The sequence below is a fragment of the Lysobacter sp. TAF61 genome (genome assembly GCF_052113485.1).
In the GTDB taxonomy this organism is placed as follows: Bacteria; Pseudomonadota; Gammaproteobacteria; order Xanthomonadales; family Xanthomonadaceae; genus Lysobacter_J.
This window is the reverse complement of sequence record NZ_JBFRDH010000005.1, coordinates 1-113,160: the sequence shown is the minus strand read 5'-3', so window position 1 is coordinate 113,160 and position 113,160 is coordinate 1. Positions and strand designations below refer to the sequence as shown.

At 67.0% G+C, this 113,160-nt stretch carries 102 protein-coding genes, 1 tRNA gene, 1 other RNA gene, 1 pseudogene and 1 riboswitch (1 of these 106 only partly in view); of the genes and pseudogenes, 72 read left to right on the top strand and 33 right to left on the bottom strand.

The window, feature by feature from the left end:
- Positions 1 to 782, top strand: the 3' portion of a protein-coding gene (locus tag AB4Y64_RS12500) for a glycosyltransferase family 2 protein (protein ID WP_441817012.1). Its footprint begins 64 nt before the window's first position; only the last 782 of its 846 coding nucleotides appear in the window; its start codon lies off the left edge, out of view; its stop codon occupies positions 780 to 782.
- A gap of 15 nt (positions 783 to 797) precedes the next feature.
- Here AB4Y64_RS12500 and AB4Y64_RS12495 read toward each other — a convergent pair whose 3' ends face one another.
- From AB4Y64_RS12495 to lpxO, 4 genes are all read right to left on the bottom strand, one after another.
- Complete coding sequence (locus tag AB4Y64_RS12495) at positions 798 to 2,132, bottom strand: NCS2 family permease (RefSeq protein WP_441816784.1); 1,335 nt, start codon at positions 2,130 to 2,132, stop codon at positions 798 to 800.
- 58 nt (positions 2,133 to 2,190) lie between these two features.
- Positions 2,191 to 3,024: an orotidine-5'-phosphate decarboxylase gene (pyrF, locus tag AB4Y64_RS12490; RefSeq protein WP_441816783.1), complete on the bottom strand. Its 834-nt coding sequence runs from the start codon at positions 3,022 to 3,024 to the stop codon at positions 2,191 to 2,193.
- A gap of 64 nt (positions 3,025 to 3,088) precedes the next feature.
- Positions 3,089 to 4,753, bottom strand: a complete 1,665-nt coding sequence (gene ettA / locus AB4Y64_RS12485; protein WP_441816782.1) for an energy-dependent translational throttle protein EttA — start codon at positions 4,751 to 4,753, stop codon at positions 3,089 to 3,091.
- 210 nt (positions 4,754 to 4,963) lie between these two features.
- Positions 4,964 to 5,872 carry a lipid A hydroxylase LpxO gene (lpxO, locus tag AB4Y64_RS12480; RefSeq protein WP_441817011.1) on the bottom strand — a complete coding sequence of 303 codons (909 nt, stop codon included), beginning with the start codon at positions 5,870 to 5,872 and terminating at the stop codon, positions 4,964 to 4,966.
- A 176-nt stretch (positions 5,873 to 6,048) separates the two neighbouring features.
- Here lpxO and glyA point away from each other — a divergent pair, with 176 nt between their 5' ends.
- From glyA to thiL, 9 genes are all read left to right on the top strand, one after another.
- A complete protein-coding gene (gene glyA / locus AB4Y64_RS12475) occupies positions 6,049 to 7,317 on the top strand; it encodes a serine hydroxymethyltransferase (protein WP_441816781.1) in 1,269 nt (422 codons plus the stop codon).
- A 59-nt stretch (positions 7,318 to 7,376) separates the two neighbouring features.
- Positions 7,377 to 7,898: a transcriptional regulator NrdR gene (gene nrdR, locus AB4Y64_RS12470; protein ID WP_441816780.1), complete on the top strand. Its 522-nt coding sequence runs from the start codon at positions 7,377 to 7,379 to the stop codon at positions 7,896 to 7,898.
- Positions 7,898 to 9,013, top strand: a complete 1,116-nt coding sequence (gene ribD, locus AB4Y64_RS12465; protein WP_441816779.1) for a bifunctional diaminohydroxyphosphoribosylaminopyrimidine deaminase/5-amino-6-(5-phosphoribosylamino)uracil reductase RibD — start codon at positions 7,898 to 7,900, stop codon at positions 9,011 to 9,013. The genes nrdR and ribD overlap by 1 nt, the downstream gene beginning before the upstream one ends.
- A gap of 30 nt (positions 9,014 to 9,043) precedes the next feature.
- Positions 9,044 to 9,817, top strand: coding sequence for a class I SAM-dependent methyltransferase (locus AB4Y64_RS12460; protein WP_441816778.1), 774 nt, complete (start codon positions 9,044 to 9,046; stop codon positions 9,815 to 9,817).
- Between the two features lie 102 nt (positions 9,818 to 9,919).
- Positions 9,920 to 10,106: riboswitch (FMN riboswitch) on the top strand.
- Positions 10,107 to 10,254: 148 nt separating this feature from the next.
- Positions 10,255 to 10,854, top strand: a complete 600-nt coding sequence (locus AB4Y64_RS12455) for a riboflavin synthase (RefSeq protein WP_441816777.1) — start codon at positions 10,255 to 10,257, stop codon at positions 10,852 to 10,854.
- A gap of 121 nt (positions 10,855 to 10,975) precedes the next feature.
- A complete protein-coding gene (gene ribB, locus AB4Y64_RS12450; protein WP_441816776.1) occupies positions 10,976 to 12,100 on the top strand; it encodes a 3,4-dihydroxy-2-butanone-4-phosphate synthase in 1,125 nt (374 codons plus the stop codon).
- 79 nt (positions 12,101 to 12,179) lie between these two features.
- Positions 12,180 to 12,647: a 6,7-dimethyl-8-ribityllumazine synthase gene (gene ribH / locus AB4Y64_RS12445; protein ID WP_158733423.1), complete on the top strand. Its 468-nt coding sequence runs from the start codon at positions 12,180 to 12,182 to the stop codon at positions 12,645 to 12,647.
- Positions 12,644 to 13,105, top strand: coding sequence for a transcription antitermination factor NusB (gene nusB / locus AB4Y64_RS12440; protein WP_200606821.1), 462 nt, complete (start codon positions 12,644 to 12,646; stop codon positions 13,103 to 13,105). The genes ribH and nusB overlap by 4 nt, the downstream gene beginning before the upstream one ends.
- Before the next feature lie 107 nt (positions 13,106 to 13,212).
- A complete protein-coding gene (gene thiL, locus AB4Y64_RS12435) occupies positions 13,213 to 14,160 on the top strand; it encodes a thiamine-phosphate kinase (protein ID WP_441816775.1) in 948 nt (315 codons plus the stop codon).
- Positions 14,161 to 14,169: 9 nt separating this feature from the next.
- On the opposite strand, the gene AB4Y64_RS12430 is transcribed toward thiL, so the two are convergent.
- The 6 genes from AB4Y64_RS12430 to AB4Y64_RS12405 all read right to left on the bottom strand — a co-directional run bounded on the left by AB4Y64_RS12430 (position 14,170) and on the right by AB4Y64_RS12405 (position 19,674).
- Positions 14,170 to 15,555, bottom strand: a complete 1,386-nt coding sequence (locus tag AB4Y64_RS12430) for an FAD-binding oxidoreductase (RefSeq protein ID WP_441816774.1) — start codon at positions 15,553 to 15,555, stop codon at positions 14,170 to 14,172.
- 71 nt (positions 15,556 to 15,626) lie between these two features.
- A complete protein-coding gene (locus AB4Y64_RS12425) occupies positions 15,627 to 16,082 on the bottom strand; it encodes a hypothetical protein (RefSeq protein WP_441816773.1) in 456 nt (151 codons plus the stop codon).
- Positions 16,083 to 16,114: 32 nt separating this feature from the next.
- Positions 16,115 to 17,014, bottom strand: a complete 900-nt coding sequence (locus tag AB4Y64_RS12420; RefSeq protein WP_441816772.1) for a DUF2950 domain-containing protein — start codon at positions 17,012 to 17,014, stop codon at positions 16,115 to 16,117.
- A gap of 12 nt (positions 17,015 to 17,026) precedes the next feature.
- The gene (locus AB4Y64_RS12415) at positions 17,027 to 18,403 is read right to left on the bottom strand and encodes a DUF3300 domain-containing protein (RefSeq protein WP_441816771.1); all 1,377 of its coding nucleotides are present in this window, start codon (positions 18,401 to 18,403) and stop codon (positions 17,027 to 17,029) included.
- Between the two features lie 100 nt (positions 18,404 to 18,503).
- Positions 18,504 to 18,653 (bottom strand): hypothetical protein, encoded by a 150-nt coding sequence (locus tag AB4Y64_RS12410; protein WP_441816770.1) that lies wholly within the window; start codon positions 18,651 to 18,653, stop codon positions 18,504 to 18,506.
- Positions 18,654 to 18,708: 55 nt separating this feature from the next.
- On the bottom strand, positions 18,709 to 19,674 hold the full coding sequence (locus AB4Y64_RS12405; RefSeq protein WP_441816769.1) for an MBL fold metallo-hydrolase: 966 nt from the start codon (positions 19,672 to 19,674) through the stop codon (positions 18,709 to 18,711).
- Between the two features lie 234 nt (positions 19,675 to 19,908).
- Here AB4Y64_RS12405 and AB4Y64_RS12400 point away from each other — a divergent pair, with 234 nt between their 5' ends.
- Genes AB4Y64_RS12400 through AB4Y64_RS12385 form a run of 4 tightly spaced genes read left to right on the top strand, consistent with a single transcriptional unit; the run spans position 19,909 to position 23,200 of the window.
- On the top strand, positions 19,909 to 21,705 hold the full coding sequence (locus tag AB4Y64_RS12400; protein ID WP_441816768.1) for a sensor histidine kinase: 1,797 nt from the start codon (positions 19,909 to 19,911) through the stop codon (positions 21,703 to 21,705).
- Positions 21,702 to 22,142 carry a response regulator gene (locus tag AB4Y64_RS12395; RefSeq protein ID WP_441816767.1) on the top strand — a complete coding sequence of 147 codons (441 nt, stop codon included), beginning with the start codon at positions 21,702 to 21,704 and terminating at the stop codon, positions 22,140 to 22,142. Before AB4Y64_RS12400 ends, AB4Y64_RS12395 begins: the two co-directional genes overlap by 4 nt.
- A gap of 1 nt (position 22,143) precedes the next feature.
- Positions 22,144 to 22,581: a response regulator gene (locus AB4Y64_RS12390; protein ID WP_441816766.1), complete on the top strand. Its 438-nt coding sequence runs from the start codon at positions 22,144 to 22,146 to the stop codon at positions 22,579 to 22,581.
- A gap of 40 nt (positions 22,582 to 22,621) precedes the next feature.
- Positions 22,622 to 23,200, top strand: a complete 579-nt coding sequence (locus tag AB4Y64_RS12385; protein ID WP_441816765.1) for a manganese efflux pump MntP — start codon at positions 22,622 to 22,624, stop codon at positions 23,198 to 23,200.
- Between the two features lie 47 nt (positions 23,201 to 23,247).
- Here the strand turns inward: AB4Y64_RS12385 and AB4Y64_RS12380 are convergent, their stop codons facing one another.
- Positions 23,248 to 23,628, bottom strand: a complete 381-nt coding sequence (locus AB4Y64_RS12380; protein WP_441816764.1) for a YraN family protein — start codon at positions 23,626 to 23,628, stop codon at positions 23,248 to 23,250.
- Positions 23,612 to 24,859, bottom strand: a pseudogene (locus tag AB4Y64_RS12375) (penicillin-binding protein activator); the annotation flags it as partial. The gene AB4Y64_RS12380 and the pseudogene AB4Y64_RS12375, both read right to left, overlap by 17 nt.
- 213 nt (positions 24,860 to 25,072) lie before the next feature.
- Here AB4Y64_RS12375 and rsmI point away from each other — a divergent pair.
- The 17 genes from rsmI (at position 25,073) to lpxC (ending at position 44,442) form a co-directional block, all read left to right on the top strand.
- Entirely contained in the window at positions 25,073 to 25,927 is an 855-nt protein-coding gene (rsmI, locus tag AB4Y64_RS12370; RefSeq protein WP_441816763.1) for a 16S rRNA (cytidine(1402)-2'-O)-methyltransferase, read from the top strand.
- A 358-nt stretch (positions 25,928 to 26,285) separates the two neighbouring features.
- Positions 26,286 to 26,641, top strand: an RNA gene (gene rnpB, locus AB4Y64_RS12365) — RNase P RNA component class A.
- 627 nt (positions 26,642 to 27,268) lie between these two features.
- Positions 27,269 to 27,715: a division/cell wall cluster transcriptional repressor MraZ gene (gene mraZ, locus AB4Y64_RS12360; protein ID WP_441816762.1), complete on the top strand. Its 447-nt coding sequence runs from the start codon at positions 27,269 to 27,271 to the stop codon at positions 27,713 to 27,715.
- A gap of 11 nt (positions 27,716 to 27,726) precedes the next feature.
- Complete coding sequence (gene rsmH, locus AB4Y64_RS12355) at positions 27,727 to 28,689, top strand: 16S rRNA (cytosine(1402)-N(4))-methyltransferase RsmH (protein WP_441816761.1); 963 nt, start codon at positions 27,727 to 27,729, stop codon at positions 28,687 to 28,689.
- A 2-nt stretch (positions 28,690 to 28,691) separates the two neighbouring features.
- A complete protein-coding gene (gene ftsL, locus AB4Y64_RS12350; protein ID WP_158733508.1) occupies positions 28,692 to 28,955 on the top strand; it encodes a cell division protein FtsL in 264 nt (87 codons plus the stop codon).
- Positions 28,952 to 30,880: a peptidoglycan D,D-transpeptidase FtsI family protein gene (locus AB4Y64_RS12345; protein ID WP_441816760.1), complete on the top strand. Its 1,929-nt coding sequence runs from the start codon at positions 28,952 to 28,954 to the stop codon at positions 30,878 to 30,880. The genes ftsL and AB4Y64_RS12345 overlap by 4 nt, the downstream gene beginning before the upstream one ends.
- Entirely contained in the window at positions 30,877 to 32,349 is a 1,473-nt protein-coding gene (locus AB4Y64_RS12340; protein ID WP_441816759.1) for a UDP-N-acetylmuramoyl-L-alanyl-D-glutamate--2,6-diaminopimelate ligase, read from the top strand. Before AB4Y64_RS12345 ends, AB4Y64_RS12340 begins: the two co-directional genes overlap by 4 nt.
- Positions 32,346 to 33,749 (top strand): UDP-N-acetylmuramoyl-tripeptide--D-alanyl-D-alanine ligase, encoded by a 1,404-nt coding sequence (locus tag AB4Y64_RS12335; protein WP_441816758.1) that lies wholly within the window; start codon positions 32,346 to 32,348, stop codon positions 33,747 to 33,749. Before AB4Y64_RS12340 ends, AB4Y64_RS12335 begins: the two co-directional genes overlap by 4 nt.
- A complete protein-coding gene (gene mraY / locus AB4Y64_RS12330) occupies positions 33,739 to 34,824 on the top strand; it encodes a phospho-N-acetylmuramoyl-pentapeptide-transferase (protein WP_441816757.1) in 1,086 nt (361 codons plus the stop codon). The genes AB4Y64_RS12335 and mraY overlap by 11 nt, the downstream gene beginning before the upstream one ends.
- The gene (gene ftsW, locus AB4Y64_RS12325) at positions 34,824 to 36,158 is read left to right on the top strand and encodes a putative lipid II flippase FtsW (RefSeq protein WP_441816756.1); all 1,335 of its coding nucleotides are present in this window, start codon (positions 34,824 to 34,826) and stop codon (positions 36,156 to 36,158) included. The genes mraY and ftsW overlap by 1 nt, the downstream gene beginning before the upstream one ends.
- Before the next feature lie 35 nt (positions 36,159 to 36,193).
- A complete protein-coding gene (murG, locus tag AB4Y64_RS12320; protein WP_441817010.1) occupies positions 36,194 to 37,255 on the top strand; it encodes an undecaprenyldiphospho-muramoylpentapeptide beta-N-acetylglucosaminyltransferase in 1,062 nt (353 codons plus the stop codon).
- Between the two features lie 58 nt (positions 37,256 to 37,313).
- A complete protein-coding gene (gene murC, locus AB4Y64_RS12315) occupies positions 37,314 to 38,795 on the top strand; it encodes a UDP-N-acetylmuramate--L-alanine ligase (protein ID WP_441816755.1) in 1,482 nt (493 codons plus the stop codon).
- Positions 38,796 to 38,809: 14 nt separating this feature from the next.
- Entirely contained in the window at positions 38,810 to 39,784 is a 975-nt protein-coding gene (locus AB4Y64_RS12310; RefSeq protein WP_441817009.1) for a D-alanine--D-alanine ligase, read from the top strand.
- The gene (locus tag AB4Y64_RS12305; protein WP_441816754.1) at positions 39,781 to 40,521 is read left to right on the top strand and encodes a cell division protein FtsQ/DivIB; all 741 of its coding nucleotides are present in this window, start codon (positions 39,781 to 39,783) and stop codon (positions 40,519 to 40,521) included. The genes AB4Y64_RS12310 and AB4Y64_RS12305 overlap by 4 nt, the downstream gene beginning before the upstream one ends.
- Positions 40,518 to 41,753 (top strand): cell division protein FtsA, encoded by a 1,236-nt coding sequence (ftsA, locus tag AB4Y64_RS12300; protein WP_441816753.1) that lies wholly within the window; start codon positions 40,518 to 40,520, stop codon positions 41,751 to 41,753. The genes AB4Y64_RS12305 and ftsA overlap by 4 nt, the downstream gene beginning before the upstream one ends.
- Before the next feature lie 186 nt (positions 41,754 to 41,939).
- Entirely contained in the window at positions 41,940 to 43,166 is a 1,227-nt protein-coding gene (ftsZ, locus tag AB4Y64_RS12295) for a cell division protein FtsZ (protein WP_441816752.1), read from the top strand.
- 361 nt (positions 43,167 to 43,527) lie between these two features.
- Positions 43,528 to 44,442, top strand: a complete 915-nt coding sequence (gene lpxC, locus AB4Y64_RS12290; RefSeq protein ID WP_441816751.1) for a UDP-3-O-acyl-N-acetylglucosamine deacetylase — start codon at positions 43,528 to 43,530, stop codon at positions 44,440 to 44,442.
- A 248-nt stretch (positions 44,443 to 44,690) separates the two neighbouring features.
- Here lpxC and AB4Y64_RS12285 read toward each other — a convergent pair whose 3' ends face one another.
- Complete coding sequence (locus tag AB4Y64_RS12285; RefSeq protein ID WP_441816750.1) at positions 44,691 to 45,128, bottom strand: DUF721 domain-containing protein; 438 nt, start codon at positions 45,126 to 45,128, stop codon at positions 44,691 to 44,693.
- Between the two features lie 5 nt (positions 45,129 to 45,133).
- Between AB4Y64_RS12285 and AB4Y64_RS12280 the strand changes: the two genes are divergently transcribed.
- The 3 genes from AB4Y64_RS12280 to AB4Y64_RS12270 all read left to right on the top strand — a co-directional run bounded on the left by AB4Y64_RS12280 (position 45,134) and on the right by AB4Y64_RS12270 (position 50,120).
- A complete protein-coding gene (locus AB4Y64_RS12280; protein ID WP_441816749.1) occupies positions 45,134 to 46,057 on the top strand; it encodes a M23 family metallopeptidase in 924 nt (307 codons plus the stop codon).
- A 246-nt stretch (positions 46,058 to 46,303) separates the two neighbouring features.
- Positions 46,304 to 49,036, top strand: coding sequence for a preprotein translocase subunit SecA (gene secA, locus AB4Y64_RS12275; RefSeq protein WP_441816748.1), 2,733 nt, complete (start codon positions 46,304 to 46,306; stop codon positions 49,034 to 49,036).
- 85 nt (positions 49,037 to 49,121) lie between these two features.
- A complete protein-coding gene (locus tag AB4Y64_RS12270) occupies positions 49,122 to 50,120 on the top strand; it encodes a Nudix family hydrolase (protein WP_441816747.1) in 999 nt (332 codons plus the stop codon).
- A 4-nt stretch (positions 50,121 to 50,124) separates the two neighbouring features.
- Here AB4Y64_RS12270 and coaE read toward each other — a convergent pair whose 3' ends face one another.
- The 4 genes from coaE to pilB all read right to left on the bottom strand — a co-directional run bounded on the left by coaE (position 50,125) and on the right by pilB (position 54,686).
- Complete coding sequence (gene coaE / locus AB4Y64_RS12265; RefSeq protein ID WP_441816746.1) at positions 50,125 to 50,736, bottom strand: dephospho-CoA kinase; 612 nt, start codon at positions 50,734 to 50,736, stop codon at positions 50,125 to 50,127.
- Between the two features lie 64 nt (positions 50,737 to 50,800).
- Complete coding sequence (locus AB4Y64_RS12260; protein WP_441816745.1) at positions 50,801 to 51,664, bottom strand: prepilin peptidase; 864 nt, start codon at positions 51,662 to 51,664, stop codon at positions 50,801 to 50,803.
- Between the two features lie 37 nt (positions 51,665 to 51,701).
- On the bottom strand, positions 51,702 to 52,958 hold the full coding sequence (locus AB4Y64_RS12255) for a type II secretion system F family protein (RefSeq protein ID WP_441816744.1): 1,257 nt from the start codon (positions 52,956 to 52,958) through the stop codon (positions 51,702 to 51,704).
- 3 nt (positions 52,959 to 52,961) lie between these two features.
- Complete coding sequence (gene pilB, locus AB4Y64_RS12250) at positions 52,962 to 54,686, bottom strand: type IV-A pilus assembly ATPase PilB (protein WP_441816743.1); 1,725 nt, start codon at positions 54,684 to 54,686, stop codon at positions 52,962 to 52,964.
- A 175-nt stretch (positions 54,687 to 54,861) separates the two neighbouring features.
- On the opposite strand from pilB, the gene AB4Y64_RS12245 reads away from it, so the two are divergent.
- From AB4Y64_RS12245 to AB4Y64_RS12220, 6 genes are all read left to right on the top strand, one after another.
- A complete protein-coding gene (locus tag AB4Y64_RS12245; protein ID WP_441816742.1) occupies positions 54,862 to 55,716 on the top strand; it encodes a glycosyltransferase family 2 protein in 855 nt (284 codons plus the stop codon).
- 13 nt (positions 55,717 to 55,729) lie between these two features.
- Complete coding sequence (locus AB4Y64_RS12240) at positions 55,730 to 56,902, top strand: DegT/DnrJ/EryC1/StrS family aminotransferase (protein WP_441816741.1); 1,173 nt, start codon at positions 55,730 to 55,732, stop codon at positions 56,900 to 56,902.
- A complete protein-coding gene (locus AB4Y64_RS12235; protein WP_441816740.1) occupies positions 56,899 to 57,579 on the top strand; it encodes an acetyltransferase in 681 nt (226 codons plus the stop codon). Before AB4Y64_RS12240 ends, AB4Y64_RS12235 begins: the two co-directional genes overlap by 4 nt.
- A gap of 3 nt (positions 57,580 to 57,582) precedes the next feature.
- Positions 57,583 to 59,040, top strand: a complete 1,458-nt coding sequence (locus AB4Y64_RS12230) for a lipopolysaccharide biosynthesis protein (RefSeq protein ID WP_441816739.1) — start codon at positions 57,583 to 57,585, stop codon at positions 59,038 to 59,040.
- Positions 59,041 to 59,101: 61 nt separating this feature from the next.
- On the top strand, positions 59,102 to 60,163 hold the full coding sequence (locus AB4Y64_RS12225) for a hypothetical protein (RefSeq protein ID WP_441816738.1): 1,062 nt from the start codon (positions 59,102 to 59,104) through the stop codon (positions 60,161 to 60,163).
- Positions 60,153 to 61,106 carry a glycosyltransferase family 2 protein gene (locus AB4Y64_RS12220; RefSeq protein ID WP_441816737.1) on the top strand — a complete coding sequence of 318 codons (954 nt, stop codon included), beginning with the start codon at positions 60,153 to 60,155 and terminating at the stop codon, positions 61,104 to 61,106. The genes AB4Y64_RS12225 and AB4Y64_RS12220 overlap by 11 nt, the downstream gene beginning before the upstream one ends.
- A 42-nt stretch (positions 61,107 to 61,148) precedes the next feature.
- Here AB4Y64_RS12220 and AB4Y64_RS12215 read toward each other — a convergent pair whose 3' ends face one another.
- From AB4Y64_RS12215 to AB4Y64_RS12180, 8 genes are all read right to left on the bottom strand, one after another.
- Positions 61,149 to 62,192, bottom strand: coding sequence for a glycosyltransferase family 2 protein (locus AB4Y64_RS12215; protein ID WP_441816736.1), 1,044 nt, complete (start codon positions 62,190 to 62,192; stop codon positions 61,149 to 61,151).
- Positions 62,165 to 63,088, bottom strand: coding sequence for an NAD-dependent epimerase/dehydratase family protein (locus AB4Y64_RS12210; RefSeq protein WP_441816735.1), 924 nt, complete (start codon positions 63,086 to 63,088; stop codon positions 62,165 to 62,167). Before AB4Y64_RS12210 ends, AB4Y64_RS12215 begins: the two co-directional genes overlap by 28 nt.
- On the bottom strand, positions 63,088 to 64,197 hold the full coding sequence (locus AB4Y64_RS12205; RefSeq protein ID WP_441816734.1) for a glycosyltransferase family 4 protein: 1,110 nt from the start codon (positions 64,195 to 64,197) through the stop codon (positions 63,088 to 63,090). The genes AB4Y64_RS12210 and AB4Y64_RS12205 overlap by 1 nt, the downstream gene beginning before the upstream one ends.
- 14 nt (positions 64,198 to 64,211) lie before the next feature.
- On the bottom strand, positions 64,212 to 66,095 hold the full coding sequence (locus AB4Y64_RS12200) for an ArnT family glycosyltransferase (RefSeq protein WP_441816733.1): 1,884 nt from the start codon (positions 66,093 to 66,095) through the stop codon (positions 64,212 to 64,214).
- Between the two features lie 85 nt (positions 66,096 to 66,180).
- Complete coding sequence (locus AB4Y64_RS12195) at positions 66,181 to 66,591, bottom strand: pilin (RefSeq protein ID WP_441816732.1); 411 nt, start codon at positions 66,589 to 66,591, stop codon at positions 66,181 to 66,183.
- Between the two features lie 169 nt (positions 66,592 to 66,760).
- The gene (locus tag AB4Y64_RS12190) at positions 66,761 to 67,168 is read right to left on the bottom strand and encodes a pilin (RefSeq protein ID WP_441816731.1); all 408 of its coding nucleotides are present in this window, start codon (positions 67,166 to 67,168) and stop codon (positions 66,761 to 66,763) included.
- A 408-nt stretch (positions 67,169 to 67,576) separates the two neighbouring features.
- Positions 67,577 to 69,028 carry a sigma-54-dependent transcriptional regulator gene (locus tag AB4Y64_RS12185; protein WP_441816730.1) on the bottom strand — a complete coding sequence of 484 codons (1,452 nt, stop codon included), beginning with the start codon at positions 69,026 to 69,028 and terminating at the stop codon, positions 67,577 to 67,579.
- A gap of 103 nt (positions 69,029 to 69,131) precedes the next feature.
- A complete protein-coding gene (locus tag AB4Y64_RS12180; RefSeq protein ID WP_441816729.1) occupies positions 69,132 to 70,754 on the bottom strand; it encodes a sensor histidine kinase in 1,623 nt (540 codons plus the stop codon).
- A gap of 270 nt (positions 70,755 to 71,024) precedes the next feature.
- Between AB4Y64_RS12180 and sucC the strand changes: the two genes are divergently transcribed.
- The 3 genes from sucC (at position 71,025) to AB4Y64_RS12165 (ending at position 74,841) form a co-directional block, all read left to right on the top strand.
- Positions 71,025 to 72,191 carry an ADP-forming succinate--CoA ligase subunit beta gene (gene sucC, locus AB4Y64_RS12175; protein ID WP_241918519.1) on the top strand — a complete coding sequence of 389 codons (1,167 nt, stop codon included), beginning with the start codon at positions 71,025 to 71,027 and terminating at the stop codon, positions 72,189 to 72,191.
- Positions 72,192 to 72,203: 12 nt separating this feature from the next.
- On the top strand, positions 72,204 to 73,079 hold the full coding sequence (gene sucD, locus AB4Y64_RS12170) for a succinate--CoA ligase subunit alpha (RefSeq protein ID WP_441816728.1): 876 nt from the start codon (positions 72,204 to 72,206) through the stop codon (positions 73,077 to 73,079).
- Between the two features lie 127 nt (positions 73,080 to 73,206).
- Positions 73,207 to 74,841, top strand: coding sequence for an NAD+ synthase (locus AB4Y64_RS12165; protein ID WP_441816727.1), 1,635 nt, complete (start codon positions 73,207 to 73,209; stop codon positions 74,839 to 74,841).
- 60 nt (positions 74,842 to 74,901) lie between these two features.
- On the opposite strand, the gene AB4Y64_RS12160 is transcribed toward AB4Y64_RS12165, so the two are convergent.
- Positions 74,902 to 75,747 carry an outer membrane protein assembly factor BamD gene (locus AB4Y64_RS12160; RefSeq protein WP_441816726.1) on the bottom strand — a complete coding sequence of 282 codons (846 nt, stop codon included), beginning with the start codon at positions 75,745 to 75,747 and terminating at the stop codon, positions 74,902 to 74,904.
- Between the two features lie 79 nt (positions 75,748 to 75,826).
- Here AB4Y64_RS12160 and rluD point away from each other — a divergent pair, with 79 nt between their 5' ends.
- From rluD to AB4Y64_RS12130, 6 genes are all read left to right on the top strand, one after another.
- Complete coding sequence (gene rluD, locus AB4Y64_RS12155; RefSeq protein WP_441816725.1) at positions 75,827 to 76,801, top strand: 23S rRNA pseudouridine(1911/1915/1917) synthase RluD; 975 nt, start codon at positions 75,827 to 75,829, stop codon at positions 76,799 to 76,801.
- 2 nt (positions 76,802 to 76,803) lie between these two features.
- Positions 76,804 to 77,559, top strand: coding sequence for a peptidoglycan editing factor PgeF (pgeF, locus tag AB4Y64_RS12150; protein WP_441816724.1), 756 nt, complete (start codon positions 76,804 to 76,806; stop codon positions 77,557 to 77,559).
- The gene (locus tag AB4Y64_RS12145; RefSeq protein ID WP_441816723.1) at positions 77,556 to 78,107 is read left to right on the top strand and encodes a DUF4166 domain-containing protein; all 552 of its coding nucleotides are present in this window, start codon (positions 77,556 to 77,558) and stop codon (positions 78,105 to 78,107) included. Before pgeF ends, AB4Y64_RS12145 begins: the two co-directional genes overlap by 4 nt.
- Before the next feature lie 102 nt (positions 78,108 to 78,209).
- On the top strand, positions 78,210 to 79,820 hold the full coding sequence (locus AB4Y64_RS12140; RefSeq protein ID WP_441816722.1) for a hypothetical protein: 1,611 nt from the start codon (positions 78,210 to 78,212) through the stop codon (positions 79,818 to 79,820).
- Between the two features lie 59 nt (positions 79,821 to 79,879).
- The gene (gloA, locus tag AB4Y64_RS12135) at positions 79,880 to 80,410 is read left to right on the top strand and encodes a lactoylglutathione lyase (protein ID WP_441816721.1); all 531 of its coding nucleotides are present in this window, start codon (positions 79,880 to 79,882) and stop codon (positions 80,408 to 80,410) included.
- 252 nt (positions 80,411 to 80,662) lie between these two features.
- A complete protein-coding gene (locus AB4Y64_RS12130) occupies positions 80,663 to 81,937 on the top strand; it encodes a phosphatidylinositol-specific phospholipase C domain-containing protein (RefSeq protein ID WP_441816720.1) in 1,275 nt (424 codons plus the stop codon).
- A 63-nt stretch (positions 81,938 to 82,000) separates the two neighbouring features.
- On the opposite strand, the gene otsA is transcribed toward AB4Y64_RS12130, so the two are convergent.
- Genes otsA through otsB form a run of 3 tightly spaced genes read right to left on the bottom strand, consistent with a single transcriptional unit; the run spans position 82,001 to position 86,001 of the window.
- The gene (otsA, locus tag AB4Y64_RS12125; RefSeq protein ID WP_441816719.1) at positions 82,001 to 83,368 is read right to left on the bottom strand and encodes an alpha,alpha-trehalose-phosphate synthase (UDP-forming); all 1,368 of its coding nucleotides are present in this window, start codon (positions 83,366 to 83,368) and stop codon (positions 82,001 to 82,003) included.
- A gap of 28 nt (positions 83,369 to 83,396) precedes the next feature.
- Positions 83,397 to 85,193: a glycoside hydrolase family 15 protein gene (locus AB4Y64_RS12120; protein WP_441816718.1), complete on the bottom strand. Its 1,797-nt coding sequence runs from the start codon at positions 85,191 to 85,193 to the stop codon at positions 83,397 to 83,399.
- A gap of 46 nt (positions 85,194 to 85,239) precedes the next feature.
- A complete protein-coding gene (gene otsB, locus AB4Y64_RS12115; protein ID WP_441816717.1) occupies positions 85,240 to 86,001 on the bottom strand; it encodes a trehalose-phosphatase in 762 nt (253 codons plus the stop codon).
- Between the two features lie 145 nt (positions 86,002 to 86,146).
- Between otsB and clpB the strand changes: the two genes are divergently transcribed.
- Positions 86,147 to 88,732, top strand: a complete 2,586-nt coding sequence (clpB, locus tag AB4Y64_RS12110) for an ATP-dependent chaperone ClpB (protein ID WP_441816716.1) — start codon at positions 86,147 to 86,149, stop codon at positions 88,730 to 88,732.
- Here the strand turns inward: clpB and AB4Y64_RS12105 are convergent.
- Both AB4Y64_RS12105 and ybaL read right to left on the bottom strand, forming a co-directional pair.
- The gene (locus AB4Y64_RS12105) at positions 88,671 to 89,477 is read right to left on the bottom strand and encodes a hypothetical protein (protein WP_441816715.1); all 807 of its coding nucleotides are present in this window, start codon (positions 89,475 to 89,477) and stop codon (positions 88,671 to 88,673) included. The genes clpB and AB4Y64_RS12105 overlap by 62 nt on opposite strands.
- Positions 89,478 to 89,592: 115 nt before the next feature.
- Entirely contained in the window at positions 89,593 to 91,281 is a 1,689-nt protein-coding gene (gene ybaL / locus AB4Y64_RS12100) for a YbaL family putative K(+) efflux transporter (protein ID WP_441816714.1), read from the bottom strand.
- A 238-nt stretch (positions 91,282 to 91,519) separates the two neighbouring features.
- Between ybaL and AB4Y64_RS12095 the strand changes: the two genes are divergently transcribed.
- The 3 genes from AB4Y64_RS12095 to AB4Y64_RS12085 all read left to right on the top strand — a co-directional run bounded on the left by AB4Y64_RS12095 (position 91,520) and on the right by AB4Y64_RS12085 (position 95,070).
- A complete protein-coding gene (locus AB4Y64_RS12095) occupies positions 91,520 to 93,391 on the top strand; it encodes an ABC-F family ATP-binding cassette domain-containing protein (protein ID WP_441816713.1) in 1,872 nt (623 codons plus the stop codon).
- Between the two features lie 74 nt (positions 93,392 to 93,465).
- On the top strand, positions 93,466 to 94,698 hold the full coding sequence (locus AB4Y64_RS12090) for a cation:proton antiporter (protein ID WP_441816712.1): 1,233 nt from the start codon (positions 93,466 to 93,468) through the stop codon (positions 94,696 to 94,698).
- Positions 94,699 to 94,752: 54 nt separating this feature from the next.
- A complete protein-coding gene (locus AB4Y64_RS12085; RefSeq protein WP_441816711.1) occupies positions 94,753 to 95,070 on the top strand; it encodes an FmdB family zinc ribbon protein in 318 nt (105 codons plus the stop codon).
- 33 nt (positions 95,071 to 95,103) lie between these two features.
- On the opposite strand, the gene AB4Y64_RS12080 is transcribed toward AB4Y64_RS12085, so the two are convergent.
- Both AB4Y64_RS12080 and AB4Y64_RS12075 read right to left on the bottom strand, forming a co-directional pair.
- Entirely contained in the window at positions 95,104 to 95,511 is a 408-nt protein-coding gene (locus tag AB4Y64_RS12080) for a DUF3011 domain-containing protein (RefSeq protein ID WP_441816710.1), read from the bottom strand.
- 201 nt (positions 95,512 to 95,712) lie between these two features.
- Complete coding sequence (locus AB4Y64_RS12075) at positions 95,713 to 96,615, bottom strand: DUF3011 domain-containing protein (protein WP_441816709.1); 903 nt, start codon at positions 96,613 to 96,615, stop codon at positions 95,713 to 95,715.
- Between the two features lie 134 nt (positions 96,616 to 96,749).
- Here AB4Y64_RS12075 and aspS point away from each other — a divergent pair, with 134 nt between their 5' ends.
- The 19 genes from aspS to AB4Y64_RS11980 all read left to right on the top strand — a co-directional run bounded on the left by aspS (position 96,750) and on the right by AB4Y64_RS11980 (position 112,450).
- Entirely contained in the window at positions 96,750 to 98,549 is a 1,800-nt protein-coding gene (gene aspS / locus AB4Y64_RS12070; protein WP_441816708.1) for an aspartate--tRNA ligase, read from the top strand.
- A gap of 4 nt (positions 98,550 to 98,553) precedes the next feature.
- Positions 98,554 to 98,856 carry a DNA primase gene (locus tag AB4Y64_RS12065; protein WP_441816707.1) on the top strand — a complete coding sequence of 101 codons (303 nt, stop codon included), beginning with the start codon at positions 98,554 to 98,556 and terminating at the stop codon, positions 98,854 to 98,856.
- A 2-nt stretch (positions 98,857 to 98,858) separates the two neighbouring features.
- Positions 98,859 to 99,371, top strand: coding sequence for a GNAT family N-acetyltransferase (locus tag AB4Y64_RS12060; protein ID WP_441816706.1), 513 nt, complete (start codon positions 98,859 to 98,861; stop codon positions 99,369 to 99,371).
- The gene (locus AB4Y64_RS12055) at positions 99,343 to 100,026 is read left to right on the top strand and encodes an esterase/lipase family protein (protein ID WP_441816705.1); all 684 of its coding nucleotides are present in this window, start codon (positions 99,343 to 99,345) and stop codon (positions 100,024 to 100,026) included. Before AB4Y64_RS12060 ends, AB4Y64_RS12055 begins: the two co-directional genes overlap by 29 nt.
- 105 nt (positions 100,027 to 100,131) lie before the next feature.
- Positions 100,132 to 100,860, top strand: a complete 729-nt coding sequence (locus AB4Y64_RS12050) for a YebC/PmpR family DNA-binding transcriptional regulator (RefSeq protein WP_441816704.1) — start codon at positions 100,132 to 100,134, stop codon at positions 100,858 to 100,860.
- 17 nt (positions 100,861 to 100,877) lie between these two features.
- Positions 100,878 to 101,405: a crossover junction endodeoxyribonuclease RuvC gene (gene ruvC / locus AB4Y64_RS12045; RefSeq protein WP_441816703.1), complete on the top strand. Its 528-nt coding sequence runs from the start codon at positions 100,878 to 100,880 to the stop codon at positions 101,403 to 101,405.
- Complete coding sequence (ruvA, locus tag AB4Y64_RS12040) at positions 101,402 to 101,992, top strand: Holliday junction branch migration protein RuvA (protein ID WP_441816702.1); 591 nt, start codon at positions 101,402 to 101,404, stop codon at positions 101,990 to 101,992. The genes ruvC and ruvA overlap by 4 nt, the downstream gene beginning before the upstream one ends.
- A 37-nt stretch (positions 101,993 to 102,029) precedes the next feature.
- Positions 102,030 to 103,949 carry a potassium transporter Kup gene (locus tag AB4Y64_RS12035; protein WP_441816701.1) on the top strand — a complete coding sequence of 640 codons (1,920 nt, stop codon included), beginning with the start codon at positions 102,030 to 102,032 and terminating at the stop codon, positions 103,947 to 103,949.
- A gap of 86 nt (positions 103,950 to 104,035) precedes the next feature.
- On the top strand, positions 104,036 to 105,076 hold the full coding sequence (gene ruvB, locus AB4Y64_RS12030) for a Holliday junction branch migration DNA helicase RuvB (protein ID WP_441816700.1): 1,041 nt from the start codon (positions 104,036 to 104,038) through the stop codon (positions 105,074 to 105,076).
- Entirely contained in the window at positions 105,066 to 105,488 is a 423-nt protein-coding gene (ybgC, locus tag AB4Y64_RS12025) for a tol-pal system-associated acyl-CoA thioesterase (RefSeq protein ID WP_441816699.1), read from the top strand. The genes ruvB and ybgC overlap by 11 nt, the downstream gene beginning before the upstream one ends.
- Positions 105,489 to 105,596: 108 nt before the next feature.
- Entirely contained in the window at positions 105,597 to 106,388 is a 792-nt protein-coding gene (tolQ, locus tag AB4Y64_RS12020; protein WP_441816698.1) for a protein TolQ, read from the top strand.
- Positions 106,389 to 106,481: 93 nt separating this feature from the next.
- On the top strand, positions 106,482 to 106,943 hold the full coding sequence (gene tolR, locus AB4Y64_RS12015) for a protein TolR (protein ID WP_441816697.1): 462 nt from the start codon (positions 106,482 to 106,484) through the stop codon (positions 106,941 to 106,943).
- Positions 106,943 to 107,908: a cell envelope integrity protein TolA gene (gene tolA, locus AB4Y64_RS12010; protein WP_441816696.1), complete on the top strand. Its 966-nt coding sequence runs from the start codon at positions 106,943 to 106,945 to the stop codon at positions 107,906 to 107,908. Before tolR ends, tolA begins: the two co-directional genes overlap by 1 nt.
- A 119-nt stretch (positions 107,909 to 108,027) precedes the next feature.
- Positions 108,028 to 109,344: a Tol-Pal system beta propeller repeat protein TolB gene (gene tolB / locus AB4Y64_RS12005; protein WP_441816695.1), complete on the top strand. Its 1,317-nt coding sequence runs from the start codon at positions 108,028 to 108,030 to the stop codon at positions 109,342 to 109,344.
- 102 nt (positions 109,345 to 109,446) lie between these two features.
- Complete coding sequence (gene pal / locus AB4Y64_RS12000) at positions 109,447 to 109,959, top strand: peptidoglycan-associated lipoprotein Pal (protein WP_441816694.1); 513 nt, start codon at positions 109,447 to 109,449, stop codon at positions 109,957 to 109,959.
- A 12-nt stretch (positions 109,960 to 109,971) separates the two neighbouring features.
- Positions 109,972 to 110,787 (top strand): tol-pal system protein YbgF, encoded by an 816-nt coding sequence (gene ybgF / locus AB4Y64_RS11995; RefSeq protein ID WP_441816693.1) that lies wholly within the window; start codon positions 109,972 to 109,974, stop codon positions 110,785 to 110,787.
- 54 nt (positions 110,788 to 110,841) lie between these two features.
- On the top strand, positions 110,842 to 111,519 hold the full coding sequence (gene queE / locus AB4Y64_RS11990) for a 7-carboxy-7-deazaguanine synthase QueE (protein WP_441816692.1): 678 nt from the start codon (positions 110,842 to 110,844) through the stop codon (positions 111,517 to 111,519).
- A 46-nt stretch (positions 111,520 to 111,565) separates the two neighbouring features.
- The gene (gene queC / locus AB4Y64_RS11985) at positions 111,566 to 112,264 is read left to right on the top strand and encodes a 7-cyano-7-deazaguanine synthase QueC (protein WP_441816691.1); all 699 of its coding nucleotides are present in this window, start codon (positions 111,566 to 111,568) and stop codon (positions 112,262 to 112,264) included.
- Positions 112,265 to 112,374: 110 nt separating this feature from the next.
- Positions 112,375 to 112,450: transfer RNA gene (locus AB4Y64_RS11980), tRNA-Lys, on the top strand.
- Positions 112,451 to 113,160 lie beyond the last annotated feature (710 nt).

Here is a 113,160-nt window from a genome sequence, read left to right as displayed (position 1 = left end):
GCGGCGCCGACGGCGTGACTGCCATCCGCGTGGTCGACAACCAGTCCGACGACGACACGCTCGAGATCGTCCAGCGCCACGCCATGGCCGATACGCGCGTGCGCTTCATCGCCAATCCCGACAACCCCGGCTTCGCGGTCGCCTGCAACCAGGGCGCACGCGATGCCAACGGCGACGCTTCTTGGCTGGCGTTCGTCAACCCCGATTGCCTGGTCGAGCCGGACACGCTGGCGCGCCTGCGCACGCTGGCGGCCGGCCAAGGCGACATCCTGCTCGGTGCCGACCTGGTCGACGAGCAGGGCCTGCGTGACGGAGCAGCGCGCCGGCGCGACCCCGATTTCTCCGCGATGCTGGCGGGCGCGCTCGGCGGCACGCCGGCGGCGAAACTGGAGTTGTCGATCGACGACGCGCAGGCGTTGCAACCGGTCGAGGCGATCTCGGGCGCACTGATGCTGATGCCGCGCGCGCTGTTCGTGCGAATCGGCGGCTTCGACGAAGGCTATCGCCTGCATGCCGAAGACCTCGACCTGTGCCGTCGCGCGCGCGAGGCCGGCGCGCGCATCGCTGTCGCCAACCACATCCGCGTGCTGCACGTGCGCGGCGTCTCGAGCCGCTCGCGGCCGCTGTTCGTCGAGTGGCACAAGCACCGCGGCCTGTGGCGCTACTTCCGCAAGTTCGAGGCGCCACGGCGAAGCCTGTGGCTGCGCCTGGGCGTGTTCGCCGCGATCTGGCTGCGCTTTCCGCTGGCCTACACGCGTGCCCGCCTGAAGCACCTGCCGTAGCGATTCGAAGCGGCCTCAGGCCATCGCAAAGCGCAGCACGAACAGCACCGCCACCACCCACACCGCCGAGTGCACTTCGCGCGCGCGTCCGGTTGCCAGCTTCAGCACCGCATAGGCGATGAAGCCGAACGCCAGGCCATTGGCGATCGAGTAGGTGAACGGCATCGCCAGCGTGCACAGCGCCGCCGGGACCGACTCGGTGAGGTCGTCCCAATGCACGTCGCCCAGTTCGCGCAGCATCAGTCCGGCGACGAACAGCAGCGCCGGCGCCGTCGCATACGGCGGCACCATCGAGGCCAGCGGCGAGAACAGCAGGGCGAGCAGGAACAACGCAGCGACCACCAGCGCGGTCAGGCCAGTGCGTCCGCCGGCCTGCACGCCCGAGGCGCTCTCGATGTAGGCCGTGGTGCTGCTGGTGCCGAGTAGCGAACCGGCCAGGATCGCGGTGCTGTCGGCAAACAGGGCGCGGCCGAAACGCTTCTGCTGCGCCGGCGAGGCATCGTCGGTCGGCAGCAGGCCGGCGCGGCGCGCCACGCCCATCAGCGTACCGGTGGCGTCGAACACCTCCACCAGCACGAACACGATCACCACGTGCAGCATCGCCGACCACGACAGGCCTGCGCCGCCGCCGAGGGCGCCGGCGATGTCGAGCTGCATCAGCGTTGGCGCCAGGCTGGGTGGCATGTCGATGACGCCGTGGTACTCGACCAGGCCAAGCAGCAGCGCCGAGGCGGTCACCGCCAGCACGCCGATCAGGATCGCGCCGCGCACGCGCCAGGCTTCCAGTACCGCGATCAGCAGGAAGCCCGCGACGGCGAGCAGCGGCTCGGGCTCGCGCAGGTCGCCGAGCGACACCAGCGTGTCCGCGTCGCCGACGATCACGCCGGATTTCTGCAGGGCAATGATGGCCAGGAACAGGCCGATGCCCGCCGTGATCGCGCTGCGCAGCGAATGCGGTATCCCGGCGATCAGCCAGGCGCGCGCGCCGGTGATGGTGAGCAGGAGGAACACGATGCCGGAAATGAACACCGCACCCAGCGCCTGCTGCCAGCTGTAGCCCATGGCGCCGACCACGGTGAAGGCAAAGAATGCGTTCAGCCCCATGCCCGGCGCCATGCCGACCGGGTAGTTGGCGGCGAAGGCCATCACCAGCGTGCCGATTGCCGCAGCCAGGCAGGTGGCGACGAACACCGCGCCTACGTCCATGCCGGCGTCGCCGAGGATGCTGGGATTGACGAAGACGATGTAGGACATCGTCAGGAACGTGGTCAGCCCGGCCACCAGTTCGGTGCGGACATCGCTGCCGTGCTCGCGGAGCTTGAAGAGAGATTCGAGGGCGCGGCTGGGCATGGCGGTTCCTAGGGTGCCATTGCCTGGTGTCGACGCAGTGTCGCGGCGATGGCGGGGTTCAACGGTGGCGGTTGATCTCGTCGCGCAGCTCGCGCGCCGCGGCTGCCGCGGCTTCGGCAAAGTCGTCGCCGGAGGAGGCGTACAGGATCGCCCGCGAGCTGCTGACCATCAGGCCGGTGCCGTCGGCAGACTTCGCATGGGTGACCACCGCCTCGACGTCGCCACCCTGTGCGCCGACACCGGGCACCAGGAACGGCACGTCACCGACGATCGCGCGCACTTCGCGCAGCTGCGCCGGCCAGGTCGCGCCGACCACCAGCGCGCAGTTGCCGTTGCCGTTCCACTCGCGCGCCACCTTCTCGGCGACGTGCTGGTAGAGCGGTCGGCCGTCGGCGACGACCAGGTCCTGCAGGTCGCCGGCGCCCGGATTGGAGGTGCGGCACAGGATCACCACGCCGCGGTCGGCACGGTCGAGGAACGGCTGCAATGAATCGCGGCCGAGGTAGGGATTGGCGGTGACGGCATCGGCGGCGTAGCGGTCGAACGCTTCGCTGGCGTAATGCTGGGCGGTGCTGCCGATGTCGCCGCGCTTGCTGTCGAGGATCACCGGGATGCCCGGATGCGCGGCATGGATGTGCGCGACCAGCCGCTGCAGCGCATCTTCGGCGCCAAGCGCGGCGAAGTGGGCGATCTGCGGCTTGAAGGCGCAGGCGTACTGCGCGGTGGCGTCGACGATGTCGCGGCAGAAGTTGAAGACCGCGTCAGGATCGGCGGCGAAACGCGCCGGGAACTTCGCCGGCTCCGGGTCGAGGCCGACGCAGACGAGGGAGTTGGCCTGGGTCCAGCGTTGTTTCAGGGCCGCGATGAAGGTCACGTGTGTCTCCACTTTCATCCGGCTTTCGCCGGGATGACGATCTGGCAAAGCCGCGCCCGCAGAGCGGGCGCGGGCCAGATCATCACTTCAGGGCCTTGAACCTCAGGCGGTGCGGCTGCGCGCCTTCGGCGCCCAGGCGACGCTTCTTGTCTTCCTCGTACTCGCGGTAGTTGCCCTGGAAGAACTCCACGTGCGAGTCGCCTTCGAAGGCGAGGATGTGCGTGGCGATGCGGTCCAGGAACCAGCGGTCATGCGAGATCACGAACGTGTTGCCCGGGAACTCGAGCAGTGCGTCTTCGAGCGCGCGCAGGGTTTCGATGTCGAGGTCGTTGGACGGTTCGTCGAGCAGCAGCACGTTGCCGCCCTGCAGCAGGGTCTTGGCCATGTGCAGGCGACCGCGCTCACCACCCGACAGCGTGCCGACCAGCTTCTGCTGGTCCTGGCCCTTGAAGTTGAAGCGGCCGATGTAGGCGCGCGACTGGATCTCGACACCGTTGATGTTGAGGATGTCGAGGCCGCCAGAGACTTCCTGGAAGACGTTGTGGTTGCCTTCCAGCTTGTCGCGGCTCTGGTCGACATAGGCCAGCTTCACCGTCGAACCCATGGTGATCTCGCCGGAGTCCGGCTTTTCCTGGCCGGTGATCATCTTGAACAGCGTCGACTTGCCGGCGCCGTTCGGGCCGATGATGCCGACGATCGCGCCGGCCGGCACGAGGAAGCTGAGGTTGTCGATCAGCAGACGGTCGCCGAACTTCTTGCTGACGTTCTTGAACTCGACCACCGCGTTGCCCAGGCGCTCGCCCGGCGGGATGAAGATCTCGTTGGTCTCGTTGCGGCGCTGGTAGTCGACCGACTGCAGCTCATCGAGGCGGGCAAGACGCGCTTTGCCCTTGGAGCGGCCGCCCTTGGCATTCTGGCGGGCCCACTCGAGTTCCTTGTGGATCGCCTTCTGGCGCGCCTTTTCCTGGCCTTCTTCCTGCTTGAGGCGCTCTTCCTTCTGCATCAGCCAGTCGGTGTAGTTGCCCTTCCACGGAATCCCGCGGCCGCGGTCGAGCTCGAGGATCCACTCGGCGGCGTTGTCGAGGAAGTAACGGTCGTGGGTGACTGCCACCACGGTGCCGGTATAGCGCGCGAGGAACTGCTCCAGCCATTCCACCGACTCGGCGTCGAGGTGGTTGGTCGGTTCGTCGAGCAGCAGCATGTCCGGCTTCTGCAGCAGCAGCTGGCACAGCGCAACGCGGCGCTTCTCGCCACCCGACAGCTTGCCCACGACCGCTTCCCACGGCGGCAGGCGCAGTGCATCGGCGGCCACTTCGAGCTGCTGCTCGAGCATGTGCGCGTCGCCGGTGGCGAGGATCGCCTCCAGGCGCTGCTGCTCGGCGGCGAGCTTGTCGAAATCGGCGCCTTCTTCGGCGTAGGCGGCGTAGACGGCGTCGAGCGCGGCCTGCGCGCTGAGCACGTCACCGACGCCGACTTCCACGGCCTGGCGCACGGTGTGGGTGGGATCGAGCTGCGGCTCCTGGGCGAGGTAGCCGACCTTGATGCCCGGCTGCGGGCGCGCTTCGCCGACGAAATCGGTGTCGACGCCGGCCATGATCTTGAGCACCGTCGACTTGCCCGCGCCGTTGAGGCCGAGCAGGCCGATCTTCGCGCCGGGGAAGAAGGACAACGAGATGTCCTTGATGATCTGGCGCTTCGGCGGAACGGTCTTGCTGACACCGTTCATGGTGTAGATGTATTGCGACATGGGCACTCCGGAACGCAGGACGCGCCGAGCCGGGCCGGGAGGCCTGGGGCAGGGCGGGGAAGCGGTGATTATACGGGGTCGGGGCCCGCTGCCGCCTGGCCACCGTCATCCGGCGAACGCGGGGATCCAGTGACGGCGCCCCAGCCAGCGAGCCGTGGCCAACGGTCAGGTCGCGGTCCCGGGTCCCGGCATTCGCCGGGGCGACGGGCCTCAGATCCAGACGATGAACGCCACCACGGCCAGCACCGCCAGGTACTTCAGCCCGTAATACAGGTTCTTGTTGCGCTCCCGCAGGCCCTTGGCCTTCAGGCGCAGCACGTAGAAGTACTTGAACAGGCGGTTGATGCCACCGGTCTTGTCGCCTTCCATGTTCGGCGAGGCGCCGGCGGCGATCAGGTTGCGGGCGATGACACGGTTCAGCGCCTGCGCCCAGCGGTACTTCATCGGCCGCTCGACATCGCAGAACAGGATGATCCGGTTGACCTGGGTGTCGTTGCGGGCGCTGTGGATGAAGGTCTCGTCGAACATCGTCCACTGGCCGTCGCGCCAGCTGTAGCGGTTGCCGTCGACCTCGATGAAGCAGCCGTCGTCGTTGGGCGTCTCCAGCCCCAGGTGCAGGCGCAGCGAGCCGGCGAAGGGGTCACGGTGCGGGCGCAGCTCTCCGCCGGGCGGCAGTTCGGTGAACATCGCCGCCTTGACGCTGGGGATCTGCCGCAGCAGGGCCGTGGTCTGCGGGCACAGCTGCGCCGCCGAGGGGTGGGCGTCGTCGTACCATTTCAGGTAGAAGCGCTTCCAGCCGCGGCGGAAGAACGAGTTGAAGCCGACGTCGTTGTAGCCCTCGGCCGCCTTGATGTGCTGCAGCTCGCGCAGCCTGCGGGCTTCCTCGCGGATCACCTGCCAGTTGGCGCGCAGGGGCTCGAGCTCGGGGAAGTGGTCGCCCGGCTCATGGATGAACGCGGTGGTCGGCACGCGCGAGAACGCGTACATCAGCACGTTGATCGGGGCCATGAACGTGGAATGGTCCAGCAGCTGCCGGCCCAGGCGGTGCCGTACCTTGCCGCGGAAGTGCACGTACACCGCGCTGGCAAGGAACAGGAAGACAAAAACCCATTTCACGATCGCAGGCCCTGTGGGTGGGGAATGGGCCGTCCGGGCTCGCCGGGCGGCGCGTTGCTGGCCGCATTTTAAGGCCTGGGCTACCATCCGGGGGCTGACTGCGCCACCCCATCGGCCCTGAATGCCCGGCCGCCGGGATCCCCTGGCCCTCCCAACCCCCACCGTTCGAGGTTCCGCGAATGTTCCCCAGCTCTGCCCGTATCGCCGGTTACGACGATGAACTGGCCCAGGCCATCGCCAACGAGGCCCGCCGCCAGGAAGACCACGTCGAGCTGATCGCCTCGGAGAACTACGCCAGCCCGCGCGTGATGGAGGCCCAGGGCAGCGTCCTGACCAACAAGTACGCCGAAGGCTACCCGGGCAAGCGCTACTACGGCGGCTGCGAATACGTCGACGTGGCCGAGCAGCTCGCCATCGACCGCCTCAAGCTGCTCTTCAATGCCGGCTCCACGGAAGGTATGTATGCCAACGTCCAGCCGCATTCGGGCTCGCAGGCCAACCAGGCCGTGTATTTCGCCCTGCTCAATCCGGGCGACACGATCCTGGGCATGTCGCTGGCCCATGGCGGCCACCTCACCCACGGCGCCAAGGTCAACGCCAGCGGCAAGCTTTTCAACGCCGTCCAGTACGGCGTCGATGCCCAGGGCATGATCGATTACGACGAAGTCGAAAAGCTCGCCATCGAGCACAAGCCGAAGATGGTCGTCGCCGGTTTCTCGGCCTACTCGCAGCACATCGACTGGGCGCGCTTCCGCGCCATCGCCGACAAGGTCGGTGCGTTCCTGTTCGTCGACATGGCCCACGTCGCCGGCCTGGTCGCCGCTGGCGTCTATCCGGACCCGTTGCCGCATGCGCACGTGGTCACCTCGACCACGCACAAGACCCTGCGCGGCCCGCGCGGCGGCATCATCGTCGCGAAGAATGCGTCCGAAGACCTGGTCAAGAAGCTGCAGAGCATCGTCTTCCCGGGCATCCAGGGCGGTCCGCTGATGCACGTGATCGCGGCCAAGGCCGTGGCCTTCAAGGAAGCGCTGGAGCCGGAGTTCAAGGCCTACCAGCAGCAGGTGGTCAAGAACGCGCAGGCGATGGCCGAAACCATCATCAAGCGCGGCTACAAGATCGTTTCCGGCGGCACCCAGAACCACCTGATGCTGATCGACATGATCGGCAAGGGCGTCACCGGCAAGGACGCGGAGGCCGCGCTCGGCAAAGCCCACATCACGGTCAACAAGAATGCCGTGCCGAACGACCCGCAAAAGCCCTTCGTCACCTCGGGCCTGCGCATCGGCACCCCGGCTGTCACCACCCGCGGCTACAAGGAAGCCGACTGCGTCGAACTGGCCAACTGGATCTGCGACGTGCTCGATGCACCGGGCGACGACAAGGTCATCGCTGCGGTTCGCGAGAACGTTACCCAGCAGTGCCGCAAGTACCCGGTCTACGGCTGAGGATGACCACGCCGGCGGCCAGTGTGACGCTGCGGCAGCGCGGAATGGGGCAATAGCGCATGCATTGCCCCTTCTGCCAACACAACGACACGCGCGTGATCGATTCGCGCGTGTCCGATGACGGCGCCACGATTCGCCGGCGTCGCGTCTGCGAGGCCTGCGGCGAGCGTTTCTCGACGCTGGAAACCATCGAGCTGAAATTGCCGCTGGTGATCAAGAGCGACGGCCGCCGCGAGGCGTTCGATGCGCGCAAGCTGCGCGCCAGTTTCGACCGCGCGCTGCAGAAGCGGCCCGTGGCCGAAGAACAGATCGAAGCGGCCGTGCGCGCGGTCGTGCACCAGCTGCGCATGACGGCCGAACGCGAACTGCAGTCGCGGCGCGTCGGTGAATTCGTCATGGCCGAGATGCGCAAGCTCGACCACGTCGCCTACGTACGATTCGCGTCGGTCTACCGCGCGTTCCAGGACGTGGCCGATTTCCGCGAGGAGCTCGACCGTCTCGAAAGCGACAGCTCCGCCGAAGGCCAGCTGCCGCTGCTCGAAGGCGAGCCCGAGCCGGCTCCGCGCACCAGGAAACGCTGATGGCATTCACCGCCACCGACCACGCGATGATGGCCCAGGCCCTGCGCCTGGCCGAGCGCGGCGCCTACACCACCAAACCCAATCCGATGGTCGGCTGCGTGATCGCACATGGCGAGGAAGTCGTCGGCGAAGGCTGGCACCAGCGCGCCGGCGAGCCGCACGCCGAAGTCTTCGCGCTGCGTGCTGCTGGCGAGCGCGCCCGCGGCGCGACCGCCTACGTCACGCTTGAACCCTGCGCCCACACCGGACGCACCGGCCCGTGCGCGGATGCCCTGATCGCTGCAGGCGTCACGCGCGTGGTCGCGGCGATGCGCGATCCGTTTCCCCAGGTCGACGGCGCCGGTTTCGAGAAGCTGCAAGCGGCCGGAATCCAGGTCGAGTCCGGTCTGATGGAAGTGCAGGCGCGCGCGCTCAACCGCGGCTTCCTGTCGCGAGTGGAGCGCGGCCGCCCCTGGCTGCGGGTGAAGCTCGCGACCAGCCTCGACGGTCGCAGCGCGCTGGCCAGCGGCGAGTCGAAGTGGATCAGCGGCGAAGCCTCGCGCCTGGACGTGCAGCACTGGCGCGCACGCGCCGGGGCCATCGTGACCGGCGCCGGCACCGTGCTCGCCGACGATCCCGCGTTGACCGTGCGCATGGAGGACGACACGCCGTTCGTGGCGCCGCTGCGCGTCGTGCTCGATCCCGGCCTGGCCACGGTCGCGCGCGGCCGCGTGCGCGAAGGCGACGCGCCCACGCTCTACATCCACGCGCCCGATGCCAAGCCGCCGCGCGGAATCCAGGCGCAGCTGGCAGCCGTGACCGTGCGCGAAGGCCGCTTTGACCTCGATGCCGTGCTGCGCCTGCTTGCAGAGCGCGGCGTCAACGAGATCCAGCTCGAGGCCGGCGCCACGCTTGCCGGTGCGTTCCTCGCCGCGGGTCTGGTCGACGAAGTGCTTTTGTACGTCGCACCGGTGCTCCTCGGCGAGCGTGCGCGGCCGCTGTTCGACGGGCTCGCCATCGACTCGATGTCACAGAAGCTCAACATGGCCATCGTCGAGTCGCGCTACATTGGCCAGGACGTGCGGTTGCTGTTGCGGCCGCAACCGGCAGCCGCAGGGACGGCACCTGGCGGATAGCACACACGCGGTGCAGCACTGGAGGCAGTCATGACCACGGACCCGGCAGCGACACCGTTCAAGGATCATTTCTCCGGCATCGCCGATGCCTATGCGCAGGCCCGCCCGGAGTACCCGGACGCGCTCTTCGACGCGATCGCCGCGGTGGTTCCCGCCAGCGCCCATGTCTGGGAACCCGGCTGCGGCAGTGGCCAGGCCACGCGCGGACTGGCGGCACGCTTCGCCCACGTGCATGCCACCGAGCCGAGCGCGAAGCAGCTGGCCCAGCACTGGGCCCATAACGAAAAGAGCAACGTCAGCCTCGCCGTCGAACCCGGCGAACGCACCGCACTGGCCGACGCCAGCGTGCAACTGGTGGCGGTTGCGCAGGCGCTGCACTGGTTCGACCGCGAGCCGTTCTTCCGCGAGTGCGAGCGTGTGCTCACGCCGGGCGGTGTTCTTGCCGCCTGGGGCTATGGCGACTTCATCGCGCCCGAGGGCATGGTCGATGCCGTTGCGGCGTTCCGTGCCCGCATCGAACCCTACTGGCCCCCCGAGCGCGCCCAGATCGATGCCCGCTACGCCGGCTACGACTGGCCGTTCCCGGCGCTGCCGGCGCCGGCAATGTGGCTGGAGGCGGAGTGGGACCTGGGCCATTTCCTGCGCTACCTGTCGAGCATGTCGGCGGTCGCGCGCTGCACCGCAGACACCGGCGAAGACCCCGTCGGCCGTTACGGGCCGGCCATGGCGGCAGACTGGGGCGGGGAGGGCGATACCCGCCTGATCCAGTGGCCGCTGTTCCTGCACCTGCGCCGCAAGCCCTGAATCCCAGCCGGGTCGGTGGAACACTGCGTCCGCCGGCCCGCCCGAAAGCGGCCCCGGACCTGGATGCTAGAATCGCCGCGCCAATCCAGCGGCACCACAACACGACGTCTTCAGGGCGGGGTGGAATTCCCCACCGGCGGTAGGTGCAGGCCAGCCCAGGCCAGTCTGCACGAGCCCGCGAGCGCCTCCGGCCACGCCGGAGGGTCAGCAGATCCGGTCAGATGCCGGAGCCGACGGTACAGCGGGGCCAGCGATGGCGCCGCCACAGTCCGGATGAAAGAAGACAGCTGCACACGGCCTCGCGGCCGTGCGCCTGCCTCATGCCTTGAGGCGTTTTTCGCTCACTTCTGCGGGAAACGTTTCATGTCCATCGTCATCAGGTTCACCAGGTCCTTCGCCTTTGCCGGCCGCGTTGTCGCGTCCGCGGAGGCGCGCTGATGTTCACCGGCATCATCGAAGGGGTAGGCCGCCTGGCCACCACCGAGAACCGCGGCGGCGACGTCCGCCTGACCGTCGACGTCGGCACGCTCGCGTTCGACGCGGTCAAGCTGGGCGAAAGCATCGCGGTCAATGGCGTGTGCCTGACCGTGGTCGAGTTCGATACGACTCGCTTCGCCGCCGATGCGTCCAACGAGACCCTGTCGCTGACCACGCTTGGCGCCCTCGTGCCCGGTTCGGTGTTGAACCTGGAGCGGGCGATGCGCCCGACCGATCGCCTTGGCGGTCATATGGTCAGCGGCCATGTCGACGGCCTCGGCAGCGTCGCCTCGGTCACCGGGGACGCGCGCGCGCAACGCTGGCGCTTCAATGCCCCGGCGGCGCTGCTGCGCTACATCGCCAAGAAGGGATCGATCTGCGTGGACGGCGTCAGCCTGACCGTCAACGAGGTCGATGCCCACGGCTTCGAAGTCGCGCTGATCCCGCACACGGTCGCCAACACGGCATTCGTGCAGACCGGCGTTGGCGACGCGGTCAATCTCGAGATCGACCTGGTGGCGCGCTATGTCGAGCGCCTGCTCGCCGGCCGCAACGACTGACCGGAAAACAGATCCCGGCGTTCGCCGGGATGGCGTTGACAAGTTTGATCCCGGCGTTCGCCGGGATGGCGTTGACAAGAATGAACCGGCCCAGCCCGGATGACGTGCAACAGGAAACCCCATGCCTTTCAGCCCCATCCCCGAACTGCTCGAAGAGATCCGCAACGGCCGCATGGTCGTCATCGTCGATGACGAGGACCGCGAGAACGAAGGCGACCTGATCATGGCCGCCGAACTGGTTCGCCCGCAGGACATCAACTTCATGGTCACCCACGCGCGTGGCCTGGTGTGCCTGTCGCTCACGCGCGAACGCTGCCGCCAGCTCGGCCTGCCGCCGATGGTCCGCGACAACACCTCGCAGCACCACACCAACTTCACCGTCAGCATCGAGGCGGCCGAAGGCGTCACCACCGGCATCTCGGCCTACGACCGTGCCCACACCATCCGCACCGCGGTGCGCCCGGATGCGGCGCCGAGCGATCTCTCCCAGCCCGGCCATATCTTCCCGCTGCAGGCCCAGCCCGGCGGCGTGCTCAACCGCGCCGGCCATACCGAAGCGGCCGCCGACCTGGCGCTGCTGGCGGGCATGGAGCCGGCCGGCGTGCTGGTGGAGATCCTCAACCCCGACGGCGGCATGGCGCGGCGGCCGCAGCTGGAGCAGTTCGCCGCCGAGCACGGCCTGAAGATCGGCTCGATCGAGGAGCTGATCCGCTACCGCCTGGAAACCGAGCACACCGTCGAGCGCATCGACGAGCGCGAGATCGAGACCGAGCACGGCCCGTTCCAGTTGTTCACCTACCGCGACCGCCTCAGCCACGGCCTGCACTTCGCCCTGCGTCGCGGCGAGCCCGACCCCTCGTCGCCGACGCTGGTGCGCGTGCACATGCTCAACCCGCTCGCCGACGCCCTGCACTGGCGACGTCCGGACTTCGGACCGGCCGTGGGTGACGTGCTCAGGGCCATCGCCAGTGAAGGCCGCGGCGCGCTGGTGCTGCTGGCCGACGGAGCCGACGCCGAGGCGATGCTGGCGCGCGTGCAGGCGCCGTTGCATGCCGACAACGAAGCGACCCCGGCGACAACGCCCCCGGGCCACGCGCTGGCCGAATGGCGCAGGAACGGCGCCGGTGGCCAGATCCTGGCCGACCTCGGCCTGGGCAAGCTGCGCGTGCTGGGCACCCCGCGCCGTCAGATCGGCCTGGCCGGCTACGGCCTGGAAGTGGTCGAGTACGTCGAGTTGCCGCACTGACGACGTGCGCCTCCCCCTGCCTGCAGGGGGAGCATCCCCTTAACGCGCTAAAATGCCCGCCCACTCCGGACAATCCCCCATGCCCCATTACGAAGGCGACCTGCGCAGCCCCGAGGGCGCGCGCTTCGCGATCATTGCCAGCCGCTGGAACCCGCGCATCACCGATACGCTGGTGGCAGGCGCGCGCAAGACGTTCACCGACAACGGCGTGGCCGAAACGGCGGTGGACGTGATCCGCGTCCCGGGCGCCTGGGAGATCCCCCTCGTGGCCGCGCGCCTGGGCGCCGCCGGGCAGCATGCCGCCGTGGTCGCGCTGGGTTGCGTCGTGCGCGGCGACACGCGTCATTACGAACAGGTCGCCGACGGATGCTCGGACGGCCTGATGCGGGTCTCGCTGGACTACGGCCTGCCCGTGGCCAACGGCGTGCTCGCGGTCGAGCGCCACGAAGATGCCGAGGCCCGCGCAGGCGGCAGCCACGGCAACAAGGGCGAAGAGGCGGCCTTGGCCGCATTGGAAATGAGTCACCTGCTGGGGCAACTGCCATGAACCGCCGTCGCAACGATGGAATCGATCCCGTAGCCCGTTCGCGTGCGCGCCGTCGCGCCCTGCAGGCCGTGTATGCCTGGCAGATGTCGGGCGCCACAGCGCCGGACGTGATCTCGCAGTTCGCCCACGAGCAGGCGCACGAAGTGGCCGACCTGGAATACTTCGAGGACCTGGTGCGCGGCGTCGACCAGCACTGCAACGACCTCGACGAAGCATTGCAGCCGTTCCTCGACCGCGAGATCGACCAGGTCGATGCGATCGAACGCGCCGCCCTGCGCATCGCCGCCTACGAGCTGCGCCTGCGTCCGGACGTGCCGTACCGCGTGGTGATCAACGAGGCGATCGAGTCGGTCAAGCGCTTCGGCGCGGAGCACGGCCACACCTACGTCAATGGCGTGCTCGATCATGCCGCCGCCGCCTGGCGCGCGACCGAAGTGCAGGCGCCGCGCGGCAAGTGATGCACCTCTCCCGTCTGCGGGAGAGCGACAGTTGATACGCTCCCTCTCCCGCCAGCGGGAGAGGGCCGGGGTGAGGGCAGGGACGGGGCAGGGACGAGGACAAGGCCGTGAAAGAGTTCGACCTGATCGCCCGCATCCAGTCCCGCGCCGCCCACCGCGACGACGTCATCCTCGGCATCGGCGACGATGCCGCGGTGCTGCAGGTGCCGCCGGCCATGCAACTGGTCGTGGCCACCGACACGCTCAACGCCGGCGTGCATTTCCCGCCCGAAACCGCAGCGGCCGACGTCGGCTGGAAGGCGCTCGCGGTCAATCTCTCCGATCTTGCGGCGATGGGCGCGGAGCCGGCGTGGTGCACGCTGTCGTTGTCGTTGCCCGACAGCGACGAAACCTGGCTCGACGGTTTCCTCGACGGTTTCCTCGCCCTTGCCTCGCAGCACCGCATCGCCCTCGTCGGTGGCGACACCACCCGCGGCCCGCTCTCGATCAGCGTGACCGTGCACGGGTTCGTCGAACCCGGCCGCGCGTTGCGACGTGATGCGGCGCGCATCGGCGACGACGTCTGGGTCAGCGGTTGCCTCGGCGACGCCGCGGCGGCGCTGGAACAGTGGCGCGCGGATGCAGATGGCGATGCGCTGTTGCGCATACGGCTCGACCGGCCGACACCGCGCGTCGCACTGGGGCAGGCCCTGGTCGGCATCGCACACGCCTGCATCGACCTGTCCGACGGCCTGCTGGCCGACCTGGGCCATGTCTGCCGGACCAGCGGCGCCGGCGCCGACGTCGACCTGGACTCATTGCCCGCATCCGATGCGCTGCAGGCCTTCGCCAGCGGCCAAGCGCGCCGGCTGCTGCAGGTGGCCGGCGGGGACGATTACGAACTGTGTTTCACCGCGCCGTCAGAACGGCTCGATGAGGTCCAGCGCGCCGCCGACAGCGCGGGTGTGCCGGTGAGCTGGGTAGGGCGCATCACCGCGAACCCGGGCGTGCATGTGTTCGACGCGGACGCGATCGAGTGGCTGCCGCCACGCAAGGGCTACGAACACTTCGGCTAGGCCGGGCACCTACTCGTCCGGCAGCAACTTGCCCGGATTCAATATCCCGTCCGGATCGAACGCCCGCTTCACCGCCCGCATCATCGCCAGCGTCGGCGCATCGATTGCCTGCGGCATGAACTCGCGCTTGGCCAGCCCGATGCCATGCTCGCCCGACAAGGTGCCGCCGAGCGACAGCGTCAGCGCGAACACCCGCGCCATCGCCGCATGCGCACGCGCGTTCTGTGCGGCATCGGCGGGGTCGTAGAGCAGGTTGACGTGCAGGTTGCCATTGCCGGCGTGGCCGAAGCAGACGATCGGCAGTTCGAACTCGCGCGACAGCACCTGCACGCCATCGACCAGCTGCGGAATGCGTGACACCGGCACCACCACGTCTTCGTTGATCTTGCCCGGCGCCAGCGTGCGCAACGACGGCGACAGCGCCTTGCGCGCAGCCCACAGCTTCTCGCGCGCGGCCTCGTCGGCGGCGTCGTCGATCGAGATCAGGCCATCGCCTGCAGCCGCGCGCATCAGCGCTTCGATGTCGTGCGGCAAGGTCTGCTCGTCGCCGTCGGCCTCGACCATCAGCAGCGCACCGGCATCGTGCGGCAGGTCGGCGCCGCCGACGTCGCGCGCCAGGCGCACGGCATCGGCATCCATGAACTCCAGCATCGAAGGCGTCACTGGCTGCGCCATCAGGCGCGCCACCGCCTGTGCCGCGCTGGACACGTCGCGGTAGATCGCGCGCAGCGCACGCCGGGTCTTCGGCATTGGCGTCAGGCGCAGGCTGGCCTCGACGATCAGGGCCAGTGTTCCCTCGCTGCCGACCAGCAGGCGTTGCAGGTCGTACCCGGTCGCGCCCTTGGTGGTCGCGGTGCCGCAATGGATCAGTTCGCCGGTGCCGGTCACCGCGGTCAGCGCCAGCACGTTGTCGCGGCTGGCGCCGTATTTCACCGCGCGCGGGCCACCGGCATTGCAGGCGAGGTTGCCGCCGATGCTGCTGTAGCCGGCGCTGGTCGGATCGGGTGGCCAGAACAGCCCATGCGGCTTCAGTGCCGCCTGCAGGTCGCCATTGAGCACGCCGGGTTCGACGACCGCGCAACGATCGCCGGGGCGGATGTCGACAATGCGGTTCATCCGTTCGAACGAGACCACCACGCCGCCGGCGACGGGCACGGCCGCGCCGGTGGTGTTGGTGCCGCGCCCGCGCGCGACCACGGGCACGCCATGGGCGCGGCACGAGCGTACCAACGCCACGACCTGCTCGCGCGTGGTCGGCAACGCCACCGCATCGGGCAGCGACTGGCGGCGGGAGTTGTCGTACGCATACGCCAGGCGCTCACTGGCGTCGGTGCGCCAGCCATCGCCGAGCAGCGCGGCGAGTTCGGCGTGAAGTTCGGACACGGGTGTGTTCATCGCTGCGCAGGATAACGCGTCGTCCCGGCAGCGGCTTCCCCGGTTCTCCAGCGGTTCACGGCGCCGGGGCTTCAGTGCTTGGGCTTGCCCCTGCCGCCCGCCTCGATCAACGCGAGCTCGGCCGGGAGGTGCTGCTGCAGTTGCCTGAGCAGGTCGCGCGCGGCGGCGCTGTTGTTGGGCTTGCCGTCGAGCCAGAGCGCGCCCACTTCGGTGGCAAGACCTTTGCGTTCGGTGCTGGCCAGCAGCGCACGGGTGAGGATGATGAAACGTTCTCCGCGGTAGCGCACCGTGTAGATGCCGAGCATCTGCGCACGCATCTCGTAGTTGACGCCGTCCAGGCGGATCAGGATCTGGCCGACGGCGTTCCAGGTGTCGTTCATGCCGGCGGCGACGGTGAACTCGCCGCGGCCTGCGTCCACTTCGCGGTCTGCTTCCGATTGCGTCGGCGGCGCCGGCGTCTCCACCTTCGATGGCGAGCCGCCGCAGCCTGCGACGATCACCACCGCGGTGACAACGGCCATCCTCATCGCGCCCCTCCTGGCCGCGGGCTACGCGCCCTTCATTTGCCCTTTTCCGCTGTATCGGTCGGTACTTCCTTCCAACTGCTGTCCGGATCGAACTGCTTCATCGCTTCGGCAGTTTTCTCGCTGTCGGGACCCATGTCCTTCTCGAACACTTCGCCCTCGTGGCTGATCATGAAACTCATCACGCCGGTGTCGGCGTACCTGGCCGGCCATGCGATCACGGCAAATCCGCGGCTCATGCTGTCGCCGATCAGATAGTCGTACTGGCCGCCCGGCGCCGACGGGCCCTGCGAGGTCAGGATGCGGTACTTGTATCCGTGCCATTCGCCATCGGGCGTGTCGTCGCCGAACAACGGCCCCAGCGGGCTGTCGTCGATGCCGTTCTCTTCGGGCCAGTACAGGCCGTCGTGCATGTCGTCGCTGCTGAGGAACTTCTGCGCGTACTCGAGCACACCGTCGCCGTCGCGATCGACCGCGGCATAGTCCATCTGCGCATCGTGATAGGCGAGCACGGCCTGGACCGCATCGAGTTCGTTGCGACCGATCCGGCGCGCGCGGATTTCCGGTTCGCCGGCCTTGACGTTGAAGGCCCAGCCGGCCGGCTTCTTTTCCAGTGGCACCGGCAGGGTCCAGGTGTCCTTGCCCACCGCCAGGATCGCGCGGCCGGCAGCCGGTGTCTGGAACGAGTGCTTCTCGCGATAGCGGGTGAGGAACGCATCGACGTCGCTGCGCTCGACACTGCCGCGCGGCACATAGACCAGCCAGTCGGGCCCGAGGATGGCGCCCAGCCGCGCTTCGTCGACCTTGTCTGTACCCAGCGCATCGACCAGCGCCTGCGCAGCGGCCTCCTGGGTCGGGAACGACTCCTGCGCGGCGGCGGCCGAAGCCAGCAGTGCCAGGCATGTCATTGCCAGAAAGCGAACGGCGATGGTCATCTTCGTCTCCTCTCAACGACGACGAGCGCCGCCGCCCGAACGCGGCGGGCGCGACGGACGCGACATCTGGCGGCCGCCACCGCGCGCGCTCGACGGCCGCTGCGATGCCGAGTAGCTGCCATGGCCGCGATTGGACGATGCCCGCGTCTGGCCGGGATTGCCGGCGCCGGCGAAGGCATTGTTGGGTCCGCTGCGGTTGCCCTGGTACTGCTGTCGCGTGCCTTGCCGGGCCTGGGCATTGCGCTGCGAGTCGGCGCGGTTCTGCGCGCCCTGGCGGGCGCCGGCGGCATCGCGCCCGCCCGCCTGCTGGCGGTTCATCTGTTGCGACGCCTGGCCGGCGCGATCGCGGGCCTCGCGATTGCTTGCGGCGGGCGAGTCGAAGCCGCGTTGCGACATCGACTGGCGCGCGCGTTCGCGGTCGGCGGCGCGGGCCGGGTCGTGGCCGCGGAAGTTGTCGCGTTGCCCGGCGCCGTCCTTCTGCCGGCCGAACTGCTCGCGGCTGGCGCGGTCGCGGTAAGGCACGCCGTCGCGGTTGGCCGCGTTGTGGCGCCAGGTGTTGTCGCCGCGGTTGATCTGGCGATTGCTGTTGATGTTGTTGTAGCGGTCGACGTTGATGTCGATGTCGCCATGGCCCCAGTTGAAATCGCCCCACAACGCGGCGGTGATCGCCACGCCGGTGCCGAAGGCCAGTCCCGCCCACAGCGCGCCACCGGGGTAGTAATACGGCGACGGCGGGTAGTAGTAGGGCGGGTAGGAGGGGTAGGGCCAGGTGCCGTAGACCGTGGTCGAGTTGTAGGCCGGCACATACACCACCTGCGGGTCGGCCGGTTCGATGATGATCGTCGACGACGCCGGCGCCACGGTGGTCGTGGATCCGGCCGCAGGTTCGGAGCTGACTTTCAGTTGCTCGGTCGACTTCAGGTTGCCGGCTGCCTGCGCCTGCCGGCGCAGCCGCTGCACCGAGTCCATCACCGCATCGGGCTGTGCCAGGAACGCATCGCCCATCCGCTGCACCCAGGCCGGGTCCTTGCCCAGCAGGTCCAGTACCTGCGGGAAGGCGACCAGCGATTGCACGCTCGGGTCCCAGGCCTGGCTGCCGACCTGGCGCACAGCATCATCGCCCTTGGCATCGGGATGCGCCTTGGCCCACTTGACCGCGTCGGCGACGTCGCCGGGATAGGTCGAGGCCATCAGCACCTGCGCAAGCAGCGAATCGGGATACAGCGCGAGCGGCGCCATCATCTGGTCGAGCTGCTCTGCACTGAATGCATCCGCCGGTGCCGACGCTGCAGCCTGCGCGGCAACGGGTTCGGTCGCCTGCGGTGCCGCTGCAGCCGTCACTGCGAACAGCAATGCGGCCAGCGGCAAGTGACGTGCGGAAATGCGCATTGGGATTCTCCAATCGCAAGACGTCCGGCTTCGCGACCGTCCAGGCGGACGGCGCAGGGGCGCTTCGGGCGCATCATAGGCTTCGGCAAAACGCCGGCGTTCACGCCGCCCACACGCCTTGGCAGCCCTCACCAAAGAACGGCGGCGCCATCAGGAACAGCCCTGAAGCCAGCCCGGCGAAGATCAACGACGGCCATCGCGTCGGGCTGGTGGGATGGCCGCGCAGTTCGACCCTCTGGACGGACGCCATATCGCACTCCTGGCAATCGGGCTACGAGTCCAAGCTGATGAGGGCGCTCCGGGCGTCAGCCCTCGGGCACCCAGACGAAGCTGTCGCCCTGCGCCTTGAAGTGCCCCAGGCCCGGAAAGGGGAAATGCACCGCGTAGATGCGCAGGTTGCCGTCGGCGGCGCGTTGCAGCAGGGCGCGCCGGCTGGCCTGCGCCATCGCTGCATCCTGGTCGTACTGCACCGTCCATTCCGGTCGCTGCACCGAGATCACGAAGTGATGCGCGACATCGCCGATGTAGAGAAGGCGCTCGTCGCCCGAGCGGATTTCGTAGGCGCTGTGCCCCGGCGTGTGCCCGGCGGCAGCCACGGCGGTGACCACGCCGGGCACGATCTCGGCGCCGGGCTGGAAGGCAACCACCTTGGGCGTCATCGCCGCCACAAGCGAAGCCGCATCCTGGTCCTTCTTCAACGAGTCCCATTCGGGCGCCGAGAGGTGGATGGCAGCGTTGGGGAAGGCCAGCTTGCCGTCGGGTGCGAGCAGGCCACCGGTGTGGTCCTGGTGCTGGTGGGACAGGAAGATGTCGGTGACCTGGGACGGCTCGACGCCGGCAGCGTGCAGAGAAGCCGGCAGGAGCCCGGCACGCGCCCAGGACACATTGCCGGCGCCGGTATCAAACAACAGGATTCGCGCGCCGCTGCGCACCAGCAGAGGCTGGATGCCCAGGTGCAGCGTATCGGTCGGCTGGCCGGCCGCGGTCAGCAACGCGGCGACATCGCCCGCAGGCTGGCCGAGCGCGAAGGTCTTGCCGTCGTTGGCGACATCGATGACGCCATCCTTGAGTGCGACGGCATCGAGCGACCCGATCGTGAAGCGGAAGACATCCGGATTCTCCGCCGGCTGGGTTGCTGCGGCCGGGGCGGGAGGCGTGGGCGCGGCAGCGCTGGCGGTTTCGGTCGCGGCCGGGTCCGGTTTCGAGCATCCGGCGAGCAACAGGACGCTGGCGAGTGCGGCGGCGAGGATGGCTGGCTGGGTACGTGTCATGCGGCTGCCTGCGAGTGCGTGGGAGGGGGCGCGACTTTTCGTGGAGCCTATGCGCGTCGGCAGGGACTCACAAGCAGGGCGGCGAGGTCGCGCAATCCTGAATCGTTCATGCAGCTGGTAGCGCTCGCAGCTTCCACGGCAAATCGGATAGGATCGCCCGCTGGGCCGGGGCAGCCGCTTGCCGCCGGCCGCAGGTTGGTGTGGCCAGCCATCGCGGCAGTGGTCAGGGGACAAATGGACGTATCCGAAACCCGGGACAGCTTGGGACGGTGGCGGGTGCCCGCCATCGCCGCGGGCATCGCGTTGATCGTGGTCGTCCCGTTCCTGTTCCTGCAGGACCTGTCCCGCGACAACCTCGACGCGGCCGATGCCGTCGCGCACACCCACCAGGTGGAATCGGCCGTGACCGGCCTGGCGCTGAACGTGCGCGAGGTGGAGTCGGCGTCCATGGTGGTGGTGCTCGGTGGCGACTTGCCGATGGCCCGGCAGCGCATTGCCCAGGGGCGCGAGCAGATACCCGGGCAGTTGCTGGAACTGACCGCGCTGACCGCCGACAATCCCCGCCAGCAGCTGCTCATAGGCCGGCTGAGCGAGCTGATCGAACGCCGCCTGGAAGTGATCGACCAGTTGCTCAAGACCCGTGCCCCAGATGCCGGGCCGGTCGTGACGCCATTGGTGACGCGTTTCCCTATTCGCAGCATCATTCGCGAGATGCTCGCCAACGAGCAGGTGCTGCTCGACAAGCGCATCAGGAATGCCGAGCGTCAGCGTGCCTGGGCGCGCTGGCTGGGCTGGGGTTCGATGCTGGTGCAGGTGCTGCTGCTGGTCCTGGTGACGTGGTTGCTCGGACGCCAGGTGTCGAAGCGATTGTCTGCCGAACGGCAGTCGCGCCTGTCCAGTGCGCGCGCCCTGGCGGTGCTGCAGACGGTCCGCGAACCCATCGCGTTGATCGATGCGCAACAGCGCGTGGTCATGCACAACGCCGCATTCGAACAGCTCTACGGCCGGACAGCCGACGGCCAGCAGCTGGCGACCAATGCCGCCTGGGTGGATCCCATCCTGCAGCAGCGCCTGGGCGACGTGCTTTCGCGCGGGCGCGAGCTGTGGGATTTCGAACAGGTGCAGACCACGGCCGATCGCGTCGAGCGCACCGTATTGATCAATGCCAGCCGGATGTCATTGCCCGACCGCGACGACGAAGTCGCGCTGTTGACCGTCAGCGACGTATCCGCGCAGAAGGCAACGCAGCGGAAGATCAACGAGCTCAATCGCCAGCTCGAAGGCAAGGTCGACCAGGTTTCGGAGGTCAATCGCGAGCTGGAGGCGTTCAGCTACTCGGTGTCGCACGACCTGCGCGCGCCGTTGCGCCACGTGGCCGGCTTCTCGGACAAGCTGACCCGCCACCTTGGCGAAGTCGCCGACGAAAAGAGCCTGCACTACCTGGGCATCATCAGCAATTCGGCCAAGCGCATGTCGCACCTGATCGACGACCTGCTGGTGTATTCGCGCCTGGGTCGCAGCGCACTGCGCCTGCAGCCGGTCGACATGCAATCGATGGTTGCCGAGACGCGGGCGATGCTCGACGCGAACCTGTCGGCCGACGGCAGCTCGCAGCAGGTTTCCTGGAAGATCCAGCCGCTGCCGATCGTCGTCGCCGACGAGAACATGATGCGCCAGGTCTGGCTCAACCTGCTCGGCAACGCAGTCAAGTACAGCAGCAACCGCGAACGCAGCCAGGTCGAGGTATCGCACCAGCGCCTGGACGATGGCAGCCACGAGTTCTGCGTGCGCGACAACGGCGCCGGCTTCGACATGGCCTACGCCGGCAAGCTGTTCGGCGTGTTCCAGCGACTGCACAAGGCCAGCGACTTCCCCGGCACCGGGATCGGCCTGGCCAGTGTCAAGCGCGTACTGGCAAGGCACGGTGGCAGCATCAGTGCCGAGTCCGAGCCCGATCAGGGCGCCACTTTCCGATTCACCCTGCCGGCCGCGCTCGATGCGCCGCCGTCCACTACCAGGCTCATGCAATGACCGAATTCCGCACCATCCTGCTTGCAGAAGACAGCCACGCCGACGCCGAGATGGCGATCGACGCGTTGCGCGATGCCAACCTGGTCAACCCCATCGTCCACGTCGAGGACGGGGTCGAGGCGATGGACTACCTGCACCGGCGCGGTCGTTTTGCCGACCGTCCCGAAGGCCATCCGGCCGTGCTGCTGCTGGACATCAAGATGCCGCGCATGGACGGACTCGAAGTCCTGCAGCAGATCCGCGGCGACGCCAAGCTCAAGAACACGCCGGTGGTGATCCTGTCGTCTTCCCGCGAGGAGAGCGACCTGGCCGCCGGCTGGAACCTGGGCGTCAATGCCTATGTGGTCAAGCCGGTCGATGGCGACCAGTTCTTCCAGGCCGTGAAGGTGCTCGGCAAGTTCTGGGCAGTGATCAACGAACCGCCTGTGATCGACTGACATGGGATCGGCCGCGGATCCCAACGCCGATGCATTGCGCATCGTCCTGGTGGAGGACGATGCCGACGACGCCGAACTGGTGTCGCTGCAGTTGGCCGACGCCGGAATCCGTGCGCAGTTCCTGCACGTGCAATCGGCGTCGGAGTTGCGCGCCGCGATGAGTGCTGGCGCGGACCTGGTCGTCTCGGACGTATCGATGCCGGCATTCAGCGGATTCGAGGCCTTGGCCATCGCGCGCGAATTCGATCCGGAAATCCCGTTCCTGCTTGTGTCGGGCGCGATTGAAGACGAGGTGGCCATGCGCGCCGCCAAGTCGAAGGTGCAGGCTTATCTGCTCAAGCAGGACCTGACCGGCCTGCTTCATGCGGTGCAAGAGGCTTCCGGCGGGCTCTCGCCGACGCGTCACGCTGCCTCCCGGAAGTCGTTGAGTCCGCCCTGATAAGCTGGACTTCCGGCCGACAGCGTTGGTGATCGACGCCATGAACCCCGTATCAATCGTGCTGCTCGGCCTGGCCATGTCCACCGATGCCTTCGCGGCGGCGCTGGGCAAGGGCGCCGGCATGCTCCGGCCGCGCTGGCCCGAAGCGCTGCGCATAGGCCTGATCTTCGGCGTGGTCGAAGGCATCACCCCGGTCATTGGCTGGCTGTTGGGTTCCGCCGCCTCGCGCTACATCGAAGCCTGGGACCACTGGATCGCCTTCGGCATGCTGGGGGTGCTGGGGCTGCACATGATCTACAAGGCCGCCACCGACCAGGACGCGGCCGAAGCGGCGGCCACCGGCCGCTTGGGCGGGATCTGGTCGGTCGCCCTGACCGGACTGGCCACCAGCATCGATGCCATGGCCGTCGGTGTGGGCCTGGCCTTTGTCGACGTGAACATCCTCGTCGTCGCCGTCGTCATCGGGCTTTGCACGCTGACGATGGTCACGCTCGGGATCATGGCCGGCCGCGCGCTGGGCATGCTGATCGGCAAGCGCGCCGAAATGGCCGGTGGCGTCATCCTGATCCTGGTCGGCGCGACGATCCTCTACGAGCACCTGCACGCGGCAACGGCGTGAACGATCGCACGGCGTGACACCAACAGCGCCGGAAGCCGCGGTGCCGCTCAGCAGTCGTCGGCGCGGAATGCATCGCGCAGCCAGTGGAAGGTGGGCGCCGCCGGGTCGCCTTCGGCCTCGATCACATCGAAACGACACGCGCCGCCGGCGTAGCGCCGGTTCCTGGCAAGGAACACCATCGCGGCACGGATAAGCTTTCGGCGCTTGTGCACGTCCACCGAACCGGCACCCCCGCCGAAGCGGGCGTTGCGGCGGAATCGCACTTCGACGAACACCAGCGTGGCGCCGTCGAGCATGACCAGATCGAGTTCGCCGATGCGGTAGGTCGCATTCGCGGCCACTTCGCGCAGCCCTGCATCGATCAGGTAATCGCGCGCGGCGGCTTCCACCGCCGCGCCTTTTGCGCGCTTGTCAGCGCTGGGCGGCATCGGCCAGCGGAGTGGCGACGCCGGCGCTGAACGTCGACCATGCCGGCGTGCGCAGGACATTGCCGAAGCCGTCCAGGCGCAACGTGCCGGTGGCGCCGTCGATGCGACCGTCGGCCGTTGTTGCCAGGCGCTGCAGGTAGGCGGTGATCTGCCAGGCGTCGTAGCCGAATGCGAACAGGCGTGCGGCCGGCCCCTTGGCGCTCGACAACTGCGCGCCAACGTTGCTTGCCGGTGGCAGGCCGGGCACGCCGCGCGTGCTCCAGACATCGCTCGGGAAGACGATGCCGTCGAGGATGCGGTCTTCTTCCGGCTTGCCGGTGCCCGACAACACCTGCGACGTCGCCACGCGCGGCTTGCCAGCGAGGCCGGCCAGGGCCAGCTTCGGCATCAGCGTGCGTGCATTGCTGCCCTTGATCGCCAGGAACACGGCATCGACGCCGCCGGCCTTCTGCGCATACGGACCAAGATCGGCGATGCCTTCGCTGACCACGTCGGTCACTTCGCCGCCGCGTTCGACCAGGCGATCGCGCAGGCTGGCGACGGCACGCTGCTGCGTCTCGTCGCTGCCGCCGATCACCAGCACCTTGCGCGCACCGCGGCCCAGCAGGTATTCGGCCGCGGCGATGCCCTCGTCTTCCGGCGACAGCGAGAAGCCGGCGTTGCCGTTCGGCGGCGAGACATCACCGCGGTTGAGCGCGAGCACCGGCACCGGCAACGAGGCCTTGCCGAACAGCGCGTTGACTTCGTCGCGGCCGAGCGGACCGACCACGAAGTCGTTGCCTTCGGCCGCGGCCAGGTCGTAGGCCGCCAGCGCGCCACCGGTGGTGCCGGCGGTGTCGTAGAAGCTGATGTCGGGGCGGCGGCGGGTTTCGCCGTAATAGCCGGCGAGGAAGCCATCGCGCACCGGCGTGGCCGGGACGGCCAGGCTGCCCGACATCGGCAGCAGCACGGCCAGCTTCACCGGCGGGCGGTAACCGTCGCTGTCGGCCGGCGGGCGGCTGGCGGCATCGAAATGCCAGCCGCTGCGGTCGAACGGACGCGGCAGCGGCAGGCCGCGGCGCATCAGCGCCTGGCCGACATAGTTGTAGAGCGGATCGCCGGCCGCCAGGGCCGCCGCTTCGCGGGCGAGAGTGGGGTTGTCGAGCTGCGCCAGCAGGTGCTCGATCTGGCGATCGTTGGCGCTGCGCGCCGGGCCGACCAGGGAAGCGCCGCTGCGGGCAAGTTCGCCGGCCTGCATGATGGTGGCGTTGCGGCTGGCCTGCGATGTCGTGCCGGTTTGGGTGACCGTGGCGCAACCGCCGAGCAGGGCGGTGCTCATTGCCGCGGCGAAGATCCATTTCATCGCCCATCGATTCGAAGCTAGGCTCATCGGCATGCGTTCGCCGCGACGCGGCGTTCCTGAGGGACCGGTTAGGATTCTACCCGGCCCCACCGCAGACGCACGATGCCTACGTCCCAAGCAGCAAATCTCCCACCTCCGGGAATCCTCCATGTCGTCGCCACGCCGATCGGCAACCTCGGTGATCTGTCGGCGCGCGCGCTGGAGACCCTCAAGACGGTGAGCGCGATCTGCGCCGAGGACACCCGCCACACCCGCCAGCTGCTGTCGCACTTTGGCCTGGAGCGTCCGCTGCTGGCCTTGCACCAGCACAACGAGGACGCGCAGGCGGCGCAGCTGGTGGCGCGCCTGCGTGCCGGCGAGTCGCTGGCGCTGGTGTCGGATGCGGGAACGCCGCTGGTGAGCGATCCCGGCTTCCGCCTGGTTCGCGCGGCGCGTGCGGCCGGGATCCGGGTGTCGCCGGTCCCGGGCGCTTGTGCCGCGATCGCCGCGCTCAGTGTCGCCGGTGTGCCGAGCGATCGTTTCGTGTTCGAGGGATTCCTGCCGGCCAAGGGTTCGGCCCGTCGCGAGCGGCTGTCGCGGCTGGTAGGCGAGCCGCGCACGCTCATCTTTTACGAGTCGGCGCACCGTATCGAGGAGTCGCTGGAAGACCTCGCCGCGGCGTTCGGGGAGGCGCGCGTGGCGGTGGTCGGTCGCGAGCTGACCAAGTTGTTCGAGACGGTGCTCGACGGAACGCTGGGCGAGTTGAAGGCGCGCGTTGCGGCCGATCCGAACCAGCGCAAGGGTGAGTTCGTCGTGATCGTGGAAGGGGCCGGTGACGACGCCGACGCCAGCATCGCCGAGGGCCGACGCCTGTACGCCAAGCTCAGCGAACACCTGAAGCCCTCCCAGGCGGCCAAGCTCGCCGCCGAGCTGAGCGGCGCGCCAAGAAAAGCGCTCTACAACTCCGACGAAGGTTGAGTCTTGGCCCGAAGGGGCGAATGTCTCCGGTCGGGCGCCGTCCGGCGGGCCGGGGATTGCGCAGCCCCTTAATCAGCCATCCATGGCTGATGCGGGGCGCGGGCCATCCATGGCCCGCTGCTGCGCAATCCCCGACCCGCCGGACGACGCTTCGGCAATTCATTTCCCGGTCTTCGTTGTGCGCGCAGTCGGGAGTGGGGCGCGCAGCGGGCAGTCGCGCATGGCACGCAACAGCCCCCTTTAGTAAAGGGGGCGCCGCGGCAGCGGCAGGGAATTGGAGGTGAACTGAGTCGGGGCCCAAGGTTTGCGCAGCAAACTTTGGGGTTTATTCAACGCGAAGCGGTAGAATAAACACGGCGGAGTCGGCCAGGCAGTCGCGTCATCCTTTCGGGGGTGCCGAGGAAAGTCCGGGCTCCACAGGGCACGGTGCCAGGTAACGCCTGGGCGGCGCAAGCCGACGGAAAGTGCAACAGAGAGCAGACCGCCGAACGGCGTCGCAAGACGTGCGTGGTAAGGGTGAAACGGTGCGGTAAGAGCGCACCGCGAGTCTGGCAACAGACCGGCACGGCAAACCCCACCGGGAGCAAGACCAAATAGGGAGGCAATGCCGCGGCCCGCGGTGTCTCCGGGTAGGTTGCTTGAGCGTAGCGGCGACGCTGCGCCTAGAGGAATGACTGTCCACGACAGAACCCGGCTTACAGGCCGGCTCCGCCGCCTGCTCTTTTGCGCTTCGCGCTCAAGAGCCCCAAGTTGCTTGCGCAACTCGGGCCCCGGGCTTTCAGCCTCCAATTCCCTGCCGCTGCCGCGGCGCCCCCTTTACTAAAGGGGGCTTGTTCGCTTGGATGCGTTCCCGCCAACGGACGGGCGGGCGGCTTTTGCCTTTTCCCGCTCGCGAACGGGGTTCGCATTTCCCTTCTCCCGCCTGCGGGAGAAGGTGCCCGGAGGGCGGATGAGGGCAGCTCCTGCCAGTGCCGGGGCAGGGGGGTGAAGAGGCCATAGACATCCTTTATTCATTCTAGATGTGTGATCGGTATCGCAAATGGGGCGGTTCGTGCTGCGCGGCAGCATCGGCAAAGAGGCGAAGGGCGGCTTTGCCCTGGCTGGTGCTTGACCCCCTTCCAGTCTCAAAAAATGAGACTAAACAACGGCTAGTGGATAAGTCTTGAATAAGACTGTGAAGTTCGCTGCAAGCCCTTGATGGAACAGGTGAAATTGTCTCTGGAAACTTGTTGACAACCCTGTGGGGCGTGCCTAAGGTGGGCATCTGAGGGAAAACCGGGTTTTTTGTGGTTTTTCAGTGACCAAGCCGCCCGCTTAGAGGTGGCCCCAACCAGGTGCTGAATGTTCCAGGGTGAGACCGCCATCACGATTGACGACAAGGGCCGGCTGGCGGTGCCCACCGTCTACCGTGACGCCGTCGCGCGTGAATGCGGCAACCGCATGGTCCTCACCTACAACCCGTTCGAGTCGGGTTCGCTGTACCTCTACCCGCAGGCCATCTGGGAACGCGTCCGCGACCAGGTCAATGCCCTGCCCAAGGCCAAGAAGGTCAACCGCAGCATGCAGCTCAAGCTGGTCGGCGCGGCGACCTTCGTCGAGCTCGACGGCAATGGCCGCATCAGCATCCCCGCCAGCCACCGTGCCGCCGTCGGCATCGAGAAGAAGGCCGTGTTGCTGGGCATGGGCGACAAGTTCGAACTGTGGAGCGAGCAAGCGCACCACGCACAGATCCGTCAGACCATTTCTGACGACGATCTGAGCGAGGAGCTGCTCGACCTGCAGCTGTGACGGTGGGTGGCATGGGGCGCGGCGCGCTTTCCGGCCACCTTCCCGTGATGTACGCGCAGGTGCTGGACGGCCTGAACGTGCGCGGGAACGGAACGTACCTGGATGGCACGTTCGGGCGCGGCGGCCATGCGCGTGGCGTGCTGGAACAACTCGGCCCCGGAGGCCGGCTGCTGGTCATGGACAAGGATCCCGAAGCGATTGCCGTTGCCGAACGAGAGTTCGCCGCGGACCCGCGCGTGGCGATCTTCCGTGGCAGCTTCGCCGAACTGGCGCAGTGGAACGAGACCGCCGGCGGCCTCGACGGCATCCTGTTCGACCTGGGTGTGTCGTCGCCGCAGCTCGACGTCGCCGAACGCGGTTTCAGCTTCGGCAAGGACGGCCCGCTCGACATGCGCATGGACCCCGACAGCGGGTTGAGCGCGGCGCAGTGGCTGGCCCAGGCCGACGATCGCGAAATCGCCGACGTGCTGTGGACCTACGGCGAAGAGCGCATGAGCCGCAAGATCGCCCGCACGATCGTCGCGCGCCGTGCCGAACAGCCGCTGCTGCGCACCGCCCAGCTGGCCGATCTGATCGCCTCGGTGATGCCGCGCGGCGACAGCAAGATCCATCCGGCCACGCGCAGCTTCCAGGCGATCCGCATCTTCATCAACCGCGAGCTGGCCGATCTGGAGATCGGCCTCGACGCCGCGCTCGCCCGCCTCAAGCCCGGCGGCCGCCTGGCGGTGATCAGCTTCCATTCGCTGGAAGACCGCATCGTCAAGCAGTTCATCCTTCGCCACAGCAAGGCGCCGCCGGCCAATCGCCGCATGCCGGTGGAGGTGGCGTTCACGCCGGTGCTGCTTGCGATCGGTTCGGCGCAGAAGGCGTTCGACGAGGAAACCTCGGTCAATCCGCGCGCCCGCAGTGCGGTGCTGCGCGTGGCCGAGAAGCTGCCGGTTCTCAGCCCGGTGCACGGCAAGGAGGCGGCATGAGCATCGCCCGCCTGTTGCTGAGCGTGCTGGTGGTGGCCAACGTCGTTTCGGCGCTGGCGGTGGTGGAGGCGCGTCATCAGCACCGCCAGCTGTTCGTCCAGCTCAGCCGCCTGGAGCGCGCCCGCGACGAGCTCAACATCGAGTTCGGCCGCTTGCAGCTCGAGCAGGCGACCTGGGCCGAAAGCAACCGCATCGACCAGGTCGCGCGTGATCGCCTCGGCATGAAGTTCCCCGAAGGCGCCGAAACCGTGGTGATCCGCCCATGACCGGCCGCAATTCCAGGTCCGCCGGCCGCACCAGCCTGCTTGAGCGGGTGCTGGCGCTGCGCGAGAAGTTCGGTGGCGAGCGCGACAATCGCGTCGCCGGCAAGGGTCGCGGCCGCGCATCGTTCAACCTGCGCAACCGCCTGCTGATCGTCGGCACGGCGCTGGGCGTGTGCTCGCTGGCGCTGGTCGCGCGCGCGCTCGACCTGCAGGTCATCAGCAATGACTTCTATCGCCAGCAGGGCGATGCCCGCTCGCTGCGCGAGATCCCGATCCCCACCTCGCGCGGCATGATCACCGATCGCAACGGCGAGCCGCTGGCGGTGTCGACGCCGGTCGAGTCGATCTGGGCCAATCCGCAGGAACTGCTGGCCAATCCGGCCCGAATCCCGCAACTGGCCAAGACCCTGGGCGTGTCGTCCGACGCGCTGACGCGCAAGCTCAGCCAGCGCGCCGACAAGGAATTCGTCTACCTCAAGCGCCGGATCAACCCGGACGAAGCGCACCGGATCCTGGCCTACAAGATCCCGGGTGTGTTCTCGCAGCGCGAGTTCCGTCGCTTCTATCCGCAGGGCGAGGCGATGTCGCACGTCCTGGGCTTCACCAACATCGACGACCTGGGCCAGGAAGGACTGGAGCTGGCATTTGACGACTGGCTGCGCGGCAAGCCCGGCTCCAAGCGCGTGATCCGCGACGGCGCCGGTCGCATCGTCGAAAGCGTCGACCTGGTCAAGCAGGCCGAGCCGGGCCACGACCTGACCCTGACCATCGACCGCCGCATCCAGTACCTGGCGTTCCGCGAGCTGCGTGGCACGCTGCAGCGCACCGGCGCCAGCAGCGGCTCGGTGGTGGTGCTCGACATCGCCACCGGCGAAGTGCTGGCGATGGCCAACCTGCCGACCTACAACCCCAATGCGCTGAGCGTGGGCAACCCCGACACGCATCGCAACCGCGCCGTCACCGACGTGATCGAGCCGGGCTCGACGATGAAGCCGCTGACCGTCGCCGCCGCGCTCGAGGCGGGCGTGATCACCGCGCACTCCACCTTCGACACCAACCCGGGCTGGATGCCGAACGGTCGCTTCCGCACCACCGATCACCGCAACTACGGCGTGCTCGACACCACCGGCGTGATCACCAAGAGCTCCAACGTCGGCGCCGCCAAGATCGTGGCGCGGATCCCGAGCCAGAACTACTACGACTTCCTGCACCGCTTCGGCTACGGCCGCAAGACCCACAGTGGCTTCCCGGGCGAGTCGTCGGGCGTGCTGGCGCCGCCGTCGCGCTGGAGCGGCACCACCAAGCAGACCATGTCCTACGGCTATGGCCTGTCGGCGACGCCGCTGCAGATCGCCCAGGCGTATGCGGCGCTGGGCAACGGCGGCCGCCTGATCACGCCGACCTTCGTCAAGGGCGGCGAACAGAACGAACCGGTGCAGGTGCTCGATCCGGCGATCTCCGGCCAGATCATGCGCATGATGCAGACCGTGACCGAGCCCGGCGGCACCGCCACGCAGGCAGCGATCCTGGGCTACCACGTCGCCGGCAAGACCGGCACCGCGCGCAAGTTCAACGAGACCGGCGGCTACTCGCGCCGCTACGTGTCGTTCTTCGCCGGCGTGGTCCCGGTCAACAACCCGCGCTTCTCGATGGTGGTGGTGGTCAACGATCCCGATCCGGCCAAGGGCTACTACGGCGGCTTCGTCTCCGGCCCGGTGTTCAAGAACGTCATGGAAGGCGCGCTGCGCCTGATGGACGTGGCGCCAGACGATATCGGCACGTGGATGGCGGCGCAGGCCGAAGCCGAAGCCAAGCGCGCCAAGGCCAACGGCGGCAAGCCGTCCGGTGCGGTGCTGCCGGCGCCGGTGCAGGTCGCGGCCGCACCGCTGTCCACCGGCGTGGTCGCAACCCCCGGAGGTGGCCGATGAGCCGCCTCATGCCGTTGTCGGAGCTGCTGCCCGATGTCGCCGGCATCGCGCCGGAGCTGCAGATCAGCGGGCTGGTGCTCGATTCGCGCGCGGTCAAGCCCGGTTACGCATTCGTCGCCATTGCCGGCTTCGGTGCGCACGGGCTGCGCTTCGTCGACCAGGCGCGCGCCGCCGGCGCCAGTGCGATCCTGTTCGAGCCGCCGGCACCCGATGACCTGCCGGCACCGGCCGACGCCATCGCCGTGCCTGGCCTGCGCTCGCGCCTGGGCGAAATGGGCGACGCCTTCCACGGCCGCGCCACCGCTGCCATGGATGTCGTCGGCGTCACCGGCACCAACGGCAAGACCTCGACCGTGCAGCTGCTCACGCAGGCCTGGCACCTGCTCGGCATACGCAGCGGCAGCGTCGGCACGCTGGGCGCCGGCCTCTACGGCGAAGTGGTGCCGACCGGCTTCACCACCCCGCTGGTGCTGCAGACGCACGAGCTGCTGGCGCAGATGCGCGACCAGGGCGCTACTGCCGTTGCCATGGAAGCCAGTTCGCACGCGCTCGACCAGGGCCGCGTGGACGGCGTGCATTTCGATGTCGCGGTGTTCACCAACCTCACCCGCGATCATCTCGACTACCACGGCGACATGGCGACCTACGGCGCCGCCAAGGCGCGCCTGTTCGCGTGGCCGGGCCTGTCGGCGGCGGTGGTCAACCTCGATGACGAATTCGGCCGCGAGCTGCTCTCGACCGTACCGGCCGGCGTGCGCGCCATCGGCCTGAGCTCGCGCGGCGAGCGCGGTGCGACGCTGCAGGCGCAGTCGCTGCGTTTCGACAATGCCGGCATCGGCTTCGAGCTGGTGCACGAAGGCGAGGCCTGGCCGGTCAACTCGCCGCTGCTGGGCCGCTTCAATGTCGACAACCTGCTCGCGGTGGCCGGCACGCTGCTGGCGCTGGGCGAGCAGCCGGCGCTGATCGCGCAGGTTCTGTCGCAACTGCAGCCGATCCACGGCCGCATGAACCGCCTCGGTGGCGATGGCGAGCTGCCGCTGGTGGTGATCGACTACGCGCACACGCCCGATGCGCTCGAGCAGGCACTGTCGTCGCTGCGCGCCCACGTACAGGCGCGGCTGCTGTGCGTGTTCGGTTGCGGCGGCGATCGCGACCGCGGCAAGCGTCCGCAGATGGCGGCGATCGCCGAGCGCCATGCCGACGTCGTGATCGTCACCGACGACAACCCGCGCTTCGAGAACGGCGACGTCATCGTCGACGACATCATGGCCGGCTTCGCCAATCCGGCGCTGGTCAGCGTGCAGCGCGACCGCGCCGCCGCGATCGCACGCGCGGTCGGAATGGCCGGCCAGAACGATATCGTGCTGGTGGCCGGCAAGGGACACGAGCCCTACCAGGACATCCAGGGCGTGCAATACCCCTTCGACGACACCCAGGTCGCGCGCGCGGCGCTGGAGGCGCGGGCATGAAGCCGCTGCATCTGTCGCAGATCGCACGCATGACCGGCGGCCGCCTGCACGGCGAAGACGCCGTGGTGACCACGGTGGCAACCGATACGCGCGCGCTACCGCAGGGCGGGGGCGTGCTGTTCATCGCGCTCAAGGGCGAGCGCTTCGATGCGCACGATCACGTCGCCTCGCTGCCGGCGGACAAGGTTGCCGCCGTGCTGGTGTCGCGCCAGCTGGATGTGGCGATTGCGCAGATCGTCGTTGCCGACACCCAGCGCGCACTCGCCGACCTCGCAGCGGCCGTGCAGCGCGCGCGTGTGGAATCGGGCAACGCCGGCAAGACCGTCGCGATCACCGGCAGCAACGGCAAGACCAGCGTAAAGGCGCTCACGCTCGCGATCCTGGAGCGCGTTGGCCCGACCTACGCCACGCCGGGCAATCGCAACAACGAGATCGGCCTGCCGCTGGCGGTGCTCGACGCGCCCGAAGGCATGCAGTTCGCAATCTACGAAATGGGCGCCGGCCAGCCAGGCGACATCGCCTACCTGACTGCCGTGGTCCGCCCCGACGTTTCGGTGATCAACAACATCGCGCCCGGCCACCTCGAGCGCATGGGCAGCCTGCTTGGCGTGGCCGACACCAAGGCCGCGATCTACGACGCGCTGCCGGCCGAAGGCGTGGCGGTGATCAACGCCGATGATGCGTTCGCGCCGTACTTCGCCGAGCGCGCCCATGGTCGCCGCCTGGTCCGTTTCGGTCTCGATGCCAGCGCCGACATCACCGCGCGCGACGTCCAGGCGCAAGTCGAAGGCTCGCGCTTCACCCTGGTCACGCCGCAGGGCGAAGCGGCGATCACGCTGGCGCTGCCGGGTCGCCACAACGTCCGCAACGCACTGGCCGCGGCGGCGCTCGCGCTGGGCGTGGGGGCAACGCTGCAGGCCGTGGCCGACGGCCTCAATGCCGCCAGGTCGGTGCCGGGCCGCCTGATCACGTACCGCCTGGCCAACGGTGCAGTGCTGATCGACGACAGCTACAACGCCAACCCGGGCTCGCTCGCGGCCGCCATCGACACGCTGTCGGAGGGTGGCGGTGAAGCCTGGCTGGTGCTGGGCGACATGCGCGAACTCGGCGCCGATGCCGAAGCGATGCATGCCGAGGCCGGTCGCCGCGCCAAGGGCGCCCGCATCAGCCGCATGTTCACGCTGGGCCCGCACAGCGCTGCGGCAGCGGTGGCGTTCGGTGAAGGCGCCACGCATTTCGAAACACATGACGCGCTGGCCAGCGCTCTGCGCGCGGAACTGCGCGACGGCGTTCGCGTGCTGGTGAAGGGCTCGCGTGGCAGCGCGATGGACCGGATCGTCGCCGCGCTGGCCGACGCCGCGCCGCGCTCGGACAAGAAGGGGAATCCTGATGCTGCTTGAACTCACTCGCTGGCTCGAACAACTGCAGAGTCTGTTCGGACTGTTCAGTTACCTGACCTTCCGCGGCATCCTCAGCGCGCTGACCGCGCTGGCGCTGTCGCTATGGTGGGGGCCGGCGGTGATCCGCCGCCTGGGCCAGCTCAAGGGTGGCCAGCCGATCCGCAAGGACGGCCCGCAGTCGCACTTCTCCAAAGCCGGCACGCCGACCATGGGTGGCGCGCTGATCCTGCTCACGGTGATGGCGTCGGTGCTGCTGTGGGGCGACCTGCGCAACAAGTACGTGTGGACGGTGCTGCTGGTCATGCTCGCCTTCGGCGCGATCGGCTGGTACGACGACTGGATCAAGATCGTCCGCCGCGACCCCAATGGCCTGAAGTCGCGCTGGAAGTACCTGGCGCAGTCGGTGTTCGGTCTCGCCGCCGGCCTGTATCTCTATCTGTATGCCGACGTTCCGGCGGCCACCACGTTCTACGTGCCGTTCTTCAAGTCGATCGCGCTGCCGCTGGCGGGAATCGGCTTCGTCGCCATCGCCTACTTCTGGATCGTCGGCTTCTCCAACGCGGTCAACCTCACCGACGGTCTCGACGGCCTGGCGATCATGCCGACCGTGCTGGTCGCCTGCGCGCTGGGCATCTTCGCCTACGCCTCCGGCCACGCCGAGTTCTCCAAGTACCTGCAGATCCCGCCGGTGCCGGGCGCCGGCGAGCTGGTGATCATCTGCGCGGCCATCGCCGGCGCGGGCCTGGGCTTCCTCTGGTTCAACACCTATCCGGCCATGGTCTTCATGGGCGACATCGGCGCGCTGGCGCTGGGCGCGGTGCTTGGCACGATCGCGGTCATCGTCCGGCAGGAACTGGTGCTGGTGATCATGGGCGGCATCTTCGTGATCGAGACGCTGTCGGTGATGATCCAGGTGGGCTCGTTCAAGCTCACCGGAAAGCGCGTGTTCCGGATGGCGCCGATCCATCACCACTTCGAGCTCAAGGGCTGGCCGGAGCCGCGCGTGATCGTGCGCTTCTGGATCATCTCGGTGGTGCTGGTCCTGGTCGGCCTGGCGACGCTGAAGGTGCGCTGATGACCGACCTTTCGACCGCTCGCCAGGCAACGCGCCTCGACGCCATCGGCGGCCACTTCGATCCGTGGCTGCTGGGCATCTCGTGCGCGCTTGCCTGTGTCGGCGTGGTCATGGTCGGCTCGGCATCGATCGGCGTCGCCGACGGCCACGACGTCGGACCGTTCTACTTCCTCAGCCGCCACGTCGTGTTCCTGGCCCTGGGCCTGGTCATGGCGGTGTGGGTGATGCGCACCGAGTTGAAGACCATCGAGCAGCACAACCAGTGGTTGCTGCTGGTCTGCTTCGTGCTGCTGATCGCGGTGTTCGTCCCCGGCATCGGCAAGAATGTCAACGGCGCGCGGCGCTGGTTGAACCTGGGCGTGTCGAACTTCCAGGCGGTCGAAGCGGTCAAGCTGCTCTACATCGTCTGGCTGGCCAGCTACCTCAAGCGCTACAGCGAGGAAGTGACGGCAACCTGGGGCGCGATGCTCAAGCCGATCGGCGTCGCCGTCGGCCTGGTGGTGCTGTTACTGCTGCAGCCCGACTTCGGTTCGTCGTCGCTGATCCTGGCGGTCACCGCCGGCATGCTCGTGCTCGGCGGCGTCAACATGCCGCGCATGTTCGGCCCGGTGCTGATCGGCCTGCCGGTGCTGGCGATCGTCGCGATCGCCGAACCCTACCGCGTGACCCGACTGACCTCGTTCCTCGACCCGTGGCAGGACCCGTTCAAGACCGGTTACCAGCTGACCAACGCCTTGATGGCGGTCGGCCGCGGCGAATGGATCGGCGTCGGCCTGGGCGCGTCGGTGCAGAAGCTGTCGTACCTGCCCGAAGCACATACCGACTTCATCCTTGCGGTGATTGGCGAAGAATTCGGCTTCCTCGGCGTGTGCACCGTGGTCGCGCTCTACGCCGGCCTGGCTGGCCGCGCGTTCTGGCTGGGCCTGAAGTGCGTCGAGATGCGCCGCCACTTCGCCGGCTACTGCGCGTTCGGCATCGCGCTGTGGATGAGCCTGCAGAGCTTCGTCTCGATCGGCGTCAATCTCGGCCTGCTGCCGACCAAGGGTCTGACCCTGCCGATGATTTCCTACGGCGGCTCCAGCGTGATCATGACCTGCGCCGCGCTGGGCCTGCTGCTGCGCGTGTCCTACGAACTCGATCGCGCCCAGCGCCAGGTTGCCCGCGTGCGCAACGAAGCCACGCCGTCGCCGGCCGGGTCGCCGTCCTCGTCGCCGTCGCCGACAGCGCCTGCGCCGACGTCGATGCCTGCCTCGCAGTCCAAGCGCAGCGGCGACGTGCGCGGCACCAGCCGCCTGCGCCAGCGCGTCGAACCCACCCTGGGGAGGATCGCTTGAAGATTGCCGCGACCGATTCCGACCTGCACCCGGTGATGATCCTCGCCGGCGGCACCGGTGGTCACATCTTCCCGGGCCTTGCGGTAGCGCACGAGCTCAAGGAGCGCGGCGTGCCCGTGCTGTGGCTCGGCGCCGAGGGCGGCATGGAAACGCGCCTGGTGCCGCAACACGACATCGCCATCGATACGATCGCGGTCAGTGGCATGCGCGGCAAGGGCATCGGCACGCTGCTGGCCACGCCGTTCCGCCTGATCGGCGCAGTGCGCGCCGCGCTGCAGACGCTGCGCGAGCGCCAGCCGCGTGCAGTGGTCAGCTTCGGTGGTTACGCTGCAGGCCCCGGTGGCATCGCCGCTCGCATCGCCGGCGTGCCGCTGCTCGTGCACGAACAGAACCGCGCACCGGGCCTGACCAATCGCGTGCTGGCGCGCTTCGCACGCCACGTGTTGACCGGCTTCCCGGGCACGTTCCCGAGCCTCAAGGAAGAAGTGGTCGGCAATCCGGTTCGTGGCGAGATCGCCGCGGTGGTGCCGCCCAGTGTCCGCTTCGCCCAGCGCACCGGTCCGATCCGGCTGCTCGTTCTCGGTGGCAGCCAGGGCGCGCGTGCGTTGAACCTGGCGATGCCCAAGGCCGTGGCCGGACTGCGCGGGCGCCTGGCCTGCGAAGTGCGCCACCAGAGCGGCGAAAAGATGCGCGAGGAGGCCGAACAGGCCTACGCCAAGGCCGGCGTCACGGCTTCGGTGGAACCGTTCATCGCCGACATGGCCGCCGCCTACGCCTGGGCGGACCTGGTGATCTGCCGCGCGGGCGCCCTGACGCTGGCCGAATTGTGTGCGGTGGGTGTCGGCAGCGTGCTGGTGCCGTTCCCGCAGGCAGTCGACGACCACCAGACCAAGAACGCGCAGTACCTGGTCGACCGCGGCGCCGCGCACCTGGTGCCGCAGGGCGTCGGCAACGACCTGGGCGACCGCATCTCGGCAACGATCGAGATCCTCGGCGAGCGCGGTGTGCTGCTGCAGCTGGCGCACAGTGCGCGCTCGATCGCCAGGCCCGATGCCGCACAGCGCGTCGCCGATGCCGTCATGGAGGTGGTGCCGTGATGGCCAACTTCTCGTTCCCGATTCCCCATTCCCGATTCCCGCTCCACGGAAACACGCCATGAGTACCGCCCTGCGCCGCCGCCTGCAGCACACCGGCGACCTCGCCAAAGCCTTCCCGCGCGTGCACTTCGTCGGCATCGGCGGCGTCGGCATGAGCGGCATTGCCGAGGTGATGTGCACGCTGGGCTACCAGGTCTCCGGCTCGGACAACGCAGACAACGCCGTCACCCGGCGGCTGTCGGCGCTCGGCATCAACGTGCAGCGCGGCCACGCCGCGGCGAACGTGCTCGGCGCCGACTGCGTCGTGGTCTCCAGCGCCATCCGCGCCGAGAACCCCGAGCTGATGGAAGCGCGTGCACAGCGCATCCCGGTGGTGCCGCGCGCGGAGATGCTGGCCGAGCTGATGCGCTTCAAGCGCGGCATCGCGGTGGCCGGCACCCACGGCAAGACCACCACCACCTCGCTGGCTGCAAGCGTGCTCGCGGAGGGCGGCATCGATCCGACCTTCGTCATCGGTGGCCAGCTGCTTGCCGCCGGCGCGAACGCGCGCCTGGGCACCGGCGACTGGCTGGTGGCCGAGGCCGACGAGAGCGATGGCAGCTTCCTGCGCCTGAACCCGCAGATCGCCATCGTCACCAACATCGACGCCGACCACCTGGAGAACTACGGCGGCGACTTCGCCAACGTCCAGGCCGCGTTCGAGGAATTCATGCACCGCCTGCCGTTCTACGGCCTGGCGGTGCTGTGCATCGACGATCCGGAAGTGGCGGCGCTGGCGAAGAAGACGCCGCGCCACGTCATGACCTACGGCTTCAGCGACGTCGCCGACGTGCGCGCAGAGGACGTCGAGCAGGACGGTCCGAACATGCGCTTCACCCTGTGCCTGCCCGACGCGACGCGAACCCAGGTGACGCTGGCGCTGCCGGGCCGGCACAACGTGCAGAACGCGCTGGCAGCCGCTTCAGTGGCCTGGCAGCTCGGCGTCAGCGCCGAAGCCATCGCGCGCGCACTGAAGGCCTTCGCCGGCGTCGGTCGCCGCTTCAACCTGCTCGCCAGCCCGACCACGGCACGGGGCGCGAAAGTGCAACTGGTCGACGACTACGGCCATCACCCGAAGGAACTGGAAGCGGTGTTCGCCGCCGCTCGCGGTGGCTGGAGCGACAAGCGCCTGGTCGTGGCCTTCCAGCCGCACCGCTACAGCCGCACGCGCGACCTGTTCGACGAATTCGCCGCGGTGCTGTCGAGCGTCGACGTCCTGGTGCTGACCGAAGTCTATCCGGCCGGCGAAGCGCCGATTGCCGGTGCCGACGCCAAGTCGCTGGCGCGTGCGATCCGCGCGCGCGGCCGCATCGATCCGATCGTGGTCAGCGGCGCGGCCGACCTCGCCAGCGTGCTGCCCGACGTCCTCAACGACGGCGACCTGCTGCTGATGATGGGCGCTGGCGACATCGGCTCCGCCGCGCAGCAGATCGCGGCCCATGGCTTCAACGGCGGCAACCACAACGGCGGCAACCACAACGGCAACGGAGAGCGGAAGTGAGCGCGCAGTTCCCGATCGGCCCGACCCAGGTCAGCGATCCCGCGGTGTTCGGGCGCGTGGCCGTGCTCATGGGCGGCACCAGCGCCGAGCGTGAAGTCTCGCTCGACTCCGGACGCAACGTGCTCGAGGCGCTGCGCTCGCGCGGAATCGACGCGTTCGCGGTCGACGGCATCCCGGCCCTGGTCGACGCGATCCGCGCCGGCAGCGTCGATCGCGTGTTCAACATCCTCCACGGCAACAAGGGCGGCGGCGAAGACGGCGTCCTGCAGGGCCTGTGCGAAGCCCTCGGCGTGCCCTACACCGGCTCCAACGTGCTCGGCTCGGCGCTGACCATGGACAAGATCCGCACCAAGCAGGTGTGGCTGAGCGAAGGCCTGCCGACGCCGCGCTATGCGCGCCTGGCCCCCGGCGCCGATGTGCATGCGGCTGCGCGCGAACTGGGCCTGCCGGTGTTCATCAAGCCGTCGAGCGAGGGCTCCAGCGTCGGTGTATCGCGCGTGCTCGCCGACACCGATCTCGATGCAGCCGTCGCCCATGCCGCCCGTTACCCGGGCGAGCTGCTGATGGAACAGCTGATCGATGGCGAGGAACTGACCGTGCCGATGCTGCTCGTCGGCGGCAGGCACGTGGCGCTGCCGTCGATCCGCATCGTTCCCAAGGGCGAGTGGTACGACTACCACGCCAAGTACGTTGCCGACGACACGCAGTACCTGTGCCCGGGACTGGAAGGCGCCGAGGAAGACACCATCCGCCGCCTCGCGCAGGAGGCCTTTGTGTCCGCCGGCTGCCACGGCTGGGGCCGCGTCGACTTCATGCGCGACCGCAGCACCGGCGCGCTTCATCTGCTCGAAGTGAACACCGCGCCGGGCATGACCAGCCACTCGCTGGTGCCCAAGGCCGCGCGCCAGGTTGGCATCGAGTTCGATGAACTGTGCTGGCGCGTGCTCGAGTCGAGCCTGGCCCCTGTTGCGGGAGGTGCGTCGGCGTGAACGCCATGCTTCGCCTCGTTGGCTGGATCCTCGCGTTGGCGCTGGTCGTGCTGCCGATCGTGGCCGTGCTCAACGGCTGGATCGGAGCGAGCCAGTGGCCGCTGCAGAAGCTGCGCGCGACCGGCCAGTTCGAGCGTGTCGACGAGGCGTTGCTGCGCCGGACCGTCATGCCCTACGCGCAGCGCGGCTTCTTCGCCGTCGATCTCGCCGGCGCGCAGGACGCGGTGGCGAAGCTGCCGTGGGTCGAGCATGCACAGGTGCGCAAGCGTTGGCCCGATGTGCTGGAAGTGATCGTGGTCGAACACCGCCCGTTCGCCCGCTGGGACAAGGACCTGCTGCTGTCGCAGCAGGGCAAGCTGTTCCCGGCCAAGGGCGTCGAGGTTCCGCCGGGATTGCCGCAGCTCGGGGGCCCGCACGCGCGCGTCGCCGAAGTCGTGGAGCTGTACAACGAATCGCGCGCGCAGTTCGCGCCGATCGGCCTGGAAGTGAAGGAAGTCGCGCTCGACCCGCGCGGCAGCTGGACGCTGGGTCTGGACAACGGCGCACAGATCGTGGTCGGACGCAGCGAAGCACGCGCGCGCATCGGCCGCTTCGTGCGCCTGATGCCGCAGCTGATGGCGCAGCAGGCGCAGGTGCTCAAGCGCGCCGACCTTCGTTACACCAATGGTTTTGCACTGACGTGGGCGCCGGTCCCGGCGCCGGCGGCCGTGCCGCAACAACCGCAAGGACAGTCATGAATCGTAAGGGCGACAAGTCGCTGATCGTGGGACTCGACATCGGCACCTCCAAGGTGGTGGCGCTGGTGGGCGAGTACTCGCCGGGCAACCCGATCGAGGTGATCGGCATCGGCTCGCATGAATCGCGCGGCCTCAAGCGCGGCGTGGTCGTCGACATCGAGTCGACGGTGCAGTCGATCCAGCGTGCGATCGAGGAAGCCGAGCTGATGGCCGGCTGCGAGATCCGCTCGGTCTACGCCTCGATCTCCGGCAACCACGTGCAGTGCCGCAACTCGCAGGGCATCGCCCCGATCCGCGACGGCGAGGTCACCTACGGCGACCTCGACCGGGTGCTGGATGCGGCCAAGGCCGTGGCCATCCCCGCCGACCAGAAGATCCTGCACGCGATCCCGCGCGACTACGTCCTCGATGATTCGCAGGAAGGCATCCGCAACCCGGTCGGCATGACCGGCGTGCGCCTGGAGGTGCATGCGCACCTGGTGGTGTGCGCGCAGTCGGCCGCGGCCAACATCAGCAAGTGCGTGCAGCGCTGCGGCCTGCAGGTCGATGACCTGGTGCTCAGCGTGCTCGCCTCCAGCCAGGCGGTGCTGACCTCCGACGAGCGCGAGCTCGGCGTGGTCCTGGTCGACATCGGCGCCGGCACCACCGACATCGCGGTGTTCGTCGGCGGCGCGATCGCGCACAGCGCGAGCCTGCCGATCGCCGGCGACAAGGTCACCGAGGACATCGCCCACATGCTGCGCACGCCGACACCGGAAGCGGAGCAGATCAAGGTGCGCTACGCCTGCGCGCTGGCGCAGATGGCGACCGCCGAGGAATCGATCCAGGTGCCCAGCGTCGGCGACCGCCCGCCGCGACGCATGCCGCGCGCTTCGCTGGCGCAGGCGGTGCAGGCGCGCTACGAGGAAATCTTCGAAATGATCCAGGCCGAACTGCGTCGCAGCGGCTTCGAGCACCACGTCCGCGCCGGCATGGTCCTGACCGGCGGCGCGGCCAAGATGGAAGGCGTGGTCGAACTGGCCGAGGAGATGCTGCAGATGCCTGTGCGCGTTGGCATCCCGCAGCACGTGACCGGGCTGGGCGAAGTGGTGGGCAATCCGGTCCATGCCACCGGCGTGGGTCTTTTGTTGATGGGCAGCCAGATCGAGCACCCGCGTCGCCCGGTGATCTCCACCGGTCGCGCCGGCAGCTTCTTCAGCAAGCTCAAGAACTGGTATCGCGGCGAGTTCTGACGATGGTCACAACCGTTGCGGCAAGTAGTACGGAATCGACGCGGCGCATGCCGCAGCCGGTTCCCGGTCCGGGTAGGGAGTCCGGGCCACGAGGGCAGGCGAGGCGAAGGCGAAGAGCGGCAGGCAGCACCAGTTTTTCGAAAGCAACACGACACATAACTAGCAACACATAACGAGGACGACGACATGGCACATTTCGAACTGGTTGAAAAAATGGCCCCGAACGCGGTGATCAAGGTTGTTGGCGTGGGCGGTGGCGGCGGCAACGCCGTTGCGCACATGGTCAGCGGCAATGTCGATGGCGTGGAGTTCATCACCGCCAACACCGACGCGCAGGCGATCAAGAACTGCGGCGCCAAGCTGCAGCTGCAGTTGGGCAGCAACGTGACCAAGGGGCTGGGTGCAGGCGCCAATCCCGAAGTCGGCCGCCAGGCCGCGCTTGAAGACCGCGAGCGCATCATGGATGCACTGACCGGCGCCGACATGGTGTTCATCACCGCCGGCATGGGCGGTGGCACCGGTACCGGCGCTGCGCCGGTGGTGGCGCAGCTGGCCAAGGAGATGGGCATCCTGACCGTCGCCGTGGTCACCAAGCCGTTCCCGTTCGAGGGTCGCCGCCGCATGCAGGTCGCGCTCAAGGGCATCGAGGAACTGAGCCACCACTGCGACTCGCTGATCACCATCCCCAACGAGAAGCTGATCACCGTGCTGGGCCGCAACGCCACGATGATCCAGGCCTTCCGTGCCGCCAACGACGTGCTGCTCGGCGCCGTGCAGGGCATCGCCGACCTGATCGTCCGCCCGGGCCTGATCAACGTCGACTTCGCCGACGTGCGCACCGTGATGAGCGAGATGGGCCTGGCGATGATGGGCACCGGCTCGGCACGCGGCGACGACCGTGCGCAGGCCGCCGCCGAATCGGCGATCCAGAACCCGCTGCTCGACGACGTCAATCTGTCCGGCGCCAACGGCATCCTGGTCAACATCACCGCCGGTCCGGATTTCACGATGGCCGAGTTCGACGAAGTCGGTCGCACCATCGAGAACTTCGCCTCGGAAGACGCCACCGTCGTCATCGGCACCGTGCTCGACCCGGACATGCAGGACGAGGTCAAGGTCACCGTGGTCGCCACCGGCCTCAACCGCGCCGTCTCGCGCCAGTCGGTCCGCGGCAACGAGAAGGAAGCCCTGCGCGCCCCGATCACCCTGGTGCGCAACGCCACCACCGGCCAGCCGGAGTTCGGCGCCATGGAAGACATGGCCGCCCCGGTCCGTCCGAGTTTCGGCAACAGCCTGCGCGGCAGCACCAGCGCCCGCACGGCCGAGCCGTCGTCCTCGCCGGCCGTGGCCGACTTCGGCAGCGACAGCAGCTACCTGGACATCCCGGCGTTCCTGCGCCGCCAGGCCGACTGATGTAGATGACCACCCCTGCTCGCAGGGGCGGGCAAGGCAGCAGGGCCTCCGCCTGGCGACAGGAGGAGGGCAAGACCGTCGTCGTCCCCTAGTGCCTCCTTGGGCCTTCCAGGAGGGGCTTTAGGCCGGTCGGCCCCGCAAATGCGGGCCGACCGGCCATCTTGCCCGGCCGGCAAGTCGGGACAGTGACGAATTTCCGTTAAGGTTCAGCCACGCCGGTGGTATTCTTGCGCGCCGTTCAGGCGAGAACGATTTGCATCTGCCTGCCTGAGGCCCTACATATCCCGGACGTGCAAGGCTGAGCTCGTCCAGACGTGACCAGTCCCACGCAACAGGTCTGCCCCCGACAGGTTTTTTCCAGATGCTGCGTCAGCGCACCCTCAAGAACGTGATCCGCGCCACCGGCGTGGGCCTGCACAGCGGCGAGAAGGTCTTTCTCACCCTGCGCCCGGCCCCGGTCGATACCGGCATCGTGTTCCGCCGCGTCGATCTCGACCCGGTGGTGGAAGTGCCTGCCAGCGCCGAGCTGGTCACCGAGACCACCCTGTGCACGGGCCTGAGCTGCGGGCCGGCCAAGATCCAGACGGTCGAACACCTGCTGTCGGCTTTGGCCGGGCTGGGCATCGACAACATCTACGTGGAGCTGTCGGCGGCCGAAGTGCCGATCATGGACGGCTCATCGGGTCCGTTCGTGTTCCTGCTGCAGTCGGCCGGCATCGCCGAACAGGAAGCGCCCAAGCGCTTCATCCGCATCAAGCATCCGGTGGAAGTGCGCGAAGGCGACAAGGTCGCGCGCTTCGAGCCCTACGACGGCTTCCGCCTCGACTTCACCGTGCAGTTCGACCACCCGGCGATCCCGGCGTCGCAGTCGCGGGCCGTGGTCGAGTTCTCGACCGCCAACTACATCCAGGAAGTCAGCCGCGCCCGCACCTTCGGCTTCATGCGCGACCTGGAGTACATGCGCGAGCGCAACCTGGGCCTGGGCGGCTCGATGGACAACGCCATCGTCCTCGACGAGTTCCGTGTCCTCAACGACGACGGCCTGCGCTACGCCGACGAATTCGTCCGCCACAAGATCCTCGACGCGGTCGGCGACCTGTACCTGGCCGGGCACCCGGTCATCGGCACCTATGTCGGCTTCAAGTCCGGGCACGCGCTCAACAACAAGCTGGTCCGGGCCTTGCTGGCCGAACGTTCAGCCTGGGAAGAAGTGACGTTCAATCAGACCGACGCGGCTCCGGCCCCGGTCGCCTATGGCGTCCCCGCCACCGCCTGATACCCGCGCGTACCGATTACGCGGCTATCTGGGCCGGATCCTGGCGCAACCGTTTACATGAATTGGGTGGGCGTCACAGACGTGAACATCACGTGACGCTTTAACAATTATTTAACGGAAACCTATCAATTTGTTTCTAACCCTTTAACAATTTCAAGGGGTTAGGCCTTTAGCATGCCCCGACCGCAGCCAATCGATGGACCCCGGCAACAAGTTTGCCAAGGTCGATCAGGTTCGGCGGTGTTCCCTCAGGAGTCGGAAGAATCCGGTTCTTTCAGGAGTACCAGAGCGGCCTGCAGTGCTAGCAGTGCAGTCGCTGAGATGGGTTTGGCTTTCCGATCCGATTGTGGGGAGGCAGTCGTCGGAGTTGTCGTTTTGACGATCAGTTCAGCCGCATCCAGCCCGACGGAACGGGCCGCGTCGAGCAGTTCCGGGGCAGCGAGCCGCAACTTGGCACGCCACACCGGGGCGTCGACGACAAACACGAGCCTGCCTCGTTCGTAATTGGCCAGCCGCGCATGCGCGGCCAAAGACGGCGGCAGGTGTGGGCGTAACCGTAGGTCCAGTTGTTCGAGCCACAAGGCACGACGAATTGGACCGCCAGCGGGCTCGGCCAGCAGCGCGTCAAGCGCGGCCAGCGGAGTCGAAGAGCCGCCTTTTCGGGGCTTGTGCTTGGAATCAGACATAAGACATGACCTATCCATCCATCGTAAACAAATCCCGCGCCCAGCTGTCGCATTGGTTGCAGCAGGCCGGATATTGGGGAGCGCAGCGACCCGCCCTGGCCATCGCGTTGCTGCTTGGTGGCGGCGCGGCGATCGGCGCAGGCGCCGGCATTGCCGACAACGCCCTGCTGCGCGGCAAGTCCGAAAACCAGGAAGCGCTGATCGCGGCCACCCGCCGTGATGCCCAGCGCGAGATCAATGCCCTGGCCGCCCGCATGGGCGAGCTCCAGGCCGAGGCCAACCGCCTCAACGCCCTCGGTGAGCGCCTGACCCGCATCGGCCAGCTCCAGGACGGCGAGTTCGATTTCGACAAGCCGGTCGGCGTCGGTGGTGTCGGCCCGGTGCGTGACATGACCAAGGCCGAGCTCGACGAAGGCATGGCGACCCTGGGCCAGCAGTTCCAGGCCTCGGGCGAGCAGCTCTCGGTGCTCGAGTCGCTGCTGTTCAACCGCCAGCTCGACATGAACGCGGTCCCGGGCCGCGAGCCGATCGCCGGCAGCTACATCACCTCCGGCTTCGGCGGCCGCGCCGACCCGTTCAACGGCGGGCACGCCAACCACAAGGGCCTGGACTTCAAGGCCAACGTCGGTGACCCGGTGCTGGCCGTGGCCGACGGCGTGGTCAGCTACTCGGGCGTGCGCTCGGGCTACGGCAACGTGATCGAGGTCGATCACGGCAATGGCTACGTCACCCGCTACGCCCACAACTCGCGCCTGACCCACAAGGTCGGCGAGCTGGTCCGTGCCGGCCAGGAGATTGCCAAGGCCGGTTCGACGGGCCGCTCCACCGGCGCGCACGTGCACTTCGAAGTCTGGGAAAACGGCCGCGTGGTCAATCCGCGCAATTTCCTCAGCCAGCAGTCGCCGCTGAAGGTCCAGATCAAGGGTTGATGCCGCTTACTCCCTCTCCCGCATGCGGGAGAGGGCCGGGGTGAGGGCAGGCGAGCGCCTTGCAAGCACCGACCCTCGCCCCCACGGTACAATCGGACTGGCCACAGTTCAGGCTCGATGCGATCGGGGCGCACGGCGCCCCGATTTCATTTCCAGCCGACCTCCTTCCGGGGAACTTGCTGGCGGACATGCACTCTCAGTGCGTCCCGCTCGCTGGTTCCCCTGTTCCGCTTTCCGGACCCGTACATGCTCAACAGCCTGCTTACCCGCGTTTTCGGTAGTCGCAACGATCGTCTGCTGCGCCAGCTGCAACGCTCCGTCCTCAAGATCAACGCCCTCGAGCCGCAGATGGAGAAGCTCAGCGATGCTGAGCTGCAGGCCAAGACCGCCGAGTTCCAGAAGCGCTTCGCCGACGGCGAGACGCTCGACAAGTTGCTGCCGGAGGCGTTCGCCGTCTGCCGCGAGGCCTCGCGCCGCGTCCTGGGCATGCGCCATTACGACGTCCAGCTGATCGGCGGCATGGTCCTGCACCTGGGCAAGATCGCCGAGATGCGCACCGGCGAAGGCAAGACCCTGGTGGCAACGCTGCCGGTCTACCTCAACGCCCTGGAAGGCAAGGGCGTGCACGTGGTCACCGTCAACGACTACCTGGCCCGCCGCGACTCGGCGTGGATGGGTCGCGTGTACAACTGGCTCGGCCTGACGGTCGGCGTGGTCTACCCGGGCATGCCGCACAGCGACAAGCACGCTGCGTATGCCGCCGATATCACCTACGGCACCAACAACGAATTCGGCTTCGACTACCTGCGCGACAACATGGCGCTGTCGAAGGAAGACCGTTTCCAGCGCGGCCTCAACTACGCGATCGTCGACGAAGTCGACTCGATCCTGATCGACGAGGCGCGCACGCCGCTGATCATTTCCGGCCCGGCCGACGAATCGCCGGAGCTGTACATCAAGGTCAACCGCCTCGTCCCGAACCTGATCCGCCAGGCCACCGAAGAAGGCGAGGGCGACTACTGGGTCGACGAGAAGAGCAAGCAGGTGCACCTGTCCGAGACCGGCCAGGAACATGCCGAGGCGCTGCTGCGCCAGGCCGGCATCCTGCAGGGCGATGACGACTCGCTGTACGGCGCGCAGAACCTCGGCGTCGTCCACCACCTCAATGCCGCCATGCGCGCGCACGCCATCTACCAGCGCGACGTCGATTACATCGTCCGCGACGGCGAAGTGGTGATCGTCGACGAGTTCACCGGCCGCACCCTGGCCGGCCGTCGCTGGTCCGACGGCCTGCACCAGGCGGTCGAGGCGAAGGAAGGCGTGCCGGTCCAGCGCGAGAACCAGACGCTGGCGAGCATCACCTTCCAGAACCTGTTCCGCATGTACAACAAGCTGTCCGGCATGACCGGCACGGCCGACACCGAGGCGTACGAGTTCCAGAGCATCTACGGCCTGGAAGTGATCGTGATCCCGACCCACCAGCCGGTGCAGCGAAAGGATCACCCGGATGCGGTGTTCCTCAACCGCGTCGGCAAATACCGCGCGGTGGTCAACGAGATCAAGGACGCGAACGCCCGCAAGCAGCCGGTGCTGGTCGGCACCACGTCCATCGAAGTGTCGGAAATGCTCAGCGAGCAGCTGAGTGCGGCCGGCATCGCCCATGAGGTGCTCAACGCCAAGCAGCACGAGCGCGAAGCGCAGATCGTCGCGCAGGCCGGTCGCCCGGGCGCGATCACCATCGCCACCAACATGGCCGGTCGCGGTACCGACATCGTGCTCGGCGGTTCGCTCGAGAACGAAGTGGCGCTGCTGGAAGCCAGCACTGGCGGCGAGCTGGATGAAGTCACCAAGGCCCGCCTGAAGTCCGAGTGGCAGGCGCGCCACGAGGCAGTCAAGGCTTCCGGCGGCCTGCACATCGTCGGCACCGAGCGCCACGAGAGCCGCCGCATCGACAACCAGCTGCGCGGCCGCGCCGGTCGCCAGGGCGATCCGGGTTCGAGCCGTTTCTACCTGTCGCTCGAAGACAACCTGATGCGCATCTTCGCCGCCGACTGGGTGCAGCGCGTGATGGCGCGCATGGGCCTGAAGGAAGACGACATCATCGAAAGCCCGCTGGTGACCAAGCAGATCGCCAACGCGCAGCGCAAGGTCGAGGCCCACAACTTCGACATCCGCAAGAACCTGCTCGACTTCGACGACGTCAACAACGACCAGCGCAAGGTGATCTACTCCCAGCGCGACGAGTTGCTGGAAGCCGAGACCGTCGAGGAGAACATCGAAGGGCTGCGCAGCGATGTCGTTGCCGACACCGTCGCCCGCTTCGTGCCGCTCAACTCGATCGACGAACAGTGGGACCTGCCGGGCCTGGAGTCGACGCTGGAGCAGGAGTTCGGCGTGGCCATGCCGCTGGTGGCGATGGCGAAGGAAAGCGACGCGCTCGACTCGGAGACCATCGAGGAGCGCGTGCAGCAGGCCGTGCACGGCCACTTCAGCGAGCGCGAAACCCAGCTCGGCGCCGAGACCATGCGCCTGCTGGAAAAGCACATCATGCTCAACGTGCTCGACCAGAACTGGAAGGAGCACCTGGCGCGCATGGATTACCTGCGCCAGGGCATCCACCTGCGCGGCTACGCGCAGAAGCAGCCCAAGCAGGAATACAAGAAAGAAGCGTTCGAGCTGTTCAGCGAGATGCTGGAGAAGGTCAAGCGCGAAGTCGTCACCCTGCTGGCGCGCGTGCGCATCCGCAGCGAGGACGAAGTGGTTGCCCTGGAAGCGCAGGAACGCGCCGCTGCCGAGGCGCAGGCCCGGCAGATGCAGTTCCAGCACGCCGACGTCGGCGGCTACGGTGCCGACGAGGAAGCGCAGCAGGCGCTCGCCCAGGCCGGCGGCAACGATGCGTTCGCCAATGTCGGCCGCAACGATCCGTGCCCGTGCGGCAGCGGCAAGAAGTACAAGCACTGCCATGGGCAGATCGCCTGACCATCGGCCGCTCCGTCTCAAAGCCCTTCTCCCGCTCGCGGGAGAGGGGGCGGGGTGAGGGCAGGGCGCCCATGGCGCCGACCCCATGACCGCCCAGCCTCCACCAGCAACCTCCCCGCACCCCGACGGGCACGGCGCGCGAGCGCCCACCCGTTTCGTCGAAGTCATGGCCGGCGTCATCCGCGATGCCCGCGGCCGCGTCCTCCTGGCGCGTCGTACCGAAGGCCGTGACCTCGCCGGCCTGTGGGAATTTCCCGGCGGCAAGCACGAACCCGGCGAGTCGGCGGAAGCGGCACTCGCGCGCGAACTGCACGAAGAGCTCGGCATCGATGTGGAAGTGGGCGCGCGCCTGATCAGCGTCCCGCAGATATATCCCGACAAACGCCTGCGCCTGGATGTGCGCACGATCGCCAGCTGGCGCGGCAGCGCCCGCGGCCGCGAAGGGCAGGCGCTGGTATGGGTGCCGCCGCACAAACTCAGCAGCTACGCGATGCCACCGGCGGATCGGCCCGTGGTGGCCGCACTGCTGCAGCCGGCGCTGTACCTGGTGACGCCGGTGCCGGATGACGATGCGCAGTGGCTGAGGCAGCTGGAAACCGCGCTTGCCTCAGGCGTTCGCCGCGTCCAGTTGCGTGCACCGGGCATCGACGCGGCGCGCTGGCGAACGCTGGTGGCGAAGGCGGTGCAGCGCTGCCGCCAGGCGGGCGCCGAGGTCCTGATCAACAGCGACGCCGACATCGCGCTCGAACTGGGCATCGGTCTGCACCTGCCGACGTCACTCCTGCACCGGCAGTCGCAGCGGCCGCTGCCGCCAGAACTGCCACTGGCAGCGTCCTGCCACGGCCTGGATGACGTCATCGCCGCCCAGACCCTGGGCTGCGATTTCGCCGTGGTGGGCAACGTCAAGCCGACCCTGAGTCACCCCGGCCTGGCCGGCATCGGTTGGGAAGGCTTCGCGGCGATGCGCGAGCGGGTGTCGCTGCCAATCTACGGGATCGGCGGCCTCGGCCCGGACGACCTGGCAGACGCGAGGGCGCACGGCGCCCAGGGCATCGCTGCCATACGCAGCCTCTGGCCGGTCTGACGCGCTAGGCCCCGGCGAGGGCGCGGTACCGGCGATCGAGCGCCGCAATCGGTTCGTCAAGGGCATCGAGCGCCGCATCGTTGATCAGCAAGTCGTCGGCGACCGCGAGTCGCGCCGCCCGCGTCGCCTGGGCTGCGATCATCCGGTCGGCCAGGGTGGCGTCGACGCCGTCGCGCGCCATCAAGCGCGCGCGCTGCGCCGCGACCGGAACATCGACCACCAGGATCCGCGCCAGCCACGGATAGGCGTCACGGCCACCGCCTTCGGCGAGCAAGGGAATCGCCGCGATCGCGTATGGGCCGCTGGCGGCCTGGCAGGCCGAATGGAGTGCGATGCGCACACGCGGGTGGATGATCGACTCCAGGCGCCGGCGAGCGGCCTCATCGCCGAACACCCGTTGCCGCATGGCGGCACGGTCCAGGCCGCCATCGGCGCCCAGCACGCCGCTTCCGAATGCCTCGACGACCTCGGCCAGGCCGTCGGACCCGGGCGCTACCGCGGCGCGCGCGGCCACGTCGGCATCGGCAACGACGATCCCGAGTTCCTCGAAACGGCGCGTGACCACGCTCTTGCCGGAGGCAACGCCGCCAGTGACGCCGATGATGAAGTCGCTCATGCGCGGATCATATAAGCCCCTCCGCCACTGTGCGGCCGAGGGGCAGGGATGAAGACGTGCGGCCTCAGTGGAAGCCGGAGACCCGCATGTAGGTCCCGACGATCTGGTCGCCCCAGAAGAAGGCGATCCAGCCGGCGACGGCCAGGTAGGGCCCGAACGGGATTTCCGTGGAGCGGTCGCGGCCCTTCATCGCCAGCCAGATCGAGCCGATGATCGCGCCGACCAGCGACGACAGCAGGATCGTCGGCAGGATGCCCTTGAGACCCGTCCAGGCGCCGATCGCGGCCAGCAGCTTGAAGTCGCCGTGGCCCATGCCTTCCTTGCCGGTGAGCTGCTTGAACAGCCACCACACCGTCCACAGGCTCAAATAGCCCGCAACGGCGCCGAGCAGGGCGGGTTTGGCCGGGAAATACAGGTTGTCGGACGCGGCTATCAACCCCAGCCACATCAGCGGCAGGGTCAACTGGTCAGGCAACAACTTCGTCCGCAGGTCGATGCCGGACAGCACGATCAGGAAACAGGTGAATACGATCGCGCCAAAACCCTTCCAGCCAAAGCCGAAGCGCCAGACGCAGGCGACGACCAGCAGCATCGTCAGCAGCTCGACCAGCGGGTACTGCGGCGAGATCGGCGCCTTGCAGCTGCGGCAGCGACCGCGCAGCGCCAGGTAGCTGAACACCGGGATGTTCTCGTACCAGGACAGCTGGTGCTTGCAGTGCGGGCAGTGCGATCGCTCGATCACGATGCCTGGTGGCGGCGGATCGTAGGTCTCCGGCTCGCCCAGCATTTCGCGGCTGTCGCGCCGCCACTGCCACTCCAGCCGCTTGGGCAGCCGGAGGATCACCACGTTGATGAAGCTGCCGACCAACAGGCCGAGCCCGGCCGCCAGCGGGAAACCGATGGCGGGGTTCTGATCTAGGAATGCCATGCGTCGGATTGTCGCCTAAGAAATCCCTGTGTGCCGATCAGCCGACCGTGGAGGCCAGCTTGAAGATCGGCAGGTACATGGCGATCACCATGCCACCGACGATCACGCCCAGGAACACCATGATCAGCGGCTCCAGCAGGCTGGCCAGCGCGTCGACGGCGTTGTTGACCTCCTGCTCGTAGAACTCGGCGACCTTGAACAACATCGTGTCCAGGGCGCCGGCTTCTTCACCGATGGCGGTCATCTGGACGACCATGTGCGGGAACAGGTTGACCTGCTTCATCGCCACGTTGACCGGGTAACCGACCGCGACGTCATCGCGGATGTTGCGCACGGCGTCCTCGTACAGGACGTTGCCGGTGGCGCCGGCGACGGTGTCGAGCGCCTCCACCAGCGGCACGCCGGCCTTGAAGGTCACGGCCAGGGTGCGCGAGAAACGGGCGATGGCGGAGTTGTGCATGATCTGGCCCACCACCGGCAACTTCAGTACCAGGCGGTCGAGCAGGCGCGAGAAGGCAATCGACCGGTTCTTGGCCATGATGAAGGCCACGATCGCCCCGATCACGCCAAGCAGGATCACGAACCACCAGGCCACCATGAAGCGGCTCAGGGCGACGATCAGCTTGGTGAAGGCCGGCAGGTCCGCGCCGAAGCCCTTGAAGACCTCCTCGAACTGCGGCACGACGAACACCAGCAGGATCGAGCTGACAACCAGGGCCACCGCGATGACCATGGCCGGGTAGAACATGGCCTTCTTGATCTTGCCCTTGAGGGCTTCGAGGTTTTCCTTGTAGGTCGCGACGGTGTCGAGCACGACCTCCAGCACACCGGCCGACTCACCGGCCTTGACCAGGTTGCGGTAGAGCTCGTCGAACTGGACCGGGTGCTTGCTCAGCGCCTCATGCAGCGAAGAGCCGCTCTCGATGTCGGCGCGGACCGAGTTGACCAGCGTCGCCATGCGCGGGTTCTTGTTGCCGTTGGCGATGATCTCCATCGCGCCGACGATCGGCACGCCGGACTTCATCATCGTCGCGATCTGGCGGCTGAACACCGCGATGTCGAGCGGGGTGATGCGCTTGCCGGCGGCGCCGAACAACGGCTTGCCCTTGGGCTTGACCACCTTGGGCTGGATGCCCTGCTTGCGCAGTTCGGCGCGCAGGGCATTGGCGTTCTTTGCCTGCGTTTCGCCCTTCATCACCTTGCCGCGCTTGTCGGTGCCCTGCCAGGTGAAGACAGGCAAGGCGTCGGCGCGACGCACGGTAGTGGGCTTGGTGGCAGTGCGGGTCGCGGACATGGCTTAGTCCTTTGTTACGCGGTTGATTTCGGCGAGGCTGGTAACGCCGTTCTTGACTTTCAGCATCGCCGACTGGCGAAGGTCGTCGATGCCCGATCTCTGTGCTGCATCGGCGATCTGCATGGCGTTGCCGCCGGCAAGGACGATCGCCTGGATCTCATCGCTCATCGGCATGACCTGGTAGATGCCGGTGCGGCCCTTGTAGCCTTCGGTGCAGTCGGCGCAGCCGACGGCCTCGTAGATCTTCAGGCCTTCGGCGATCTCCTCGGGCTTGAAGCCCTCGGCCAGCAGGGCATGCTCGGGCAGGTGCACTTCGCGCTTGCAGTCGTGCAGGCGGCGGGCCAGGCGCTGGGCGATGACCAGGGTCACCGACGAGGTGATGTTGAACGGCGCCACGCCCATGTTCATCAGGCGCGCGATGGTCTGCGGCGCGTCGTTGGTGTGCAGCGTGGACAGCACCATGTGGCCGGTCTGTGCCGCCTTGATGGCGATCTCGGCCGTTTCCAGGTCGCGGATTTCGCCGACCATGATCACGTCCGGGTCCTGGCGCAGGAAGCTGCGCAGCGCGGCGGCGAAGGTCATGCCGCGCTTGACGTTCATCTGCACCTGGTTGATGCCCGGCACGCGGATTTCGACCGGGTCCTCGACCGTGGAGATGTTGCGCTGCTCCTCGTTGAGGATGTTCAGGCCGGTGTACAGCGACACCGTCTTGCCCGAGCCGGTCGGGCCGGTCACCAGGACCATGCCGTAGGGCTTGGCCAGGGCCTTCTCGTAGAGGTCCCGCTGGTGGTCCTCGTAACCGAGCTTGTCGATGCCCAGCTTGGCCGCGCTGCCGTCGAGGATACGCATCACCACCTTCTCGCCGAACAGGGTCGGGAGCGTGCTGACGCGGAAGTCGACCTGCTTGGTCTTGGAGATGTTGAGCTTGATGCGGCCGTCCTGCGGCACGCGCTTCTCGGCGATGTCGAGCTGCGCCATCACCTTGATGCGGGCGGCGATGCGGGCCTGCAGGCTGGTGGGCACCTTGGCGACCTGCTTGAGCAGGCCGTCGATGCGCAGGCGCACGCGGTATTCGGTTTCGTAGGGCTCGAAATGGATGTCCGAGGCGCCCTTGCGGATCGCGTCCACCAGCACCTTGTTGACGAATTTGACCACCGGGGTGTCGTCGGTCTTGACGTCCACGCCGCTTTCGTTGGCCAGGTCGGCGTCGCCGCCGGACACGTCCAGCGAATCCAGGCCTTCCGAGTCGCCGACCGTGTCGGCCAGTGCGTCGCTGGCTTCCAGCCAGGTGTCGATGCAGCGCTTGATCCGGTCCTCGTCGACCAGGATCGGCTCGATCGCCAGGTTGGTCTGGAACTTGATCTCGTCCAGGGCCTGGTTGTTGGTCGGATCGGCGATGCCGATGAAAAGCCGGTTGCCGCGCTTGAACAGCGGCAGCACCGAATGCTTGCGGACCAGGGCTTCGCTGACGATCTTGATGGCGGATTGCTTGGGATCGAACGCCGAGGCATCGAGCAGCGGCACGCCAAACTCGATCGAATTGGCTGCGGCCAGCTGCGCCGGCGTCACCAGCCGCTTCTCGGCCAGGTAGGTGGCGATGGGCTGCTTCTGGCTGGTGGCGGTGGCCAGCGCCTGGCGGGCAGCCGTGTCCTCCAGGACCCCGTCCAGCACGAGGCGCCGGGCAATGCCGGTGATCCCCACCAGGTTGGCAGTGGCAACGGTGCTCATGGAGCCCCCTGTAATTCCCCGACCGGACTGTACCGCAATCCTGTTGCCTGGGGAGCGGACGGTGCGCACGTTTGTGCAGTCCCGCGGCCGCAGCCCCATTTAGAAAACGGGGACGTCTGCACCTTCCTGGGGGAAGCCCCATCGCCTACTCTGTGCAGGCAACTGGGGGAGGGGGATGCGCGTTTCCGTAGTACTACCTGCAAAGAACGAAGCCGAGGGCCTGGCCAGGACACTGCCTGCCCTGCGCGAGCAATGGCCCCAGGCCGAGCTGATCGTGGTCGATGACGGTTCCAGCGACGCCACCGCCGCGGTCGCGGCCGGGCACGGCGCCCGCGTGCTGTCATCCCCGTACTCGATGGGCAACGGCGCGGCCATCAAGCGCGGCGCGCGGGCGGCCACGGGCGACGTGATCGTGTTCATGGATGCCGATGGCCAGCACAGCGCGGCCCATATCGGCCTGCTGCTCGAGAAGCTCGACGAGGGCTACGACATGGTGGTCGGGGCCCGCGACGGCTCGGGTCAGGCCAATTTCCATCGTGGGCTGGCCAACAGCTTCTACAACCGCCTGGCCAGCTGGATGACCGGGCACGAGATCCTCGACCTGACGTCCGGCTTCCGTGCCGTGCGCGCCGACAAGTTCCGCGAGTTCCTGCACCTGTTGCCCAATGGCTTCAGTTACCCGACCACCAGCACGATGGCGTTCTTCCGCAGCGCCTACCCGGTGGCCTACGTGCCGATTCCCGTCGCCAAGCGCGTGGGCAACGGCAGCCATATCCGGCCGATCAAGGATGGCATCCGCTTTCTGTTGATCATCTTCAAGATTGCGACGCTGTATTCGCCGCTGAAGCTGTTTGCGCCGACCGCCGCGGCATTCTTCGCGCTTGGCGTCGGCTATTACGCGTACACATACGCGACGATGGGGCGCTTCACCAACATGAGCACCCTGTTGTTCAGTGCGACGGTGATCATTTTCCTGATCGGGCTCATCTCCGAGCAGATCACTTCGTTGACGTACCGACGCTTTGAATAGAATGTCAGCCAGCATGAAGACGATCCGAAGCACGGCCGACCTGGCCATTTTTGGCGCGTCTCCGGCCTTTGTGGAGCCGCTGCACGTGGGGCGCCCGAATCTCGGTGACAAGGAGGCGTTGCTCCGGTACACCGCGGAGATCTATGACCGGCGCTGGTTGACCAACAACGGCCCCCTTGTGCAGGAGCTGGAATCTAGGATTGCCGCTCGCCTGGGGGTCAAGCACTGTGTCGCCATGTGCAATGGCACCGTGGCCTTGGAGATTGCCGTAAGGGCATTGGGACTGGAAGGGGAAGTCATCATCCCTTCGTATACGTTCATCGCTACAGCCCATGCCTTGCACTGGCAAGCCATCACGCCAGTGTTCGCCGACGTCGATCCCGACACTCACAACCTCGATCCGGATGCCGTCAGGAGAATGATCACCCCGCGAACCTCGGGGATCATTGGGGTGCACCTTTGGGGGCGCCCCGCACCGACCGATGCGCTTCAGCAGATTGCGGATGAGCACGGCTTGCAGCTGATGTTCGATGCTGCCCATGGTTTCGACTGCAGCCACCAGGGAAAGAAGCTGGGCAACTTCGGTCGATGCGAAGTACTGAGTTTCCACGCGACGAAAGTATTCAATACCTTCGAAGGTGGCGCGGTTGTCACCAATGATGACGAACTTGCCGAAGCAATTCGGCTCATGCGCAATTTCGGCTTTGCGGGATACGACAACGTCATCCACCCGGGGACAAACGGCAAGATGCCCGAGATCAATGCCGCGATGGGCCTGGTCAATATGGACGCACTGGGAGAGTTCGTCTGCGCGAATGACCGTTGCCACTCACAGTACTTTGCCGCCCTGGCAGGTGTGCCCGGGTTGACGGTACTGCCATACGATCGGGACAACGACCCGAACTACCAGTACGTGGTGGTCGAGGTGGGTGACGATTCGGCAGTGAGTCGCGATGAAATTCTGGCCGCCCTGCATGCAGAGAACATTCTCGCCCGCAAGTATTTCTGGCCAGGGTGTCACGGCATGCAGCCGTACCGGGATCTGTTCCCGCATGCGCGTCTCGTCCTTCCCAATACAATCAGGGTGGCGGAGCGGGTGATCGTGCTGCCTACGGGGCCGACACTGAGCGAGGTCGCAATCGATACGGTGGCGGCAGTCATCAATCAGCGCATGGCCGCGGCATGAAGCCCGATGCATGCAACCCCTTCCACGCAGCCGACCCTGGATTTCGTCGGCTTCGAATCTTCGGGGCCGGAGGATTCGCAAGGGAAGTTGCATGGCTTGCCGAACAGGCATGGGGGGACAGGATTTCGACCAGTTTCGTCGTCGACCGTCCCGAGTTCGTTGGCGAACCCGTCAATGGCCTCCGAATCGAACTGCTATCGGAGTTGAGTCCCGACAACGATGCCAGGTTCATCGTGGCGATTGGCGATCCCGCTCGCCGGGCGGCAGCGGTCGACGTATGCATTGGTTCAGGCATGACGCCAACCCGAATTATTCATCCGCGTGCCGAGATGTCCCGCTGGGTGGATATAGGCGACGGAGTCGTGATCTGCGCAGGCAACATCGTGACGACCAACGTCAACCTGGGCAAGCATGTCCATGTGAATCTGGGCTGCACGATCGGCCATCAGGCATCGATAGGCGATTTCACGACGCTTTCGCCTGGCGTCCACGTATCGGGAAATGTCAGGATCGGGCGCGGCGTATTTGTAGGAACCGGGGCAACCATCATCAACGGAACAGCATCGGAGCCCCTGTCGATAGGTGACGGCGCGATTGTCGCGGCGGGTGCCTGCGTGACAAAACCGGTCGAATCCGGCGCCTTGGTGGCGGGAGTCCCCGCAGTTCGCAAGCGCTGAGCGATGCTGAAGCGACGCGCCTTTTCGGCAGCAGCATGGAGTGGCGGCGATCTTCTGCTCCGCCAGTCTCTCCAGTTCGCAGTAGCCGTAGTCCTGGCCCGACTCCTGACGCCTGAGGAGTTCGGCACCGTGGCCCTCCTGTATCTGTTCACCGGAATCGCCGGCGCGTTCGTCGACAGCGGATTCTCCTCCGCTCTCATACAGCGGCAGGATACGACTCACGTTGATGAGTCCACGGTGTTCTGGTTCAACCTTTCAATTGGTGCCATGGCGGCAACCGTGTTGTGGCTGCTGGCGCCTTACATCGCTGACTTCTATGGCATTCCCCTGCTCGCGCAACTTACACCGGCGCTGGGGTTCAATGTCTTCCTGAGCGCGCTGGGCTCAATCCACGTCACCGTGCTCAACAAGCGCCTGGATTTCCGCAAGCAGATGATCATCGGCGCGGTCGCCGCGAGCACGTCAGGATCGCTTGCCGTGGCCATGGCGTGGAACGGGTTTGGGGTGTGGGCGCTGATCGCCCAGACGCTGGTCATGACCGGAACCACGACCTTGCTTCTCTGGATCAGTTGCGACTGGCGTCCAGGCCTGAGTTTCAGTATTGCTTCGGCGCGCAAGCTGTTTGGATTCGGGGGCTATATGTTCGCCTCAAGCTTGCTTGAAGTGACTTATAGCCGGCTGTATACGCTGTTGGTGGGCAAGGGCAGCGGTGTCCGTGCGCTAGCTCACTACAACTGCGCCGAAACGACCAGACAGCTACCGAGCACGTTCCTGTCCAGCGTGTTCTCGCGGGTCGCGTTTGCCCTGTTCGCTTCTCGTGCACATGATAAAGCCACTCTTCGTAGGGGCGTCCAATTCTCGGTAAGGGGCTTGATGCTGCTCAACATTCCCATGATGTTGGGAATGGCGGCGCTGGCTGAGCCGACAGTCCTCGCGCTCTATGGGGAAAAATGGTTGGCAGCGGTTCCGATGCTGAGGGTTCTCTGTCTGGCGGGTTTGATGTGGCCCCTGCACGTGGTGAATCTAAATGCCTTGATGGCCCAAGGTCACTCGCACCTGTACTTCCGTCTCGAGGTGGCGAAGAAGGTCGTGGGTGTGGTGCTGCTGGTGCTAGGGGCAGCTCAAGGGGTAATGGGCGTCGCCTGGAGTCAGGTGGTATTTGGCATGTTCGCTTTCGCTGTGAATGCCCACTACACCAGGAAGCAGCTGGGCTATGGGGCGCTGGCACAGATTCGCGACTGCGTGCCGGCGACCTTGGTCGCTTTGCCGATGGCGTTCGGCGCATGGTGGTGGTCCGAGGCGTGGCAGGTCCATCCTCTGGTCAAGATCGGCGTCATTCCCGCAGCCGGGGCCACCGTCTATTTCTTGATGGCATGGCTAATGCGCATCGCATCGTTCAGGGACATGATGACGCTGGTCAACCAGCGTCCCGTCTCGCTTACGCAAGCCGCGGAGAACTGACATGCGAGGGCCATTGAGTGCCAAATCACTCTATCTGCGCCTACGGCGAACGATCTGGCACATGTTGCTCGGCAACCCGTTGCGCGCTGCGAGCATCTCACGCAAGCGACAGGCCGTGCTGAAGGCGGGGTTTCCCATGCCGGTGCCGCGGGCGATCGTATTTTTTGTGCCTGGGATCGACGCCGTGACGGGTGGTGTGATGTCCATCCTTTCGATTGCGGATGAGAGTCGACGACTCCAGTCGATTCATGGAGCCTCGGTGTTCGTTTGCACGTTGCCTGGGCACCCTCCCTTGTTTCGCTATACCCGCTTCGATAATTCCGAGACCTTGCTCGGTATCGAGGACGTGTGGGGTGTGTTGGGGGCGTCACCAGCATTGATGATCCATGTCCCGGAGGTCCATGTGCCGGAGGCGCTGCGATGGCTGGAGCGCAATAGGGCCAGGATCCCACGAGATACAGCGATCAATGTTCTGCTGCAGAACGTCGACCTGTGTCCTTCGCAGGCGGACATGAAGCGCTTGGCTTCGTTCGGCTCTCTCAGTTGCACGACCGCCCACAAGGCCTACTCGACGCCAGAGTTCGAGGCGCGCCTGGGTTGTCCCTTGCACCACCTGTCGGCATGGGTCAGCCCCGAGGGCTACAAGAGGCTGGACGTATCCCAGAAAGACCGCCTGGTGATCTATTCCCGGGATGTCACTCCGGAGAAGTCGGATGTGCTGGCGCGCCTGCAGCGTGCAATGCCGCTGTTTGCGTTCAGGGAAATCGCTGGACTGACATACCAGCAGTACAAGGAACTGATCACGCGCGCGCGTTTCTCGGTCACGTTCGGCGAGGGCCTGGATGGGTACCTCGTCGAACCGGTGTTCTCGGGAGGCGTCGGGAGCGCCGTCTACAACGATCGGTTCTTCACTCCCGACTTCAAAGCGCTCGACTTCATCTATTCCTCCTGGGACGATCTGGTGGGTCGTTTTCCGGAGGATGCAGCGCGTTGCGAGGACGAGGCAACGTACCGTGCCGTGAACGCCCGCCAGTTCGAGCACCTCGCCGGCATCTACTCCAAGGATGTGTACGTTGGGAACATCAGGCGCTTCTACGAGGCGGTATTCCCGAATGGTGGCTGAGGTCCGGACCTGCGGCGTGGTCGTGACCTATTACCCGATGGGCACGGGATTCACGGAGCTCGCCAGAAGGCTGCTGCCTCAACTGGACATGCTGGTTGTCGTGGACAACACGCCAGAGTTTGAATCCGGACCGGAGCCTGCACTGGAGGGGCTCGGAGCATGCGCCGCGAAGGTGAGGGTCGTGCGTCTCGGAGCGAACCGGGGCTTGGCTTCGGCGCTCAACGCGGGTATTGAGATTGCGCTGAAAGAAGACTGTCGTTACGTGCTGCTGAGCGATCAGGACAGCCTCCCGGCCGACAACATGGTGGAGAAGCTGATCGAAGGTGCAGTTGCGAGATCTGATGCTGGTGAGCGGGTTGGCTGCGTATGTCCAACTTATTTCGATCGCGTTAGCGGCCAGATTTTCCCCTTTCAGGTTCAGCTGCCCGGGCGGCTCTTTTACACCAGTACCCTTTGCGAGACGGATGCCTCAACCATTGAGGTCCTGACGGGGATAACTTCGGGATCGCTCATTCCAGCCTCGGTGTTTCCGGCGGTTGGTGGCATGCGTGACGATCTGTTCATCGACTACATCGATACCGAGTGGTGCCACCGGGCCAGGAGTCTGGGATTCAAGTTGTATGGCTCATCGCTTGCCCGGCTTGAGCAGCACTTGGGTGAAGAGACGTTTCCGATCTGGCTGTTTGGCTGGCGACCCTACAGTTCCTACTCGCCACAGCGGCTCTATTACCGTATCCGCAACTTCCTCCTGCTGCTCCGGATGAGACACATCCAGTGGCGTTGGAAGGTCCGTGCGAGTGCGTACTGGCTGACAAACATCTATGCGTACCTTCTCTTCTCGCCAGCAAGGAGACGCAATCTCGGCATGGTGGCGCGCGCAATCCTCGATGGAATCAGGGGGCGTGCCGGAGAGTTCGAAGCGGGCTCGCGTCGCAAAGGCTAGCGACATGCGAGATACCGAGGTGTGCATGCACCGTCGTTTCGACTAGCGAAACGTCGGCAATCCGTGGCGGAACAGCAGCACCAGCTTTCTGGGTGCGAGCGTAAAGGCGCGGAAGTAGGTTCCGAGCGGGATGGAACGCCGTTGCTGCAGCCGCTTGCGGCGCTTGCGAAGAGCGGGAAGGCCCGACAGGGTGGATCGGATCGCCGGCAGGTATATCCGCCACAAGGCCGCCGGTTTGCCGGTGGCGATGCTGACTGCCAACCCTTCCAGCAGAAGGACGAACAGGTGCATCGTCAACAGCAGCCAGGCCCCTGCGGTCGGGGTGCAGCACAGCAGGGCGGCGGTCTTGTTGCGCTCACTCAGGAACCTTCGGCGATAGGTGGTGCTCAACTTCCCTTGATCAGGCCGGTTGCCTCCGAAGCTCGCGCCCTGGCGATGACGGTAATGGCTGTCCGGCAGGACGCCCACATCGACGCCTTGCAGCCGGGCCGCGCAGCAGAGGTAGAGGTCCTCGCCGATCGACTCCATCCAGTCCGGTAGTCCACCCAGGGACAGGTAGAGATCGCGGGTGGTCCACAGGCAGGCGCCGATCACGTAGGCGACCTCGGAGCGTGACGGATCCAGATTGGGAACCGGGTTATAGAAGGGATCGAGCAGGCAGCCGCGATCAACGAGGTCGCCGGTTACCCAATCGCGCTGGGGCAACGTCAGCACGGACGGACGCTGCCTCTGGCGCGACTCTTCGTGGAGGCGCCGCAGTGCATCGCTGGCCAGCGCAGCGTCGTTGTTCAGCAGCAGAATGAATTCGCCGCTCGCCTTGGCCACCATTCGATTGTTGGAGACGCAGAAGCCGACGTTCGACGTGCTGGCGATGACCTCCACTTGCGGGAAGTGGCTTCGGAGAAACGCCATCGATCCGTCGGTCGAGGCATCGTCATGAACGATGATCTCGACCGCGAACCCGCAGTCCTGCGCCAGGATGGATTCAATGCAGGGGCCGAGCAGCGCTTCGCCGTTGTAATTGGCTATACAGACCGTACAGACCGGGCGAGCCTCGCCTACTGGAGCGTCGAGATCCAGCGCCATGTCTGCTCAAGTCCGCGGTGAAGGTCGGTATCGGCGTGCCAGCCCAGGGTTTTCTGCAGCAGGCTGCAATCGAGCGTGACATTGCGAACGTCGACTGCGCGACTGGGCACGTGGATGCGTTGCAGCGGAGTTCCAGTCACCTGGTCTATCGCATCGAGCAGCGTCGACAACGGCACTGCGTGGCCGCTGGCCACGTTGAAGGTCGCCACGCCCTGGCGAACGGGCGCGTGGAGCGAGAGCCGACATGCGGCAACGAAGTCGTCGATGTACAGATAGTCGCGAACGGATTGGCCATCGCCAATGATCGTGAATGGCGTCCCGGTCATCACGCAACCGAATGCGGCGGGAACAACGCCGAATCCCGACCGTGAGTGTTGCCCGGGGCCGTAGACATTCGAAGGGCGCAGGATCGTCACCGATCCGCCCGACTGCGAAGCCCAGGCGCTGATGAACATCTCCGCGCTGGCCTTGGCTGCCCCGTAAAACGAGCGAGGCGCCGGCAGCGTGCCTTCCGAGTAGGGCGGCATGGCATGGTCGCCATAAAGCGTCCCACCGGACGAAATGTAGATCAGCGGGACGTCCGGCCTGTGCTGCACGGCGTCGAGCAACGCGAGCGTCGGCTGGAGGTTGGCGCTCAGTTCGGAAAGCGGATCGGAGGCGCTGCTGCCGGGCGTGCTCGAAGAGGCCGCATGGACCACGAGTCGGCAGTCTTCAAGCAGGGCAGCGAACTGTTGCGGGGTGTCGAACGTTCCGAAGGTCGATCGAATCCGCGGATCGTCGAACGATACCGGGCGCCGCGTCGCGGCCACGACATCGAAGCCGTCGTCTGCGAGAGCTTCGCAGAGGCGGCGGCCGATGAAACCCGATGCTCCCAGGACAAGTATCGACTCCGCCATCAGGTTTCCCGTGTCAGGCCTTCATAGAGTGAAACGTAACGTTGCGCACAGTCGTCCCACGTGCCGATCTCGTTGCGTACCCAGGTTCGTGCGTTCTCTCCGATCGCTGTGCCGGCATCGCCTTCCGAGGCGCCGATTGCGTCGGCAAACGCGTCCGGGTCCGCGCAGATCCAACCGGTTTGACCATGCTTGAGGAAGTCCTCGTGGGCGGCAATTCCCGAGGCGACAATCGGCAGGCCCGCGGCCATGGCTTCAAGCATCACCTGTGGCCTCCCCTCGGCATGCCGGCTCAGCGTAATGAGGCCACTAGACTGCGGAAACCAGCGATTGGCAAGCTGATCCGGAGTGGCGGGCCCATGGTAGTGGACCCAGGAGGGGACCTCGACCTGCTCCTGCATCGGGCCGAGCAGGTGCAGCTCGCGCTGGCCGGATTCGAAATGCGGCCGGCACCAGTCGAACAGTGGGCCCAGTTTGTTCTGCGTCAGTCGCGAGACGACCAGCCAACGTCTGGGTTCTGCGTCTGGCGGCTGGCGCTGGATCTGGAACCAGCGCGGGTCAACGCCAAACGGAACGTACTGGATCCTTGCGACATCGCCGAAGGCGGCACTGAGAGGCTCGACCATCCACTCGGCATTCGGGCAGATCGCTGCCTTACGGTTGCGAAGCGCGCGCCGCAGCAAGGCCTTGACGCCTGGCAGGCGCAGCAGCTGCATGTCCGTCCCCAGCGCGGTGAGAAGCGCGGGGCGTCGGTTCGCCGGCAGGGCGAGGGCATTCTGCAGCCAGTTGACGTGATAGACGTCGACGTCCTGGTTGCGGCGGAATACGCGACGCAAGTAGTACAACAGCTGCGCGGCGGCGATGCCTCCGGCCACGCGACTGGTGCGCATCAGATGGGCGATACCGCCATCGGCCATGAGCTTGAGGAGCCACCGCTGCTCATCGGGAGTCAGATCCAGGCGGGAATTCCCCGGAAGGGGGCCCGGTGGCGACCACAGGCGAAGATCGATTTCGCGACGCCTCGCCAGCGCTTCGGCGAGTCGACGAATGAACAATCCTTTCCAGTCCGAATCGTCGGTTGGGTACGACGTACTGACCATCAAGGCTTTCATCTACGCCCCGCAGGTCATCGGGATCCAGAGGCTGCCGGACCGGGCACGCCCGCGACCTTTCCTTCAGGCGCGAGTCCCAAAGCCCTGGCACGCTCCATCACTACTTGCGCCTGCCGCTTGTGACCATCCGCCACCAGGGTCGCAAACGTCTGCATTGCGTAGTCGGCATCTTGGGGATTGCGGTTGATCGCAGCCAGGAACATCCGGTCGGCGAGCGCATCGTCATGCAGGTACTTGATGGCATGGTCGCCAAACTGCGCGTAGACGTAGTTCGGGACCTTGGTGCGATCGGTCAGGATTATGTAGGCCTGCGCGAGCTTCCGGTCGTCGAGGTCAATGCCCTGGTAGCGGTGCTTGAGCAAGCCGGCAACCGCGGATTCCTCCTGCGGTCCCAGCGGCCTGGTGCGAAGCTTGTGATAGAGCCGATCCCACCAGTCCTGTTGTGCGGGCTTGCCGAGGCTTGCGGCGAAGAGAATCAGGCCCTGCTCGGGCAGTGGCGATGCATTCGGGAGTCGTGAGCCACGTTCGAACTCCTGGACGGCCATGCTGTAGAACGGCGAATTGCTGCTGCCGCCAGCCATCAACATGTACTGCTCGGCAAGGTCGTTGCTCGCACGGGCCGACATTGGATTCTTCGCGCTGAGGTCCATTGCCAGGTGGAGCGAGTTCCCCCAGGTAGCCGAGCGCAACAAGGTGAGGCCGGCCATCGTCAGCACGATTGCCGCCACCGCGGCGTACTTGAGCCTGGGGCCATCGCGCATCGGGATGCGCCGGACGAGGTCCGCCAGAGCCAGCAGCACGCCGAGAAGCGCAAAGTAGTTGCGATGCTCGAACACCATCTCGAGCGGGAAAACATTGCTTGTCAGCAGGTGGCAGCTGAAGAACCAGAAGATGCCCAGGCTGACCAGCGGTGCCCGCCGGCGCAGGGCAAATGCGGCCCCGAGCAAGGCCAGAAGCAGCAGGCCCCCCAGCAACGTCGTGACCGGGTCCAGCCAGCCGTGCGAGATGGGGAACGTGTCGTAGTAGAACGTCAGGCTTCCCGACAGCGGCAACAACATCTGCCCGAGGTACAACGGCAGGACCCGCAGCTGCGTGAGCAGTCGCTCGGACAGCGTGAAGCCACGGAACTCGAACATCGAAGGCTCGAGGTACGGCGGCAGGATTACGGTTGCGAACAGCACGACCGCGAGCGCAACGCCGCAACCGTAGGCCCATTTCCACGACCGGCTCGTACGGCCGGACTGTGCCTTGAAATCGAGGACGGTCAGTTCCAGCGAAAGGGCGAACGCAGGAAACAGGATCGCGGTTTCCTTGCTGAGAAGGCCAAGAACCACCAGCGGAATGCAGCACAGCAGCCAAGGCCAGCCAGCCTCGCCCTTCATCTGTGCGCAGCGGCCCTGCAGGTAGGCCAGAAGCGCCGCAAGGACGAACGTGAGCGACAGGGTCTCCATGCGCTGCACCACGTACAGCACCGACGAGACCTGGAGCGGATGCACGGCCCAGAGCAGGGCCACGGTGAAGGCCGTGGCTGTCGTCCAGGCTTCGGTACTCACCAGGCGGAACAGCTTGCGCACCAGCAGGAAGACGAGCGCGCTGTTGATGAGGTGGACGATGAGGCCCCCGACCTTGTAGCCAAACGGGTCGGAACCGCCAATCAGATAATTGAGGGCGAAACTGATCGTGGCGAGCGGCCTGCCGTACGCACCGTGCTCATATGCCTGCGCGGCAGAGGCCAGCCCGGACCAGGACCAGGCCTCGAGATGGACCAGGGGATTGCTGACTATGTTCGGGAAGTCGTCGAACAGGAACCGGCCACTCAGGCCGGGCCAGTAGACCAGAGCGGCGGCAGACAGCAGGACAAACGCGAGAAGCAGGGTCTTACGGCTTGCTGCATGCATCAAAGTGCGCTCAATAGCGACGATCCGGAAGTGTAATCGCTCCGAAGCAGGGTCGCGCGCGCATTCTCGAGGCGTAATTCACGAATCAGACGCAGCCTGCCGGCTTGTGCTTGTCCTGCACGCCGGAGGAGACCTTGCAGGTCCATGCGCCGGAACTGCTGCGGGCGATTTCGATGGTCTCGTTGGCGATCGCCGGGTTGCCCTTGAGCGTGCATCGGATATAGCCGTTGCTCGCGGACGGATTCATCGTGATGGTGCAGCGTGGCGTCGGAGAACGCAGGCCAAGATCGGTCACGTTGAACGTGGTTGCGCTGTTTGCAATGACCTGGGACTCGAATGTGGACTTGCCCCCCGTGATTTCTTGCAGGCCGGCCGTCAGCTGGCTGCGAATCACATAGTCCTGGTAGGCCGGAATGGCAATGGCCGCCAGGATCGCGATGATCGCCACGACGATCATCAGCTCGATCAGGGTGAATCCTTGCTGGTTTCGCATCATCTGCCCCCTGCAGATATAACTTCGTTAACAGGTGCACGATGCGTGCCAAGTTGCATCCGATTGGATTCCAGATCGGACTTGGCTGACCAGCGGACGATTTCGCGGTCTGAATGGTAGAGCTCGGGCAAAAAAAAACCCCGGCCAAGGCCGGGGCTTTTTGTGGAACAAATCAGCTGCAGCCGGCGGGCTTGTACTTCGGGTCGACCGTCGTAGCGCAGCTCCACGCACCCGAGGTGGCGCGGCTCAGAGTGACGGTCTTGGTGGCGACCTTCGGGTTGCCGGTCAGCTCGCACTTGATCGAGCCGGCTTCCTTACCATCGACGGTGATCGTCTTGCAGCGCGTGGTGGTGGTCTGCAGGCCGATATCGCTCTGCTGGTTAAAGGTGGTCGGGCTGCCCTTGTTGATCAGCTCTTCGAACGCCGTCACGCCGCCACGGATGTCGGCCAGACCAGCGGTGACCTGCGAGCGGGCCACGTAGTCCTGGTAAGCCGGCAGCGCGATCGCGGCCAGGATGGCGATGATCGCAACGACGATCATCAGTTCGATCAGGGTGAAGCCTTGCTGGTTGTTCTTCATGTGTTTCCCCTAGGAGTGTTTTATTGCTTCACGTGCCATTGGTTCGGGCCTTCCGATCCTCGGGCAGCCGTGCTCACGGCACGTGCGCTGAAAATACACGCATAAGCCGTGCCAAGGGTGGTTTTGGCGGTTCTACTTGCCATTCTGGGTATGCGTTCACGCAAAATGTCAGAACCCGCCAAAGCGGCAGTGACGATATTTGTCAGTTTGGGTGAGTCAGTGACGCTATGCGTCAGCAGAGCCGCCGGACCGAGGCCGGGGCGGGTTTGGACCCGATCGGGTGCCAAACGACTGCCGGGGGCAGATGCTGCCAAAGCATGTGCGCTCGGTCATCTTTGCGACCCAAAAGAGAATCCCGGCGTGTGCCGGGATTCAATGTGGTCGGCAATTTGCAGCGCACCCGTGCGCTCAATCGATCCCGAGTTTTTTCAGCTTGTAGCGCAGCGCGCGGAAGGTGATGCCCAGCGCGGCCGCGGTGCGGGTCTTGTTGTAGCGGTTTTCCTGCAGCGCCTGCTGGATCGCCGCGCGCTCGATTTCCTCGATGTAAGAGGGGAGCGGGCTGCTGGCGGTGTCGCGTGGGTTGAGCGTGCGCGGGTCGATGGCCATCATCGGCTGGCCTGGCACGGCGATCGGTGCCGGCGCCGGCGATCCATTGTTCGCCGCGGCATTCGCCGGCGGCGGGAACACCGCGCTGTGCGCGTGTGCCGGTTGCGGCAGTCGCAGGTCGTCGGCGGTCAGGATCTCGTCTTCGGCCAGCGCCAACGCGCGCTCGAGGATGTTCTCCAGCTCGCGCACGTTGCCCGGGAACGAGTAACTGCGCAGCACGCCCAGGGCGTCGTCGCTGAGCGCCGGCACCGGCCGCGACTGCGCCGTGGCCAGGCGTTTGAGCACCATGGCCACCAGGCCCGGCAGGTCGTCCTGGCGTTCGCGCAGCGGCGGCACGCGCAGCTCGATGACGTTGATGCGGTAGTAAAGGTCCTGGCGGAAACGGCCGTCCGAAACCAGCGCGCCAAGGTCCTTGTGCGTGGCCGACAGGATGCGCACGTCGACCGGCACTTCGACATTGGCGCCGACCGGGCGGATCGACTTTTCCTGGATGGCGCGCAACAGCTTGACCTGCATCGACAGCGGCAGCTCGGCGATTTCGTCCAGGAACAGGGTGCCGCCGTCGGCGCTCTGGAACAAGCCGGGCTTGTCGGCGTGGGCGCCGGTGAAGCTGCCCTTCTTGTGGCCGAAGAACTCGCTTTCCATCAGCTCGGCCGGGATCGCGCCGCAGTTGACCGGAACGAACGGGCCGCCTGCGCGGCCGCCTTCGGCGTGGATGGTGCGGGCGACCAGTTCCTTGCCCACGCCGGACTCGCCGACGATATAGACCGGCGCCTGGCTGCGCGCGACCTTGGCGATGGTCTGGCGCAGGGTGGTCATGGCCGGCGACTGGCCGTACAGGCGGGCCGCGACGGCATCGGCCGGCGGCGCGCTGCGGCGGCTCTCGTTGAGGTCCAGGGCGTGGCGGACCAGGTCGCGCAGCACGGCCAGGTCCACGGGCTTGGCGACGAAATCGAACGCGCCGGCCTTCAGTGCCTCCACCGCGGCTTCGACGTTGCCGAAGGCGGTGATCATGGCGACCGGGGTCTCGGGGTGCTTTTGGCTGATCTCGGCGACCAGGTCCATGCCCGAGCCGTCCGGCAGGCGCATGTCGGTCAGGCACAGGTCGTACTGATTCCGGGACAGCTGGCTGCGTGCCTCCCCGAGGGTGGAAGCGGTGTCGCAACGCAATCCCATCCTCCCCAATGTCATGACGAGCAACTCGCGAATGTCGCGTTCGTCGTCAACCACCAGTGCACTACGTGTTTCGGCCATCGTCCCCTCCGTCCCTCACGATAACTTAAGGGAGCGTGAAGAGCCAAGCCGATTCGGCGGGTTCCGCGCATTCAGCACGGTGTTGGACGAGCGATCGACGCGATCAGGCGGTCATCAGGGTGTGGCTCCCGATCAAGCGGATGCGGAAGCAGCCACCGCCGCCCGGCATCGCCACGTAGTCCAGCGTGGCCTGGTTTGCCCGGCAGAGTTCGCGGGCGATGTACAGGCCAAGGCCGGTGCCGTGACTGGAGGTGGTGAAGAACGGCCGGAACAGGCGCGATGCCACCGATTCGGGAATGCCGGGGCCACGATCGAGAACGTCGATGGACGGCGTCCCGGCCTCGTCTGCATATACATGGACAGACACCTTGGCCGGCTCACCCGGCATGCGGCCATAGGTCAGGGCGTTGTGCACCAGCACCGTCAGGACCTGGTGCAGCTGGCGCGGGTCGATCATCACCGGCAGGCGCGCGACCTTGCCGCTGGTGCGCAGCGTGTCGTGGTCGAGCGGGTGGCTCTCCAGGTACTCCTCGACGAACATGCGGGCGAAGCCGACCAGCTCGACGTGCTCGGGCTTGGCCGGTTCGCGCCGGGCCATGCCGAGCACGTTCTCGACGATGCCGTTCATGCGCATGCCCTGTTGCCGGATGATCTCCAGCAGCCGGCGCTCGGCGGTCGGGATGTCGTCGGACTCCTCCAGCAACTGCACGGCGTAGTTGATGGCGGCCAGCGGGTTGCGGATCTCGTGGGCCAGGCTGGCCGAGAACCGGCCGAGCGTGGCCAGGGTCATCGACTCGGCGTGGCGCGAGAGCAGGGAGGTGTCGTCGAGGAACAGAAGCACCTGGTCGCTGCCGGCCAGCAGCCGGGTGAAGCGCGGCACCACCTCGGGCAGGTCCGGGGCCAACTGCACGGGGCTGTCGTTGTGGGTGCCGTCGCTGCGCCAGCGTTGCAGGCGGCGCGCGAGCTCCGGCGCTGCCACGGCAAGGCTGCGCTGGCCGTGCAGGTCGGTGCTCTCGCCGGCGTCGCCCAGCAGCAGCATCGCCGCCTCGTTGGCCAGGCGGATGCAATCGCCACGGTCCACCAGCAGCACCCCGGTGCGCAGGCGGCGGATGATCAGCTCGTTGATCTCGCCCAGGTGCGCGGCTTCGGCGCCGCGGCGCTCGGCCAGGTCGTAGCTGTCGCGCATCTGCCGGCCGAGGATGCTGGTCAGCGTGGCGACGGCCATGTAGCCGATGGCGAACATCATCGGTTCGGCCAGCGTGCGGCGCGCGAAGCTTGGGTCCAGCGTGCTCCAGGCGTACTCGCCAAACAGCCCCAGCACCGCCACCACCGCGGCGCCCAGGCCATAGCGTGGCGGCAGCAGCAGGGCCGCGGCACCGACGTTGAACAGCAGCATCAGGGCGATGCCGGTGCCCGCGGCAGGCATGGTGTGCATGGCCAGCAGGCCGAAGAACAGATCGGCGGCGATGCCGGTCAGGGTCTGGCTGCGCAGCTCGCCACGCTTGCCGAAGGCGAACAGCAAGGCGGCGATGAAGAGGTAGGACAGAGCCACCGCGCGCGCGCCCAGGGCGTGCCGCAACGGCTCGATCAGCTCGGTGGCCGGCCCGAACAGGAAGAACACCAGCAGTGCCGCTTCGAGCAGCCGGTACAGGGTGAAGAAATAGAGCTCGCGGCGCAGCGCCCGATCGGCATCGGCGGCATCGATCGGGGCGAGAGCAAGCGGCAAGCGGCTGTCCTGGAAGGCGGGCGGTTGTCGCGAGTATGGGGGGCGGCGGGACATTGTTGCCAGATGTGGCCGATGCCGCCCCTCTTCCTGGCCACCTGCGGCGGCCTGTCCCTCTCCCGCAAAGGCAGAGGGCAGGACAACGTCCCTGCAAGCGCCTCGGCGGGGCAGAGGGGTGTTTTGCCCGAACCGCCCTGATCGGCGACAATACGGCCCCCTCGCGCTGCGGCCGTGCCGGACCGCGGGGATTCTTATTACTCCCCTCGGTGACGCATGAATTTTCACGAATATCAGGCAAAGCAGCTGTTTGCCGACTACGGCATCGCTGTTCCGGCCGGGCGCGTTGCGCGCACCCCTGACGAGGCCGTCGCGGCGGCCAAGGCCATCCCTGGCGACCTGTGGGTGGTCAAGGCGCAGATCCACGCCGGTGGCCGCGGCAAGGCTGGCGGCGTCAAGCTCGCCAAGTCCTATGACGAGGTCAAGCAGTACGCCCAGGCCATGCTCGGCACCCGGATGGAGACCTACCAGTCCGCCGGCGTCGCCCTGCCGATCGACTCGGTGCTGATCTCCGAAGGCACCGACATCGCCAACGAGCTGTACCTGTCGGTGCTGGTCGACCGTTCGACCCAGACCATCACCTTCATCGCCTCCGCCGAGGGTGGCGTGGAGATCGAGAAGGTCGCCGAGGAGAACCCGGACGCGATCAAGACGCTGCACGTGAACTACGTGCAGGGCCTGCAGCCCTACGAGTGCCGCGAGCTCGGCTTCGCCCTGGGCCTGAACGCCAAGCAGGTCGGCCAGCTGACCAAGATCATGCTGGGCCTGTTCAAGCTGTTCAACGAGAAGGACCTGGCGCTGGTTGAACTCAACCCGCTGGCCATCCTCACCAACGGCGATCTGGCCGTGCTCGACGGCAAGATCAACAGCGACGACAACGCCACGTTCCGCCACAAGGACCTGGCCGCGATGCGCGACATCCGCCAGGAAGACGAGACCGAGGTGCTGGCCAGCCAGCACGACCTCAACTACGTCACCATGGACGGCAACATCGGCTGCATGGTCAATGGCGCCGGTCTGGCCATGGCCACCATGGACGTGATCTCGCTCAACGGCGGTTCGCCGGCCAACTTCCTCGACGTCGGCGGCGGCGCAACCAAGGAGCGCGTGACCGAAGCGTTCAAGCTGATCCTGTCGTCCGACAAGGTCAAGGCGATCTTCGTCAACATCTTCGGCGGCATCGTCCGCTGCGACATGATTGCCGAAGGCATCATTGCCGCGGTGAAGGAAGTCGACGTCAAGGTGCCGGTGATCGTGCGCCTGGAAGGCACCAACGTCGAAGCCGGCAAGGAAATTCTGAAGAACTCGGGTCTGGCCATTACCCCGGCCGACGACATCAACGATGGCGCGAAGAAGGCGGTTGCCGCCGTCGCTGGCAAGTAAGGGGCCACAGACATGTCCGTTTTGATCAACAAGAACACCAAGGTGATCGTCCAGGGCTTCACCGGCTCGCAGGGCACCTTCCACGCCGAGCAGATGCTCGATTACGGCACCAAGGTCGTTGGCGGCGTGACCCCGGGCAAGGGTGGCACGCAGCACCTTGGCCTGCCGGTCTTCAACACCGTGCGCGACGCGGTCAATGCGACCGGCGCCGACGCTTCGGTCATCTACGTGCCGCCGCCGTTCGCGGCCGACGCGATCCTGGAAGCGGCCGATGCCGGCATCAAGGTCATCGTCTGCATCACCGAGGGCATCCCGGTGCTCGACATGCTGCGCGTCAAGAACACCCTCAAGGGTTTCGAGGACGTCGTGCTGGTCGGTCCGAACTGCCCGGGCGTCATCACCCCGGGCGAGTGCAAGATCGGCATCATGCCGGGCCACATCCACATGCCGGGCAAGATCGGCATCGTCTCGCGTTCGGGCACGCTGACCTATGAAGCGGTCAAGCAGACCACCGACGTGGGCCTGGGCCAGTCGACCTGCATCGGCATTGGCGGCGACCCGATCAACGGCACCAACTTCATCGACGCGCTGAAGCTGTTCCAGGAAGACCCGCAGACCGAAGGCATCATCATGGTCGGCGAGATCGGCGGTTCGGCCGAGGAAGAAGCGGCCGAGTTCATCAGCAAGTACGTGACCAAGCCGGTCGTCGGCTTCATCGCCGGCGCTTCGGCGCCGAAGGGCAAGCGTATGGGCCACGCCGGTGCGATCGCCTCGGGCGGCCAGGGCACGGCCGAAGGCAAGTTCGCGGCGATGGAAAAGGCCGGCGTCACCACGGTGAAGTCGCCGGGCGACCTCGGCGCGGCGATCGCCAAGCGCCTGGCGAAGTAATCCGCCGGTTGCCAGCGTTGTGAAAGAGGCCACCTTCGGGTGGCCTTTTTCTTTTTCTGGGAGAATGCAGCTCTATTCCCAGCCCTCTCCGCTGCCGCGGGAGGGTTTCAGAGCAGGTGGCACTTCGATGTCCAATCCGCTTCGCATCGCCCTGGCCCAGTTCGATTTCCCGGTCGGCGCGGTCCACCAGAACGCCGAGCGCATCGCGCAGATGATCGCGCAGGCGCGCGACGAGTACGGCGCCGATGTCGTGCTGTTCCCCGAGCTGGCGTTGAGCGGCTATCCACCCGAGGACCTGCTGCTGCGCCCGGGCTTCCTGGCCGATTGCGAAGCGGCGATCAACCGCGTCGCGGCATCCACCCAGGGCATCGTCGCGGTGGTCGGCTGGCCCCAGGCCGCCGGCAGCGTGGTCTACAACGCCGCCAGCGTGCTGCGCGACGGCCATGTCTCGCACACCTATCGCAAGCGCGAGCTGCCCAACTACGCGGTTTTCGACGAGCGCCGTTATTTCGATGTCGACCCGGACCGCGAAGACTGCGTGTTCGATGTCGATGGCGTCCAGGTCGGGCTGATCATCTGCGAGGACCTGTGGTTCGCCGAGCCGCTGGCCAGCACGGTCGCCGCCGGCGCCGAGCTGGTGCTGGTGCCCAATGCATCGCCGTTCGAGCGCGACAAGCATGCCGAGCGCGACATGCTGCTGGCCCAGCGCGTGCAGGAAACCGGCGTCGGCCTGGTCTATCTCAATGGCGTTGGCGGCCAGGACGCGCTGGTGTTCGATGGCGGTTCCGTGGTTGCCGACGGCGATGGCACGGTGCATCCGGCGGCGGCCGCCTTCACCGACCAGTGGCTGGTGGTGGATTTCGATGCCGACACGCGCCGCTTCGAAGCGGTGGAGTGGGTGGAAGACGGCGACGAGAGCCGCGATGCGCTGGCCTGGCGCGCCGTGGTGCGCGGCACCCGCGACTATTGCCGCAAGAACGGTTTCGAGAAGGTATGGCTGGGTCTGTCCGGAGGCATCGATTCCTCGCTCGTGCTGGCCATTGCCGTGGATGCACTCGGTGCCGAAAACGTAACCGCCGTGCGCATGCCTTCGCGCTATACCGCCGACCTGTCCAACGACCTGGCTGCCGAGCAATGCCAGATGCAAGGCGTACGCCTGCTGACCGTGCCGATCGAGAAGCCGTTCCAGGGCTATCTGGACGCTTTGGCCGAGCAATTCGCCGGCCGCGCCGTCGACACCACGGAAGAGAACCTGCAATCGCGCACGCGCGGTGCGCTGCTCATGGCGATGAGCAACAAGTTCGGCGGCCTGCTGCTGACCACCGGCAACAAGAGCGAGTACGCGGTCGGCTACGCCACGATCTACGGCGACATGTGCGGTGGCTATGCGCCGCTGAAGGACTTGTACAAGACCGAGGTGTTCGCACTGGCGAGCTGGCGCAATACCGTCGGCGACCGGGTCATTCCGCAGGCGGTGATCGATCGCCCGCCGTCGGCCGAGTTGCGCGAGAACCAGAAGGACCAGGACTCGTTGCCGCCGTACGACGTGCTCGACGCGATCCTGCTGCGCCATGTCGACCAGGAGCAGTCCTACGACGAGATCGTTTCGGCCGGGTTCGATGCGGCCACGGTCGAGCGCGTGCTGCGGCTGGTGCGGATCAGCGAGTGGAAGCGCCACCAGTCCGCCCCGGGACCGAAGGTGTCGCGACGCGCGTTTGGTCGCGAGCGGCGCTACCCGATCAGCAACGGGTATCGGGGCTAGGGACCAGATGCAAAAACGCCGCCCGGAGGCGGCGTTTTCGTTTGCATCCCGACGTCCCGGTCAGTCGTTGTCCAGCGCCGACTTCTCGCCCGCGAACGGGTTGAGCTTGCGGAAGTTGCTCGGGTAGTCCGGCCACTTGCCCGCCAGGTACGGGTGGTTCGGATCGTTCTGCTGCAGCACGCGCTTGGCGTCGGCGGCGAGCGCCTGGTTGCCAAGACCTTCGTAGGCAGCGGCCAGGGTGGCGACGGCGTCGTTCTGGTACTGGCTCTGCGGGTAGGTCTCGAGCAGGTACTTGGCGCGCTCGATCGCACCCACGTAGGCGGTGCGGCGCAGGTAGTACAGGGCCGTGTCGAGCTCGTGGCGGGCGAACATGTCGCGCAGGCCGCGCATGCGGGTGCGCGCATCCTCGGCGTAGCGGCTGTTGGGATAGCGGTCAGCGACGATGGAGAAGTCGTTGAATGCCTGCAGCGGCGTGGCCAGGTCGCGGCGGCTGGCGTCGAGCGTCCAGACCTGCTGCAGGAACACCGTGTCGCGGCTGGAGTTGGACAGGCCGCGCAGGTAGTACATGTACGCGATGTTCTTGTGCGTCGGATACGTGCGGATGAAGCGGTCGATGCTGCTGATCGCGTCATCGTGCTTGCCCGACTTGTACTGGGCGTACGCGGTCTCCACCAGGGCCTGCTCGGTGTAGGGGCCGTACGGATACTGGGCGACCAGGCGCTTGAACGTGGTCTCGGCTGCCGACCAGTTGCCGTTGGTCATCGACTTGTGGGCTTTCTCGTAGAGCTGCTCGACCGGCACGCCTTCATCGGCGTCCTTGTTCTTGAACTTGCTACAGCCCACTCCAGCAAAAGCGACGATCAGCAGCAGCGCCAGCAGGCGCGAAGGGGCAGAGCGTAGGGTCATGGCAGGTACACGGGCGCCGAAGGTACGAAGGTCGGATAATAGCAGCCCCTGCGCGGCAGCCCTGAATCCTTCCCCTCCGATGAACAATTCCGCCACGCCCCTCCATGCCACCGTCCCGGACAGCGCCGCCGGGCGCCGCTTCGACGCGGTCCTGGCCGAGCTTTTCCCCGATTTTTCCCGGTCCCGGCTGGCTTCCTGGATCAAGTCCGGCGACGCCCGCCTGGACGGCCGCGAGGTCCGCCCGCGCGATCCGGTCCGTGGCGGCGAGGCGGTCACCCTCCATGCCGCGCTCGAGGTCCAGACCCATTCCGAGCCCGAGGACATCGCCCTGGACGTCCTTTTCGAGGACGAGCACGTCATCGTGATCAACAAGCCGGCCGGGCTGGTGGTCCACCCGGGCGCCGGCAATCCGGCCGGCACCCTGGTCAATGCCTTGCTGCACCGGGACCCCTCCCTCAACACCCTGCCCAGGGCCGGTATCGTCCATCGCCTCGACAAGGACACCTCCGGGGTCATGGTGGTGGCGCGGACCCTGCCGGCGCATACCGCGCTGATCGAGCAGTTGTCCTCGCGCGAAGTCCACCGCCAGTACGTGGCCGTGGTGCTGGGTTCGCTGGTATCGGGCGGCACGGCCGATGCGCCGATCGACCGACACCCGCGCGACCGCATCCGCATGGCCGTGCGCGAGGACGGCCGCGACGCGGTCACCCATTTCCGCCTGCGCGAACGCTTCCGCGCGCACACGCTGCTGGAATGCCGCCTTGAAACCGGCCGCACCCATCAGATCCGCGTGCACATGGCGCACCTCAAGCACCCCATCGTCGGCGATCCGCTGTACGGCGGTCCGCTGAAGCTGCCCAAGGGCGCGACCGAGGAGCTGATCGCGACGCTGCGCGCTTTCAAGCGCCAGGCGCTGCACGCCGAGACGCTGGAGTTCGTGCACCCGGTGACCGGCGAGAAGGTGCGCTGCACCGCCCCCGTCCCCGATGATCTGCGCGAGCTGGTCAAGGCGCTTCACGACGACACCGCAGCCGCGGCCGCGCGGGAGCGCTGAGGGTGCCGGCCCCCTGGCTGGAGGCGCATTGGCCGCTGCCGGCATCGGTGCGGGCCTTCACCACGCTGAGGCACGGCCTGGGCGTGTCGCAGCCGCCATTCGATGATCTCAACCTGGGCCTGCGGGCCGGCGATGAGCCCACGGCGGTGCTGCGCAATCGGGCGCTGTTGCGGGAGGCTGCGCGGCTGCCTTCGGAACCGTGCTGGTTGCGCCAGGTGCATGGCGTCGATGTGGCCCGCTTCGGCCGTACCGAAGAAGATGAGGCCGAAGCAGACGCATCAGTGACCTCCACCGCCGGCACGGTCCTGGCCATCCTCACCGCCGACTGCATGCCCGTGCTTTTCTGCGCAGAGGATTGCAGCGAGGTCGGCGCCGCGCATGCCGGGTGGCGTGGACTTGTCGGCGGCGTTCTCGAGAACACCGTCGCCGCCATGCGCACGCCGCCACAGCGCCTGCATGCGTGGCTCGGCCCTGCCGCCGGGCCGCAGCACTACGAAATCGGCGAAGAGGTGTACGACGCGTTCGTCTCGCGCGACTGGAGCGCCGGCAGCGCTTTCGTCAGCACCCGTCCGCACCATTGGCGCGTGGACCTGTACGCGCTGGCCCGGCGCCGGCTGGAAGCGGTCGGCATCGATGCCGGCCGGATCCACGGCGGCGGCCTGTGTACGATCGCCGAGCCGGACCGCTTCTTCTCGCACCGCCGCGACCAGCGCGGCGGCCGCATGGCCTCCCTGATCTGGATCGAACCGGGCAAATGACCATCACCGCGCCGCAGTCGTTGTACCGACAACTTCTTGCCGCGCGGTTCGAGCAACTGCCGCCGACCCTGCGCGCGCTGCACGACCGTAGTGGTTGCCGCCGCTACCACGGCAAGGTCGAAGTCGATCGCGGCAGCGGCATCTTGTCCCGGCTGTGCGCCTGGGCGGCGCAACTGCCGGCGCCGGGCCGCGGCAGCATCAAGGTCGAGATCGACGCCGATGCCACCGGCGAACGCTGGGCGCGGGTGTTTGCCGGCAAGGTGATGCGCTCGCGCTTGTGGGCAAGCCGGTCGCTGCTGCGCGAACGCCTGGGCCTGCTCGTTTTTGCGTTCCGCCTCGATGTGGAACAGCTGCCGGGCGCCGGACCCGCGGTGGTCTGGCATGTCGCCCGGGTCAGCGCGCTGGGCCTGCCGCTGCCGCTGCGCTGGTTCGCCGGGGTCACCGCGCGCGAGTACGAGCGCGACCATCGCTACCGCTTCGATGTTGCCGCGAAGCTGCCGGGGATCGGGCTGGTGGTGCACTACCGGGGATGGCTGGACGTCGATTGACGTGGTCGCGGTGATCGATTTTTCCGGACACCAGAACGAACGGTCATGCCTGCACGGGCGGCCGCTCGGCTACGATGCCCCGATCCTTCCGGAGCCGATGCCTTGGCCAACTCCCATGCACCTTCCCGCCGCTGGTTCGTTGCCGGCGACCTCAACGGTTTCTTCGGCCTGGTCGTCGACAACCTGTCGATCCTGGGGTTCATCGCCGCGGCGCTGATCGGCATCTTCGGCTTTCCGGCCGAGGTCGTGTTCGCGCGGATGTTCCCGGGCACCGCATTCGGCGTGCTGGTTGGCAATCTGATCTACACCGTGATGGCGCGCCGTCTGGCCGCCAGGACCGGTCGCGACGACGTCACCGCGATGCCGCTCGGCTTGGACGCGCCCACCAGCATCGGCATGGCGTTGCTGGTGCTCGGCCCGGCCTTCGTCGCCTTCAAGCAGCAGGGCATGGACGAGCACGCCGCGGCGATCGCCACCTGGCAACTCGGCATGGCCTCGCTGGTGGTGATGGGCGTGCTCAAGTTCGTGCTGTCCTTTGCCGGTGATGCAGTCACGCGGCTGATTCCGCGCGCCGGCCTGCTTGGTTCGATCGCCGGCATCGCGCTGGTGCTGATGGGCTTCCTGCCATTGGTCGAGGCGCTGCGCTCGCCGGTGGTCGGCTTCGTCACGCTCGGCTTGTTGCTGTATGTGCTGATCGCGAAGGGGCGCCTGCCGGTGCGGCTGCCGGGCGTGTTCGTCGCCTTCGTCTTCGGCACTGTTCTTTACTACGCACTTGGCGCGGCCGGGCTGGCGCCGGGGTTCCACTGGCCCGAACCGGCGCCACTGCGCCTGGTGCTGCCGTGGCCGACGCTGGGCTTCCTGGAAGGCCTGCCGGCAACGGTGCCGTACCTGCCGCTGTTGCTGCCGTTCGGCCTGTTGATGGTGGTCGGCGGCATCAACGTCAGCGAGAGCGCGCGCGCTGCCGGTGACGACTACCGCACCCGCGACATCCTGCTGGCCGAAGCGTTCTCGACGCTGGTCGCCGGTTTCTGCGGCGGCGTCGCGCAGACCACTCCCTACATCGGCCAGCCGGCCTACAAGCACATGGGCGCGCGCAGCGGTTACACGTTGCTGACCGGCTTGTTCATCGGCCTTGGCGGCATGCTCGGCCTGGTGTCGGGGCTGGTGCAGTGGCTGCCGCTGGCGGTGCTGGCGCCGATCATCGTCTATGTCGCCCTGGACATCACCACGCAGGCGTTCCAGGCCACGCCGCGGCGCCATGCCACGGCGATGGTGCTGGGCTTCCTGCCTTCGGTGGCATACATGCTGGCGATCAAGGTAGGCAACCCGGGCTGGATCGCGCCGGAGAACTTCGCCCGGCTGATGTCCACCAGCGACGGCCACGGTCTGCCGGAAATGGCGGTGATCATCACCCTCGGCAACGGTTTCATCATCACCGCGATGATCTGGACGTCCGCAGTGGCGGCGATGGTTGACGGGCGCCTGCTGCGCGCAAGCGCGTTCCTTCTGGCAGGCGCGGCGCTGACACTGTTCGGGCTGATCCATTCGGTGCATCCGCAGGGCGGCATCTACTGGCCGTGGTCGCTGGAAGGACTGCAGCGCGTGTTGTCGTGGCAGTTCGCGGGCGCGTACGTCGCGCTCGCCGCGCTGCTGGCGTTGCTGTCGCTGCAGCGCGACGCGGTCCCCGTCGATTCGCCGGACGCGGCGCATTGATGTCGCGGTCATCGTCGCCCGACTAGAATCCACATCCTCATTTTCTAACGGGTGTTGCGATGTCCCTGCAAGACGAGCTCAATGCCATTCCCGGCGTCAGCGCCCAGCGTGACGCGTCCACGCGGAAGTTCGTGTTCAACCACACGATGCTGCGGGTGAAGGACGTCACCCGGTCGCTGGATTTCTACACGCGCGTGCTCGGCTTCACGCTGGTGCGGCGGCGCGACTTCGCCGAAGCGAAGTTCAGCCTGTACTTCCTGGTGCTGGTGGACGATCCGGCGCAGATCCCGGCCGCGGAGCCGGCACGCGGCGAATGGCTGCTGAGCCAGCGCGGCGTGCTCGAGCTGACCCACAACCATGGCACGCAGGATGACGCCGGCTTCGCCTACCACGACGGCAACAGCGAGCCGCGCGGGTTCGGCCACATCTGCGTGTCGGTGCCCGACGTCGAGACCGCATGCGCGCGCTTCGAACAGCTGGGCGTGCCCTTCCAGAAGCGCCTCAGCGACGGACGGATGAAGGACATCGCCTTCATCAAGGACCCCGATGGCTACTGGGTGGAAATCCTGCAGCCCACGGCGCGGGATTGAACGTGTCCGCAGTGAGGAATGTTCCGAGGTCCGCATAGCCCCAATCCCTGAGTGTTGCCTGCAGTCGGCTACCTAGACTGAAGGTCCACACACGTTTCAGGGATGAACATGAGCATGACCAGAAGGACCCCTTGCGCGCTCCCGCACCGCCTGCTCCCGACCCTCCTCGCACCACTGCTTGTCGCCTTGGCCACCCAGGCGTCCGCGCACCCGGACGGCGCTTACCGCCACGAAACCACGAACCTGCCATCGATGACCACCTGGATGGCGGAGATCGATGGCGAACGCACCATCCGCAGCCTCAGCCTGCCTGGAACCCACGGCTCGGCCGCGCTGCACGGCGGACACATCGTCCAGGACCAGACACTCACGCTGACGCAGCAGCTCAACGGCGGCATCCGCCTGCTCGACCTGCGCCTGCGGCATATCGAGAACGTCTTCGCGCTGCATCACGGGCTGGTGTTCCAGGAGAAGTTCTTCGGCGACGCGCTCAACGAGATCCAGACCTTCCTGCGGACCTACCCCACCGAGACGGTGTTCGTGCGGGTCAAGGAGGAGTACAAGCCCGCCAGGAACAACCGAAGCTTCGAAGCCACCTTCCAGACGTATTTCGACAGGTACAAGTCGATCATCGCGGTGCCCGAAAACGGCATGCAGACCCGCCTGGACGACCTGCGCGGCAAGCTGGTTTTCCTGGTTGATTTCAAGACGTCGCACAACTTCGGCCTGGGCTACGACACTTTCGACATCCAGGACGAGTTCAACGTCGGTACCAACTGGGAGCTCTACACCAAGTGGGAGCGTGTGAAGGAACAGCTGGCCCTGGCGAAGGCCAACCCGGAGCAGGGGCCGGCGATCATGAACTACCTCACCGGCTCCGGTGGCGCCTTGCCGTACTTCGTCGCCAGCGGCCACGTATCGGCGAAGACCAATGCCAACCGCCTCTCGACCGGGCGCATTGCCCGCAAAGGAGACCAATCCACCTTTGCGGACTTTCCGCGCGTGAACTGCCTGCCGCGTCGATGCACCATCGCCTACGAAGGCACGAACACGCTGACCCGCGACTACATCCGCAGGGAACGCCCTGGTTACGTCGGTTTCGTATTCGCCGACTTTCCAGGTCCCGATCTGATCAAGGCCATTGCAGACGTCAACGATGCGCCGCCGCGCGCGCTGACGCTCGCCAGCCGCGCTACGGGCGGGTGCCTGTCCGGAGTAGGGCGCAAGCTGCAGGTGCTCCCATGCAGCACTGAACGCGACCAGGACTTCACCTTGGAAAGCTCGACACTGCGCATCGGCGGTTTTTGCGTGGAAGCGCAGCCGGGCCGCTATCCGGTCCAGTTGGAGCTTCGAGACTGCAATGACGCCCATACCCAGAAATGGACGCTGAAGAACGGGCAGATCCGTTTGGGTCCGGCCGCCAACGCCTACGGCGTTTGTCTGGATGTCCAGGCCCCCGTCGCCGGTGGCGTCGTCGGGGACGCATGCAAGACCGAGCGCGACGAGCAGTTGTTCGACGCAATCTGACGGCGGTGCTGTAGCTGCCGTCAGGATGGTGCAGGAGGTCCTGCACCATCCGCTCACCAGGACTCAGCCCTCACGCAAGGCATTGAGGTAACTGCGCCGCCACGCCGTGATGTCATGGGCCTTGAGCAGGGTCATCATCGATTGCCAGCGCTCGCGGCGTTCGCCAAGCGGCATCGTCATCGCCGCGGCCACGGCGTCGGCGACGCCATCGAGGTCGTAAGGATTGACCAGCAAGGCGGTATCGAGCTCTCGCGCCGCACCGGCGAAGGTCGACAGCACCAGCACGCCCGGATCTTCGGGGTTCTGCGCCGCCACGAATTCCTTGGCCACCAGGTTCATGCCGTCGCGCAACGGCGTGACAAGACCGACGCGGGCCAGGCGGTAGAAGCCGGTCAGGGAGTGGTGCGGGTAATTGCGGTTGACGTAGCGCACCGGGGTCCAGTCCGGTTCGGCGTGGGCGCCGTTGATGTGGCCCGCCAGTTGTTCCAGTTCGCTGCGCAGTTGCTGGTACTCGACGACCTCGCCGCGCGAGACCGGGGCGATCTGCAGGTAGGTCAACTTGCCGCGCTGCTCGGGGTGGTGCTTGAGGAAGCAGCCGAAGGCGCGAAAGCGCTCGGGCAGGCCCTTGGAGTAGTCGAGGCGGTCCACTCCTATCGCCAGTGCCCGTCCGGACAGACTCGCCGACAAGCGCCGCACCGCCGGCTTGCCGATCGCCACCGCAGCCTGGCTGGCGATGTTGGCGGTGTCGATGCTGATCGGGAAGGCACCCGCGCGCAGGCGGCGGCCACGTTCGGTTTCGAGCACGCCGTTCTCGATCACCCGGCCGCGCCCGAACAGGCGCACGTAGTCCTGGAAGCGTTCCAGGTCGCGCCCGGTCTGGAAGCCGATCAGGTCGTAGGAGGACAGGCCCTCGAACAGGCGCTGGTGTTGCGGCAACGCCGCCAGCAGGTCCGACGAGGGCATCGGCACGTGCAGGAAGAAGCCCAGCTTGCAGCGCACGCCCAGTTCGCGAAGGAGCTTGGCCATCGGGATCAGGTGGTAGTCGTGCACCCAGACCAGGTCGTCGTCGCGCAGCAGCGGCGCCAGCTTCTCGGCGAACATGGCGTTGACGCGGCGGTACGCGGCATACGTGGCCCGGCTGTAGTCGACCAGGTCGACACGGAAGTGCAGCAGTGGCCACAGCGTCCGGTTGGCGAAGCCGTTGTAGTAGTCGTCGTGGTCGCGTCTGGACAGGTCGACGGTGACGTAGCGGATGTTGCCGCGCTCGATTTCGTGCACCTTGCCGGAGGCTTCAGGATCGATCTTTCCGCTCCAGCCAAACCACACGCCGCCGGTCTCTTCCAGCGCCGCCTCCAAGGCCACTGCAAGTCCGCCAGCGCTGTCCACGCCGGGCAGGGCGACGCGGTTGGAAACGACGACCAGGCGGCTCATGCCCGCACCTGCGTCGACCCGCACCCACTCATGCCGCGTCCTGCCAGGGCCGCGACAATCGCATGGCAGCGTTGATCAGGCCGACGTGCGAATAGGTCTGCGGGAAATTGCCCCAGGCCTCGCCATCGCCGAACTCCAGGTCCTCCGACAACAGTCCCAGCGGGTTCCGTCGCGCCAGGATGCGTTCGAACAGTGTCCGCGCTTCTTCGTGGCGGCCAATGGAGGCAAGCGCGTCGATGTACCAGAACGTGCAGATGGTGAAGCTGGTCTCGGGCGAACCGAAGTCGTCAGGCGCGACGTAGCGGAACAGCGCGTCACCGCGGCGCAGCCCCTTGCCGATCGCCTCCACGGTGCGCACGAAGCGCGGATCGTCGGCCTTGACGAAACCCAGGTCGGCCAGCAGCAGGAGCGACGCGTCCAGGCGGTTGCCGTCGAGGGCTTCGACGAAGTGCCCCAGCTCGCTGTTGTAGGCGTGCTCGGTGATGCGCGCGTGCATTTCGTCGGCGCGCTGGCGCCAGTACTTCACCTGCGGCGCCAGATTCAGGTGCACCGCGATCTTCGCCAGGCGGTCGCAGGCGGCCCAGCACATCACGCTGGAGTAGGTGTGGACCTCGGCGCGGCCGCGGAATTCCCACAGGCCGGCGTCCGGCTGGTCGTGCAGCGAATACGCCAGCTCGCCGAGCGGTTCAATGCGCGCGAAGATGGCCGCATCGCCCATGCGCGTCAGGCGCTGGTCGAAGAACAGCTGCGTCGCCGCCAGCACCACGCTGCCGTAGACATCGTGCTGCGCCTGCAGCCACGCCAGGTTGCCGCGGCGAACGGGGCCCATGCCGCGATAGCCGGCCAGCGATTCGACTTCCGACTCGGCCAGCTCGCGTTCGAAACCGATGCCGTACAGCGGTTGCAGCGCGCCGTCGGTGGCAGCGACATTGGCGACGTAGCGCAGGTAGTCCTCCATGCTGCGCGTGGCGCCCAGGCGATTGAGCGCGCGCACCACGAAGGCCGAGTCGCGCAGCCAGCAATAGCGGTAGTCCCAGTTGCGCACGGTGTTGGCCGCCTCGGGGATCGAGGTGGTCATCGCCGCCACGATCGCGCCGGTTTCCTCGTACTGACACAACTTCAGCGTGATCGCGCTGCGGATCACCGCGTCCTGCCACTCCAGCGGGATCGACAGATAGCGCACCCAGTCGCGCCAGTAGGCGATGGTCTTCTCTTCGGACTGGCGCACGAACGTCGCCACCGGCTGGGTCAATGTCTCGTCGGGACCCAGCACCAGGTGCAGGTCGCGGTCGAGCACGAACGGCAGCGAGTCGCGGATCAGGCGCACCGGCACGTCGCTGGTCAGGCGCAGGGTGAAGCCGGGAATGAGGTAGCGGATGTGATTGCTGCCCCAGGTGGTCTCGGGCTGGCTGGCGCCGTAGTCGGCGAGCGGGCGCAGGCGGATGCGCACGCGCGGCAGGCCCGACATCGGCCGCACGCGCCGCAGCAGCATCACGGGGCGATAGAAGCGCTCGTTCTGGTGCCAGCGCGGGGCGAAGTCGATGATCTCGATCGCGCCGCCCTTGCTGTCGCGCAGGATCGTACGGATCACCGCGGTATTGAGCAGGTATTCCTGTTCGCTGGAGACGCAGTCCTCCAGCTCGATGACGTAGTCGCCGCCTTCGTGCCGGCGCGGCGACAGCAGTGCGCAGAAGGTCGGATCGCCGTCGAATGCCGGCACGCAGCCCCAGACGATGCGGGCGCGCGCGTCGATGAGAGCGGCGATGCTGCCGTTGCCAATCAGGCCCAGGTCGAGGCTGGACTGCAGGTTTGCGGGCGAAGTCATCCGTACTCCAAGGCGGGGAAGGGGAGGCGGCGGGCGCCCGGCGCGGTCATGCGCGCGAGGCGATGCACGCGATCGAATCCTCGAGCCAACCGCGCACCGACGACGGGTCGTGCAGTCCATAGCGCGCCGCGCTGGGCTGGCGCGCGCCAACCAGCACGCCAAAACCGCCGTGGCAGCCGACCGCGGTGAATCCGTGCTCGTCGGTGAGGTCGTCGCCGACGAACACCGGGCGGCGTCCGTGAAATGGCGGCAACGCCAGCAGGTCGAGCACCGCAGCGCCCTTGTGCGCGCCATCGGGACGCAGCTCGATGACGCGGTTGCCGGGCTGCAGGTGGTAGCCGGGAAGGTCGATCAGGGCCGAGGTGGCGAACTCGTGCAGCGGCTCCTCGGCGGCCGGCGCGCCGCGCCAGTGCAGCGCAAGGCCAACGCCCTTGTCCTCGACGCGTGCGCCGGGGTACTTGGCGGCCAGGGCCCGCGCCGCCGCCAGGACCGCATCGAGCGCCGGTGCGCGCGCGTGCTGGTGCAGGTGGCCGTCGTCGCGGCGCTCCAGCCCGTGCAGCCCGACGGCAGGCAGGTGCAGGGGTGCGAACAACTCGTCGAGCTGGGCCAGGCGGCGACCGCTTACCAGCGCCAGCGCGCCGTCGAGGCGGCCGTGCAGGATCGCCAGTGTGTCGATCAGGCTTGCCTCGACCGCGACGTCGCCGGGGGCATCGGCGAAATCGAGCAGGGTGCCGTCGACATCGAGAAACAAGGCCCAGTCGGGCGCGACTGCCGGCGGCAGCGGCAGGTGGGGGCGCTGCGAAGTCATACACGCCATTGTGAACAAGAGCATGTAAGCATCAGGTGGACGCGCCTGCCGCGCGCTTGAATCGCGCCTGATCGGCCCGCATTTGATGGCCATTGCGGCCGCGCCGATCGATGCGGCCGCCCAGAATCGAGAGGGAAACCCATCCATGCGAATGGACAAACTGACATCGCGTTTCCAGCAGGCGCTGGCGGACGCGCAATCGCTGGCGGTCGGCCGCGACCACAGTGTGATCGAACCGGTGCATCTGCTGACCGCCCTGCTGGAACAAAGCGGCGGCAGCACGCGACCGCTGCTGGCGCAGGCCGGCGTCAATGTTCCACTGCTGCGCGAACGCCTCGGCGAAGCGCTGGAGAAGCTGCCAAAGGTCAGCGGCCAGGCCGGCAACATAAGCGTCGGCAATGACCTGGCGCGGCTGCTCAATGTCACCGACAAGCTGGCCCAGCAGCGCGGCGATGCCTTCATCGCCAGCGAGTTGTTCCTGCTCGCCGCACTCGACGACAGTGGCGAGACCGGTCGCGCCCTGAAGGCGGCCGGCGCCAGCAAGCAGAAGGTTGAAGCGGCGATCGAAAAACTGCGTGGAGGCGAAACCGTGCAATCCGAGAACGCCGAGGACCAGCGCCAGGCGCTGGAGAAGTACACCATCGACCTGACCGCACGCGCCGAGAGCGGCAAGCTCGATCCGGTCATAGGCCGCGATGAAGAGATTCGTCGCACCGTGCAGGTGCTGCAGCGCCGGACCAAGAACAACCCGGTGCTGATCGGCGAGCCCGGCGTGGGCAAGACCGCGATTGTCGAGGGCCTGGCCCAGCGCATCATCAACGGCGAGGTGCCCGAAGGCCTGCGCGGCAAGCGCGTGCTGAGCCTGGACATGGGCGCGCTGATCGCCGGCGCCAAGTTCCGCGGCGAGTTCGAGGAGCGGCTCAAGGCCGTGCTCAACGACCTGTCCAAGAACGAAGGCCAGATCATCCTCTTCATCGATGAGCTGCACACGATGGTCGGCGCCGGAAAGGCCGAAGGCGCGATGGATGCGGGCAACATGCTCAAGCCGGCGCTCGCGCGCGGCGAGTTGCACTGCATCGGTGCGACCACGCTCAACGAGTACCGCCAGTTCATCGAAAAGGATGCCGCGCTGGAGCGCCGCTTCCAGAAGGTGTTCGTCGGCGAGCCCACGGTGGAGGACACCATCGCCATCCTGCGCGGCCTCAAGGAACGCTACGCGGTGCATCACGGCGTGGAGATCACGGATCCGGCGATCGTCGCCGCGGCGACGCTGTCGCATCGCTACATCAGCGACCGGCAGCTGCCCGACAAGGCCATCGATCTGATGGACGAGGCCGCCTCGCGGATCCGCATGGAGATCGACTCCAAGCCCGAGGAACTCGACCGCAAGGAGCGTCGCCTGATCCAGCTCAAGATCCAGCGCGAGGCGCTGAAGAAGGAGAAGGACGCCGAGTCGAAGAAGCGCCTGGCCGACCTCGAAGAGGAAATCGCCAGGCTCGAACGCGAGTTCAACGACCTGGAAGAGGTGTGGAAGGCCGAGAAGGCCATGCTGCAGGGCGCCACGCGCATCAAGGAGCAGATCGAGCAGGCCAAGCTCGACCTGGAAGCCGCGCAGCGCCGCCAGGATTTCACCGCGATGAGCGAGATCCAGTACGGCCGCCTGCCGGAGCTGGAGAAGCAGCTCAAGGCCGCGCAGGAAGCCGAGACCAAGGGCTTCACCCTGCTGCAGGACAAGGTCACCGCTGAAGAAATCGCCCAGGTGGTCTCGCGCTGGACCGGCATCCCGGTGGCGAAGATGCTCGAAGGCGAGCGCGAGAAGCTGCTGCGCATGGAAGAGCACCTGCACACGCGCGTGGTCGGCCAGGACGAGGCCATCAAGGTCGTGTCCGATGCGGTGCGCCGCTCGCGCGCCGGGCTGTCGGATCCCAATCGTCCCAGCGGCTCGTTCCTGTTCCTGGGCCCGACTGGCGTGGGCAAGACCGAGCTGTGCAAGGCGCTGGCCGAGTTCCTGTTCGATTCAAGCGATGCAATGGTGCGCATCGACATGAGCGAGTTCATGGAGAAGCATTCGGTGAGCCGCCTGGTCGGCGCGCCCCCGGGCTATGTCGGCTATGAAGAGGGTGGTTACCTCACCGAGGCGGTGCGTCGCCGCCCCTACAGCGTGATCCTGCTCGACGAAGTCGAGAAGGCGCACCCGGATGTGTTCAACATCCTGCTGCAGGTGCTCGACGACGGCCGCCTCACCGACGGCCAGGGCCGCACGGTCGATTTCCGCAACACCGTGATCGTGATGACCAGCAACCTGGGCTCGCACCAGATCCAGGAGCTTGCCGGCGACGGCTCGGCCGAGGCCTACACGCAGATGAAGGCGGCTGTGATGGGCGTGGTGCAGGCGCATTTCCGCCCGGAGTTCATCAACCGCCTCGACGACATCGTGGTGTTCCATCCGCTGGACAAGGCGCAGATCCGCCAGATCGCGCGCTTCCAGATCGGCGGGCTGGACAAGCGCATGGGCGAGCGCGGGCTGGGCCTGGAACTCACCGACAGCGCGCTGAACCTGCTCGGCAATGTCGGTTTCGATCCGGTCTATGGCGCGCGGCCGCTCAAGCGCGCGATCCAGCAGCAACTGGAAAATCCGCTGGCGCAGAAGATCCTTGCCGGCGAGTTCGTCAGCGGCGATACCGTGAAGGTGGATGCCGCGGGTGGACAGCTGACCTTCGCGAAGGCCTGAAGATCGAACCCCTCTCCCGCATGCGGGAGAGGGGATGCGGCGAGCCCCGCCCCAGCAATACCTGCCAGAAGAACCCGCTCTGGTAGGCGATCAGCAGGCATACCAGCGTCGCCGTCTCGCCATTGAGGGTGAAATCGCCAATCAGCAACACCGTCACGATCGCAAGCGGGCCGACCAGTAGCGCCCGCTTGCAGGCAGCGACGCGAAGGCGGTCGCGCAACGGCACCGGCCCCCTGGAATCGAACGCCTGGCGCGTGGCGATGCCGAGCACGACGAACGCCACCGACAGCATCAGGATCCAGCCACGCCCGTGCCAGGGCAGTCCGTCGTCGGTGTCATAAGCAACGGATCGGTCCCGGGCGTACGCGTCGGGTATCGGCGAGAACGCCTGCACGGCGGTGGGCGGCGTTGCGACGCGCGCTGGTCCCATGTCGGTCGCGCCCAGGTAGACCCAGCCGCTGATTCCGCCGTCGAACTGGATGCGAAGCCAGTCGCGGGTGCCGATGCCGAACTGTCCGACCTTGCGCGTCTGGCAAACCCGGACCTCGGCGCCGCGTGGCAGCGACGCGATGTCGTCGGCCATGCGCCAACCGGAGCGGGTGGAGAGCGTGGGCACGCCGGTGTGGACCGTGGTCTCGACGCCGGTGTGTGCGACCAGGCTGCATTGCGCACTGGCCAGTGGTGGCAGGCAGGCGAGCGCGAGGAAGACCAGTGCCGCCCCGAGCCTCGCGCAGATCCTGTTCATGCCGTTCCCATCCGTCACCGCGTGCCACGGCATCCGTTGTTATGGGCTACGAAGAACGCCGAACGCGGCGGCCATGCCCATGCCGCGCATGGGTGAACGCCCCCACAGGGCGGCCTCAGGCCGGTGCAGCGGGAGGCAAGTGGCGCTCGCCGCGGTATTGCGGCGTTGCCATCACCATCTCGGCCAGGCTGTGGGCCAGTTCGCGCTCGGCCATGACCGCCGCATCGGCACCGTGCTGGAGCAGATGCTTGACCTCGGCATCGCTGTGGGCGCGCGCGACGATCGTCAGGGCGGGATTGATCTCGCGCAGCTTGGCGATGATCTCGCCGGCCTCGAGCGCATTGGGGATCGCCATCATCACCATGGTCGCGCGCTCCGGCGCGGCCTCGCGCAGCACGCGCTCGTTGGCGGCATTGCCGCGGATCGCCGGCAGGCCGGCGGCGCGCGCCTTCGCGACCAGATCGTCTTCGTCGTCGATGACGACGATCTCCACGCCCCGATCGGTCAGCAGCCGGCCCAGTTCGCTGCCGACGCGGCCGTAGCCGATCTGGATGACGTGGTTGCTCAGGCCCGGGCGGATCGGCGGCGAAATGTGCTCTTCCGGTTCCGGCGCGCGGTTGGCGGCCTCGCGCGCCTCGCGCCGGTCGAGCCAGGCGAACAGCAGCGGATTGACGATGATCGACAGCAGCGCGCCAGCCAGCACCAGGTCCTGGCCGGCCTTGGGCAGGATGTCCAGCTGCAGGCCGAGGCCGGCGAGGATGAAGGAGAACTCGCCGATCTGCGCCAGGCTGGCCGAGATCAGCAGCGCGGTGGAATTGGCTTTGCCGAAGGCGCGGACGATGGCGTAGGCGGCCAGCGACTTGCCGAAGACGATGATCAGGAACGTCGCGATCACTTCCAGCGGTCGCTGGACCAGGATCATCGGATCGAACAGCATGCCGACCGAGACGAAGAACAGCACCGCGAATGCATCGCGCAGCGGCAGTGTCTCGGTCGCGGCCTGGTGGCTGAACTCCGATTCGTTGAGCAGCATCCCGGCGAAGAACGCGCCCAGGGCGAACGAGACGCCGAACAGTGCCGCCGAGCCGAACGCCACGCCCAGTGCGATCGCCAGGACGCAGAGGGTGAACAGTTCGCGCGAACCGGTGCCGGCGACGCGTTCGAGAATCCACGGGATCACCCGCCGCCCGACGATCAGCATCAACGCGACGAAGGCGCCAACCTTGGCGAACGTCTTGAACAGCGCCGTCCACACCTGCACCGCGTCGCCGGCCTCGCCCTTGAGCACGCCGGCCAATGCCGGCAGCAGCACCAGCGCCAGCACCATCGCCAGGTCCTCGACGATGAGCCAGCCGACCGCGATGCGCCCGCGCCCGGTTTCCACCAGTCGCCGTTCTTCCAGCGCACGCAGCAGCACCACGGTGCTGGCCACCGACAACGACAGGCCGAAGACGATGCCGGCGCCGTGCGACCAGCCCAGGAACAGCGCCAGCCCCCAGCCCAGTGCCGTCGCCAGGGCGATCTGGGCGATCGCGCCGGGCAGGGCGATCGCCTTGACCGCCATCAGGTCGCGCATCGAGAAGTGCAGGCCAACGCCGAACATCAGCAGGATCACGCCGATCTCGGCCAGCTGCGGCGCCAGCGTCTGGTCGCCGACGAATCCGGGTGTAAAGGGGCCGGCGACGACGCCAGCCAACAGATAGCCCACCAGTGGCGACAGCCGCAGGCGTTGCGCCAGCGAGCCAAAGATGAACGCCAGCACGAAGCCGGCCACGAGGATTGCGATCAGGGACGTATGGTGCATCGAGTATCCGTTTGCGGTCTGCCATTCAGGATGTGGGCCGGAGGCGGATGATGCAACCCGGGCCTGATGCGGGCGGGGCCGTTCGCCAGATTGCGCCAAAGCGTGTCAAACGCGGGTCAGCGAGCGCGCAAAGCCCGTTGGAGGTGGCCTTGCGTCACCGGGAGCATCACGCGAACCCGGGTTGGGGCCCCCGAACCGCTAGACTAGACAGGTTTTCTGACATCCCTCTGGTCCCCCCGTGATTTCCTTCCGTAATTTCGCCCTCCGCCGGGGCGAGCGCCTGCTGTTGTCCAACGTCGACCTCGCCCTGCATGCCGGTTGGCGCGTGGGCGTGATTGGCCGCAATGGCACCGGCAAGTCGTCGTTGTTCGCCGCCATCCAGGGCGAGGTCGAAGCCGATCGCGGCGATCTCGACATCCCCACCCGCGTGCGCATCGCCAGCGTCGCCCAGGAAACACCGGCCCTCGACGATCCCGCGCTCGACTTCGTGCTGTCCGGCGATGCCGCCGTGCACGCGGCGATCATCGCCGAACGCGAAGCGGTCGAACGCGAGGACTGGGAAGCCGTCGCCGAGGCGCATCACCGCCTGGAAGAACTCAACGGTTACGACGCCACCGCGCGCGCCGGCAAGCTGCTGCACGGCCTGGGCTTCTCGCCCGACACCCACGAGCGCGCCGTCAAGGAGTTCTCCGGCGGCTGGCGCGTGCGCCTGAACCTGGCGCGTGCGCTGATGACGCCGTCGGACCTGTTGCTGCTCGACGAACCGACCAACCACCTCGACCTCGACGCGGTGCTGTGGCTGGAGCAGTGGCTGCTCAAGTACCCCGGCACGCTGCTGCTGATCTCGCACGATCGCGAGTTCCTCGACGAGATCACCACCCACACGCTGCATCTGCACGACGGCAAGGGCAAGCTCTACACCGGCGACTACACCGCCTTCGAGCGCCAGCGCGCCGAGCACTTGCGCCTGCAGCAGATCACCCACGAGAAGGTGCAGGCCGAGCGCGCGCACCTGCAGAGCTTCATCGACCGCTTCAGCGCCAGCGCGGCCAAGGCCAAGCAGGCGCAGTCGCGGGTCAAGCGCCTGGCCAAGATGGCCGACACCGAGGCGGTGCGCGTGGAGCGCGCGCTGCGGATCGAGTTCCCCGCGCCGGCGAAACTGCCGCATGCGCTGCTGCGCGTGACCCATGCCGACTGCGGCTACGGCGACCCGGCTTCCAATCCGCATGTCGTGCTGCACCAGATCGGTTTCATCCTCGAGGCCGGCGATCGCGTAGCGCTGCTCGGCCCCAACGGCGCCGGCAAGTCGACCCTGGTGAAGACGCTGGTCGGCGAGTTGCCGCTGATCAACGGTGAACGCGGCGGCCATCCCGACCTGCGCATCGGCTACTTCGCCCAGCACACGGTGGAGTCGCTGCGCGAAGGCACCACCGCGATCGACCATCTGGCCGACATCGCGCCGGGCGTCGCCACGCAACAGCTGCGCGACTTCCTGGGCAAGTGGAACTTCCCGGGTGATCGCGCGTTCGAGAAGGTCGACGTGTTCTCCGGCGGCGAACGCGCGCGCCTGGCGCTGGCGCTGATCGCCTGGCGCAAACCCAACGTGCTGCTGCTCGACGAACCGACCAACCACCTTGACCTCGACATGCGCGAGGCGCTGGCCGAAGCGCTGAGCATCTTCGAGGGCGCGATCGTGCTGGTCAGCCATGACCGCCATCTCATCGGCCTGGTCTGCGACACGTTCTGGCGCGTCGCCGACGGCGTGGCCCAGCCGTTCGACGGCGACCTCGACGCCTACGCCTCGTGGCTGCGCACCCGCGACAGCAGCGGAGACGGCAAGGTGCCGGCCAAGGTCGCGGCAGCGGCGCCCGTGCCCGTGGCCAAGCCGGCGGCTAAGGCGGTCAAGGTCAATGCGCACAAGCTCGCGCAGGCCGAAGCGCGCGTTGCCGAACTGGAATCGAAACTGCACACGCTCGACATGGACCTGGCCGACCCGGACCAGTACGCCGGTGGCGGCACCGATGCAGTCGAGTTGGCCAAGCGACGCGAGCAGATCGCCGCGCAGCTGGCGGAGGCGGAAGAGGCGTTGCTGGGCTTGTACGAGGGCTGAGGGAAGGGATGTCAGCTTGCGGATCCCGGCCGCGCCCGAGATGATCCGCGCGTGGCCGGTCACAAGGAGAGCGGATGAGTCACGAGCTGGTCTACCTGCTGCTGATCTGCGCCCTGCTGATTGTGCCGCGCGCGCTGCAGCGCTATCGCGTGCCGGCGCCGCTGACCTGCTTTGCGTTCGGCATCGGCTTGATGCTGGCGTGGCCGGAGGCGAGCGGGCATAACGACGCAATCCACCTGCTGGCAGCGCTCGGCATTTCCACGCTGTTCCTGTATGCCGGCCTGGAAGTCGACCTGACCCAGCTGCGCCGCGGCGTGGGGCAGTTGCTGACCTACCTCGCGCTGCGCTGCCTCACGCTGGCGCTGGTGGCCTGGCTCGCCTGGCGTTTCCTGGGCCTGCAATGGCAGCCGGCGATGCTGCTGGCGCTGGCGCTGCTGACCTCGTCCACCGGTTTCATCGTCGACTCGCTGGACCGCTTCGAGATGCGCGAAGAGGACCGCTTCTGGGTCACCAACAAGGCCATCGCCGGCGAATTGCTGGCGCTGGCGCTGATGTTCTTCGTGCTCAAGGCGTCCAACCCGATCGAGCTGGGGGCGTCCTCGATGACTTTGCTGGCGCTGGTCGCGCTGACCCCGGTGATCTATGTCGCGCTGGGCCGCTGGATCGTCCCGCACGCGCCCGGTTCGGAGTTCTCGCTGCTGGTGATGGTCGGCTTCGTCGCCGCCTATGTCACCGACAAGATCGGCGTGGAATACCTGCTGGGCGCCTTCATCGCCGGCCTGCTCGCGCGGCTGCTGCGGCCGCGTGTGCCGGCGTTGGCGTCGGACGACATCATGCACGCGGTCAAGTTGTTCTCGTCGTTCTTCGTGCCGTTCTATTTCTTCGCCAACGGCGCGCGCGTGCCGACCGGGGCGTTGACGTGGGAGGCTTTGCTGGTGGGCCTGGGGCTCACCGCCATGGTGTTGCCGGGGCGGTTCGGCGTGATCTGGATCCAGCGGCGATGGTTGTTCCGCGACAGCGCCGGCAGCAGCCTGCGGGTGTCGATGGCGCTGATGCCGACGCTGATCTTCACCCTGGTGCTGGCAACGATCCTGCACGACCGGTTTGCGATTCCCGATGCGCTGTTCGGCGGGCTGCTGCTGTATGCCTTCCTCAACACGCTTCTGCCGTCGCTGGTCCTGCGTACCCCGTTCGACGTCGCGCCGCTGCCCACGCCGGTCGCGACGGTTGCGCCGGCGGGCCCGGCCGGGCCGCCAGCGCCTGGCGGCGAGGCCGTCCAGGCCGCCTCGCGACCATCGGATGCTTGAAAAGCCGGCCATTGCCTCCAGAATGCCGGCCTGCCTTTCGCGATTCGCCCCTCCATGCCGATCTATGCCTTCGAGTGCGCCGCCTGCGGCCACGCCTTTGACCGCCTGCAGAAGCTGTCTGAGGCCGACCCCACGCAGTGCCCGGTCTGTGGGGAGCCCCACGTGCGCCGCCAGTTGACCGCGCCGCAGTTCCGCCTGGCCGGCGGCGGCTGGTACGAGACCGACTTCAAGAAGGACGGCGACAAGAAGCGCAACCTCGCCGGCGAAGGCTCGTCGTCCTCCGGTGGCGGCGACAGCAAGCCGTCGGAGAACAAGTCGGAGAGCAAGCCGGCAGAGAAGAAAGCCGACCCGGCACCGCCGTCCAAGACCTGACGGCGCGCATCCGGGAGCGGGCGTGCAGCGGGGTCAGACCCCGATGCGCATGAATACCGCTCCGCAGCCCTGGTCCACCCAGATCGCGCCATCGCGCCAGCCCCAGTTGCGGTCTTCGACGCAGCGGGTGCCGGTGATCTCACGCGACAGCCGCACCGGGCCGCGGAACGGCGTACGGCATTCGCGATAACCGCGGTTGGGGCTGTGGCACAGCACGGCGTTCGGTGACGCCGGGAAGTCCAGGCTGGCCGGGTCGGGTGGCTGCGTGGTGGTCGAATCGGGAGCAAGCAGGGTCAGGCCAACCTGCATTTGCCCACTGCTGCTGCTGGCCATCATCGGCGCGACGAACGCGCCGCCTGCGCCGCGTGCCGGCGAAAGAATGGGCGTCGCCAGCAGGGTCAGGCTCAACAGCCAAACCGCTTGCTTGGGCACTGTCGCCATGACGCTCTTGCTCCTGGATGGGCCGGGTCTGACTTGGACGGGACCATTGGCCGGCTGCGCCGAATGCGGGTCCTGCCACGACATCGGCCGTCGCACGGGAAACTTGAGGACGAATTTCGCCTGGCTGTTTCGGCGGCGGGGGCTGGCACGGAACGGCCGCGCCAGCGCCCCTTCTATATGCCCGCGGGCGTGGAGGCAGCGTCAGTAACCAAAGCGCCCGCTGCAGCCCTGGCTGACCCAGATCGCGCTGCCGGTGAAGCCCCAGGTCCGACCCTGTACGCACGGTTGGCTGGACAGTTGCTGGATCAGGCGCGGCGCGCCGGTTCCGCTCGGCCACTGGCAGCCCTTGGGGCGGGCATCGACGCTGGTGCACACCACCGACGGCGTGCCTGGCGCCGGCGCGACCGGCTGCACGGTGCCCAGGGCGACAAACTCCGCCCGGCAGTTGCGACCGACGTAGACCTGGCCGTTCTGCGATTGCCAGGTCTGGCCTTCGATGCACGGCTGGCTGCCCGAGGACTGCCGCAACAAACGCGACCGGCCCTGCCAGGGCACGCGGCAGATGCTGGCCTGGTTGTTGAAACTCTCGCAGGTCACGCTCTGGCCAACCGGACCGCCGGGCAATGTCGTCGGCCCTGCCGGGGCGAATTCGGCCCGGCAGTTGTTGCCCACGTAGACCTGGCCGCGCTGGGACTGCCAGCTGCGGCCTTCGACGCAGGGCACGCTGGACAGCTGCCGCAGCAGTCGCGAGTCGCCATTCCACGGCACCCTGCAGACCTGCGCCCGGCCGTTGAAGCTCTCGCAGCGGACCGTGGTCGAGGGAGACGTCGGCGAACCGCCCAGGGACACGGCGATATCGGCCTTGATCTGGCTGAAGCGCCAGTTCGAGCGGTTGACCTGGTCGAGGTAGAACTGCAACTGGTCGTCCGGGATCCGGCGCCCGTAGGACTGATCCTCGTATTCGCGGCTGATGACCCGCATCTGGTCCTCGTAGGGCAGGCTGCGCAGGTCTTCCGGCGCATAGGCGCGCTGCTGCGAGGCGGCCGGAAGGGCGAGCAGCGCCAGGCACAACGCCAGAAACCAGGGTTTGATCGGGCGGTTCATGGGACCCCCGGGGTCGAAATGGCCGCCTCGGCCACGTTGGCTGAGATCCGCGGGCAAGTAACCCGCCGGTGCCGTTAAAATGACGTGTTCTCCGGCCTGCCCTTGGCCGGACGTTGTTTTACCCCGGAGCCCCCATGCGTACCCATTATTGCGGCCTCATCGATGAGGCCCTGATCGGACAGACCGTCACTTTGTGCGGCTGGGCCGACGTTGCCCGTAACCTCGGCGGCCTGTGCTTCATCGACCTGCGCGACCACGAAGGCATCGTCCAGATCGTGGCCGAGCCGACCCAGGACAAGGCGCTGGGCGCAGGTGAGGTCAACGCTGCCGTGATCGCCGCCGCGGCACAGGTGGGCTACGAGGACTGCCTGCGCATCACCGGCGTCGTGCGCAAGCGCGAAGCGGTCAACGCCAAGATCCGCACCGGCCAGGTCGAAGTGGTCGCAACCAGGATCGAACTGCTCAACAAGGCCGAGCCGCTGCCGTTCCACGCCCACGAGAACCCGGGCGAGGACATCCGCCTGCAGTACCGCTACCTCGACCTGCGCACGCCGGAAATGCAGCGCAAGATGCGCACCCGCATCAAGCTGGTGCAGGCGCTGCGCCGCTACCTCGACGAGCGCGGGTTCCAGGACATCGAAACGCCAATCCTGACCAAGGCCACGCCGGAAGGCGCGCGCGACTTCCTGGTGCCGGCGCGCATGCACCACGGCGAGTTCTACGCGTTGCCGCAGTCGCCGCAGCTGTTCAAGCAGATCCTGATGATGGCCGGCTTCGATCGCTATTATCAGATCGCGCGCTGCTTCCGCGACGAAGCGCTGCGCGCCGACCGCCAGCTCGAATTCACCCAGCTCGACATGGAGTTCGCGTGGGTGTCCGAGCGCGACGTGCAGGACCTGACCGAGGAGATGATCCGTTCGGTGTTCCATGAAGTGATGGGCGTTGAACTGGCCGCGCAATTCCCGCGCATGACCTACGCCGAAGCCATGCGCCGCTACGGTTCGGACAAGCCGGACCTGCGCATCGCGATGGAGTTCACCGACATCGCCGAGCTGGTGAAGAACTGCGAATTCAAGGTCTTCACCGACTGGGCCAATCACGAGGACGGCCGCGTGGTCGCGCTGCGCGTTCCGGGCGCCGCGACGCTCAGCCGCAAGCAGATCGACGATTACGGCGCGCACGCCGCCAAGTACGGCGCCAAGGGCCTGGCGTGGATGAAGGTCGAGGACGCCGGCAAGGGTCGCGACGGCGTCAATTCACCGATCGCCAAGTTCCTCGATGACGCCACGCTGGCCGCAATCGTGTCGGCCACCGGCGCGCAGAGCGGCGACGCGATCTTCTTCGGCGCGGCAACGTACAAGTCCGCCAGCGACTTCATGGGCGCGCTGCGCCTGAAGCTGGGCAAGGACCTGGGCATGGTCGCCGACAGCTGGGCGCCGCTGTGGGTCACCGACTTCCCGATGTTCGAGTGGGACGAGGAAGAGAACCGCTACGTCGCCCTGCATCACCCCTTCACCGCGCCGGCGGTCGATTCGATTTCCGACCTGCGCGCCAACGCCAGGACGGCAGTGAGCCGCGGTTACGACATGGTGCTCAACGGCAACGAGATCGGCGGCGGTTCGATCCGCATCCACAACTCGGCGATGCAGTCGGCGGTGTTCGAGCTGCTCGGCATCGGCGCGGAAGAGGCCGAGGGCAAGTTCGGCTTCCTGCTCGACGCCCTCAAGTACGGCGCGCCGCCGCACGGTGGCATCGCCTTCGGCATCGACCGCATCGCCGCGCTCATGGCCGGCACCGAGTCGATCCGCGACGTCATCGCGTTCCCGAAGACCACCACCGCGCAGTGCCTGATGACCGGCGCGCCGTCGGTGGTGCCGGATGCGCAGCTGGCGGAAGTGCACATTCAAGTTCGCCCGAAGAAGGAAGGGAAGTAAGCGCATGACGGAAGTTGCTCTGGACCTGGAGTGGGAAGCATTGGGTGAGACCGGTTCGGCCGCGGGTGCCGGCCTGGTGACCGAGCGCGCGCAGGTGTTCGGTGGTTGGCTGGTGCGCACGCGTACTGCCGGCGGACAGCTGACGATGACCTTCGTCGCCGATGGCCAGTTCCGCTGGGACGGCGAGGACTTCGGCGACGAGGACTACGAGGAAGAAGAAGACGCCGAGGAAGGCGAGGACGCCGACGAAGGCGACGAAGAAGACGAGGACGCCGACGAGGAAGAAGAGGCGGACGAGGAAGTCTGATCGTGGCGACGATTCGACGAGCCACCGTGGCCGACGCGGAAACCGTGTCGGCCCTGGCCGCGCAGACCTTCACCGAGACCTTCGGGCATCAGTACCCGGAGGCCGACCTGGCATTCTTCCTGCGCGACAGCTATGCCGTCGACAAGCAGAAGGTGATCCTCGGCCACCCGGACTACGCGGTGTGGCTGCTGGAAGTGGAGGGCAAGGCCGTCGGCCATGCCGCGGCCGGCCCCTGTGGCCTGCCGCATGCCGATGTCGCCGACGGCGATGGCGAGCTCAAGCGGCTGTATGTGCTGCGCGGGCATCAGAACGGCGGCTGGGGTGCGCGGTTGTTCGAGACGGCGCAGGAATGGCTGCTGCGCGATGGCCCCAGGACGCTGTGGATTGGCGTCTGGAGCGAGAATCTTGGCGCCCAGCGGTTCTATGCGCGGTACGGGTTCGAGCGGGTCGGCGATTACGACTTCGTGGTCGGCGGTACCCGCGACCATGAGTTCATCCTGCGCCGGTCGGCGTAGCGGCAGTTGCATTGCCCCCGACCGCCACCATCAATCCCCCATGCCCACCACCCGCGTAGTCCTCCTCCACGGGCTCTGGATGCCCCGCCTGTCGATGCACTGGCTGGCCCAGCGGCTGCGCGAGGCGGGATTCGCCCCGGAGTTCTTCGGCTACGCCACGGTCGCCGGTGGCCCGGACGCGGCGATCCCGCGCCTGGCCGAACACCTGGACAAAGCCCCGGCGCATGTCGTGGCCCACAGCCTCGGTGGCCTGGTCACGCTGACCGCCCTCCAGCGCCACCCTGCGGTCCCGGTCGAACGCGTCGTCTGCCTGGGTTCGCCCCTGTGCGGCAGCGCCGCGGCCAGTGGCCTGGCCGGCTACGCCTGGACCGCGCCCACGCTGGGACGCAGCGCCCACCTGCTGCGAAAAGGCTGCGCCCCCTGGTCGGGCAGCGCCGAAGTGGGGGTGGTCGCCGGCCGCACCTCGCTGGGGCTGGGCAAGTACTTCGGCCATTTCGCCGAGGAAAACGACGGCACCGTGGCGGTCGCCGAGACCCGGCTGCCGGGCCTGGCCGACCACACGGTGGTCAGCACCAGCCACACCGGACTGGTCTACTCCCGGCAGGTCGCCGGGCTGGTCGCCGGGTTCCTGCGCAGCGGCCGCTTCGGGTCCTGAGCCGGCGTTTCGGGGCCTGAGGCCGGTCGATTCGCGACGGGCGGCACGTTCTGCCCAATCGAGTAAAATCCCGCCTTCGCCAAAGCAACAGCCTGGAACAAGTTCATGGGTAGAGGCCCCTCGATCGAGGCCCGCAAGAACGCGGTAGACGCGCAGCGCGGCAAGATCTTCACCAAGATAATCCGGGAAATCGGCGTCGCGGCACGCGCCGGCGGCGGCGACCCGTCGGGCAATCCGCGCCTGCGCGTGGCCGTGGACAAGGGCCTGTCGGTCAACATGACCAAGGACGTGATCGAGCGCGCCATCAAGAAGGCCACCGGCGAACTCGAAGGCGTGGTCTACGAAGAAATCCGCTACGAGGGCTATGCCCCGGGCGGCGTCGCCGTGATCGTCGACTGCCTGACCGACAACAAGGTCCGTACCGTTGCCGACGTGCGCCATGCGTTCGGCAAGTTCGGCGGCAACCTCGGCACCGATGGCTCGGTGGCATTCATGTTCAAGAAGGTCGGCGTGCTGTCCTTCGCCGCCGGCGCCAGCGAAGACAAGGTGACCGAGCTGGCGATCGACGCCGGCGCCGATGACGTCGTCGTCTACGACGACGGCGCGATCGACGTGGTCACCGCGCCCGACGCTTTCGCCACGGTCAAGACTGCCGTGGAAGCCGCCGGCCTGAAGGCCGACATCGCCGAAGTGACGATGCGCGCCGACAACGACATCGCCGTCAGTGGCGAGACCGCGCAGCAGGTGGTCAAGCTGCTGCGCTGGCTGGAAGACATGGACGACGTCCAGAGCGTCTACTCCAATGCCGACCTCGGCGAGGATGCCTACGCCTGACGGCGTAAGCTCGACACGTGATCAGAATCCTCGGGATAGACCCCGGTTCCCAGCGCACCGGTGTCGGCGTCATTGACGTCGCCACCGATGGCCGCTGCACGTTCGTGCATGCGCGCGCGCTGGTCCTGCTCGAAGCCGAGGATTTTCCGTCGCGGCTGGGGCTGCTGTGCGACGGGCTGGAGGCGCTGCTGGACGAATGGCAGCCGCAGCAGGTCGCGATCGAGACCGTGTTCATGGCCAAGTCGGCGACCTCGGCGCTCAAGCTCGGCCATGCCCGTGGCGCGGCGCTGGCGACGGTGGTGCGCCGGCGCATTCCGATCAGCGAGTACGCACCGCGCGTGATCAAGCAGTCGCTGGTCGGTCGCGGCGCGGCCGAGAAGGATCAGGTCCAGCACATGGTCCGGCTGCTGTTGAACCTGCCGGAGCAGAAGATGCAGGCCGACGCCGCCGATGCCCTGGCCGTGGCGCTCACCCACGCGCACATGAGCGCGACCGCGGCCCGCACCGGCGTGGCCACCCACCTGTTGCGGAGACGCGGCGCATGATCGGTCGTCTGAAAGGCATCCTCGTCCACAAGCAGCCGCCGTGGCTGGTGGTGGACGTGCACGGCGTCGGCTACGAGCTCGAGGCGCCGATGAGCACCTTCTACGACCTGCCCGACGTCGGTCGTGAGGTCGCGCTGTTCACCCATTACGCGCAGAAGGAAGACAGCGTCTCGCTGTACGGTTTCCTGCACGAGGGCGAGCGTCGCCTGTTCCGCGACGTGCAGAAGGTCTCGGGGATTGGCGCCAAGATCGCCCTGGCAGTGCTCTCGGGAGTGTCGGTCGACGAGTTCGCGCGCCTGGTCCAGGTCGGCGACATCACCGCGCTGACCCGCATCCCGGGCATCGGCAAGAAGACCGCCGAGCGCATGGTGGTCGAACTGCGCGACCGCGCCGCCGACCTTGCAGGCGTCGGCGCGACCCTGTCCGGCAACGGCGCCGCCGCCGACCCCCAGAGCGAAGCGGTCATTGCCCTGCAGCAGCTGGGCTACAAGCCGACCGAGGCCGTGCGCATGGCGCGCGAAGCCACGGCCGCCGGCGATGACGCCGCCACCATCATCCGCAAAGCGCTAAAGTCCGCGCTTCGTTGACGCCACGGCGGCCCTGCCGCCCCGAGCAACCAACTCCATGTCCTCTTCAGTCAACCCTTCCACCTCCGCCAATGGCGCGCAGCACAGCCATGGCAAACAGGGGCTGGGCGGCCTTGTCATCGGTGCCATCGGCGTCGTCTTCGGCGACATCGGTACCAGCCCGCTGTACACCCTGAAAGAGGCGTTCTCGCCGCACTTCGGCCTGATCGGCAACCACGACACCGTGCTGGGCATCCTGTCGCTGGTGTTCTGGGCGTTGATGATCACGGTGACGCTCAAGTACGTCACCATCATCATGCGCGCCGACAACGAAGGCGAGGGCGGCATCATGGCGTTGATGACGCTGGCGCAGCGCACGCTGCCCAAGGGCTCGCGCTCAGCCTACGTCATCGGCATCCTCGGCATCTTCGGTGCGTCGCTGTTCTTCGGCGACAGCGTGATCACCCCGGCCATCACCGTGCTCGGCGCGGTCGAGGGCCTGGAGGTCGCCGCGCCGGGCCTGCACCGGTTCATCGTGCCGATCGCGGTGGTCATCCTGGTGATGGTGTTCTTCGCCCAGCGTTTCGGCACCGAAAAGGTCGGGCGGATCTTCGGGCCGATCACCACGGTCTGGTTCCTGGCGCTGGCGGCGATCGGCGTCCACAACATCGTCGATGCGCCGGAAGTGCTCAAGGCGCTCAACCCGATGTGGGGCGCGCGATTCTTCATCGAGCACGGTTCGCACTCGGTACTGATCCTGGGCGTGGTGGTGCTGGCGGTGACCGGTGGCGAAGCGTTGTACGCCGACATGGGCCATTTCGGCCCGCGGCCGATCCGCTACGCCTGGTACACGCTGGTGCTGCCGTGCCTGATGCTGAACTACCTGGGGCAGGGCGCGTTCGTGCTCGGCCACCCGGACGCGGTCAAGAATCCGTTCTTCGAGGCAGTGCCGGCGTGGGCGCTGTACCCGATGATCGTGCTGGCGACGATGGCCGCGGTGATCGCCTCGCAGGCGGTGATCACCGGCGCCTTCTCGGTCGCGCGCCAGGCGATGCAGCTGGGCTACATCCCACGCATGCAGGTCAAGCACACCTCGCAGTCGACCATTGGCCAGATCTACGTGCCTTACATCAACTGGCTGCTGATGATCGCGGTGCTGGCGGTGGTGCTGATGTTCCGCAGCTCGACCGCACTGGCCACGGCCTACGGCATCTCGGTGTCGGCGACGATGCTGATCGACACGCTGCTGCTGGCGCTGGTCGCTCGCGCGCTGTGGCCGCGCTGGCGCACCTGGGTGCTGCCCCTGTGCCTGCTGTTCTTCGTGGTCGATGTCGGCTTCGTCATCGCCAACGGCGCCAAGTTCTTCGACGGCGCCTGGTTCCCGCTGCTGCTGGGCCTGGTCGTGTTCACCCTGCTGCGCACCTGGCGCCGTGGCCGTGAGCTGCTGCACGACGAAGTGCGCAAGGAAGGCATCTCGCTCGACAGCTTCCTGCCCGGCCTGATGCTGGCGCCGCCGGTGCGCGTGCCGGGCACGGCGATCTTCATGACCGCCGACAAGGGCGTGGTGCCGCACGCGCTGCTGCACAACCTCAAGCACAACAAGGTGCTGCACGACCGCAACGTGTTCCTGACGGTGGAGACGCTCAACGTCCCGTACGCGCCGCGCGACAAGCGCCTGAAGATCCAGGCCATCGGCGACGACTTCTACCGCGTGCTGATCCGCTTCGGCTTCATGGAAGTGCCTGACGTGCCGCTGGCGCTGATGCGCTCGTGCGATGCCGGCGGTACCTATTTCGACCCGATGGACACCACCTATTTCGCCAGTCGCGAGACCGTGGTGGCCACGCGCCATCGCGGCATGCCGATCTGGCGCGACAAACTGTTCGCCTTCATGCACCGCAACGCGGCGCCGGCGACGGGCTTCTTCCGCATCCCCGGCAACCGCCTGGTGGAGCTGGGGGCGCAGGTCGAGATCTGACCGCCGCTATCCCGGCGAACGCCGGGATCCCGGTTTTGAGGCCCTGCGCCACGCCTCCGGGGCCGCGCGCGTGCGAACATACGGGCATGAATGACTCCCGCATCATCGCCGCCGGCGCCACCCGCGAGGACGAGGCCATCGAGGCGTCCATCCGGCCCAAGCGGCTGGACGAATACCTCGGCCAGGTGCCGGTGCGCGAGCAGATGAAGATCTATATCGAGGCCGCCAAGGCACGCGGCGAGGCCCTCGATCACGTCCTCATCTTCGGACCGCCCGGCCTGGGCAAGACCACCTTGAGCCACGTCATCGCCAACGAGCTCGGCGTCGGCCTGCGCCAGACCTCCGGCCCGGTGATCGAGAAGGCCGGCGACCTGGCCGCGCTGCTGACCAACCTGCAGCCGCACGACGTGCTGTTCGTCGACGAGATCCACCGCCTCTCGCCGGCAATCGAGGAAGTTCTCTATCCGGCGATGGAGGACTACCAGATCGACATCATGATCGGCGAGGGCCCCGCCGCCCGTTCGATCAAGCTCGACCTGCCGCCGTTCACCCTGATCGGCGCGACCACCCGCGCCGGCCTGCTGACCGCGCCGCTGCGCGACCGCTTCGGCATCGTCCAGCGCCTGGAGTTCTACAGCGCCGAAGAGCTGACCCGGATCGTGCGCCGCTCGGCCAAGATCCTCGGCATCGCCTGCGAGCCGGAAGGTGCGGCCGAAATCGCCCGCCGCTCGCGCGGTACCCCGCGCATCGCCAACCGCCTGCTGCGGCGCGTGCGCGACTTCGCCCAGGTGCGCGCCGGCGGCGACATCACCCGCGAGGTCGCCGATGCGGCGATGGCGATGCTCAAGGTCGACCCGGAGGGCTTCGACGAGCTCGACCGGCGCATGCTCAAGATCATCATTGAGTCCTTCGACGGCGGCCCGGTCGGCGTGGAATCGCTGGCCGCGGCGCTGAGCGAGGAGCGCGGCACGCTCGAGGACGTGATCGAGCCCTACCTGATCCAGCAGGGTTACCTCATCCGCACCGCACGCGGCCGCATGGCCACGGCGAAGGCCTACCGCCACATCGGCCTGAAGCCGAAAGCCGGCTCCGGCGGGCTTTTCGAGGAGGTCGAGCGTGACGGTTGATGCGGCGTTCAGTTGGCCGACACGGGTCTACTGGGAAGATACCGACGCCGGTGGGGTGGTCTACCACGCGCAATACCTGGCGTTTCTCGAGCGCGCGCGGACCGAATGGATGCGTGCGCAGGGATACGGCCAGGAGTTGCTGCGCCTGGAGCACGGGCTGGTGTTCGCGGTTCGCGCCATGCAGCTGGACTTCCTCAAGCCGGCACGGCTCGACGATGCCCTGGCGGTGTCGGTCGCGTTGCAGGAGTGCCGCCGCGCCAGCGCGATCTTCACCCAGGCGATCGGCCGCGGTGGCGACCTGCTGCTGACCGCGCAGGTACGGGTGGCTGCGCTGGATGCCGATGGCTTCCGTCCGCGCCCGATCCCGCAGCCGCTGTACGACCAGCTCAAGGCGCTTGAGCGTCCGCTGTAACCCGATTTGCCGCTGTAACCCCGATTTGCCCTTCACCCGTTTTTTTGTTCGACCAGGCATTCCCCCAAGTTGCACACAGTCCCGCGTGACGGGCACGGAGAACCGAGCATGACCCCACTGTTGACAGCACTGCAGGCCACCGCGGTGGAGCCCCTGCCGGAAGAGGCCGCCAACGCCGCGACGACCGCCGCGCAGGCGCTGACCACCGGCGCGGCCGACACCAACAGCCTGAACCTGCTGCAACTGGTGTTGCACGCCAGTATTCCGGTGCAGCTGGTGATGCTGTTGCTGCTGTTCGGTTCGATCGCCTCGTGGGTCATCATCTTCCGCAAGAAGCGCGTGCTCGACCGCGCCGCGCGCGAAGCCGACCAGTTCGAGGAACGCTTCTGGTCCGGCGCCGAGCTCTCCAAGCTCTATGCCGGCACCACCGAGCGCAACCGCGAGATCGGCGGCCTGGAAGCGATCTTCGAAGCCGGCTTCCGCGAGTTCGGCCGCCTGCGCCAGCGCCGCGGCGCCGACAGCCGCATGCAGCTCGAAGGCGCCCAGCGCGCGATGCGCGCGACCGGTTCGCGCGAGATCGACGGGCTGGAGCACAACCTGGAGTTCCTCGCCAACGTCGGTTCGATCAGCCCGTACGTGGGTCTGTTCGGCACGGTGTGGGGCATCATGATTTCGTTCCAGGGCCTGGCCAACATGAAGGAAGCGACCATCGCCACGGTCGCCCCGGGCATCTCGGAAGCGCTGATCGCCACGGCGATGGGCCTGTTCGCGGCGATCCCGGCGGTGTGGGCCTACAACCGCTACGCGACCAAGGTCGAACGCATGTCGGTGCGCTACGACGCGTTCTCCGAAGAGTTCTCCTCGATCCTGCAACGTCAGGCCAACCTCGACGAGCCGTGATCGGGCTTCCTCGCAATGTCCCGCACGCCCTTGGCGAGCGGACCTTCAAGGGCCAGTCCCTGGCCTTGAACCACTAGTTACGAGAGGAAGGCCATGGCCGGTATCACCGCGCGCCGCCATCGCAAGCGCAAGCTGAAGGCAGAGATCAACGTCGTTCCCTATATCGACGTGATGCTGGTGCTGTTGATCATCTTCATGGTCACCGCGCCGCTGTTGAACCTGGGCGTCGACATCGACCTGCCGCAGTCCAACGCCAAGTCGATCCAGGAAAAGAAGGACCCGGTCGTCGTCAGCGTCGACCCCAACGGTCACTACTTCCTGGCCCTGAAGGCCGGCAGCAACGAGGCGGTCACCGCCGAGGCGCTGCAGGCCAAGGTCTCGGCGATCGTCGCGCAGAACCCGGATGTTGCGGTGTTCGTGGCCGGCGATGCCAAGGCCAACTACCAGAAGGTGATGGACGCGCTGGTGCTGTTGCAGAGCGCGAACGTGAAAAAGGTTGGGCTGATGAGCCAGCCCGATCAGGCCCAGGGTCAGGCCACCAAGGCGGGTCGCTGATGCGGGAGTCGCGCGCCGACACCGCGCGGGCGATCTGGCAGGCGCTGGGTCTGCACGCGTTGCTGTTTGCCCTGATGTTCGTCGGGCTGCTGTGGACACGCACCACGGCACAGGTTTCGGCGGTGGGATCGCCCGTGACCGCCGAGTTGATCGACGCCAATGCGTTGTCGCCGGCGATGCAGCGCACGTTGCAAAAGCGCCCCAAGCCGGCCGAACTGCCGCCGCCGGAACCGGAGGAGGCCGCGCCATTGCCGCAGCCGTCGCCGGAACCGCGTCCGGAAGACTCGGTGGTCACGCCGCAGCCGCAGGCCCAGGATTTCATCCCGGTCCCGGACAACACCAACCAGGACGCGGTGGTCGACCAGCCAACGCCGATCGCGGCCGAGGAAGACAAGGTCCAGGAAGCCAAGCGCAAGCAGGACCAGGTCGACCTGACCGAGCAGAAGCGCCAGGAACAGGTCGAAAAGCAGCGCCGCCTGGCCGAGCAGCAGGACCAGGAGCGCGAGCAGAAACTGGCCGAGATCCGCCGCAAGCGTGAAGCCGCGACCCGCGAACGGACGGCCGCCGAGCGCGCCGCCAACCTGGCCAACCAGCGTGCGCAGCAGGTTGCCGACGCGCGCTCGACGGCGGCCACCGGCAGCAGCGAAGCCAGCCCGCCGCCGGGCAACAACGGCACCGATACCGGCCTGCAGGCGCGCTATGCCGCTGCCTTGCAGGAGGCGATCCTGAGCAAGTGGACACGTCCGGAAACCGTGCCGGTCGGTTCGCGCTGCACCCTGCTGATCCGGCAATTGCCCGGCGGCCAGGTGATGAGCGCGGAAGTGTCATCGCCGTGCGCCTACGATGAGCAGGGCCGTCGCTCGATCGAGGCCGCCGTGCTGAAGGCGCAGCCGCTGCCGTATGCCGGGTTCGAGAAGGTGTTCGCGCGCAACCTGACGCTGAACTTCACGGCGCAGGACCGCTGAGGGATGCCCTCACCCCGACCCTTCTCCCGCAAGCGGGAGAGGGGCTCGAGCTTGAGCCCACGTTCACCCGATGCCTGTTAACAATTGCAAAGCTGAATGACCGCATCACTGGAGCACCGATGAACCGACCCCTCGCCTGGCTTGCCTCGCTGCTCGCCCTGTTGCTGCCTGTCGCCGCTTCCGCCCAGCAGGGTCTGGAGATCGACATCGTCGGCGGTAACGCCGCTGCACTCCCGATCGCGGTGGTGCCGATGCCCTACCAGGGCAGCGCGACCGCGCCGGAGACCGACCTTGCCCAGGTGGTCAGCGCCGACCTGGCCCGCTCCGGCCAGTTCCGGCCGCTGCCGGACAAGGACATCATCGAGAAGCCGACCAAGGGCGGGGAGATCAACTACCCGACCTGGCGCGCCCTGAACCAGGATTTCATCGTCGTCGGCCGCGTCCTCGACGCCGGCGCCGGCAGCTACCGCCTGGAGTACGAGCTGTTCGACGTGGCCAAGCAGCAGCGCCTGCTCGGCTTCGCCCTGACCGCTCGCGCCAACGCCATGCGCGACGTCGCCCACCAGGTCGCCGACGCGGTCTACGAGAAGATCACCGGCATCCGCGGCGCCTTCTTCACCCGTATCGCCTATGTCACTGCCATCGGTACCGGCAAGGGCGCGCAGTACGCGCTGATGGTCGCCGACTCCGACGGCTTCAACCCGCAGACCGTGGTGCGCTCGCCCGAGCCGCTGCTGTCGCCGTCGTGGAGCCCTGACGGTGGCCGCCTGGCCTATGTCAGCTTCGAGGGCGGCAACTCCTCGATCTACATCCAGAACATCACCTCCGGCAGCCGCGAGCTGATCGCCAAGTTCCGCGGCATCAACGGCGCCCCGTCGTTCTCGCCGGACGGGCGTCGCCTGGCCCTGACCCTGTCGCGCAGCGGCAACCCCGAGATCTACGTGATGGACCTGGGCAGCAAGGCGCTGACCCAGCTGACCAACCACTTCAGCATCGACACCGAGCCGAGCTGGAGCGCTGACGGCGGCACCATCTACTTCACCTCCGACCGCGGAGGCCGCCCGCAGATCTACTCGGTTCCGTCCAGCGGCGGCAGCGCCACCCGCGTCACGTTCCAGGGCAGCTACAACGCCAGCGCCAGCATTTCCGCCGACGGCAAGAAGATCGCCACCGCCCAGGGCGCCGGAAATACCTATCGGATCGCCATGATGGACAGCAGCCTGGGAGCTGCGCGCTGGAGCACACTTTCGCCCGGTTCCCTGGACGAGTCGCCCAGCTTTGCCCCGAATGGCGCGATGATCCTTTATGCTGCGCGCGAGGGCCGCCGGGGCGTGCTCTACGCCGTTTCGTCCGATGCCCGGGTGCGCCAGCGCCTGGTGCTTGCGGATGGGGACGTGCGTGAGCCGGCTTGGGGGCCGTTCCGTTTGCCTCGCTGAGCCCTCCCCACCCATCCGGTTGGACCAGCGAGATAGCAATACGTTTCTTGTTTCACTTCCGCTTGCCCCGTATCTGTCCCTGCTTGAATGACGAGGAAAACCATGAACAACACCGCTCGCATCCTGCTCACCGCCGTGCTCTGCACCGCGGCTGTGGCCTGCTCCAAGAAGGTCAAGGAAACCCCGCCGCCGGCCGAAACGCCGACCACCGCTCCGGCTGCTGAAGCTCCGGTCACCTCGGGCGTGTACGGCCCGAACGATCTGGACACCGACGCTTGCCTGCGCCAGCGCGTGGTCTACTTCGACTTCGACCAGGACAGCCTGCGTCCGGAGTTCCAGGCCATCGTCGGTTGCCACGCCAAGTACCTGCGTGACCGTCCGTCGGCCCGCATGACCCTGGAAGGCAACGCCGACGAGCGCGGCAGCCGCGAGTACAACCTGGGCCTCGGCGAGCGCCGCGGCAACGCCGTGTCCTCGTCCGTCCAGGCCAATGGCGGCTCGGGCAGCCAGATCACGGTCACCAGCTACGGCGAAGAGCGTCCGGTCTGCACCGACTCGAACGAAGATTGCTGGGCCAAGAACCGTCGCGTCGAGATCGTGTACACCGCCAAGTAATAGCTGGCGATGATGCGCAAGACGTTACTTGCCATGGCGTTCGCGGCGACCCTCGTGGTCGCCGCGCCCGCTGTCGCGCAGCGGGCCAGCCTGGCTGACCGCGTGGCCGTGCTCGAGCAGCAGGCCGCCAACAACCAGGGCAATGTCGACCTCCTCAACCAGGTCAGCCAGCTGCGCAGCGAAGTGCAGGCCCTGCGTTCGCAGATCGAAGAACTGCAGCAGCAGAACAGCCAGCTGCTGGAAAGCGGCAAGGCCCAGTACCTGGACCTCGACGGCCGGATCAACCGGCTCGAAAGCGGCGCGGTAGCGCCCGCGGCCACCGGCACCCCGGCACCTGCCGCGGCACCGGCCAAGCCGGCCAGGACCCCGGCGCCTTCCGCATCGACCAGGGACCGCCCCCCGGCGGTCTACGGCGACAAGGGCTCGCTGGCCCAGGGTGCCGATGAGCGCTCGGCCTACGATGCCGCCTTCAATGCCCTCAAGGCCGGCGACTACGTCCAGTCCTCGCGCCTGTTCCAGGCCTTCATCGAGACCTACCCGCAGGGCGCCTACGCCCCCAATGCGCTGTATTGGCTCGGCGAAAGCTATTACGTCACCCAGAATTACGAGATGGCCCTGGTCCAGTTCCAGTCGCTGCTCGAGCGCTTCCCGACCCACGACAAGGCCCCGGGCGCGATGCTCAAGGTCGGCCTGTCGCAGATCGGCCTCAAGCAGGTCGAAACGGCCGAGCGCACGCTGGCCGAAGTCTCCTCCAAGTACCCCGGTACCGACGCCGCCCGCGCCGCCAGCGACCGCCTCAACGCGATCCAGCTCGGCCGCCTGCGCTGAGCCACGGCCTGAAAGGCCGGCATCTGCCGCGCAAGATCCTTTAAAATCACTGCGATGAACGCCGTCCCCGCCGAAGCGGCCGCAGCCTCGCCGGAGCGGCTGCGGATCACCGAGATATTCTTGTCCCTGCAGGGCGAAGCCCGCAGCATCGGCTGGCCGACCGTATTCGTGCGCCTGACCGGCTGCCCGCTGCGCTGCCAGTACTGCGACACCGCCTATGCCTTCCACGGTGGCGAGTGGCATCAGATCGACGACATCCTGGAAGAGGTTGCCGGCCACGGCGCCCGCCATGTCTGCGTGACCGGTGGCGAGCCGCTTTCGCAGAAGCGCTGCATCGGCCTGCTTCAGCGCCTGTGCGATGCCGGCTACGAAGTGTCGCTGGAGACTTCCGGTGCGATCGAAATCAGCCGGGTCGACGCGCGCGTCTCGCGCATCCTCGACATCAAGACGCCGGGGTCGATGGAAGTCCACCGCAACCTGTGGTCGAACCTGCCGCTGCTGACCCCGCACGACCAGGTCAAGTTCGTGATCTGCTCGCGCGAGGACTACGACTGGGCCAAGGGCGTGGTCGCCGAGCATGGCCTGGCCGCGGTCTGCGACGTTCTGTTCTCGCCGAGCTTCAGCCAGATCAAGCCCAGCGACCTGGCCGACTGGATCGTCGCCGACAAGTTGCCGGTGCGATTCCAGTTGCAGTTGCACAAGATCCTGTGGAACGACGAGCCCGGTCGCTGATCGCGCGCCGTCGTTGCGCAGATTGTTCCCCCAGTGGATTGACGTGATGAAGAACGCTGTGGTCCTGGTATCGGGCGGGATGGACTCCGCCGTGGTCATCGCCATTGCCCGCGAGCAGGGCTACGCCGTGCACGCGCTGAGCGTGCGCTACGGTCAGCGCCATACTTCCGAGCTCGACGCCGCTGACCGCGTGTCGAAGTCGCTGGGCGCGGTCGCGCACAAGACCGTGAACGTCGACCTGCGCAGCATCGGCGGATCGGCGCTCACCGACGAAAGCATCTCGGTGCCCACCGACGACGACGGCCATGCCATCGGCCAGGCCGCGGCCAAGGACGCCATCCCGGTGACGTATGTGCCGGCGCGCAACACGATCATGTTGTCGGTCGCGCTGGGCTGGGCCGAAGTGCTGGGTGCGGCCGACATTTTCTGCGGCGTCAACGCCGTGGACTACTCGGGCTACCCCGATTGCCGCCCCGAGTTCATCAGCGCATTCCAGGACCTGGCCAACCTCGCCACCAAGGCAGGCGTCGAGGGCGCCGGCATCCGCGTGCACGCGCCGCTGCAGTTCATGAGCAAGGCCGACATCGTTCGCGAGGGCGTGCGCCTGGGCGTGGATTTCGCCGACACCGTGTCGTGCTACAAGGCCGACGACCTGGGCCGCGCCTGCGGCCATTGCGACGCCTGCCGCCTGCGCGCCGAAGGTTTCGCTGCGGCCGGCGTGGCCGACCCCACGCGTTACGTCTGAACAAGCGCCGCCGCGGACTGCATCGCGGTGGCGGCGTGCGCTAGAATGCTCGCCCGGCGCAAGGCCGGGTGCGCAGCCCGCAACCACCACGGGCGCAGGAAGTTCCAAGTGGGCCGTTAGCTCAGTCGGTAGAGCATCGGACTTTTAATCCGCTGGTCGACGGTTCGAATCCGTCACGGCCCACCATTTGCATCAATACCTTAGGGCTCCAGTGTGCCGCGCTTGCCTCCGTAATTCGTCGAGGGAGGCTTCGGCGCTTATCTGCTGCAACAATGACCGCTATCGACCCGAATCGGCGTCAGACAGGGAATCAACTCTGGTCTGTCGTAAATCGTTCTGGTGATCTGATTGACGTGATTGGATCACTGCGCTCATGAGGAGGCACCGTACGACGCGTAGGTCGGCAAGGCTTATCGGCGTGTTCCTCCTGTCGTTGCTCGCAGGCTCAGCCGTAGCCGATGGCTGGGTGCTCCGTGATGGGAGATTTCCTGGGAAGAGCACGGCCATCGACCTGACCCCTGATCAGGCGGCGCGCCTGGACTACATCCGAAAGTGCCATCGAGACAACACGCGCACGCCCTACGTCTTTCATCTGACAGCTGATCAGTCGCGTTTACTCAAAAAGCAAACCGGCGTTTGGGCCGAGCGCTTTGCGGTACTCGACAGCACTCACGGGGCTTCAGGTGTTGGCCACTTCTTCGCAGGTTGCGAGCGGTAAGTGTCCCGATCCGGCACAGGCATGACAGGCCGCTTCTTTAATCGGGCGGTAGTGTCAAGGTCGGACTCCTTCCGTTGGTCGGGTACGTCTCCGCGTGGGTCACGCTTCTTTCCGCAGTCGGCTCTGATGGCGCTCGGCTCGCTGCATGCATTGGTCGGACGGAATGGAGAGCCTGGCT

Coding starts and splice junctions, on each gene's coding strand:
- tolA (WP_441816696.1), top strand. CDS start 106,943: ATGCGGGAGTCGCGCGCCGACACCGCGCGGGCGATCTGGCAGGCGCTG.
- sucD (WP_441816728.1), top strand. CDS start 72,204: ATGTCCGTTTTGATCAACAAGAACACCAAGGTGATCGTCCAGGGCTTC.
- AB4Y64_RS12270 (WP_441816747.1), top strand. CDS start 49,122: ATGACCGCCCAGCCTCCACCAGCAACCTCCCCGCACCCCGACGGGCAC.
- AB4Y64_RS12385 (WP_441816765.1), top strand. CDS start 22,622: ATGAACCCCGTATCAATCGTGCTGCTCGGCCTGGCCATGTCCACCGAT.
- ribH (WP_158733423.1), top strand. CDS start 12,180: ATGCCCCATTACGAAGGCGACCTGCGCAGCCCCGAGGGCGCGCGCTTC.
- AB4Y64_RS12145 (WP_441816723.1), top strand. CDS start 77,556: ATGACCATCACCGCGCCGCAGTCGTTGTACCGACAACTTCTTGCCGCG.
- ftsZ (WP_441816752.1), top strand. CDS start 41,940: ATGGCACATTTCGAACTGGTTGAAAAAATGGCCCCGAACGCGGTGATC.
- AB4Y64_RS12205 (WP_441816734.1), bottom strand. CDS start 64,197: ATGAAAGCCTTGATGGTCAGTACGTCGTACCCAACCGACGATTCGGAC.
- nusB (WP_200606821.1), top strand. CDS start 12,644: ATGAACCGCCGTCGCAACGATGGAATCGATCCCGTAGCCCGTTCGCGT.
- ribB (WP_441816776.1), top strand. CDS start 10,976: ATGCCTTTCAGCCCCATCCCCGAACTGCTCGAAGAGATCCGCAACGGC.
- AB4Y64_RS12235 (WP_441816740.1), top strand. CDS start 56,899: ATGAAGCCCGATGCATGCAACCCCTTCCACGCAGCCGACCCTGGATTT.
- AB4Y64_RS12065 (WP_441816707.1), top strand. CDS start 98,554: ATGACGGAAGTTGCTCTGGACCTGGAGTGGGAAGCATTGGGTGAGACC.
- AB4Y64_RS12400 (WP_441816768.1), top strand. CDS start 19,909: ATGGACGTATCCGAAACCCGGGACAGCTTGGGACGGTGGCGGGTGCCC.
- AB4Y64_RS12495 (WP_441816784.1), bottom strand. CDS start 2,132: ATGCCCAGCCGCGCCCTCGAATCTCTCTTCAAGCTCCGCGAGCACGGC.
- ruvA (WP_441816702.1), top strand. CDS start 101,402: ATGATCGGTCGTCTGAAAGGCATCCTCGTCCACAAGCAGCCGCCGTGG.
- AB4Y64_RS12120 (WP_441816718.1), bottom strand. CDS start 85,193: ATGACTTCGCCCGCAAACCTGCAGTCCAGCCTCGACCTGGGCCTGATT.
- AB4Y64_RS12075 (WP_441816709.1), bottom strand. CDS start 96,615: ATGAACCGCCCGATCAAACCCTGGTTTCTGGCGTTGTGCCTGGCGCTG.
- AB4Y64_RS12420 (WP_441816772.1), bottom strand. CDS start 17,014: ATGACCATCGCCGTTCGCTTTCTGGCAATGACATGCCTGGCACTGCTG.
- ruvB (WP_441816700.1), top strand. CDS start 104,036: ATGAATGACTCCCGCATCATCGCCGCCGGCGCCACCCGCGAGGACGAG.
- AB4Y64_RS12220 (WP_441816737.1), top strand. CDS start 60,153: ATGGTGGCTGAGGTCCGGACCTGCGGCGTGGTCGTGACCTATTACCCG.
- aspS (WP_441816708.1), top strand. CDS start 96,750: ATGCGTACCCATTATTGCGGCCTCATCGATGAGGCCCTGATCGGACAG.
- pilB (WP_441816743.1), bottom strand. CDS start 54,686: ATGAGCACCGTTGCCACTGCCAACCTGGTGGGGATCACCGGCATTGCC.
- secA (WP_441816748.1), top strand. CDS start 46,304: ATGCTCAACAGCCTGCTTACCCGCGTTTTCGGTAGTCGCAACGATCGT.
- AB4Y64_RS12255 (WP_441816744.1), bottom strand. CDS start 52,958: ATGTCCGCGACCCGCACTGCCACCAAGCCCACTACCGTGCGTCGCGCC.
- AB4Y64_RS12165 (WP_441816727.1), top strand. CDS start 73,207: ATGTCCAATCCGCTTCGCATCGCCCTGGCCCAGTTCGATTTCCCGGTC.
- AB4Y64_RS12160 (WP_441816726.1), bottom strand. CDS start 75,747: ATGACCCTACGCTCTGCCCCTTCGCGCCTGCTGGCGCTGCTGCTGATC.
- rsmH (WP_441816761.1), top strand. CDS start 27,727: ATGGGGCGCGGCGCGCTTTCCGGCCACCTTCCCGTGATGTACGCGCAG.
- AB4Y64_RS12285 (WP_441816750.1), bottom strand. CDS start 45,128: ATGTCTGATTCCAAGCACAAGCCCCGAAAAGGCGGCTCTTCGACTCCG.
- lpxC (WP_441816751.1), top strand. CDS start 43,528: ATGCTGCGTCAGCGCACCCTCAAGAACGTGATCCGCGCCACCGGCGTG.
- ftsA (WP_441816753.1), top strand. CDS start 40,518: ATGAATCGTAAGGGCGACAAGTCGCTGATCGTGGGACTCGACATCGGC.
- AB4Y64_RS12240 (WP_441816741.1), top strand. CDS start 55,730: ATGAAGACGATCCGAAGCACGGCCGACCTGGCCATTTTTGGCGCGTCT.
- clpB (WP_441816716.1), top strand. CDS start 86,147: ATGCGAATGGACAAACTGACATCGCGTTTCCAGCAGGCGCTGGCGGAC.
- AB4Y64_RS12425 (WP_441816773.1), bottom strand. CDS start 16,082: ATGAGGATGGCCGTTGTCACCGCGGTGGTGATCGTCGCAGGCTGCGGC.
- AB4Y64_RS12130 (WP_441816720.1), top strand. CDS start 80,663: ATGACCACCTGGATGGCGGAGATCGATGGCGAACGCACCATCCGCAGC.
- AB4Y64_RS12340 (WP_441816759.1), top strand. CDS start 30,877: ATGAGCCGCCTCATGCCGTTGTCGGAGCTGCTGCCCGATGTCGCCGGC.
- murC (WP_441816755.1), top strand. CDS start 37,314: ATGAGTACCGCCCTGCGCCGCCGCCTGCAGCACACCGGCGACCTCGCC.
- murG (WP_441817010.1), top strand. CDS start 36,194: ATGATCCTCGCCGGCGGCACCGGTGGTCACATCTTCCCGGGCCTTGCG.
- AB4Y64_RS12055 (WP_441816705.1), top strand. CDS start 99,343: ATGAGTTCATCCTGCGCCGGTCGGCGTAGCGGCAGTTGCATTGCCCCC.
- AB4Y64_RS12225 (WP_441816738.1), top strand. CDS start 59,102: ATGTTGCTCGGCAACCCGTTGCGCGCTGCGAGCATCTCACGCAAGCGA.
- nrdR (WP_441816780.1), top strand. CDS start 7,377: ATGCATTGCCCCTTCTGCCAACACAACGACACGCGCGTGATCGATTCG.
- pal (WP_441816694.1), top strand. CDS start 109,447: ATGAACAACACCGCTCGCATCCTGCTCACCGCCGTGCTCTGCACCGCG.
- AB4Y64_RS12085 (WP_441816711.1), top strand. CDS start 94,753: ATGCCGATCTATGCCTTCGAGTGCGCCGCCTGCGGCCACGCCTTTGAC.
- AB4Y64_RS12455 (WP_441816777.1), top strand. CDS start 10,255: ATGTTCACCGGCATCATCGAAGGGGTAGGCCGCCTGGCCACCACCGAG.
- tolR (WP_441816697.1), top strand. CDS start 106,482: ATGGCCGGTATCACCGCGCGCCGCCATCGCAAGCGCAAGCTGAAGGCA.
- AB4Y64_RS12390 (WP_441816766.1), top strand. CDS start 22,144: ATGGGATCGGCCGCGGATCCCAACGCCGATGCATTGCGCATCGTCCTG.
- coaE (WP_441816746.1), bottom strand. CDS start 50,736: ATGAGCGACTTCATCATCGGCGTCACTGGCGGCGTTGCCTCCGGCAAG.
- AB4Y64_RS12380 (WP_441816764.1), bottom strand. CDS start 23,628: ATGCCGCCCAGCGCTGACAAGCGCGCAAAAGGCGCGGCGGTGGAAGCC.
- gloA (WP_441816721.1), top strand. CDS start 79,880: ATGTCCCTGCAAGACGAGCTCAATGCCATTCCCGGCGTCAGCGCCCAG.
- ettA (WP_441816782.1), bottom strand. CDS start 4,753: ATGTCGCAATACATCTACACCATGAACGGTGTCAGCAAGACCGTTCCG.
- sucC (WP_241918519.1), top strand. CDS start 71,025: ATGAATTTTCACGAATATCAGGCAAAGCAGCTGTTTGCCGACTACGGC.
- AB4Y64_RS12430 (WP_441816774.1), bottom strand. CDS start 15,555: ATGAACACACCCGTGTCCGAACTTCACGCCGAACTCGCCGCGCTGCTC.
- ybgF (WP_441816693.1), top strand. CDS start 109,972: ATGCGCAAGACGTTACTTGCCATGGCGTTCGCGGCGACCCTCGTGGTC.
- otsB (WP_441816717.1), bottom strand. CDS start 86,001: ATGACTTCGCAGCGCCCCCACCTGCCGCTGCCGCCGGCAGTCGCGCCC.
- rluD (WP_441816725.1), top strand. CDS start 75,827: ATGAACAATTCCGCCACGCCCCTCCATGCCACCGTCCCGGACAGCGCC.
- AB4Y64_RS12200 (WP_441816733.1), bottom strand. CDS start 66,095: ATGCATGCAGCAAGCCGTAAGACCCTGCTTCTCGCGTTTGTCCTGCTG.
- queC (WP_441816691.1), top strand. CDS start 111,566: ATGAAGAACGCTGTGGTCCTGGTATCGGGCGGGATGGACTCCGCCGTG.
- AB4Y64_RS12215 (WP_441816736.1), bottom strand. CDS start 62,192: ATGGCGCTGGATCTCGACGCTCCAGTAGGCGAGGCTCGCCCGGTCTGT.
- AB4Y64_RS12185 (WP_441816730.1), bottom strand. CDS start 69,028: ATGGCCGAAACACGTAGTGCACTGGTGGTTGACGACGAACGCGACATT.
- glyA (WP_441816781.1), top strand. CDS start 6,049: ATGTTCCCCAGCTCTGCCCGTATCGCCGGTTACGACGATGAACTGGCC.
- pyrF (WP_441816783.1), bottom strand. CDS start 3,024: ATGAAAGTGGAGACACACGTGACCTTCATCGCGGCCCTGAAACAACGC.
- AB4Y64_RS12405 (WP_441816769.1), bottom strand. CDS start 19,674: ATGACACGTACCCAGCCAGCCATCCTCGCCGCCGCACTCGCCAGCGTC.
- AB4Y64_RS12460 (WP_441816778.1), top strand. CDS start 9,044: ATGACCACGGACCCGGCAGCGACACCGTTCAAGGATCATTTCTCCGGC.
- ybaL (WP_441816714.1), bottom strand. CDS start 91,281: ATGCACCATACGTCCCTGATCGCAATCCTCGTGGCCGGCTTCGTGCTG.
- AB4Y64_RS12280 (WP_441816749.1), top strand. CDS start 45,134: ATGACCTATCCATCCATCGTAAACAAATCCCGCGCCCAGCTGTCGCAT.
- AB4Y64_RS12230 (WP_441816739.1), top strand. CDS start 57,583: ATGCTGAAGCGACGCGCCTTTTCGGCAGCAGCATGGAGTGGCGGCGAT.
- AB4Y64_RS12080 (WP_441816710.1), bottom strand. CDS start 95,511: ATGGCGACAGTGCCCAAGCAAGCGGTTTGGCTGTTGAGCCTGACCCTG.
- tolB (WP_441816695.1), top strand. CDS start 108,028: ATGAACCGACCCCTCGCCTGGCTTGCCTCGCTGCTCGCCCTGTTGCTG.
- AB4Y64_RS12195 (WP_441816732.1), bottom strand. CDS start 66,591: ATGATGCGAAACCAGCAAGGATTCACCCTGATCGAGCTGATGATCGTC.
- AB4Y64_RS12410 (WP_441816770.1), bottom strand. CDS start 18,653: ATGGCGTCCGTCCAGAGGGTCGAACTGCGCGGCCATCCCACCAGCCCG.
- AB4Y64_RS12395 (WP_441816767.1), top strand. CDS start 21,702: ATGACCGAATTCCGCACCATCCTGCTTGCAGAAGACAGCCACGCCGAC.
- AB4Y64_RS12415 (WP_441816771.1), bottom strand. CDS start 18,403: ATGCGCATTTCCGCACGTCACTTGCCGCTGGCCGCATTGCTGTTCGCA.
- mraZ (WP_441816762.1), top strand. CDS start 27,269: ATGTTCCAGGGTGAGACCGCCATCACGATTGACGACAAGGGCCGGCTG.
- queE (WP_441816692.1), top strand. CDS start 110,842: ATGAACGCCGTCCCCGCCGAAGCGGCCGCAGCCTCGCCGGAGCGGCTG.
- ribD (WP_441816779.1), top strand. CDS start 7,898: ATGGCATTCACCGCCACCGACCACGCGATGATGGCCCAGGCCCTGCGC.
- AB4Y64_RS12345 (WP_441816760.1), top strand. CDS start 28,952: ATGACCGGCCGCAATTCCAGGTCCGCCGGCCGCACCAGCCTGCTTGAG.
- AB4Y64_RS12335 (WP_441816758.1), top strand. CDS start 32,346: ATGAAGCCGCTGCATCTGTCGCAGATCGCACGCATGACCGGCGGCCGC.
- AB4Y64_RS12105 (WP_441816715.1), bottom strand. CDS start 89,477: ATGAACAGGATCTGCGCGAGGCTCGGGGCGGCACTGGTCTTCCTCGCG.
- ftsW (WP_441816756.1), top strand. CDS start 34,824: ATGACCGACCTTTCGACCGCTCGCCAGGCAACGCGCCTCGACGCCATC.
- rsmI (WP_441816763.1), top strand. CDS start 25,073: ATGCCTACGTCCCAAGCAGCAAATCTCCCACCTCCGGGAATCCTCCAT.
- tolQ (WP_441816698.1), top strand. CDS start 105,597: ATGACCCCACTGTTGACAGCACTGCAGGCCACCGCGGTGGAGCCCCTG.
- mraY (WP_441816757.1), top strand. CDS start 33,739: ATGCTGCTTGAACTCACTCGCTGGCTCGAACAACTGCAGAGTCTGTTC.
- AB4Y64_RS12050 (WP_441816704.1), top strand. CDS start 100,132: ATGGGTAGAGGCCCCTCGATCGAGGCCCGCAAGAACGCGGTAGACGCG.
- otsA (WP_441816719.1), bottom strand. CDS start 83,368: ATGAGCCGCCTGGTCGTCGTTTCCAACCGCGTCGCCCTGCCCGGCGTG.
- AB4Y64_RS12210 (WP_441816735.1), bottom strand. CDS start 63,088: ATGGCGGAGTCGATACTTGTCCTGGGAGCATCGGGTTTCATCGGCCGC.
- AB4Y64_RS12260 (WP_441816745.1), bottom strand. CDS start 51,664: ATGGCATTCCTAGATCAGAACCCCGCCATCGGTTTCCCGCTGGCGGCC.
- AB4Y64_RS12090 (WP_441816712.1), top strand. CDS start 93,466: ATGAGTCACGAGCTGGTCTACCTGCTGCTGATCTGCGCCCTGCTGATT.
- AB4Y64_RS12245 (WP_441816742.1), top strand. CDS start 54,862: ATGCGCGTTTCCGTAGTACTACCTGCAAAGAACGAAGCCGAGGGCCTG.
- AB4Y64_RS12035 (WP_441816701.1), top strand. CDS start 102,030: ATGTCCTCTTCAGTCAACCCTTCCACCTCCGCCAATGGCGCGCAGCAC.
- AB4Y64_RS12190 (WP_441816731.1), bottom strand. CDS start 67,168: ATGAAGAACAACCAGCAAGGCTTCACCCTGATCGAACTGATGATCGTC.